The organism is Pseudoalteromonas sp. 2CM41L, from assembly GCF_023161905.1.
GTDB classification, from domain to species: Bacteria; Pseudomonadota; Gammaproteobacteria; order Enterobacterales; family Alteromonadaceae; genus Pseudoalteromonas; species Pseudoalteromonas atlantica.
In genome coordinates this window covers 77844-193186 of record NZ_JALNTN010000002.1, presented here as the reverse complement: position 1 = coordinate 193186, position 115343 = coordinate 77844, and the positions used below count along the sequence as shown (strand labels likewise).

Sequence of the window (115343 nt, the reverse complement as noted above, 5' to 3'; positions counted from 1 at the left end):
ACTTGGTCTAAAGCGTTATTATTTGATAGTGCTGTATGTGAAAGCAAGTAATTTTTGATTTCGCGGCGTTTCCATGCCAGTAGATATGGAGACACTTTTGTACCACGAGGCCACTTAACTGCATTGAGTAGGTCATTATAGATACGCCCATTGACTTGCACGCCGTCGTTAGCGTTCCATTCAAGTGCAGCTTCATCCCTGTCACAAATTAAGAAGGCTCTAGTGGTGATAAGTGGCGAGTCAATTTTACTTAAACCATGAAGCCAATCAACTTTACCTTTACCAAAAGTCTCGTTAGCTGACGCGTAGCTTGATGACTTTTTCATTGCATGAACAGTCGATAACCTATCTGTGTCTAGCCCTGCACGAGCAGCCAAGCGGATAAAAATGATCCAATCGTTGTAATCATCTAACAAGGCAATATTTGGCAACTTGCCACACACTTCGAATTCAACAGACTTAGCACGTGATAGCACACTTAACCGATTGATCAATTGCTTGATTTTATTATCATCATTAATGCGGCCACTTTCTACGACTTTGAGGTGCTCAATGCGGTTTTCTTTTGCTGAAATAGAGTCCAGTAAATGCGTGGTAGTAATTGCATTACCTTGTATACCATGTAGTAAACTCCATAGCTTTTCCACATTTTTATAGTGTAGATGTGAGTCAGCCTCATCCAGTAGGAACAAGGTATCAGGCGCATCGAAAAGGTCAATCAACGCATAAAGAAAGAGTAATTGGTATTCGCCATCACTTAGCTGGTCGAGCTCAATTTCCCCTTTGAAAAGAAGCTTATAACCTTGCTTGTCTATGAAGTAGTTATTATCCGCTGCTTGAGTGAAGAAGCTCACCTCAGGATCAAACGCTATATTTTGAGCTTGAGCATTCACTTCACCTGCTTCAGCGCCTTCTTCCCCTGCTTGAGCTTGTCTTGGGAAATCGAACGATATATCAACTAAGCGATCTGCAAATATCTCAATAGTGCGCTTACGAATTGGTTCTTCGAACTCATAATCCCTCGAGTAAAGCGTACTGATAAAGCTATCTAGCGAACGAAAATAAGGTGTACTTCTAAGCGTATTAACTTCACCCTTCTCTTCTCGTTTTAAGGCATCTTGAACTCTATTGACATAATTTTTGTCTATTTTAAACGCACATTTTAGACAGGTAGATTGATCATCCTCCCCCTGTGCGGACTCAGTAACGTAACCGCGCTCACGTAAAAACGAGCGAACCTTACCGGTACGTTTGATTGAAGTCGCCAAAAAAATAAGTAGTTTAGACCAAGGTTTATCAAAGTACATACACTCTAAACCAAGGCCTCTACCCGCTTGCCTTTCGCCTCTCAAGTATGCACTAAACTTCTCGGAGTAATTTTCATTTTGCCCAGAAGAAAAGCACACCACGTTCAAGTTTTGATGTGCTCGTTTGTTTAATCGTGCCTCAAATACCGATTGTAATATACTGGATTTGCCGCTGCCATTTTCACCAATTAAGGTTGCTACCTTGTTGATCATAAGGTTCTGCTGTTGGTCATACAGAGGGTTGGGGGATAGTGTTATTTCCATACTAATTCACGTGATAAAGCTGTTGCTGCAATTGCTTAAATGCTGCTAGTAGGTATGCAGGTTTACCTCCAAAAGCAGTGGAGGCATCCTTAATAGTTCCCAAACCTGATAACTCGATTAAGGTTGGCAAGCGCTCCCGTGATAGCTCTGCACTGCCTGTTTGCTCGTAGCGATTGAGTACAAAGTGTAAAAACTGCTGAGCCTTTTCTTGCTGGTACTGACTAAAAAAGGTGCTGTTAGCACGTACATTGTCAGCGCGAGCTTTACGTGTAGCCATAGGCTGCTCAAAGGCTAAAAAAGCAAGTAAGTCGAATATATCGCATTCTTCGGCTTCGAACATGCGACGCAACGTGGCAAGCTGCTCTTTATCGAAGCCCGCCAGCACAAGTTTGCTGAGTAAGGTTTCTCGTTCGTCGGGATCTGACCAAATTTTTGTTAGCTCTTCAACCGACTTAAATAGCCCTGGCAATTGAGTGATAAGGCGCTCAACAAACTCTTGCACTGTGAGCGGCTTACCATTGTCGTCTATATAGCGGATTTCAACATCAGTAACCTTAAGTTCACGATGCTTGCCTAATTTCACTTTTAATCGTGGCTTAGGCTCACCAGGTGTAGGCTCTGGCCCTTCTGTACCTCCTGGAGGCTCTGGTGTGTAAGGTGGTGTAGGTTCAGTGGTACCGCCTGGTTCTGGCGCTTCAGGCTCTCCATCCCAATCTTTATCGTAAAACTTATTAGAAGCACCACGGAAATCGATAATACTGAAGTAGTCTTTACCGTCAAAAACGCGAGTACCACGGCCAACGATTTGCTTAAACTCCACCATTGACCCTATAGTTCGATCGAGCACTACGTTGCGCACATTACGAGCATCAACACCCGTAGTGAGCATTTGTGATGAAGTGATAATCGTAGGGATGTCTTTATCGTTATCCTGAAATTTCTCAAGTAGCTCACGTCCACCTTTGCCTTCATCACTAGTAACGCGTACACAGTAGTGTGAGTCTTTAACCTTTTTGTGCTTATTGATCATGTCGCGCATAGTAAGCGCATGGTTTTGGTTTTCACAAAAAACGATGGTTTTGTCGAGCAGGTTAATATTGTCAATGATAGCCTTCGCCACTAGCTCTGTGCGCTCGTCGACAACTATTTTCTTGTCGTAGTCTTCAACCTGATAAACATCTTGTCCTGACTCGCCCTCGATGACTTTGTCGTCTTTGGTCAGTACCAGCTCGTCTAAGTTAGTACGGACACGTTTGACTCGGTAAGGGGTTAGGAAACCATCATTGATACCGTCTTTTAGTGAGTACTCGAAGGCTGGTGCACCAAAGTAGTCGTAAGTGTCTACATTTGCTTCACGTTTTGGCGTTGCAGTTAAACCTACATGCACGGCACTACCAAAGTGTTTCAGAATAGCATGCCATGAGCCTGATTCATTAGCACTGCCACGATGACACTCGTCAATCATTACTAGGTCAAAAAAGTCACTTGGGTAGGCTTTGTAGTGTCCCTCTATATCTTCGCGTTCAGCAATGGCTTGGTAGATGGCAAAAAAGATATGCGCATTAGTTGGTACTATTCCGCCTCGCTTGCGTACTTCTTCCCCGTTAATCTTTATCAGGTCTTTTTCGTATGGGTTAAAGGTGTTAATTGCTTGGTCTGCTAAAATATTACGGTCGGCTAAAAACAGTATTCTGGGGCGGCGGGTGCCAGGAGTTTCTTTGTTCCAGCGAGATTGAAACAGCTTGTGCACAATTTGAAAAGCAATGAATGTTTTACCAGTGCCCGTAGCCAGAGTTAACAATACACGTGGATCACCTCTACCAATCGCATCTGTAGCAGCATGTACGGCTAGTTCTTGGTAATAGCGAGGCTGCATTGCTCCTTCTAGATGAAACGGTACATTACGAAGCTGCTGCCCTAAGTCGGAACTCACACCGTCGTAACGATTTTCGAGCTCCTCTGGTGTTGGGTAAAACTCAATGTAGTCTCCTTTACCTGTTTCAAGATCGAACTCATAGGTTTGAAGGCCATTACTGGAGTATACAAAACGAACTAATAGCTTTTTAGCGTAGTCAATGGCTTGTTGAAGCCCTTTAGTGGGGTGTTCAGACTCCTTCTTGGCCTCAACGACAGCGAGGTAACGGTTTTCCTTGTGAAGAAGGTAGTCGACGAAACAGCGCCTGCCTCTTAGGCCTCCTGATAGCTTGCGGCCATCTGTGAAGTAATGCTCACGAATGATATTACCTGGCTGCCACTGTGCGGCCTTAAGAGCAGGATCTATATAATTTGCTCTTGTATCTGCTTCTGATTGCACTTATCTACTCCCTGTATACGTTATTCGCTTATAGCCTACTATACCCACGTGTGCACGTAAGTTTAACTACCGACAAGATATACTTAGCCGATAGTGTTTTATACACAAAAACCACATTTTTGTCTTTACCTATTTAGGTTTAGGTTGAATTTTGAGTCATACAGCCTCTTCATCAGTCGGCTAAAGAGCCACCCAGGTTCGTTGGAATATTTGGCGGGCCATACCATAGCTAAAATTAAAGACTGCTATTAACGCTAAGCAGCTGCTGCATAGGCTTTACCAGTCACTTAACGTATGAGTAGCATGAAAGAATCAAGCGGTCAGGCCAACGGGCATACCCTTTGAAGTTGTTTCAAACCCTTTGCGCCGCAGGACGCTAACTTTTCGTACTCACGCTCACGGTTTCCACTTAGACCGTAGTAAAAAAAGGTTTTTCATCCCAAATTAAGTGTATATGAACACTTTTAAGATAAACCTAGCTGCGGCAGCTACGTCATAAACTGATCCCAAATTAATTGCGATGCAGGGGGTTTCGAACGATAAAGCTGAAAGGGCAAAACAGAAGGCTAAATGTACAAGGGGTACCACTAAATACATATCGACTACCCCCTTCTAGCCTAGGATAGACTCCAATTAGAGAAGAAAGCACCAATAGACACATCAACATAATTGGTGCGTAATATGAGGTCAATAAACAATCTAAATATAACAACTACATACGCTGAAAGGCCATATATAAAGAGAATAATGGTCACAAGGACAAAGAAGGCTTCGCCTCCTTTGTGCTCCTCCGACTTCGTCGTAGGAGTACTACTTATTTAAGTATAATGTTAGGACACGACTAATGGGCAAAAGTAACCACCCTACCAATCAACCATATATAACTACTCTAAGCTGTAAAGGGGTGCGTTACAGTTGATTAACTAACTTCGAGATATGCTAATTTTGAAGCCGTTTAAAACCTTCTGATACGCTTTCAGCATTACTTTTTCAGTAACCTCAGCATCACTGGTTTTGACTATTACTGAATCATGTAATGGCAATGCAGGGATCATTCTCAACTTGAGCTCATCAAGAATGATGCTCATGATAGTACTGTCCGTATACTGTAGCTGTAGTCCGATATTCTTCTGCCCTATAAAGCTGGCTATGTCAGGATAAGCTTCCAAGAGCTTACTGTACGCATATTCTCCTTTAATCCCTGGAGGTAGATCTTCAATAAGGCTATCTCTTGCATCAGGGTTTAAATGCGCTCTTCCAGCTTCAGTTTTGTACTCTGGCTTACCACTCATGGTAACCACTCTCTTAAAATCAGAAGGCTTTGAGTTAACCCATCTAACCACAAGGCGCTTTACAGTGTCCCTATCAAGACCAGGGATATCATATGGATCTTCTTTGCATTGTACTTTCTTCCATGCATGTAGAATGTTTAGGTGCATTGCCTTATAGTCTAATTCGCAAGTATCTTCACCATCAATTTTGATAGCACTACGTAGAGTTTTTTTGTTATTTTGGTACGTCAGCATGCCATGAGTATAGAAACGCCCTCCCAACTCTAAGGAGTCCCTATAGACCCTTCTTAAAGCTATACACTGCTTCTTGCCATCCTGAACAACCTCAAAACACTTCAAGAAAGTATTTAAGATTTTTACGGCTGTAACAACCTTTTTTGCTTGAGCAGGCAGAGGTAACATTTCCTTGCTCTCGTCTCTAATGACTACTAATGGACCCGTATATGCTAATTCACTCCACTTAACAGTATTTTTAACAAGCTCTTTGAACTGGTCTGTCGCCCAAAACGTTGACTGTTTGTTGCTATGCTCATTTTGGTGAGCTATGTCTTGTTTAACGAGTGACTGTATTTGAAGGAAATCTAATACACCTATTATTGTCAGTGCATTCATTTTTCCTTTTGTATGACTTGTTGAACGCGAATACCTTACTCGAAGGTTATGTTCGCTTGCATAAATTAGGTGGGCTAAAATTGTAGACAGACACTTTTTAGTTACTGGCTTGTTAAAACGTTTACCATTGTCATTATATGACTTTTTCATAGACTCCAAGAACTCTTCAACAATAAGAGAACTTTGATAGCTAATCCTATTACTCCACCGGTTACTTATTGCTTTTCCATGCAGAGTCCATACAGGTAGCAATTCTATTGCATCTTCAACCAAAGAGACACCCTACCTTCTATTAGCAGAGAAAGGTGCTGTTGGCTTACCGCTGTGGAACTTAAAGTCCTCATCGGGGCTAGAGATAAGCTCAGCTTCAACATTGCCAAAGAACTCAACGCGATCAGTGATATCAAATTCGCTAATATCTTGTGCCAGTGTTAAGTAATCTTGGTAATGACGCGCTTCAGAGCGAAGCAATGAAATATAAAAATCACCTAAACGTTTATCAACATGCGGAGCTAGCTTTGCAAAACGCTCACAAGAGCGAGCTTCAATATAAGCACCTATGATTAGTTTATCGACTAAAGCGTCAGGCTCGTAACTTTTCACATGACGCAGCATACCTTTTGCGTAACGGCATGGAGTAATACTCTGATACTCGACACCATATTCATGCATGATCTCGAGTACTTGATAAAAATGATGAAGCTCTTCTTTGATAAGCATCACCATTTTGTCTATCAAGTTTTGCCCGTAAGGTGTATTTGACTTAGGGATCATTGATTTGGTGAGCTTGTTCTTGTCTGCTAGTTCACGCCAGTTACCCTGTCGCTTGTATATTAGTGTCTCGAAGGGTTTAAGCCATTCGAGTAGCGCATCACCGCTCTCTTTATCCACTGCATACTTTCGAATCAAGAACATTGCAGACTGAGCTGCCTTCAACTCACACACTAGGTGGTCTATGAGCACCACTGATAGGTTGTCTTGCTTTGTTGCCTCAGTAATCCACTCATCAGGCGTTGATGCTTGCAGAAACGAATTAATTGGCTTTAATAACTCATCCATCTTAAGCCTCCTTAGCTGTTAATTTATGGCCTAGGGGAATATCACCATTGAAAGCACTCATAACTAGGTTCGTTGTACAACCATTTAGCAACTTGCACATGTAAGTGGTTAGCTCACAAATTAAGTGATCGATTAAGATAATCGATAAATTTTCTTTTTTTACTGCCTCAATAACCCATTCATTTGGAGTTTCGCACAATAAAAAATTATTAATAGGGGCTAAAAGTTCGCTATGTGGCACAGGGCTGCTCGTTACTTCAAATAATAAAAAGCCATTTTAACACGAAAAATAACGAAGAATAAAACGAGCTAAAACAACCTCTTTAAAATGTTAATAAGCAGTTAACTTGACTTTGTATATGAACTACACCATAAATATAGGTACTGTATAAAAAACAAACTAACTAAAACTAAATTATAACCAACAGTAATACGTTCCTTTTATGGAGTACCGCTATGATACTGAACCACCTGTGGGGCATTTATGCTCATCCACTCGAAGAATGGCAAACAATAGATAACCGCCACGAAAGCCTGACTTATAGCCTGTCGCATATTTTACTTATTGCATTATTTCCATCGATTATGGGGTATTACTCATCGGTGTATTTAGGCTGGAGTATTGGTGCGGGCAACCCAGTATTTTTAACACATGAAAGCGCACTGCTAATTGCCGTGGCTATGTATGGTGCGTTAATAGCCGGTGTGTTTGCACTGGCCTATTTAGCCCATTGGATGGCCGTTACATTTGGTGCTAAACCTACCTTTACACAAACGCTTGAACTTGCCGCTTATACTGCTACACCCGTGTTTATGTCGGCCTTAGCCGCTTTTTTACCTGAGCTGTGGTTTGTTGTTTGCGTAGGTATGATTGCCCTAGCCTACTCGGTGTACTTGCTTTATACAGGCGTGCCAATACTAATGCATATTCCACAAGAGCGCGGCTTTATTTATGCCAGCTCTGTTGTTACCTGCGGGCTAATTTTATTGGTAATAATTTTAGCTGTAACCGCAATACTTTGGACTAACGGCATTGTGAGTCCAATGTTTACCTAATCAACCACGTTGTTTGATATGAAGTGTTCCCTTTCTTTCCTTCGCAAAAAAGGAGCTAATTAGCTCCTTTTTTTATGTCTGACTATATTTAATCACACATTAATCAGCTTCGTTGGCATCTTGATTGTGTATTTCAAGGCCTGATGACATGGCGTTTTCGCGGTTACTTTTAGCCGAGTCGTTACGTAATTGATCGATATGGTTTAAGTAATCTTGATCGATATCGCCAGTAATGTATTGCCCATCAAATACAGAGGTTTCAAACTTAGTAATTTCTGGGTTTTCTTGGCTTACAGCGGCAATTAAATCGTTTAACGATTGAAAAATTAAGCCATCAGCACTGATGCTTTGGTTAATGTCTTCAACTTCACGGCCATGCGCAATAAGCTCTGCGGCAGATGGCATATCAATACCATACACATTAGGAAAACGAATTTCTGGTGCTGCTGAGGCAAAATACACATTTTTTGCTCCGGCTTCACGGGCCATTTCTACAATTTGTGCCGAGGTTGTACCGCGTACAATTGAATCATCAACCAGTAAAACGTTTTTACCTTTAAACTCACGGTCAATCGCATTTAGCTTTTGACGCACTGACTTTTTACGCATTTCTTGGCCAGGCATGATAAATGTACGACCAATATAACGGTTTTTAACAAAGCCTTGGCGGTAAGGTAAATCAAGCATGCGGGCAATTTCTAACGCCACATCGCATGAGGTTTCAGGAATTGGGATAACAACGTCAATGTCTTTATCGCTCCACTCACGCGCAATTTTTTCACCCAGTTTAGTACCCATATTTACACGCGTTGCGTAAACCGACATACGATCGATGGTTGAATCTGGGCGAGCAAAATAAACAAACTCAAAAATACACGGCGCATAAGAGGCTTTTTCAGCACAACTTTGTGAATGAAATTGGCCATCTTCAGTTACGTAAATCGCTTCACCTGGCGCAACGTCACGCACAAATTCAAAGCCGTCTGGCTTTAATGCTACGCTTTCTGAGGCAAACATGTACTCAGTGCCTTTAGGGGTTTCACGCTTACCAAATACCAAAGGACGGATACCATTTGGGTCACGAAATGCTAAAACACCGTGGCCAATAATCATCGCAATAGCGGCGTAGCCACCGGTTACTTTGTTGTTTACTTCGGTTACTGCAGTGAAGATGTCTTCAGCGTCTAAATGTAATTTGTCAGACTTACTTAGCTCATGTGCCATGATATTAAGTAGTATTTCTGAGTCAGACGTTGTATTAACGTGACGACGCGCTTCTGAGAACAGTTGCTGCTTTAGAGTTTCAGCATTGGTTAAATTACCATTGTGCGCAAGTGCAATACCAAATGGTGAATTAACGTAAAACGGCTGCGCTTCAGATGAACTTGAGGAGCCAGCAGTAGGGTAACGTACGTGGCCAATACCAATTGTGCCTTGTAGTCGTTTCATATGGCGGGTGTGAAACACATCCTTTACTAGGCCATTTGCTTTGCGCAAGCTAAACGTATTGTTTTCAATGGTAATGATGCCCGCGGCATCTTGACCTCGGTGCTGCAAAACAGTTAAGCCATCATAAATCGCCTGATTAACAGGAGATGTTCCGACTATCCCAACGATACCACACATGTAATTTATCCTCGCCGATTAACGGTTTACTGAATTTAAAAAGCTCGAGTTGTTTTCTAGGTACGAAAAGAACCATTCAACAACAAAGCCAAATTCTGGAATCAAAATAGAATTGCCCCACCAGTGCGTGTTTGGTGCACCAGTAAAAGCATCAAGAAAGAAGAGTAACGCGCTCACGACCAACACGCCTCGTAACGCACCAAAAACAATGCCGAAGACACGATCGGTGCCAGATAAACCAGTACGTTGTACAAGCTCACCTAAAATGTAGTTTAGTAAACCGCCTAACAGTAGCGTCGCAAAGAAGAGTATGGCAATGGCCGCCGCATTTCTTAAAAGGGGTTCAGAAATACTTGTTAGGAAGGAAGCTAAATATTGGTAAAACAAACTAGAGATGATAAATGCGCAAGCCCATACTGCTAATGACATAGCTTCTTTAACAAAGCCGCGTATTAAACCGATGATGGTAGACAGTGCAATGATGCCAAGAATGGCGTAATCAACCCAGATCATATTAACCAATTAGTCGCTATTTTGGGGCGCATTCTATACCCAAACCTCGTTAATATGCAAGTTAAAGCGGGAGATAACCAGCAACTAGCACGTACAAAAACTTATCACTTTAACGGCTATTTTTAGCCCTTAAAAACAAAAAAAGCCTTACTATAGTAAGGCCTTTTAAAATCAATTAGAGACACTGTATTGAGTGACTTTACCGTTTAACTTGGTAAGCGCTTTAAGCTCGGGTAACTTTTTGGTCAGCTCCCCCTTATCAAGCGAGGGCCCAACAAACACTTTAGTCAATGTGCCGTTTGGCGTTTTAATTGGTTTTGTAAACGTTTTAAAGCCTTTCGCTTTAAGCTTAGCTTGTAAGGCCTTAACATTAGCCGCATGGGAAAAGCTACCTAGCTGAATTACATAGGCCATATCAGTGAGGTTTTCTTCACTTTTACGTGGTGCAATAGGTTTTGCTTTTACCGGCTCTGGCGCTTTAGCTACAGGCTCTGGCGCAGTTTGAGGCTCTATGCTTGCTTCGACTATTTCAGGCTCAGCTGCGTATTGGCTTTGTTTGCTTGTCAGCACATCGTCATCGGCAGCTATGTCTTCAATTTGCTCTTGTTTTAAAGGCTCAGCCTGCGCTACTTTTTCATCTATAGACTCTTGAAGGTCAATAGTTTTAAACTCAGAGCGTTCAGGGATAGCTTTAAAGCCCTCTTTGTAGTGGACCTTTTCGCCATCGAGTATATTAGGAATAAACACAATTGCTGCGATCACCACAATACTGGTTCCGACTAAACGATTTATAAAACCTGAGTTCACCGACTTTCTCTCTATTTTTTAAAGTAGTTTATAGCATCTGCAACAGTAAAAAATGACCCAAACACAATTAAAAGCGTATCACTTTGCTGTGTAGGCATAATTACATTAAGTGCTTCGTGCACACTATTATAGCGTTCATGCGTGCCTGTATGAGGTATAGTTTGCAACGCCGCGGCCATATTTTCAACGTTATCGCCACGAGGTATGTGCAAGCTAGTAAGAGACCAATGATCAATTACATGGCTTACCTCTTTAAGTACACCCGCTTTATCTTTATCAGCAAGCATAGCGACTAATGCATGAATTTTAAAGCCTTTATCTTTATAGCTTGCAAGCTTTAGTGCTAAATAACGAGCAGATTCGGGATTGTGAGCTACATCGGTAAACACTAAAGGTGCAGTGCTTAACTGCTCAAAGCGCCCCTCAACAACTAAGTTAGCTAAACAATGCTTAATTACCTCATCACTTGGCAATAAATTTAGCACAGCTAGGGTTGTTAAGGCCGTTGCTGCATTTTGTGCAGGGATTGCTGGCTTATCTAAAAGCAAATTATAATTTTTATATTGCCATGTAAAATGCGCTTCGTGCTCTTTGAATATAAAATCAGTACCGGATATAACCATGTCTGCTTTAATCTCAGCACCGTAATCGGTCATTGTATGTGGTATGTTTAAATCACCAATAATAGCCGGCGTGTTTTGACGAAATATACCTGCTTTATCATAAGCAACTAACTCTCGTGTATCGCCTAGGTATTCTTTATGATCTAAATCTATGGTGGTGATCACGCTTGCATAAGGTGTAACAATATTGGTGGCATCAAAGCGCCCGCCCAAACCAACCTCAAGCAGCACATAATCAACTTCAAAGCGTTTAAAAATAGCCAGCGCACCTAGGGTGCCATATTCGAAATACGTAAGCGCCGTGCTAGCGCGACCTTGCTCTAGCGTGTTAAAGGCATCCACATGGTATTGATCATCAAGCTCTTGGCCATTTATGCGCACACGCTCGTTGTATCTAATTAAATGAGGAGAGGCATACGTACCTACGCTGTAACCTTGCGCAAGTAATAGCGATTCTAAACAGCGTGCAGTTGTGCCTTTGCCGTTTGTGCCGCCAATAAGAATAATTTTGCTGGAAGTGTTTAATAAGCCAATGTTATTTGCAACAGTAGCAACGCGTTCGAGTCCCATTTCAATATTTGCAGGGTGAACACTCTCTAAATAACAAAGCCAATCATCAAGGCTTGATGATTGGCTAGGAATTGTATTTGTCATAGCGTGTAATCAGTAAAGCTGAAATTTACGCTACTCTATGCTCTTGTTCGGTAGAAGGCAAGTTCATAAATTTAGCAAGTACGCGTGCTAATGTGTCGCGCATTTCACGACGGTCAATAATCATATCAATTGCACCGTGCTCTAATAAGAACTCACTGCGTTGAAAACCTTCTGGCAAGGTTTCACGTACTGTTTGCTCAATTACGCGCGGGCCCGCAAAGCCAATTAAGGCTTTTGGCTCAGCTACGTTAATATCACCTAACATCGCTAATGATGCAGATACGCCACCCATGGTTGGGTCGGTCATTACTGATATAAACGGCAGGCCTTTTTCGCTCATTTTAGCAAGCGCAGCGCTGGTTTTAGCCATTTGCATAAGCGACATAAGTGCTTCTTGCATACGTGCACCACCTGAGGCAGAAAAACACACTAATGGCATATTGTGCTCTAAACATTGGTCTACGGCATCAACAAAACGTGCGCCTACAACCGAAGCCATTGAACCACCCATAAATGAGAATTCAAAAGCAACCGCGGCAACAGGAATACCTTTTAAGCGGCCCTTCATTGCTACTAACGCGTCTTTTTCGCCACTTGATTTTTGGGCTGCGCTAATACGGTCTGAGTATTTTTTAGAGTCTTTAAACTTTAATACATCTTTAGGCTCGTGCTCAGTGCCAAGCTCCGTGCGGTCACCTTCATCTAAAAAGTGCTCTAAACGTTTACGCCCGCTCACACGCATGTGATGGTCGCATTTAGGACATACGTTTAATGATTTTTCTAGTTCAGCTTTATATAAAATTGAATCGCAAGCTGTACATTTAGCCCAAACGCCTTCTGGAATTTCTTTACGACCTGACGACTTAGTCGTTTTAGGTAAGATTTTTTCTAACCAACTCATTTGCAACTCTCTTAATGCTGTTCTGTGTCGCGAGTCTGCTAATAAGTAGCAGACAGATTTTTTCAATTAAAACATGAATTACACAAACACGGTATAAAAAACTGGTCTTAGTAGTTAGATAAACGCTTATAAATTCAACACTAACATTCCGAGTCAGGTAAAAATAATGGCCCTAGTGGGGTTTTAGGAATATTAAAGTGCTCTGGGTAATCTACATCTACTAAATAAAGACCCGCGGCTTTTGCCGTGGCACTGGCTTTAGCACGCTCTTTTAAATCTAATAGCTCTTTTAACCATACAGGTTGGTGCTTGTGTAGACCTATATCCATTAAACAGCCGGTAATATTACGCACCATATGGTGTAAAAAAGCGTTCGCTTTAATATCAATAATAACGTAATCGCCCTGGCGTTGTACCGATAAATGATGAATAGTTCTGTTTGCTGTATTAGCTTGGCAATGCAGCGCTCTAAAAGAGGTAAAGTCGTGCTCGCCAATTAAGTACTGACACGCCTCTTGCATTTTTGTTTCATCAAGTGGGTGATGAAAGTGCGTAACGCCTTCATTCATAACTGCGCCTCTATAAGCGTAATTATAAATAACATAACGATAACGACGCGCTGTTGCGCTAAAGCGTGCATGAAAGTCTTCACTAACAGGTTGTGCAAAACGAATCGCTATATCTTTAGGGAGTAACGTGTTCATTCCCATAGTAAATGCAACCATCTCACGGGGAGCATGGGTTTCAAAGTGTACAACTTGACCAGTCCCATGTACACCTGCATCTGTGCGGCCCGCACACACTATTTCAACCGGATGATTACAAATGCTCGACAACGCTTTTTCTACTTCTTGTTGTACACTATTTACATGAGACTGACGTTGCCACCCACTGTAACGTGCGCCGTTGTATTCAACTCCAAGTGCTACTCGCATAATTACTGCTTTACCTACTGTGCTAATGAACGGGGCATTTTATGCTATCTCGCGATGCAATAAAAGTAACCTCGTCTATTTATAGTTATTCGCAAAATTAAGTAATTTATTTTACCCCAATAAAACACAGCGATAAGTTAGTGAGCTTTTAACGTCTTGGGTTTAATTAACGTCTAAAACTAATTAAGTCCTTTTATAGGTTAGAGTTATTCGTACCTATAAAAAAACCGCATTAACAAAGCTAATGCGGTTTTTATAATCATGAATGCTCTAGTTAAGTTTAGCTTTTAAACTTTGCGCTTCTTCTTGTACATCTTCAGGGCCACTTTCAATAACATCTTCAATCACTTTAAGGGCTGAGTCAAAGTCGTCAATTTCAATGTATGCTCTTGCCAAATCAAGCTTGGCAGAATAACCACCGCTTTCTAAGTCAACATCTGTTGGGTTATCGCCTGCAAGTAACGAATCAAAGTCACTTAACCCTACGTCCATATTAACCTCGTCATAGGGTTCGTGCTCAAGTACTGAGTCATCGCTTTGTTCAAGTAGCGCGTCAATATCAACAAAGTCATCGGTTGTAGCCTGCGGTTCATTTTGCGAAGGCTCTTCTTGCACCGCTTTCGCTTCAACTTCAGTGTCTAAGTCTTCGTTTAATAGGCTATCAAAGTCGACATCAAATTCGCTGCTATCTTCTAAATTTAACTCATCCGGTTCACCTAACTCACTAAGCAACGCATCAAAATCGGTTTGCGTTAAGTCAGCCATAAACTCATCGTCTAGCTGCTCGTCGGGTATAACGTCTTCATTAGTTTGATCATCAGCAGCCTGTGTTAGCTCGGCTTCTAATTGCGAATTTGTTATTTCATCTTCAACGTCTTCTGAAAGTGCTTGTTCTAAAATTGCATCGTCAAAATCAGGCTGTTCCTGCGCACTATCCGTTGTTTTCGCCTCACCTAGAGGTTCATCTTGAGGTAAAGGCGCATCAAGCTCATCGTCAATCAGCGGCTCGTCATCTAGGTCGGCTTCTAACGCATCAATACCAGTGTTACCAGCAAGTGCATTTGCTAAGTCTTGCTCAGCTTGGCTTGGCGCCATACCGCTTGCTTGTCCATCAAGTTCATCACCTTGTAACTCTTGCGGACTATATGATTGCTGAACATCTAAATCAATTTCGTCATCGTTATCAAGCTCTAACTCAGGGTACTCGTCAAGTTCTTCACTTGGAGTTACTTGCTCATCTAATAAAGCATTGAGCTCGTCGTCTAGCTCATCAACGCTTTGCAATAAATCATCATCGAAAACCCCTTCGTCTTCATCCGTATTTTCAGATAAATCTAGCTGGCTTTCATCATCAGTTAATTCATCTAGAGATGACGACACTTGAGCGTGGTTATCATCTGCACCTATATCATCGGTAAGCTTCGGCTCAAGCTCTGGCTCTGAAAAATCGTTATCAATGAGTAACTCATCATCAAAGTCGTCTTCTAAGCTATCTAATTCACTGCCTGAAAGTGCGTTTGCTAAGTCTTGTTCAGCTTGGCTTGGCTGCATGCCTGTTGCATCACCATCAAGCTCATCTCCCAATAACTCATCAGGAAGATATTGCTGTTGCTCTGTTACATCTAACGTCTCGGGCTTATCATCTGAAAAGTCTATATCATCACTAAGCGTATCATTTACAGCATCATTTTCAGGTTGAGTATCTAAAAGCGGACTCGCTGGTGTTTCTTGTGAATCAAGCGGATCGTCACCTAAATCAACCTCTACCTCTTCAATGTCATCATCAAGATCATCTAACGCCCAATCAGGGTTTTCAACATAGTCTTCGTCTGTAGCCTGCTGTAGCTCGTTGAGTAATTCATCAACACTTTTTAGGGTATCGTCGGTGTACTCTTCCTGTGCATCCTCTGGGTCGAGTAACGTTTCTGAACTATCTGTAAAGTCAGTGTTTTCAAGCAAGTCAGCATCAAGCTCTGGTTCTTCTACAAGCTCTGGTTCTTCTACAAGCTCTGGTTCTTCTACAAGCTCTGGCTCTTCTACAAGCTCTGGCTCATCTGCAAGCTCTGGCTCTTCTTCAAGCTCAGGCTCATCTTCAAGCTCTGGCTCATCTGCAAGCTCTGGTTTTTCTTCGAGTTCAGGCTCTTCTTCGAGTTCAGGCTCTTCTTCGAGCTCTGGTTCTTCTTCAAGTTCAGGTTCTTCTACAAGTTCAGGTTCTTCTACAAGCTCTGGCTCTTCTTCAAGCTCAGGCTCCTCTTCAAGCTCAGGCTCCTCTTCAAGCTCAGGCTCATCTACAAGCTCAGGCTCTTCTTCGAGCTCTGTCTCATCTACAAGCTCAGGCTCATCTACAAGTTCAGGCTCATCTACAAGTTCTGGCTCTTCTACAAGCTCTGGCTCTTCTAAAAGCTCAGGTTCTTCTACAAGCTCTGGTTCCTCGAGAAGCTCTGGCTCATCAATAAGTGAAGACGCTAATGTTTCAATATCATCTTCGTCAAAATCTTCCTGTGCATCAGCTAGATCTTCGACTGAATCAGCTAATGCGCTATCAATATCTCGCTCTGTATCATTATCTGTTGCTACTTGAGCGGCAGATGAATCTTCAGCTTCATCAATTAAGCTGTCTATGTCGTCTAAATCAAAGTCATCGCTCTCTTCAACTAGCGCATCAGCAGGAGCTTCTTCGGTTGTATCGCCGGCTTCATCAATTAAGCTGTCTATGTCGTCTAAATCAAAGTCATCGCTTTCTTCAACCAGCGCAGCATCAGCAGGAGTTTCTTCGGTTGTATCGCCTGCTTCATCAATTAAGCTGTCTATGTCGTCTAAATCAAAGTCATCGCTTTCTTCAACTAGCGCATCAGCAGGGGTTTCTTCAGTTGTATCGACCGCTTCATCAATTAGGCTGTCTATATCGTCTAAATCAAAGTCATCGTTTTCTTCAACCAGCGCTTCCGTAGGTGTTTCATCAGGTGTATCGCCTGCTTCATCAATTAGGCTGTCTATGTCGTCTAAATCAAAGTCATCGCTTTCTTCAACTAGCGCATCAGCAGGGGCTTCATCAGGTGTATCGCCCGCTTCATCAATTAAGCTGTCTATGTCGTCTAAATCAAAGTCATCGTTTTCTTTAACCAGCGCAGCATCAGCAGGGGTTTCTTCGGTTGTATCGCCGGCTTCATCAATTAGGCTATCTATGTCGTCTAAATCAAAGTCATCGTTTTCTTCAACTAGCGCAGCATCAGCAGGTGTTTCATCAGGTGTATCGCCTGCTTCATCAATTAAACTGTCTATGTCGTCTAAATCAAAGTCATCGTCTTTTGGTGATTCTGTATCAGCTTGTTGATCTAATAATTCATCAATATCAAAGTCATCATCCTCTTCTTGGGCAAGCTCTTCGCTTAAGGCGGCCAACTCATCATTGCTTTCTAAGCTGCTATCTGCGGTAGGTTGCTCAACCTCAGGCAAGTCAATTTCAGGCAGGCTATCGTCCTCATCAAATAAATCGTCTAGGTCGTCACTGCTTAAAATATCGTCCGAATCTTTTGTATCATCTAAATCAAGGTCAATTGATTCATCTTGTTTTTCATCTACAGGTTCATCAAAGCCCTGCTGCATGAAAACGTCTAACTCGTCCCCTTCACTGCCTTCGTCATCAAAAACAATATCATCACTTAATAGGCTTTCTAATTCGTCTTGATCGAGCAAGTTTTCTGAATCAGAAAATTCATCGTCTAACGCATCATCGAGAGAATCATCAAATGCAATATCATCCTCTGGCAAAATATCGTTGCTATGATTGTCATCTAGTTGAATATCTAAATCATCAAGAGGGTCAGGAATGATTGGATCGTCTAACGCATCATTACTTTGCGGCTCGTCTTCGGTAAAGCTGGGCGTTTGTGGCAGAAAATCATCGTCATCTTGAGTTTCTTCGTCTTTGTTGGCACGCTTTCGTAAAAACATCACCACAGCAAAAATAATTAATAACGCAGGAATGGTCATTAATAAAATAAGTACAAGTGGGTTAGACATTAAAGCGCCTAGGTCAAAAGATTCTGCTTTTGGTACTTCTTGCACTTTTTGCTGAGCTATTATTTCGTTTTGTTTTTCTATTAGCTCTTTTAGCTGCTTTTGAATTTCGCTGTCTTGACCTAGCTGTTCTTTTACATTGGCGAGCTCTTTTGAAATACCCGACAATTGTTTTTTGAGATTATTATTCTCAGCTAATATTTCTTCTACATTATTAACCGAGCTTTTAAATTGCTGCTGCAGCTCTACAAGCTTATTACCTTGCTGCGTTTTTATTTCATTTAATTCTTTTTGGATTTCTTTTTTAGCGTCGTCAACATCGGCTTTACGAGCTTGTGTTACTTTAGTTTGCGCGGCGTTAATTTCACTGGTGGTTAGTGTGCCATTTTTCTTTTTTTCCCACAGCGCGTCATCTTGCTCTGAGCGTTGTTTAGCAAGCTGTGGATTTACGCGTCTAATTTCCGCTAAAGTGGGTATTTTTAAATATGCACCACTTTGCATGTGGTTTAGGTTTTGTTCTAAAAAAGAATTAGGGTTTTTGTTATACAAGGCCTGCATAACTTGGTAGATACTAACTGAGTTATCTGGGCGTACTTTGGCAGCAATACGCCATAGTGTATCGGTTGGCTTTATAGGCCCTATTGATCGCCCTTGCGCACCATAGTCAGCGCCTTTTGGCCCCTTTAATTGGGTGCTGTCTTGAGAGTAAATTGGAGTTACTACCAATGCAGACGCTAATATAATAAGTGAAGCTAAACCGCGCATGCTGATCCTTTAATGTGTAAATGTTAAATGCTTTGCTATTTATTTAGCTGCTCAACATTAATTATTCTTGCCGTAACCAGCCAAATAGCTGATCTACATTTGTTATTACAATCTATTTTTATTGCAAGCTCTATTCCAGTTACAAACTATAAACCAGTTGCGGCCTAATATCCATTGCAACGCTTTGAAAATAAATACCTTAAAACTTTATTCTTAATACTATTTTATCGTGATAGATCAAGGCGTTTAGTTTAGTAGCAACGCTAAGCGGCAATAATTTGGCTCCCTTAAATACAAAAGCGGCAAACTATAAAAGTTTGCCGCTTAATTTACACACAATATTAGTGGGTATTTATAAGTAGTTAGCGATTAACTCTTCCGCTATTTGCACACTATTAGTGGCAGCCCCTTTACGGGTGTTATCACTTACAACCCACATATTTAAACCATGAGGGTGCGAAATATCGGCGCGTAAGCGGCCCACATAAACTGTATCATTACCACTAGCGTCTGAAACCGCGGTTGGGTAATCGCCCTCATCTTCAATAAGCTCGACTCCTGGGGCATCATTTAAAAGCTGTTTAACGTGCTCAAAGTCATACGGCATGCGTGTTTCAATGTTGATTGACTCAGAGTGGCCAAAAAATACAGGTACACGTACACAGGTTGGGTTAATAGCAATAGTGGTATCACCCAAGATTTTATGCGTTTCGTTTACCATTTTCATTTCTTCGCGCGTGTAGCCGTTATCTTCAAAGGTATCTATTTGAGGGATAACGTTAAATGCAATTTGCTTAGGAAAAATTTCGTTTTCCATTGGGCGAGCGTTCATTAAATTAGCTGTTTGCTTTGCTAATTCATCTACGGCTTCTTTACCTGCACCAGATACAGCTTGGTATGTAGATACATTAATGCGGTCAATACCATAAGCATCGTAAATTGGTTTAAGCGCTAGCATCATTTGAATAGTAGAGCAGTTAGGGTTTGCAATAATATTGCGGTTTCTAAAGTCTTCAAGGCTTGCTGCATTAACTTCTGGTACCACTAGAGGTACTTCAAAATCATTTCTAAAATGTGAGGTGTTATCAATTACAACACAGCCCGCATCGGCTGCAATTGGCGCGTATTTTTCTGATACACTGCCACCAGCTGAAAACAAACCTATGTGTGCTTGGCTAAAGTCAAAGCCTTCTACGTCTTGTACTTCAATGGTTTCACCACGAAACTTTATGTCTTCACCTGCGCTGCGGCTACTGGCTAGTAAAAAAAGTTGGTCTACCGGAAATTTACGATCTTCCAGGGTTTCAATAATTTGACGACCTACTAAGCCTGTAGCGCCAAGTACAGCAACGTTATATTTTTGCGACATATTTTATCCTCTTTAAGCAGTGTTAAAACAACACTACTAGTTAAATTAGTTTGCGGTGTTAAAGCCAAGCTGAGCGAGTGCATCTGTATGCTGTGCACTCCCTTTTACCGTTAAAGTGCTAAACTCACGCCTGACTGGGTAGTTTTTACGTAAACTATCAAACCCGTCTTTTGCTAAGTTACGCAGCAAAATGCCATCATCACGGCGTACGTCGTAAATTAAATGCACTAAACGCGCAATATCAGCCTCAGTAAAGCTGCTTTGTAAACTTAGGCTTGTAACAGCAGGTTGTGGTAAAAAATCAGCGAGAGATTTTTCTGCGGTTACGCCTTTTAATTTACACAATGCTTGGTACAGCATTTGTGTGCCGCGGGCTTTTCCTTCAAGGGTATGGCCGGCAATGTGCACGCTGGCATAGCGCACATGATCAAGCAATGGAATTAAAATATTAGGCTCGTTTTCCCAAACATCCAAAACCAAATCTAAGTCTGCCCCTTGCTCCATAACCGATAACAAAGCTTGATTATCAATTACTTCTCCACGGCTTGCATTTATAACTGCTAACCCAGGCTTTAACGCTTTAAGGCGTTTTTCATCAATTAAATGATGCGTTTTGTGCTCACCGGTTTTAATCAGCGGTACATGAAAGGTAACCGCATCTACGCGCTCAAGTAGTTCGTCAAGCTCAACATGCTCGGCTAATAAGCCCTGCTCATGTTTAATTGGGTCACATAATAAAACATCAACATTAAGTGCTTTTAGTTTTTGTGCTAAACAGCTGCCAATGTTACCCACCCCAACAATACCTATTGTTTGACCACCTAAAGGGGCTGCGTTTTCTTGGCTTAAGGCAAACAAGCTACTTATTACATACTCAGCCACCGCCACTGCATTGCAACCTGGGGCACTACTAAAGGCAATACCTTTATCGTTTAGTAACTGTGTATCTATATGATCAACACCAATAGTGGCGGTACCTACAAAGCTTAATTTATTAGCGTAGGCAAGCAAGTCACTGTTTACTTTAGTAACCGAACGCGTAAGTAATACATCAACATCAATTAACGCATCGGGTGTTAAGTTTCGTCCATCAAAGCGCGTTACCTCACCAAAGTCTGCAAAATACTGCTCAACTAAAGGCATGTTTTGATCGGCAAGAATCTTCATTGGGGAGTCCGTATGGCAAAATGAGGCGCTATTGTAACGAACAACCGAGCCATTACACAAACTAAAAAGCCGAGCAATGCTCGGCTTTTAATCACTATAAAGAGAAAACGAATTAACCTTTATATTTGCTCATAACTAATGTGGCGTTTGTACCACCAAAACCGAAGCTATTAGACATAACAGTATTAAGCTGTGCATCTCGGCGCTCAGTTACAATGTTAAGGCCTTGTGCTTGCTCATCTAGCTCATCTACGTTAATAGATGGCGCTACAAAGTCGTTTTCCATCATTAAAATTGAGAAAATAGCTTCGTGAACACCCGCAGCACCTAGTGCGTGACCCGTTAATGATTTAGTCGCACTAATAAGCGGCGAGTTACCACCAAATACTTCTTGAATGGCGCCTAGCTCTTTAACATCCCCTACTGGCGTAGATGTACCGTGCGTGTTTAAATAATCAATTGGTGTATCAACGCCTTGCATTGCTTGGCGCATACAGCGTACTGCGCCTTCACCTGAAGGTGCTACCATGTCGTAGCCATCAGATGTAGCACCGTAGCCTACAATTTCTGCGTAAATATGTGCGCCACGAGCAAGTGCATGCTCAAGCTCTTCTACTACAACAATACCGCCACCAGCAGAAATAACAAAACCATCGCGGTTTGCATCGTACGTACGAGATGCTTTTTCTGGTGTTTCATTATATTTGGTAGATAACGCGCCCATTGCGTCAAATTCCATTGCAAGAGTCCAGTGGAGCTCTTCACCACCACCGGCAAAAATAACATCTTGCTTGCCTAATTGAATTTGCTCAACAGCGTGGCCAATACAATGTGCAGATGTTGCACACGCAGAACTTATAGAATAGTTAACGCCTTTAATTTTAAATGGCGTTGCTAAACAAGCCGATGTCGTGCTTGCCATCGTACGCGGAACCATATAAGGACCTACACGCTTTACGCCTTTTTCGCGCAAAATATCGGCCGCTTCTACTTGCCACTTTGAAGAGCCACCACCAGAGCCAACTAATAAACCCGTGCGCTCATTAGATACTTGCTCATCAGATAAGCCAGCATCTTCAATTGCTTGCTTCATAGAAATATAAGAGTAAGCAGCAGCATCACCCATAAAGCGCATTGCTTTACGGTCTACGTGTTCTTTAACATCAATATCAATTTTTCCCGATACATTACTACGTAAGTTGTAATCGGCAAATTCTTGGTTAAAAGCAATACCGCTTTTGCCCGCTTTTAGTGACTCTAATACTTCTTGTTTGTTATTACCGATGCTTGATACAACACCGATACCCGTAATTACGGCTCTTCTCATGGGTAATTCCCTTAGCTTGATACTAAATTACTGTGTATTTTACGCTGTTTTTTGGTGTTAAGTGGTCAGCTTTCTAGCGTACACCTGTACTCTGAATTTAATAGCTTATAAATAACGCCAGACTATTTCAAAGAAAACCCGTAAAATAATTAAAAAATACTGTCTAAAAATTTAATAAGTCATGATAAAAAACGCCCAAATACACTTTAATGAAGTAGGCACACCGGTAGCCGATAACTTTGACGATGTTTATTTTTCTAATGACGACGGCCTTGCTGAATCGCATTACGTGTTTTATCAACAAAACAATATACAGGCGCGGTTACAAAATCATGACCAAACACATTTTGTTATTGCCGAAACCGGTTTTGGTACTGGTTTAAACTTTCTAAATGCATGGCAACACTTTAATGACCACCTTGCCAATCAACAAGTTCAAAATCAAGTAGACAAACGGGTTAAGCGATTGCATTTTATTTCGTTTGAAAAATACCCGCTTAATGCTGATGATCTAAAAAAAGCACTGCAAGCGTGGCCAACATTAAACAAGCTCAGTGATGAATTAATAACACACTACCCTATAAATTTAGGCGGCTGTCATCGCATAGAATTTAATAATGGCCAAGTTATTCTTGATTTGTATTTTGGCGACGTGCTTGATTCAATAAATGCAATGAGCTACCCGCAATCAGGGGTGGTCGATGCGTGGTTTTTAGATGGCTTTGCACCAAGTAAAAACCCTGACATGTGGCAACAAAGTGTGTTTAATGCCATGGTTGATATATCGCGCAAGCATGCAACACTTGCCACATTTACCGCTGCAGGCTTTGTACGCCGAGGCTTAATAGCTGCAGGCTTTAGCATGCAAAAAGCGAAAGGCTTTGGCCGTAAACGCGAAATGCTGATAGGCCAATTAGCACACGCTAATAGTGCACAGTCATCACCCCCATACTTTGAACAACCCCCTGCCAAGCTAGAGCATGTTGCTGTAATTGGCGGTGGGATTGCGAGTAGCTGTATTTTGCACAGTTTGGCTAAGCGTGGCATTAAAAGTAGCCTATTTTGCCAAGATGAAAAACCAGCTATGGGCGCTTCACATAACGTACAAGGCGCGGTTTACCCCCATCTGCAAGCTAAAAACTCACCTCATAGTGAATTATTTGCGCACAGTTTTTTATACGCTAAACGCTGTTACCAACAACTACTAAAAAACGGCTTTAATTTTGATTATAGCTGGTGCGGTGTACTGCAACATGCGGTAAAAAAGCCTCTTGCAGATAAACATCAAAACTTAGAACAAAAACAGTTATGGCCTCAAGCCTTAATGCGCAATGTAACTGTAGAGCAAGGAGATAAACTGGCAGGCGTAAAAACCGGCTACCCCGGCGTTTATTTCGAGCAAGGCGGTTGGGTAAACCCACCCCAGCTAGTTGAGGCAATGCTAAAAGCGGCCAATAGCCTTAACCCCATTAATAGCTATTTTAATTGCCATATACAGCAGCTTACTAAAACCGATGCAGGCTGGTATTTAACCCACGAGCATACCCAATATGGCCCTTTTAGTGATGTAATAATATGTGCAGGTGAGCATAGCGATGCGTTTGAACAAACAAACGCATTACCTATTGTAGGGGTACGTGGTCAAGTATCGCATATTCAAGCGAGTGAACAATCTAAACAGCTTAAAACTGTGTTGTGCCATAAAGGTTATTTTACCCCCGCCTATTTAGGTAAACACTGTATGGGCGCTACATTTGAAAAAAACACAAAAAGTCGCGCCGTTACAGACAAAGACAACCAGCTAAACCATGAGCAATTACTTAGCTTTTACCATCAAAGCGACTTTGCCACAACATTAGGTGACATTACCTGTGCTAAAGCAGCTGTGCGCTGCACGTTTATAGATCACTTACCAATGGCAGGACAATGGTGTGAGCAAAGCGATTACAGCACCGCCTTTGCTAATTTACGCCTAGGTAAACGCTATCAATACTCACCTCTATGCAAGCCACAACAAGGCTTACATATTTTTACTGGGTTTGGAGCGCGCGCATTATGCAGCGCACCGTTATTAAGCGAGCACTTTATTAGCACGTTAAATAATGAACCTCGCCCACTCAGCGAGCGTGTAAGCCAGGCCATTCACCCTGCGCGTTTTATAGTGCGTGATTTAATACGAAATAAAATTTAAATGACATCATTCATTTTTTGCGTAAAATAATAACCATAAAAGGAATTTATACCAATCCGCTTAATTAAGTGATCAATTTTGAGGCTGAAAAAACCTGTTGATAGCTAGGTAAAAAGTTCGCTATTTAGTTGTTCTAAATAAGAATTTTTTAAAACAGGTAGCGACACGGTTAGCACCGCAAAATGATCAAGTATTATTGTGCACTGGTATTATATAACCAATGCACACCATATGTATGAATGCGGATGGGTATCAATAAAAGGATCACAATGAAAGCTTTAACCTGTGCTGTAACATTACTCGCCGCTATATCGTTTAACACATTTAGCCAAGACGTAACCGCCATCCCCTTACCTGAAGAATTCATAACCACCATGGATGTAACTGGCGAATACCCGCTGGTTAGAACAGGGTATTTAGCTGCTTCTATTGATGCTATTTCTAAGTTTTATCAGCAGGCCCTTGGTGATCCCATTAACAGCAAAGGCGATAATAACTACCGCACCCTTTACTATAACTACCAAAACCATGCTGTTCGCATCAGTTTATACCATCATAATTATGTTACCGAAGTCAGCATAATGATTGAATAAACACAGTAAAAAGCGGCTAATTTTCATGCTCAGTTCAGACTCAATTTTTATTTACTTTTAAATAACCACTTTGTTGAGAAAAACAGCATTTTACCCTTTAAAAACGAATGCCTACCCCAAGGTCTATTTGTACTAAATACCTTTACACTAAATTGAGAAGGAATTAATTATGAGTAAGACCCTAATTATTGGCGCTAGCGGACAAATTGGTAAAATGGCAACCAAGTTGCTTTTAAACAATGAACAAAATGTATCTGCATTAGTGCGTGACAAAAGTAAGTTAGATGATTTAGATAGTCCATTTTTAACTATTGTTGAGCAAGATCTCGAAGGAGATTTTTCTGGTGCGTTAAAAGATTGCGATCAAGTTATTTTTGCTGCTGGCTCTGGCGGAAGTACAGGCACAGATAAAACCGTGCTAATTGATTTATGGGCAGCCACCAAAGCAGCAACGTATGCTAAAGAGCATGGCGTAAAGCATTTTATTATGATTAGCTCTATTGGCGCTGACGATCCAGACTCAATTGAAAGCGACTTAAAACCTTACTTAGTTGCCAAACATATGGCCGATGAGCACCTTATCAACAGTGGCTTAAACTACACCATAGTGCGCCCAGGTGGGCTGACCGATGAAAGCGCCTCAATGAAAGTAACCACCGAGCGTCCAAACGATCGTTCTAAAGCTAAAATTAGCCGCGAAAACGTTGCCAATGCCCTGTTACATATTGCTACTAACGCATTTAATGGTAACCGCGTTTTTGAACTATTTGACGGCGAAACGCCCATTAAAGCAGCTGTAAAATAAACACTCTGCTTGCCCTTTGTAAACCCCCTTGCAAAGGGCAACGTATTTAAATGCTAAATCGCACGCGCCCTCTCTTGCTTCACTATATTTATTAAATGTAAACAACACGTTTAAATCGCTTTATAAAAGCCTACACACCGCGTTCCTAATAAAACAACATGAAAAACAAGCACTTCCACTAAAATCACCGCAAAACAATGCGTTAAAAACTCAACAGAGCAAATTTTGTTCAGGCTTTTTTACTAGTTTAATAAGGTTAAATACTAGAAACCCCTTATTTTATCTGGTAAATTAACAGCGTGTTAAAACAATAATAAAAATTCCTCAATGGAAGTTGCACGAATAAGGACATAGCGTGAGCGCCTCATTTAAAATTATTTTTAATGGTCAGTTACACCAAAATGCTGACATTAGTACCGTACAAGAGCAACTCTGTCAGTTTTTAAAAATTCCCCATAATGTCGCTGTAAAATTATTTGATGGCCGAGCCTACGCACTCGTCAAAGACCTATCGAGTATTGATGCAGTTAAAACAGAATCTAAACTAAAAAGTTTTGGTTTAATCACCAAAGTAGAACCGCACGCAAGTGTAAGGGCACCCCAAAGTGCCGCGGGTACTAAACTGGTTATTGCTCGCAATGAGCCAGCAGTAAAAAAAATAGCTAACACAATAACCAGCATTAAAAAGTCCGGCGTAAATAGCCCAACCGCCTTGCCCAAATTAGCACTGCAAAGCGCATTATTTTTTTGTTATAGCTTATTATTCATCTGCCTTATTTGCTCAGCAGTAATAAGCTTTAACACACTTAAAATGAGTATGATAGACAGCTCATCAGCTTCGCCCTCAACAACATTAAATTACGTTCATTATAAGCAGTACTTAGCAAATCAAAAAAAGCCCCCAGAAGTCACCTTGCCTAACACCCACAACACAGATGAGCTTAACCAAGGGGCGCAGCAAAAAATTGATAGCTATTTTGCTCGATTTTCAACGCATATAAACAGTTACGCAAAAATTCTAAAGCAACCAAATATAAACAGCATGGGCGCAGAAAGGTTAAAGCAGCACCTACAAGAAATAGATGCGCTAGGCACTGAACATGTATTTTGGGAGCAATTAATTAACCTTGCTAAATCGCTTAATAACGACGCCCATGTAATGAGCAAGCTTGGTAATGATAACCCTGATAAAATTCAATGGATAAACGCCGTTGATTGGATAAGCCAAAGCTACATTAGGCAACAACAAAATAAACCTGACGCTTTGCCCGTCACACCTACAAACACACAACTCGCCAAGTCACCGATATTAGATTTAACTCTACTAATTAGCTTAATGTCGTTTTTAACGCTTATTATTATTAGTATTAAAATGAAAGTAAGGACGATAAAAATGAAGCTAGCCACTACAAGCAAATAATAAATTAAAGCCATAAAAAAAACCGCCAACTTGATTGCTCAAATTGGCGGTTTTTTATGGTTTTTAAGTAACGAACTTAAATACCTGTATTGGTGCGGGGGGAGTCTCTAGCAAGAAAGCAACATGTTGTCTTAAAACAAATTTAAACCAAGTAGATAACCAAGATGGTACTAAAATAAATTGTTATCATTATTAAAAATAGCTAGATATATTTAATCCGATTTTTTACTAATCTAAATTTCCAGCCAGCTTTATCACTTTTTGATAGTCAGGCCATAACCAAATTTTCACTTCATCTTTTTGTTGATTGAAGTTGAAAAAGCTACTATCTATTTCATTAGCTACTTTTTTTATAATTCCTTTGTAGTGGTCATAATCTTTACCTTTAGCCTTAATGTGAGTTCCATAAACTAAACCTTTTTGGTTTTCCCCCCAGCCATCTTGAAACTCAATACTATGCTTTACTGAATTATACATGTTTAGCTCATATAGCTCAGAAAACACATTTTCACTATGACTATCAAGCGAAATATTATGTTTGTATAGCCCACCATCTATGCATGGCTTGTCATTTTTTCTTTCATCAAAACTTGTATTCTTAAGGTCGAATTCTACTATCCCTAACAATAAAGAAAATATATTTATCACCTGAACTTTATTGGAGCTTTGTTCAGCGTATAAGGCTCCTCGCAAGCAAGCGTTTATCTTATCGATTGTCTGATCAACATCCCTCAAACTCAACTCGTAAGCTTTAGCTACCCATATGATATATTGACGTATATTGTTTTCCCTATTATTTGTAAGGTTTGGATAAAGAACTACCTTTTCAGAATACGGCGTTAAATCTACTTCTTGTAACTTTAAATAGTACTCGAGATCTGGCTCTGCTAACCTAGCTTCTCGATTAAAAAAACGCTTTAGGTAAGTATTAGAGTCAAAATTAGAACCATAAACTGACCTTATCGACTCTTGCAGTTGTGTAGTATCTGTAGCCACAACAAAAACAAAGTTCTTTGTCGTGAAGAAATGCTTGATCACTTCTAGCATTTCTATAGCATAATTAGGTCTGCATCTATCAAGTTCATCGATTAATACAACCACAGGCAGCTCTTTGCCATGAATTTGCTTTAGCACTTCAGCTAAAAGCCCTAGTTCTTTTCTTATGCTTTTTATCGCTTCTATTTGCTCTTCATGATCTTTTTTACACTAGTAAGAAAATCTTTAGGTGAGGTTTCAAAGAAAGCTTTTACTACTTCTCTTCCAGCAGCAGAGTCATCCACAAGGTGCTTGGTAGCTAAACCAGCTCCAGCTATTACTACCCCCTTTAGCGCCTTACCTAGAAAGCCTGTTAATTTATCCAAATCAGAACCAATGTTATGGTTAATTATTGAAAGTTGATTAATTAGTTCACTAGCAACTACTGATAATGGAACTTGCGAAAAATCACTTTCCCATGCATCGATATAAATAGTCGGATATCCTTCATTCGTTAGGTGTGTGTACAGCCGTCTTAAAAACTCTGTTTTACCAGTTCCCCAAGCCCCGTTTAAGTTAAGTACAAAGCCATCATGTTCTCCCTTAATATAGTTAGTTAAAAACTCACCATATTCTTTACGATTGAGCTTACAGTTATCAAACGTATACTCAGTAAGCCACTCGTGGTATTTACAATTAAAATTCATATATTACCCTCTCCAATAGTCACTCACGGAAGCTCTTACATCTTCAATCTCTGGCTGGGAATAACCATTTCTTCCAATAACTGGAGTAAAAACTAAGTTAAAAGTAACATCTAAAGAATCGCCAGAAAATGGCTTATCATCATGATTAGTACCTGAAATAGTAGCCTCCATTTTAATAGCTACTTCTTCATCACCTCTTTCATCAACTCCAATCACATGAACATCTTCGACAAATTCAAAATATGCGTTAGTTTCTGCCATCGAACCAGTAACAGAATCCTCATGCAGTAAGGAGTCATAATTATCTGAATCGCTTGCAAACTCACTTGCTAAATCTTTGAACAAATCATCAGACATAAACCTGACAGTATCTATATTTTCAAACATTTGAACCAAGTGATCAAAAACTTCTTCTGCTGTTACGTTGATTTTCGCTGTTTTAATGAGCTCAGAAAGAGCTTTGAGAATTGTTGAATTACTGTATGCAACACATGAAAGTTCATCGAACTTAGATAATGAAAATTCATCATCGGCTAATAGCTCATCACTATTTTTATAACCGAAGCAAATTACTAAACAATCCATCATAAAATCGAGCGGCGCATTCACTTCATCTTCAATAAAAGACTCAGATAAATACTTAAGAAAAACGTAAGTAGTTGGAAATCTTGCGTTTAACAGCTCTTGTTGATGATGGGCTTTTGCTCGTTCTTGAGCAAGCTTTTCCCTTTCATCTCGTCTTTTTAAATCTTTGAGTTTTAATTCTTCCTGCTCAGCTTCTAACTCTAATTTTTTTTGCTCTGCTATAGACGCCTTTTTCTTAGCTTCTAGCTCTTCAAGTTTAAGTTTTTTATCGTTAGCCTCTGCTCTTGTTATATCTGCTTTAGCCTCAAACTCTTTTAACTCCGCATCTAATCTTTTACCTAAGTACGGATTGGCCGGATCTCCTTTGTATATTACTTCATTCAATTCCGTTTTTTTCTTAGCCTTTATTATATCAATGCCAACAACCTCGCTATGTCGCCACTCTTCCGCTCTTTTAAGTAATTTATGGCTTAAAACATTCAAATACGGTAAACCAAACGCGTATGCTAATGCCACTAGCAAAGGCCACAACCATATGCTTAAGTTTGAAGTTGTAATTATTTCTTCGAATGCCAAAAGTCTAACTTCAAGATCACCTTTACCCCAAAATAAGAGGAGAAAGTACTTCCAATTGAATAAAACCCACGCCCCCATAAAAGCGCCTAAAACAGGGCTTGTGATCTTCACTCTATTATCACTAAACCAACCTTTGATTAAATCCTGTACCATTTCTACTCCTGAAAGCCTATGCTTTTTTAAACCCACACAACATATCAAATATCACCCGCGCAAATTGTTGGTTTCTTGCGGGATCTGACAATAACTGCATCATTTGCTCTTGGTATAAATCATTACTTACCAAAGTGGCATAGTTCATCATTTGTAAGCATTTAAACTTACAATTATCAAAGATAAGAACACTTTCTCTACCACGCCCGTATATTTAAAGAGAACTTTGGATTCAAATTTAATTGGTCAACTAAAAGTTTAAAATTTAGGCATGAGTTAAGGGCGATATTATGCTGTAATTTGCCAGTTTTCCATTGGCTATATATGCAAGTAATGGGTTCATGAAGAATTGATTTGTAATTGGGTAGCGACATATTTATCCATTGTCCGGCTTTTTAATTAAAAACTAAACAGCTAATCCATTGTTTTACTATTAATTATATTAGCTGACAAAGATACACTTACAAAAATAAAAAATCAGTACCTAGTTTTAAAAATACTTTGATAAGTTTCCTATTCGCTAAAGACTACTAAGATCTAGAAATACGTAATCTACCTATCTTCAGTTATTAATTTAATTATCTAATTACCTAAGTTTAAACCGTCAAAAATTATCTATAAGAGAAACTCATTAAAAGGCGAGTAATTTTATAAGTACTACAGTGCATAGCTAAGTTATATTAAGCTTAGTTTAATATTTTATAATAACTTTAAATCACATTTAAAAGTTTTAATTATTTATCTAAACACCAGCCCAAATCACACCCATAAAAAAACCGCCAATCTGATTGCTCAAATTGGCGGTTTTTTATGGTTTTTAAGTAACGAACTTAAATACCTGTATTGGTGGAGCTGGGGGGATTTGAACCCCCGTCCGAAAAGCCTCGACCGTCGGTACTACATGTTTAGTATTGTCATTTAATTAACCTTTAAATCCCGGACAAACACGGTAGATAAAGGCGAGGCCGCTTAGTTTTAACGCTTCAACCCCGGCCAGGGTTTCCGTCGCGATCAGGTGTTAGGGTGACACTCCAAAATCCAGTCCACAAGAATACATGGAAGGAGCGCTAGCCAGCCTAAGCTGCTAGAGAGTAGTTATCGTCGTTTGCGATTACTTTAAATTGCGGCTTTTTTACGAGGCAAACCGCACCTCGACATGCACCTCAGGCTTCTTGAATTCCGTCGAATCCTAATCAGCCCCTGAAATATGAATTTCTTTCAGTGAGGGCAGTATAACTGAGTAAACGACTGATACTCAAGGGGTGTGACACTTTTATTTTAGCTAACTGAATCAACTGAACAGTAAACAAGCACAAGTTTGTAAAAAAGCAAACAAATACTGAACATTTACTTAACATACCGGTCAAGTTGTGCTCAAATAAGGAGTTAAATTTTACACTAGCTATAAGGCTTTAGTAGTAAAAGTAATAATCATAATAACAGGCATATTACGTAGGGAATTTATAAATGTCGGTTTTTTTATTTAATGAACAAACGGGTGAGCTGGCGTTATCTGCACACCCTATTGATAATGGATTTCCGGTGACGAGTGCTCAACTTATTGAGCTACTTGAACAGTCGGATTATTGCGAGTTTGAAGTACTCTCTGGCAATATTGGTAAATTATTTTCACCGAGTAAAAATTATCAGCAAGAATCATTAGTAATTGCCAAAGCCACGGACGCGAGCATTGTTATTAACGTTGATGAAAAAAACATGGTTGCAGAGGCAACGCTTACCACGGCCAAAGGCGGCGCATTACTCTCTATGGAGGCAGCTCAAGCAGCTTTAGTTAAAGCCGGTGTAAAAAAAGGCATTAGTCCTCGTGCACTTGATACGTTTTTAGGTCAGCAGTTTTCTCACCCTGCAGGTACATCATACAGCGCTATTGTGGCTCATGGCCGAAACCCTAAAGAAGGCAGTGATGCGAGGTTTGTTCGCCTTTGCTCTACAGCGCAAGACCGCGTACTTAGCCCCCAAGCAAAAGAAGGTGGCAAGGTCGATATGAAAGACCTTGGCGCGATTATTACGGTAAAACCCGGCACCCCTTTAATGCAGCGAGTAGCTGCTACACCAGGTGAAGATGGCTATACGGTTTTTGGCGATATGATCAAGGCAACGCCTGGTAAAGAACATCAATTACAGCCCTTTGAAGGCACAAAAATAGATCCTAATAACCCAAACATGCTCATCGCTGATTGTAAAGGTGTGCCTGTGGCCTTACCTAGAGGCATGCGGGTTGACGATGTTTTGTGTTTTCATAATGTAGATGTAAGTACAGGTCATGTTGATTTTGATGGCAGTGTAATTATCTCTGGTGATGTAAAAGATGGTATGCGGGTTAAAGCCAATGGCGATATTACTGTATTAGGGTTTGTTGAATCAGGCACGATTGAAAGCCAAAGCGCGGTAACTATTATGCTCGGCGCTATTGGCCGTAAGCGTGAAAATGAAGAAGCATTTACGTGCGAAATTTCAGCCCAGCGTACTATTTCTATTGACTATGCCCAGTACTGTAATATTAAAAGTGCGCAAGATTTATTTATAGAACGCCAAGCATTACATTGTAATTTAAGTGCAAGGCGCTTAATACGTGTTGGTAAAGCAGGTAAGCCTCGCGGCAAAATAATTGGGGGCAATATTCTTGATGCTATGCGTATAGAAACAGGTGAGCTAGGTGCGCCGGCAGGGACTAAGACCCGTGTGTTTTTAGCTCAAAACTGGCATGAACTGCGCTCAAAGCAGTCTCAAATAATTGATTTTGAAAAAGTGTTGGCAAGTAAAACATCTGCACTTAAACAAGCTAAAGAAAAAGCGATAAAAATTCCAGTTGCTGCTCAACGCCAACAGCTACTAGATAAAATTGCCGCTAATGAGCAGCATATAAAAACCCGCGCTATGCACGTACAACGTCAAAAAAGATTGGTGAAGCAAAAAATTTCTCAGCTATTGGCAACTAGCCGACTTAAAATTAACGAAATAATGCACCCAGGTGTGGAGCTTAAAATAGCAAAAGACACAAAACAGTTTTCGCGTATTTACCCACCCCACTTAGTAAAACTTTCTGAGGGAAAAATCACTCAGTCGTTTTAGTATCCTCTTCGGTGTTTTCAGTTTCTTGGGCGTCACTTTCAGGTAGTGGCGCTAACGGCCAGCCCCCTAGTTCTTGCCAACGGTTTACTATTAAACAATATAGTTCTGCTGTGCGTTCTGTATCGTAAAGTGCCGAGTGTGCTTGGCTGTTATCAAACTCAATCCCCGCGGCTCTACATGCTTTAGCCAGTACCGTTTGGCCTAACGCTAACCCTGCAAGCGAGGTTGTGTCGAAACTCACAAATGGATGAAATGGCGTACGCTTAATATTGTTACGCTCAATGGCTGCATTTAAAAAGCCATGATCAAAGGCGGCATTATGTGCCACTACAACTGAGCGTTGACACCCAGCAGCTTTTTGCGCTTTACGTACTGCTTTACAAATTTCTTTAATTGCTTCGTCTTCTGGTACAGCGCCGCGCAACGGGCTAAACGGGTCTATGCCGTTAAATTCAATTGCGGCTTGTTCAATATTAGCGCCTTCAAAAGGCTCTACATGAAAATGAACGGTATGATCTATGCTGAGTAACCCTTCGTCATCCATTTTTAAAATTGATACGGCAATTTCAAGTAAGGCGTCGGTTTCTTTATTAAAGCCGGCGGTTTCTACATCAATAACAACAGGAAAAAAGCCGCGAAAGCGTTGTGCGAAAAGTGTTTGCTCAGTATTTGCCATAGTCTTCTTGGTTTATGAGGATAAGCTCACTATTATGTCAAAATTGGGGGCTACTCGGCTAGGGCTTTATAAATTATTTAATTAATATATTGTAGGCATGCTATTTGCTTTTAAATAACTGCTAATTGTATTGGCTGTTATTAATCCCCATCGTATTAAATTACGGATACTAGTAAAGCGCCTAGAAAATAGCGCAATAACAAGGCGAAAATTATTTATAGCTTTGTTTTACATCAGTAAGTTTAACGCAGTGAGTGGGCTATTTAATACGATACCAAGATTATGTTTTAATTAAGTTGGTATAGAGCCCTACTTTAGCCGTACGCCAAAATATTGGCTTAGTAGATTAACCGGAGCGTTTTATGAAGTGTAAGTTGTTTTTTATTAGCGTAAGCCTTGGCACCGCCTTGATGAGTTATTCATCGCAAGCGGCTATGCGCCAATACAGCGCAAATCAAGATAACTCCAATTGGGAAGTTATAAAAACAACACGCTTACAGTGCCAATTAAACCACGAAGTGCCCTACTACGGTGAGGCCATATTTAAGGCATCGGCTAGTAAAAACAAAAACCTAACTTTTAATCTAGATATGGTTGTGCGCCCCGACAATTACGATATAGCCGGTTTAAAGGCGGTGCCACCAGCATGGCGTTCAGGCCTGCCCGCGCGTGATATAACCACGATGAAGTTACTTAAAAAGTTTGATGGTGAGCTTGGTAATAAAACCGCATGGGAAATGCTAACTGAACTTGAAAAAGGGTTTCATCCTACCTTTTACTACCAAGACTGGCAAAATAGTGCCGACAAAATTGCCGTTGGTATTTCAAGCGTTAATTTTAAGCAAGCCTATTGGGCGTTTTTGCAGTGCCGCGATGAACTTTTACCATACAGCTTTGAAGATATTTCATTTACTGTAATGAACTACCAATCAAATAGCAGTAAGCTCACTAAAGAGTCGCAAAAGCGCTTAGATAAAATTGCTGAGTATTTAAAAAATGATACCAGTATTGAGTCTATAAGTATTGATTCGTATACCGATAGCTACGGTGGCCGTTGGAATAACTTAGATTTATCGCGTAAGCGTGCTAAAGCTATAAAAGATTATATGGTCAGCTTAGGTGTTGATGAGGGCAAAGTAGAAACCACAGGCCTAGGTGAAAAACGTTTTGTTGATACTAACGAAAATATTTTAGGGCGAAATAAAAACCGTCGTTTAATTATTCAAATAGCAAAAATGTAACCGCCCTAAACTGCTAACTACCGCTGCGCCGCTTTATGAGCTTATCGCCAAACTGAAAAAACGTTAGACTCAAAAATATAATTATAGCTCCTATAATAAGCTCCTGACTTAAAGGCTCGTTATTAAGTAATGCGCCTAGCGCTAATGCAAAACTTGGTGTAATTAAACTACTTAAGGCTACAGTACTGGCGTTTAACTTTTGTAATACATGAAAATACGCTAAAGCCCCTACAATCGAGCCAAAAATACCTAAATACGCAATACTCCATAACGAGCGAGCACTCCAATAATCCATACTTATTTGCCCATCTACCAGCCACCACAGCAGCCCAAATAAAGGAGTAACAAAAACCAGCGCTCCAAAAGTGGTTGCCATAGGGTGAATAGCAATTTTTACACGTTTGATCATCACCCCACTAAGACTAAATAAAGTAACCGCCAATAACACATACATCAGCCCTATGCCCTGAGTTTGTGAGGTTTGTAGCTGGTTATAACTTACAAAATAAAGGCCTATTAATGCACAGCTCAGCGCTATTAATTTAATAGGGCTAAATTTAGGCTCATTAAGTAACCTTTGTGCTAAAAAGCCAGAGAGAATAGGCGCAAGGCCAAACACTAATGAAATAATACCTGAAGGTACTGTGGTAGCAGCCATGTAACTTAATGACATACCGCCAAAAATACCCAAACTGGAGTATGCATATAACGTACACGCGTTTTTGCTCCAAGGTACACGAATATTGGCTATAGCAACAATTAACCCAGCAACAAATAAGCCTATAACCATGCGCATTAAAACGGCGAGCGTTGGTGCTACAGTTTCACTGCTCCATACAATACCTAAAGGCGTAGTACACCAAATAATGACAAGTAGTAAATAAGATAATTTAACTGGCACACGCCATTCCTTTGCACTGAGGAGGTAGAAACCCTATTAAAGTAAATTATACGCGCGAAAGTAATACGCAGTACATATATAAACGTCTAAATACAGCTGTAAATTCATAGTTACATTATTATTTACCGGCATTTATTACAAAACTATTTATGTTTTAAGTAACTAGTTATATCTTGAGTGCCTCTCACACATTTTAGGATAGTTAAGTGCTTAAAAATAAAACAATAGGCAGCATGTTAATTGTTGCAGGCACCACCATAGGCGCAGGTATGCTGGCATTGCCAATAGCCTCTGCAGGGCTTGGATTTAATACCGCGCTTGCACTGATAATAGCCAGCTGGTTACTGATGACCTACACCGCTTTATTAATGCTAGAGCTCCACCAATACGCCCCTAGAGATGCAACGTTAAACACCTTAGCAAAGCGCTGGTTAGGAAAACGCGGCCAGTACGTAGCTAACTTTTCGATGATATTTTTGTTTTACGCCCTGTGCGCAGCCTATATAGCCGGGGGTGGCGCGCAGTTGCAGTCGCGTATTAGTAGTGATTTGAGCATAAACATAGCGCCCCAAATTGCCTCTATTGTTTTGGCCATTGTAATAGGTAGCGTGGTTACTTTAGGCACCAGTAAAGTAGATAAACTTAACCGCGTGTTATTTACGATTAAAATTTTAGTACTAGGCAGCTTGTTTTATATGCTTACACCCTATGTACAAGGTAAGCACTTACTTGAAATGCCCGTTGAGCAAGGGCTGATTTTATCTGCCTTGCCCGTTATTTTTACCTCATTTGGTTTTCATGGCTCTATTCCGTCAATTGTTAAGTATGTGGGGCTAGAAACAAAAGTATTGCGTAAGGTAATGATTGCAGGGGCTGCTTTACCTTTAGTGATTTATATTTTTTGGCAACTGCTTAGCCAAGGGATTATGCAGCAAAGTGATTTACTCAATAGTAATGGCTTAACAGGCTTTGTAGAGAGTGTGGCAAATATTGCGCATAATCCGCAGGTAACAAGCGCCGTTACTCTGTTTGCCGACTTAGCATTGGCCACCTCTTTTTTAGGTGTTAGCTTAGGGTTATTTGATTTTTTTGCTGATGCATTTAATAAAGGCGACACCAAATCAGAAAGAATAAAAACCGCGCTAATTACTTTTATTCCCCCTTTAGGGTTTGCGTTATTTTACCCTCAGGGATTTATAATGGCGCTAGGCTATGCAGCCATCGCCCTTGTGGTATTAGCAATATTTTTACCGGTTTCTATGGTGTATAAGCAGCGTAAATCGGGCCCTCAAACGGGATACCAAGTGCGAAGTGGTAATATGGGTTTAGCGGTGGCAGGGCTGTGCGGCGTTGTAATTATTGTCGCCCAATTTATGCAAATGTTGGGATTAGTACCCGCTATTGGTTAATAACAAAACTAACCCCTTTAGCTTAAAGGGGTTAGTTAAAAATGTTAAAATACCCGAGACTCACCACGGCCTGTAGCCTGAGAAGCTGCTTGTAACTCACCGTCTTTATTTACAATAACCTGCAAATCGCCAAAACGGCGCTCATCCAGTGTGTAGCCCATTTTTATAAGTTCAGCTTGAGTGTTTTCACTGAGCCCTGCGTGTGTTCTGATCACGTTTTTAGGCCATAACTGATGATGAAACCGCGTGCTATTAACAATATCGTTGGCGCCCATGTTAAATTCAACCGCATTTAAAATAGATTGATACACCGAGCTAATAATTGTTGTGCCCCCAGGCGAGCCTGTGACCATTTTAACGCTGTTGTTTTTGAGCAGTATGGTTGGCGACATTGAGCTAAGCATACGCTTTTGTGACTGAATTTCATTGGCTTTACCGCCGAGCGCACCAAAGGCGTTCATTACCCCAGGTTTAGCGCTAAAGTCGTCCATTTCGTCATTTAATATAAAGCCTGCACCTTCAACCACAACGCCACTACCAAAGCTTAAATTAATCGTTGTGGTATTGGCCACTGCATTACCCATTTTATCAATAATAGAAAAATGCGTGGTTTGCTCACTTTCTTTGAGGCCCGGTTTAATGTTTTCGGTGGTTGAAATAGCTGTCAAAGAAATATCTTTACTGCGCGCTTTTAGGTAATCAATATGAGTAAGCTCAGTCACTGGTACATCAAAAAAGTCCGGATCGCCCAAGTACTCAGCTCTATCGGCAAACACACGTTTACCTATTTCAGCAAGTAAATGCACGTATTGAGTAGAGTTATGTACCAGCCCCATTTCGCTTTTTCTAAGCTCAAACATTTTTAGCCACTGCAAAATAGCTATTCCGCCAGAGCTTGGCGGTGGAGAGGTTAATACTTCATAACCGTTCCAGTTAGCTTTAATCGGCGTGCGCGACACAGCCGTGTAATTAGCCAAATCAGTTTCGTTAATAATGCCGCCGTGCTGGTGCATAAAGTTGGCAATAATGCGGGCTGTTTCGCCTTTATAAAAACCGTCTTGACCGTTATCTCTTATGCGTTTTAAAGTAGCGGCTAGCTCAGGCTGTTTAAAAATCTGATTTGCTTTTATATCTGCAAAATAGTGTTTAAAATTTACATTTATATTTTGTTTGTCTAAATGAGCAATGTATTGTGCGACCCCTTGAGCCAATTTGGGCGGCACTTTAAAGCCTTGCTCTGCTAAGGTAACCGCAGGCTGTACTAATGTTTGCCATTTTAAGGTGCCGTGTTTTTGATGCGCCAGCCACATACCGGCTACGCTCCCTGGTACACCACTTGCTTGAATACCATAAATTGACTTGTTTTTAATTACATCGCCCTTGGCATCTAAATACATATCTCTGTGCGCTGCTTGGGGAGCGGTTTCGCGATAGTCTATAAAGTCGCCTTTTCCCTCTTTTTGTATAAGCATAAAGCCTCCCCCGCCAATATTTCCGGCTTCGGGAAGCGTTACCGCTAATACAAATTGCGCAGCAATAGCCGCATCAACGGCATTTCCACCTTGCTCTAAAATAGCTTGTGCTGTATCTGCACTAAACGAGTCAGGCATTGCGACAGCGCTTTTAGTAACTTGCTCCGCCTGCACGCTAAATATACAAAATTGTGCAATCAACACACTCTTAACAATGAGCCGGCTTGGTCGAAAAAATAACCCCATAAAACATCCTTACTTTATTATTTGAATCTCGCTTGGCTCATTTATGCATACCACAGAACGTTAGGTCAATGTTTATACAAGTGATTTTTTTGTATGCTATAACGCCTTTGCGTATAAAACGGCATCCAAATCGCCTTGTTCATCAGTGTGTATATAGTTTTTAACCCAGGTAAATCCCAGCTTTTGCATGACGCTAATTGAAGCTTTATTATCGGCCAGTGCCATTGCCGATAGTGTTTTTATCTCTGGCTGTATTTTTAAGGCGTTACATAATGCACTAGCCGCCTCCGTTGCATAACCCTGTCCCCAACTAGATTGCTTAAAGCGCCACCCTATTTCAATATTTGTAAAATCGGGAGTTTGAGTAAAAAAGTGCATAGGCCTAACAAGCACCCACCCTATAAAAGAGTCCTCTTTTTTAAGGGTGATTTTCCACAGCCCCCAGCCTTTGTTTGCATTTTTATAGGCAAGCATTCTGGGGATCCCTATTTCTTTAATTTGTTTTAATGTTGAAGGCGTTCCTCGGTTTATGTATTTCATTACCGCGGGGTCTTGATCTAGTTCATGCAGCAGCGGCCAATCGTGTTCATTCATTAATTTGAAATTTAAGCGTGTTGTTACAGGTGTGTTCATCTTCGCTGTTCTATTATTAAGTGGAATTAATTATTTGTCTCTAAGGAGAGATAGCACATGAACAAATTAGCAGGTTTAGCTTTATTAGGCACTTTAATTACACTAACGGGCTGTGAAGATGCTCAGGAAGTACAAGAAGATGCAAAAGATAAAAGCGCGCAAATGCAAGAGCAGCTTGGTGATACATGGAACGATGTAAAAGATAAAGCCACAGAGCTTAAAAATGATGAGTCATTAAATGAGCTGCTTGAACAAAGTAAAGCAATGGGCTTAGACATGTACGACGATGGCAAAGAGATTGCCGTTGATGCATGGATAAAAAGCAAAGAAGCAGCGGGTGAATTAACCGAAAAAACGAAGCAAAAAGCGCAAGAAATTGCCGAAGAAATTGAAGAAGCGCGTGAAGAACATGCTGAAAAACAGTAATATTATTGATACTAATTCATTTAATTAAGTAATTTTCTTTGGGGTAAAAACATTGTTTAGTAAGTAAAAAATTGCTATCTAGGTGTTCTTAACAAGCGTTTTAACGCACTTAGCGTGAGGCTTAGCCCCTTAAAATACTTAATTATTATTGCTGATTGGTATTAAATAGTATTTACAAAAAAAGGCTGCAAATAACATTATTTGCAGCCTTTTTATTTATGCGCTTATTACTATAATTAAATTGCTTCTTCGTCTTCTTCTGCGGTGCGTATACGTACTACACGCTCAACATCTGTGACAAATATTTTACCATCACCAATTTTGCCTGTTTGCGCTGTTTTTACTATTACTTCTATAGCGCGTTCAACATCTTCATCGGTTAGCACAATATCAAGTTTTACCTTAGGTAAAAAATCCACCATGTACTCAGCGCCACGGTAAAGTTCTGTGTGACCTTTTTGACGACCAAAACCTTTTACTTCACTTACAGTCATACCCGTAATACCTACATCTGATAGGGCTTCGCGTACGTCGTCTAACTTAAACGGTTTGATGATTGCTTCTATTTTTTTCATGCTCACTACTTATTAAAGCTTTAGTTGCCTCGATTTTAGACAATCATCGAGTTCATAGCAAACAAAGCAATTGAATTCGATGATAAAACAACCAAGCGTGGTATAATTATTTATAAGTCTGAATTATAAATCATTCTCAACTAGCTATAATAACAAATGTAGTAGGTATAAATAATATGAAAAAATTCCAAACTGGTTTAACTTTATTAGAGCTCATGGTGGCAGTAGCCATAGTCGGTATTATCGCCTCTATAGCTCTTTGGGACAGTAGCGATATGCTTGAGGAAAACCGCGCTGAGAATTTCTTGCTTGAACTAAAGCGTAATATTAGCTTTGCTCGCTCACAAGCCGCCAGCACAGATGAAATTGTTGTTGTGTGCCCTACTGGCCAAGGTAAAATTAAAAACAGCAAAGACACTTTCAACTGCAACAAAAAGTGGGACGAGAATAAAATTATTGTTGTATTTATCGATGTAGATAACGATGGGCACTATAATGGCGCTTCCGATACACTGCTTAGAGTCATGGAAGAAATATCAGATAACGACAAGTTAACCTTTACAGGAAATGAGCGTCGCTTGCGTTTTAATACTAGTGGACGAATTACCACAAACCCAGGTGACTTTATTTTTTGCCCCAATGGTGGCACTGAAAATAATAAAGCGCTTACTTTATTGCTATCAGGTACTGCTTTTTATGCCGGTGACAGCGCACTTAAATGCGGTTAAAAAACATACAATTTAAGTTGTCATATTTTTATCATTTACTACACTGAGCTAATACATTTTTTGACTCAGGGCTTCAGGGATGAGGTTATCTACCCAAACTCAGGCTGGCTATACGCTTTTAGAATTAATGGCATCTATTGCTATTGTGAGCATTGTTAGCCAAATTTCTCTATCGGTTTTTCCTGACTTTTTAGCGAAAAACCGAGCCGACAATCATGTTAGTTTGCTGCACAGAAATATTAATTATGGCCGCCTTTACGCCATTGAAAATGGCACTTATGTTACTTTGTGTGCTTTAAAAGATAATCAATGCACTAAAGATGAGTGGGATGGGCAAATGTCGCTGTTTATTGATAACGACAAGTCTACGTCATTAGACACCGACGACTTATTAATAAGCACATTTGAAAAAATCCATGATGCAGATTCTATGCAATACCCCCGAAGTGCAATTACCTTTCGGCCCGATGGCTCTTTAAATGGTTTTCAAAATGGAACATTTATATATTGCCCAAATAAAGATAAAGCCAACCTTGAGGGGCTGGCTTTATCTGTCAGTCAAACAGGCCGTATACGAATTAAATCAACCGACAAATGTCAGAGCGACTAGTTAACCCGATTAAGTTAACGTCCCCAGCAATACTCAACATCTGAATTACCTTTACTGCCTTTTGCGCCTTTATAGCCTGTGTCAGTAATTGTAATTTGCGTGCAGTCACCGTCGCCTTTTACAGCACCCGCAATAGGTTTTGCAGTAATTGTAAACGTATTATCGTTATCATCCACATCAATCGACAGCTCAAAATAGCCGTTTTCTGTGGTCTCTTGTATACCTAAGTCTGAGAATGTCTCTGTGTACTCACGATTATCTACGAAGTACTGCTCTTGTTTGTTTGCAGCGTCTAAAAGCACAGCTGCGGCCTCGGCCCGAGAAGAGCGTTTAACATACTCAGTATAATTAGGCAGTGCTATTGAGGCTAAAATACCTACAATAGCTACGGCTATCATTAACTCTATCAACGTGAATCCGCGTGCTTGTTTATTCATTAATATTCCTTAATCATCAATTTCATCATTTTCTTCACGTTTATAAATATAGGTTTGTTGGGTTTTAAAGCCAAACCCTACACTATCATCGTCATTCACTAATTGTACGCTACCATCTACAACCGTTAAGCCTGGGCCCATTATTTCTACTGGCTTCATTGGGTTTTGTGCATCTTCGCCTTTTATTCCCGGCCCAATTAGGTAAAACTGGCTTTCTTCGGTCACTTCAATGGTTGGGTTATCATCACAAAAGCCGTCGCCATTTCCATCGGCACAAGAGGGGCCTTCACCAAAGTACAATTGTGGTGTATCAGGTACATCATAGCTAGTGGTAAACTTTAAGTCGTCATATACCTTGGTGCCATAATGTAAATGGAACGCATACAACGAGCCGCCGCCGCCACTTAACGAACATTGGTTCTCTGTAGAGGTTTCTGATGATGGAGTAAAGCTTGTATAGTAAGCGACACCGCCCACCACTGTGGCTGCTGCTAAAGATTTTTCACCGGTGCCTAATTCATAGCGCCAGCCTTTAAATTTAGCTAAATCGACTTCTAAATCAACAAACTCATCTACATCATCAAGAGCATTACCAAACGGGTCGCTGTTCATTAGCATTAAATCTGCTGGTTTAATCGCTGTAGGGGCGCTAGTGAATGACTGAGTTACTGTATTTTCATCTCTTATCATAAACAGCTGATCGTCTTCATTTGTACCTGTTGGTTTTGAGCGATTTCCGCTGCCTATTACAATAGCGTCATAAGGCGTATCTAAACGTGTAATCACTGTTTCACCATTAATCGTTGTTTCACTTACTTTGCTATAAAGTGTACGTGCCACCAACGGCTGGTAAAAAAAGCGACGGTCTTGGCTTGCTAAACTGCTACCAAGCTCTGCAAGTTTAAAGTGCGTAAAATTACTGGTGCTTGTGCCTGGCATGTCTATACGCCAAATATCGCCCCCGGTATCGGCAGCATAAATTCTGTCAATGTAACCATCGTAATCTGAATCAAGCGTAGAAACATTTGCTGCAATCGAGTGCTTGCCTTTAAATCCATTTTCGTTTGGCGTTAAAGCCCACACTTTTTTACCTGTTTCAGCTTCTACTATATAAATACCGCGACCAACCGAGTCTTCACTTCTTACCACGGCATCTTTATTTGTATCGTACCCTGCACCAAAAACGAGTAATGGCTTATCACCAAATGCTTTTATGTACGCTATTTGGGGTTTGGACCACGTTTGAGCTAGCTCTTTAAAATCGCCAGTACCGCCTTCTATAGGGTTATCCCATAGTTTTTTAGGCTGATCGGGGTTAGTAATATCAAAGGCGTAATAGTTTTTTCCACCACGGCGCATACCTGCAAATGCCCACACGTCATCACCATCGCTTGCATCAACAATACCATCGTTAATGCCTTCGTCATTTAAGCTTTTATCACTAAAGTAAACACTGATTGGGCCGTCCATCCCGTAGAGTTTACCGGTGTCTTCATTGCGTAAAGGCTGAATTATATCGTAAAGATCAGAGGGAATGAACGCCCAGCTTTCGGTCACTTGGTTATTGGTATCATCGTCTTTAAACATATGTAAAAAGCCGGCATTAGTACCAATCAATATACGTATGTCGTCATTGCCATAGTCGATTGCCACTGGCTTAGAATGTAAAGGGTCGCCAAAAATATCGCTGCGTTGATCGGTGTTTGAGCCATCGTTGTCTTCATCGTCAACATCTATCCCCATTGCCCATTTTATATCTGAACTAGCTAGGCTAATCGGGTTATTGGTGACTAAATCTAAAATATCGCTCACAATATTAGTAGTAAACTCAACTAAATCGCCTTGCTTATCTGTATAGAGGTTGCGTCTTTCTTCAGCTGGAGTCCCCGTGAGTGTAGCTAAATGATAGTTTACACCCCCTTGTGCAACTAAGTTACCATCGGCAGACTGGCCATCTGGCAGCCAAAACGTTTTAGCATCTGTGTCTATTAAGCCATCAGAATCAAGCGCTGTATTATCTTCAGAGTCAACTATTTCACTGCCTGATACTTTTAATTTTTTTAAATTCCCACCCCATCGAGTGTTTGTTTCTGGGTAAAACATGGCAAAGTAAATAGCATCACGGCTACGTGTTTGGTCTACGTTGTTACTTGCAACTGAAGGCGAAGAAAAACTATCGTTAACTTCACGAATGCGAGAAATAGCGCTATTTAGCGAGTTAGAAAGCTCATCCGGTGTACTTGCTGGTAAGTTTTCACCACCACCTAATAAAGCTGTTTGCCGCAACAACTCTTGCCCTTCGTCACTCATGCCTGACCCAAAACCTATGGTGTATATGCGGCCTGTTTCATGAATATCAGGTGTTGATGGATACAAATCAACTGTCGTATTACTGGTGCCATGAATTATTTTAGCTAATTGATGCAAATAATTATTATAAACGTAGTCCCCCTCGACCAAAGGTTGCCCAAAATAATTATTGTGTATTGCGCTTATTGAAGCATCACTGCCATTATCGCTATTTTCGTTAATGTAACGTCTTCCCCAACGATCATATACATATCGGGGTGAAGGGTCTCCATCCGTCATGTAAATTATATTTACTGAATTATCACAACGTTTTGCCTCTGCATTTGAGTCAGCGAAAGGGGAAATATAGTTATAACTATATGTATTTTCCCACTCGTTCCAACATCTCCATCTATTACATTTACGAACACGCTCTCTTCCAGTTAATACTTCGTTCTCGATTGAGGTGTCTCTATCTGATTGATCTATTGGCTCCGCATACTCTAAACCGCCACCTGTAATATACAGATATGCTTCCCACAGAGTCTCGGCTAATGGCGTACCCCCATTAGCAGGAAGCCTGTCGATTGATGAAGTAATATCCGAGTGCGGGCTTCCTATGCCTTCAACCACATAGCCACCAGCTGTTCCTACAAAACGCATTAAACCGAAATCGATCCCTTCATTGTCATTCACTACTTTTTTCATTGCAGTCTTTGCAGCAGCAAGACGGCTATCTGGGCAAGGAATATACAGGTTACTACTTTCATTGAAACCACAACTAAGACCTGTGTTAGATGAAAACGCCATACTGCCTGAGGTATCAAATATAAGTAAAACCCTTGGCTTTTCTTCCACATCTACATCGTGGTTTACATAAAGCTCTATATCTTCAGCAACTACTGAGCCGCTCAGTGCGAGACCAAGTAAAGAGACCAATGGCTTATTAAGATTAAATTTCATTTTAAATCCCCTTACTTATACTGGCCATTTCTTGAGCTACACCTGTTACAATTGTAAGTTCGTGCTTTGCTTTAGAGCCATATTGAATAGTGGTAGATATTTGCAGCATGTTACACGATATACCGGCAGTAAAATTAAATCGGCGTGGGCACTCTAAATCAAGCGCCCCCTGATTTAGGTTTATCATTTTGCTTTGCATATCGTCGTGCGTGGCTATTACCATCCCTTCATCATCTGCGCCTGCATGAGTTGATACTTCATCTGGCGTTAAAAAAAACTGATTAGCAGCACCTTTGCTTGCCTCATCAGAAATCATTCGCTGTACTTCTCCAATAAGCTCATTTTCAGCGACTTCTCGCTCTTGAGCTGCATTGGTAATTTTTATATCTACACTACTGCTGCTCATTAGTGTAACGGCAATTCCCGTTACAGCAATAACCATAATAAGGGCTGTAATAAGCACAACACCTTGTTGTTTATTTGCGTGTTTACTTAGATACGCCATAAATTTGCTCCCACGTTATTTAAACGAATTGTGGTGGTGAATACTGTTCTTCTGTAAGTATCGGTAAAAGTGAGCTCTCGGGAGTCTTCATCTTCACCTAAAATATATGTTTGATTTTTTATTTTAAGACCCGGATCTGGCTGCAATGCTCTAACTAATAAAAAAACCTGCACTGTTAAAATGCTTTTGCGGTTTTCCCAGTCAGAGTGCTGCATGTCCTCAATACTTCGGTACGAATCAACACGGCTATCACTGTCTGTATCTAAACCAAATACAAAGCGCATGTTTTCAACGCCCTCCATAATGGTTTCGGCCTTCATGTTGGCGCCATTTAAGCGTTTACGCATTAATGCTGGTACTGTTAGGCTTTTATTATTTACTGTATAAGTTTGCTCTGCGAGGTAATAAACATGATGGCTATAAGGCCACACCGTGGCATTAACGTTTAAACTACCCGCAGCTACAACGCCTCGGGTAAATTCTGCGCTTTCTTGCTCAGCTATAAAATAGTTTTCATCCGCTTGTGTTTCATTAGTGGCGCCATCTACCGTGAGCTGCTCACCTTGTAAAAACTTGATTTGTAAAATGTCAGTTCCTGCAATTGGCTTACTTATACAGTTAAGCTCACTTGTTGAACTGGCCTCTTTTGCATAAATAGTTCTGAAATTGCTAGAAGATGCTAAATCCGGAAAGCTGCCGTTATTAAGCCCTTCGAAGCAATCACCACCAGGGTTAGCTAACGTTTGTGTGTTTGCTGCAGTAAACGAATCATCATAATAAGTTCCCCAAAAGCCTACCTGCTCTATATCACGCTGCATAATATTAATGGCTAAGCGGCCTGACTCTTGTAACTCGCCTATTGTCATTGTGTCTTTTGTGGTTACTTTCATACCAATATAGGTAAACATCACCCCACCTAAAATAAGCCCACCAATAAATAATGAAATCATCATTTCTATTAGCGTAAAACCTTTTTCTCTCATGTTAGCTCCTTAGGTATATATAGCTATTTAATGCAACCAAACGGCGTTTTTTATCGTCAGTACCGCATTTAAGTGCTTTGGTTTCATCATTGGCATTAAACTCTTGGCGGCCTTGCCAAGACACTATTACTTCAATATTAAACCCACGCCCACCCGTACCTGCTGCAGCCGTAGGGTTTATACATACAGTGGCATCATCGAGAGAGCCGGTGTTTTCGCGTGCACGAATGGCGCGTTTCCATTGCTGTAAATCAAGGGCTGCAACTTGCGCTGCAGTGCATGACCCACTAAAACAAGCCGTAGAGGTAGACGTTGATGTTTTACTGGTAAAAGTTTGCGTATATAAAGTAGCTAGCTGTGCGGTATCATTTGCTCTAATGCGCTGAATAATATCATTTCCTAACGCTACCGCGGCTGCGCGCTGCATAGAGTCAAAGCTTGCCTGCTTAGCTTTTGCTTGCAGTGCAACAGCGCCTAATAAGCCAAAGCTTAAAATAATAAACGCAATCAGCACTTCAATTAAGGTAAAGCCTTTTTGAGGTTTTTTGTGAGGTGAATGCATAGTAAAAACCAAATAAATTTTATCTGATTATAAGTTTATGCATTGAAAATGTAGATGCAATATATACTAGGACAAGCGGTTAAATTTGTTGATAAACGGTTAACAGCATCAAGCCAATTGAGCTTTGAGGATTAAAATTACTCTATCTGGAGGCGATTTAACTCCAGCGCAATGCTGCTAATTTAGTGGGCTCAATAACGGCCTCTGCCTTGCTTTAAAAGCCAAGCAACCTACTAAAAATTCAACCTAAAATATAACAGGCTCTAACTTAGCGCATTTTTTACTGTTTTTAGCTCTCGCCTACTTACGCTTAATTGCTCCTTACATCCGGCTAGTTCTACGCTATGTGCACCAGGGCTTTGAGTATGCAAGGCAACAAGCTTTTGTCTGTTTATGAGCGTATTTCTGTGAATACGTAATAATTGCGTTGGGAAGCGTTGCTCAAGTTGTTTTAAGCTTTGTTCAATTAGGGCCTCGCCCTCTTGAAATACCATATTGGTGTATTTTTCTTGGGCATTAAAGTAATACACTTGATCAAGTTCAATACTTTTTATTGTGCCACCAAGCTGATAACTAATTTTTGTAGATTGCTGCTTTTGCATATGCGCTTTATTTAAACGCCCTACTTGCGCTAACACTTTATTTAATGCCTGTTCAGTAACTGGTTTTACTAAGTATCCTGCGGCACTAAGCTGTAGCGCATCAAGTGCATGCTCGGGGTAAGCCGTTACAAATACTATTGCCGGTGGCACGCTCAGCGTATTGAGTTGCTGCGCTACCTCTAGGCCATTAATACCCGGCATATCTATGTCTAAAAAAACCAAATCGGGATGAACCTGCTTGATAATGGCAAGCCCCTGCGCGCCGTTATCACCTTCGCCTTTAACTAAAATATGCTCGTTTTGCTGCAGTAGCCGCTTTATTCTAGTGCGAGCTAGCGGTTCATCATCAATAATTACAACATTCATTGGGGGTTCTCAAACAGCTTAGGGATCACTACTTTTACTCTAAATACATCCTCTTTTTGTGTGATCGTTAGTTGTGCTTTTTCTTTGTAATAAATAAACAATCGCTGGCGAATATTTTCAAGTGCCATGCCATTATTTGGTCTTTTTAGCGCCTCATTATGAGTGATAGGGTTAGAAACAATCAATGTTAAATACCCTGTTGTTACGTGTAGCTCTACACTAATAACGGCCCCTGTTTCACTGGGCTCTACCCCATGACACACCGCATTTTCTATTAACGGCTGAAGGGTTAAGCACGGAATACTAATATCTGGTAAATCAGCAGGCACTTGCCAATTAAGCTTTAAACGACTGCCAAAGCGCCAGGTTTCCAGCGCAACATATTGTTTTGATAAGGTCAGCTCATCTTCGAGAGAAACGCGCTGCCCCGAGCGCATAGCCGCTTGCGACAGCGCCGCAAGCGCAAGTATTGCTTGCTCTGCAGCATCAGCGTCATGATGTGTAAGCTCGGCGGCGGTATTAAGGCTATTGTACAAAAAATGAGGGCGAATTCTGGCTTGCAAAGCATCAAGCTCCGCGCGCGAGAGCGCTTTTGTTTGCTGCTCTTTTTCAAAATAAATCAGTAAAAACTGTACAAATAAAGCCGTGATCAAAAAAACAATTAAGCAGTTTCGTAATACAAAATAAATACTCGTTTCATTATTTGTAATATCTAAAAAGTAGCGGGCACACAACACACTAAATAAAGCGGTACTGACTAAAAAGGAAATAAAAAAAGCAAAAAGTTGGGTGGTTTGCGGCTTTTTTTGTAAAACACCCCGAAAAGAGTATAAAGCATAAATACTGACCAAAACGGTCATATGAGAAAATAAACTAATTACGCCAAGGCTCTGCCAGCTATCCCCTTCAACAAAAGGAGCAAACGCTAAGATGGTAGCAACAACTTGGGTAACAATAAGCGTGGCAAGTACCCCTCGCTCATTAAAAAGAGCCGAAAAAAGCAATGTTTCACCTTGCGGCAACTTGCTCATAACGGCTCTCCTTGTAATCTAAATAATTAATTTATATAGATTAACGCAGCTCAACAGGAACGGCAAATACGATATTCTCTTCTTCACCTGGGTTTTCAACTACCTGCTTGCCGCCTAGCTCTTTTAAGCGTGCAATAACTTGTTGTACAAGCACTTCTGGCGCAGAAGCCCCCGCAGTTACTCCCACAGCGTTAGTTTCGCCAAACCACTGTGCTTCAACATTGGTTGCATCATCGATTAAATAAGCGGTTGTGCCCATTTTATCTGCAAGTTCACGTAAACGGTTAGAGTTAGAGCTGTTTTTAGCCCCCACAACTAATAACACATCTACTTTGTCTGCTAAATCACGCACAGCATCTTGACGGTTTTGTGTCGCATAGCAAATGTCATCTTTACGCGGGCCATCAATTGCTGGGAATTTTTCGCGCAGCGCATCAATTACATCTGCAGTGTCATCTACCGAAAGCGTTGTTTGGCTACAATAAAATAGATTATCAGCATTTTTAACGTTAAGTTTGGCAACATCTTCTGCGGTTTCTACAAGGTAAATACCACCGTCGTTATTGTCATACTGCCCCATAGTACCCTCAACTTCTGGGTGACCATGGTGACCAATTAAAATACACTCAATACCTTTACGGCTCGCACGCGTTACTTCCATATGCACTTTAGTAACTAATGGGCATGTTGCGTCAAATACTTTTAGATCGCGGCGTTTAGCTTCTGAGCGTACCGCTTGCGATACACCGTGGGCGCTAAAAATAACAATGCTGTCATCAGGTACTTGGTCTAGTTCTTCAACAAATACGGCACCACGGTTTTTTAAACCATCTACTACGTAGCGGTTATGAACGACCTCGTGGCGTACGTAAATTGGCTTTTCAAAAATATCTAAAGCGCGCTCTACTATGCTAATTGCACGGTCTACCCCTGCACAAAAACCTCGCGGGTTCGCTAATAAAATATCCATTAGCCTTGCACCTCAATAATATCTACTTCAAACGTTAAACGTTGACCTGCTAACGGATGATTAAAATCTATAGTAACCGACTCACCTTGTACTTCGCGTACCAGTCCTGGCAGCTCAGTACCATCTGGCTGAGTAAAGGCAATAATTGCGCCGACTTTAGCTGGCGTTTCTGCACCAAATTTACTGCGTTCTACATAGTAAATATTATCTGGATTAGGTTGGCCAAAGGCGTCCTCTGGTTCTAACTCAAACGTTTTGCCTTCGCCTGCACTTAAACCTAGTAAGCACTTTTCAAAATTAGCCGTTAAGCTGCCATCACCCATCGTTAACTTGGCTGGTTTATTATGCACCTTGGTTGAGTCTGCGGCAGAGCCATCTTCTAGTTTAATAGAAAAGTGAAAAATAACCTCTGAGTTTTCACCAATTACAGCTTGGCTCATGCTTTATGCTCCTTCGGACTTTCGCCTGTAAAGGCATCAAATAATAATAATGCGGCACCAATACAAATTGCACAGTCGGCAATATTAAATACTGGAAAATGCGAGTTTTTATAAAACACATGTATAAAGTCAATTACATAACCATAAGCAACACGGTCATATAAATTACCAATAGCGCCAGCAAGCACTAACGCATAAGCACTACATAATATTTTATTTGTCGCTGGTAAACGCTTTAACCACCACACTAATAGTGCACTAATAGCAATGGCAATAAAACTTAAAAACCAACGTTGCCAGCCACCCGCTTCACTTAAAAAGCTGTAGGCCGCGCCATAGTTATGTACGTAGGTAATACTAAAAACAGGCAGTAAATTAATCGACTCTTGATAAGCCATGGTATTTACAACAAGTGTTTTAGTGGCAAAGTCTATTACAAGCAGTAATAGACTTAACCAAAGCCACACTAAACCACTTTTTTGGGCTAGTTTGCTCACTGAGTAAAGCTCCTAAGCGAATTGACGCTTTTCACCTTCGCCGTCAACATTGCTTACACAACGACCACAAATTTCAGGGTGTGCAGGCTCTGAACCTACATCATCGCTGTAATGCCAACAACGCTCACATTTAGTTGCATCTGTGGCTGCTACGCTAATGTACAAACCTTCAATTTCGGTTGTTTGTGTATCACTTGGCTGGCTATCTACTGCAGATACAGTGACCGCAGACGTTAGTAATACAAAACGCAGTTCATCACCTAATGCTGCTAACTTATCAGCCAGTGCTTTTTCGGCGTATAAGTTAACGCTTGCTTGTAACGTTGCGCCAATCACTTCTTCTTTTCGGGCTGCTTCTAGTACGCGGTTTACTTCGTCACGTACATTTAGAATCGCTTGCCAGTCATCGTTGCTAAATTGGCTGTTTGTCGGTGCATGTAAACCGTCGTACCATACCGAAGTAAATACGTAATCGCTACGCTCGCCCGGTAGTGCTTCCCAAATTTCTTGAGCTGTAAAACTCATAATTGGCGCCATCCAACGAGTCATTGCTTCAGCAATATGATAAAGCGCAGTTTGACAAGAACGACGTGCATGACTGTCGCTTTTTGCTGTGTACTGGCGGTCTTTAATTACATCTAAGTAGAACGAACCAAGCTCACCTGTACAGAAGTTCATTAGCTTTTGCGTTACTAATAGCATTTGGTAGCTATCGTAAGCTGCTAAAATTTCTTCTTGTAATTGGGCTGCACGGCCAACAATCCACTTATCAAGCTCAACCATATCATCAACAGCAACTTGGTCTGTTTTTGGATCAAAACCACTTAAGTTAGCTAACAAGTAACGGCTAGTGTTACGAATACGGCGGTAACGATCTGCAGAGCGTTTAAATATTTCATCCGATACCGTCATTTCGGCGGTGTAATCGGTAGAAGCTACCCATAAACGTAAAATGTCAGCGCCAAGTTTATTCATCACGTTTTGTGGTGAAATAACGTTGCCTAACGATTTTGACATTTTGCGGCCGTTTTCATCTACAGTAAAGCCGTGCGTTAGTACTTGCTTGTAAGGTGCGTGACCGTTAATAGCAACTGAGGTCATCATTGATGACATAAACCAACCACGGTGCTGATCAGAACCTTCTAGGTATAAATCGGCTGGGCCAACTAACTCTTCACGTGCATCAACAACACACGCATGTGTTACGCCCGAATCAAACCATACATCTAACGTATCTTGTACTTTCATGTATTGCTTGGCATCTTCTTCGCCTAACAAGGTGGCAGGCTCTAGGTCATACCATGCTTGAATGCCTGATTTTTCTACCAGCTCTGCAGCTTGCTCAATAAGCGCTTGCGTATTTGGGTGTAAAGCACCAGTGTCTTTATCAACAAATAAAGCAATTGGCACACCCCAAGTACGTTGGCGTGAAATACACCAATCTGGGCGACCTTCAACCATGTTCGCAATGCGGCTTTCGCCCCACTCTGGCAACCATTGGGTGTTTTTAATTTCGCTTAACGAGTCTTGACGTAAGTTAGCCTGATCCATGCTTACAAACCACTGCGGTGTAGCACGGAAAATAATAGGCGTTTTGTGGCGCCAACAATGCGGGTAGCTATGCGTAAGCGCATGATGATGCATTAAAGCACCGCGCTCTGTTAGTACGTCAATTACACTGGCATTAGCTTTAAATACATGCTGACCAGCAAATAATTCTGTATCAGGTAGGTAAACGCCATTCGCGCCTACAGGGTTTGCTACTTCAAGATTGTAATTTAAGCCTGCCGCGAAATCTTCTTGACCATGGCCTGGCGCGGTATGTACCACACCCGTACCTGAGTCAGTAGTAACGTGGTCTGCTACAATTACCGGTACATCAAAATCATAAAATGGGTGAGCAACGTGTAAGTTTTCAAGTGCTGCACCTTTAACATAACCTAGTACGTGGAAATGATTAAAGCCATAACGGTCCATTGCATCTTTAACAAGCTCTGAGCCTAAAATTAAACGTTGCTGTGAGCCATCATCATCTACTTGTACTAAGGCGTACTCTAAATCTGCATGCACTGCTACCGCACGGTTAGCGGGTAAAGTCCACGGCGTTGTAGTCCAAATAACAGTACCTACACTGCCTTGGCCTTTATGGCCATCGGCTAAATCAAAGGCATTAACAACCGCGTCTTGATCTGCAAATGTAAAACGTACGTCAATCGCTGGAGATTGCTTATCTTGGTACTCTACTTCGGCCTCTGCTAATGCAGAACCACAGTCTGTACACCAATGCACAGGCTTTGCACCTTTATGAAGGTGGCCATTTTTAATAATACGACCTAGCACGCGAATAGCGTTTGCTTCAAAGTCATAGTTCATTGTTAAGTAAGGTTTGTCCCAATCGCCAAACACACCTAAACGTTTAAAGTCTACTTTTTGACCTTCAACTTGCTTTTTAGCGTAAGCACGGCATTTTTCACGAAACTCGCTCGCGGTTACTTTAACGCCTGGCTTGCCTACTTTTTTCTCAACCATTAACTCAATTGGCAAACCATGACAGTCCCAACCAGGCACATAAGGTGCATCAAAGTCAGATAAAGTTTTAGACTTAACAATTATGTCTTTTAAAATTTTATTTACTGAGTGGCCTAAATGGATATCGCCGTTTGCATACGGAGGGCCGTCATGCAAAATAAAGGTCTTTTTACCTTTTTTAGCGCTGCGAATTTGACCGTACAGGTCGTCTTCATACCATGCTTTAAGCATTTTTGGTTCACGTTGTGCCAAATTGCCACGCATTGGAAACTGTGTTTCCGGTAAATTCAAAGTATGTTTGTAGTCGCTCATTAATCCTACTTTCCGTATCTATCGGCTACCTAATTTAAACCAAAACACTGTTTTGCGGCGGCAACATCGGTTGCAATTTGTGCCGTTAACTGTGTTAATGTCTCGAATTTTTTCTCATCGCGAAGTTTTTTTATTAACTCCACGTGCATAAACTGTCCATATATATCTTGTGCAAAGTCAAAAAGATGAACTTCTAACAAAGCACGAGTTCCATTAAAAGTGGGCTTGTTACCAATATTGGCTACCCCATAAACGTGTTTTCCGGCAATGTTTGCTTTTACGGCAAACACCCCATTTACAGGGCAAACTTGGCGTTTAAGCGCTATATTTGCAGTCCGAAAACCAAGCTCTCGCCCTCTTTTCCAACCATGTATTACACGCCCTGAAATAGCATAATTATGCCCTAGCATTAACTTAGCATTTTCTAAGTCGCCTGCGGCTAATGCTTCACGTATTAGTGTGCTGCTTACTCTAGCATTTAATTGGCGAAAACTCGCGGTGCTTTTTACATCCATGCCCGCTTGTTTGCCCATACTGAGCAGTAAATTAAAATTCCCTTGGCGCTGTTTACCAAATTTAAAATCATCACCTACTGTGAGTGCTTTAACGCCTAGCTTTTTAATTAAAATATCACTAACAAATTGCTCTGCATGCATATTGGCAAATTGTTGGTTAAAGCTAATACAAATAACCCGCTCAATACCTAGGTTACTTAGTAATCTGAGTTTGTCGCGTAACCGAGTAAGTCGAGCTGGCGCATTGTTTTTAGCAAAAAACTCTTGCGGCTGCGGCTCAAATAACATCACAGTACTGGGTAAGTTATGTGCTTTGGCATCCGCTAACAACCCTTTTAACACTTCGCCATGGCCTAAATGCACACCGTCAAAATTACCAATAGTCAACACACAACCATAATGCTGCGCTCGAATATTGTGTATACCTCTAATTAACTCCATGCCACCTAATGCCTTTTTCAGCGAGTATTATTAACGACTTTAAAATCGTTCAAAACCACAGGGCTGCCGATTATAATCTTTTTTTTAGTTTGATTCAGTAGTTGCTACACTTTTTATCGTATTTAGTCTTACACCAAGTAAAAACAGCACCGCAAAGTAACTTATTGCAGCAATTACTAGCAATACAATTAACAACATTACTTGCTCAGAAAAATGCCATGTAGCCCAATAATAACGGCTGCTGACGTACCACGTTAAAGCGCCCATTACCAAGCTTGCCACAATGCACTTTACGCTAAAGCGCAGGCTCATTGCAGAAAACTGATACACGTTTTCTTTTTTAAGTTGCCTGTAAAGTAAAAAAGCATTGCAGCTGGCCGACATAGACGTTGCTAAAGCAAGCCCTAAATATCCTATAAACGGGGCTAACATAATATTAAATACCATATTAAGCACCAGCGTAATAATACCAATGCGCACAGGTGTTTTGGTATCTTGGCGCGAGTAAAAACCCGGCGCTAATACTTTAATAAGCATAAAGCTAACTAACCCTACCGAGTAGGCAACCACCCCTAAGCTTACCGCTTTGACATGATCAACATCAGCGTCTTTAAATGCACCGTGATCAAATAGCACAGTAATGATAAGCGGGCTTATAATCATTAAACCAACCATGGCGGGTATGCCTAAAAAAATCACAAAACGCACACCCCAATCTAACGTATGCTGAAAATCACTCAGCTTTTTACTGCTATGCAATTTAGAAAGTGCGGGTAAAATAACAGTGGCAATACCAATACCAAATAAACCAAGTGGAAACTCAATTAACCTATCTGAGTAATAAAGCCATGCGATAGAGCCCGTCATTAATAGCGAGGCAATCATGGTGTCGAGCAGGAGGTTAATTTGGCTTATTGAAACACCAAATAATGCCGGCAGCATAAGCTTACGCACTTTTTTAACGTTCTCGTCTTGCCACGCCCAGCGAGGACGTGCCAGCATTTTTGCTCGGTATAAAAATGGTAACTGAAACAACAATTGCACCACTCCGCCCACAAATACACCAATGGCTAACGCATACGCCCCCACGCTAAATTTGTCGTGCAATAAAATGGCGCAGGTAATAATTGAAACATTAAGTAATACGGGCGTAAAAGCAGCCACTGCAAAGCGGTTATACACATTCATTACCGCACCGCTAAGTGCTACCAAACTAACAAATAACAAATATGGAAAGGTTAACTTTAATAAGGAGCTTGCCAGCACAAACTTTTCTGCATTGGGGCCACCTTGCCACCAATCTATAAACCAGCCAGTACCAAATAACGCGGCAATAACAGGCGAGGCAATAACGCCAAAAATAGTCACGCAAAGCAAAATAGTGCCCAGCGTACCGGCAGCCTGTGCTACAAATAACTTAACTTTATCATCGCCATGGTGTTCTTTAATTTCGCTAAGTACAGGCACAAATGCCTGAGCAAAGGCCCCCTCAGCAAATAGTCGGCGTAAAAAATTGGGAATACGGTTAGCAAACAAAAAAACATCAGCAGCTGCACTAGCACCTAATAAGTTTGCAACGACAGCGTCTCGTACTAACCCTAAAATACGCGATATCATTGTCATACAACTTACAATCATACCGGAGCGAAATAATCCTTTTGACACCTTAAACCTACTTAAAAACCTTTAGTTAGCACAATTATGCCACAGTCTTTTTTATAAATCGCTTTAAAGCACTAGGCTGGGCGTCTGTGCTTTGTTACAATAGCGATATTAACTGCTAAAGCGGCAAATTGATGTTCGTTATAAGGAGCAGTTTTTCTTGAGTTGTTAAATTTAAATTGACATTCATGATAAAAACAGGCATATTCCACGGCCTTTAATTTAAGCTTTATTTAAGATTGTTAGGAGCAAACCTTGGCTAACATCAAGTCTGCAAAAAAACGCGCTATCACTAGCGAAAAAAACCGTCAGCACAACGCAAGCCGTCGTTCAATGATGCGTACTTACTTCAAAAAAGTAACCGCTGCTATTGAAGCTGGCGATAAAGAAGCTGCACAGCAAGCTTTCTCTGTTGCTACACCTATCCTAGACCGTTACGCAACTAAGGGTCTAATTCATAAAAACAAAGCAGCTCGTCATAAGAGCCGTTTAGCAGCTAAAATTAAAGCGCTATAATTTGTTTTATGATTAAAAAACCGGCCTAGGCCGGTTTTTTTATATCTAAAATTTGGTATTTTGCAATCCGCTAAACTTTAAGCTGATTTAACGCATTACTATTAAAGCTGGTTAAACATTTTCCAAATCGGGATAGAACTTTTTCAACATGGCCGCAATTTTTTTAGGCGTAAATGGCTTAACCACAAACCCCTTAGCACCTTTATCAATGGCTTCTTTAACATTTTCTACTGCTGAATGGGCCGATACCATCACCACATTAGTTTCAGGGTTAATATCATTAATTTGCGCGATTAACTCTTTACCATCGCCGTCAGGCAGTTCTATATCTAAAAAAATCATATTGTAATTAGCTGCTTGGCATTCGCTAATGCATTGTTTAGCCGTTGAAGCCTCTTTAACGTTTTCTATTCCTAAGTGCATGAGCGTTTGGCTCAAAAAACTACGCACTGTGCTAACATCATCTACTATTAAAATTGATAGCTGCGTATCCATGTATCTTCCTCGTAGGCTAAAAGCATTGTATAAGTTATTATATAACTAGATATTTAATCATTTTATTATAGAGACCTACGCTCAAAAGGCCAGATTTGCTTTATGTCAAACAACACAAAAAAACAATCATTGCTTGGTAAAACACCACAAAAAAGAAAAACCCCTGTAAAAAAGCCCCGCAATAGGCCGCAAACAGCACCGCAATCTTCAGCTAACCCAACATCAACCCCAGCGGAGCAGCCTGTAAAGTCTAAAACAGGGTTACTTATTACGCTGGCTATCATTTTTGCTGTAGCCATTATTTTTCCAAAACCAACTTTGCTCACCTATAAAAAATTAGGGTTAGTGAGCGAAAGTATTTATTGGCCTGGGGTCTTTGGGTATGGCCGTACATTACTTGATTCAAACTTACACCCGCAGCTAGACGAGAAGCGCAATGCCCTTTATTTATGCGCAGATATGAAGGCGCCGCAAAGCTGTCAAAAGTACCAACTAATAAAAAATAATGGCTTTTTTGCAGCACTAGCTAGCTATATTTAGCATTAAAAAAACTAATCTGAAAATTTAAAATTACTTGGTTGAAAGGTGCGCAAAAGATCAACATAATGGCGCTCCTTTTTTCAACAACTGAACTATTGAAACGACCATGCTAAACGAGCTAGATTGGCTTTTAAACACTGTATTACTTGCACTAGGTTTAGGTGCATTCTTTATTAACCACATAACAATACTGCGTGTTGCAGCGATTAGTGCATGTGGTCTGTTATTTTTGTCTTTTAGTTTGGATTTAATGTCGTCGAGTGTTATTTCGAATATGAGTTTAGTGTTGATCAATACATTTTACTTGTTCAAAGTATATACGTTTGGACAATTTAATGTAACGCATAGTTAACATTTCCCCTTAGAATATTTTATAGCCCAGCCTTGCTGGGCTTTTTTATTTGAAAAAATTAAAAGGCTTGGGGAACAAATTGAACTAAGATAAAATTTATCTCGTATTAATCCTCATTTAGGTCTTACTATGTCTTTATCTGATTTCGATTTATTTTTATCTTCTATGGAAGATGTAAAACCTATAAACCACGATACTGTAACTCCCCTTACAAGTAATCCCAGTGCCACCCTTGCCCAACAAGAAAAACGCAAAGCTGCCGAGCTTAGCCTTGCGAATGACGAAAATTACTTACAATCTGAGCATGTAGAGCTTTTAGACCCGCATGCATTACTCAGTTTTAAAAAAGATGGCGTACAAAGCGCAGTATTTAAAAACTTACGCTTAGCTAAATACCAAGTTGATGCCACATTAGATTTGCATGGCCAATTACTCAAAAACGCACGCACAACATTATTTAACTTTATTACTGATTGCCACCAGCGAAACATTCGCGTTGTATTAGTACGCCATGGCATTGGTATAAAAAATAAAGCTAAGCCCGGTATACTAAAGAGCTATGTTAATAAGTGGCTACAGGCTCTACCCGCGGTATTAGCGTATCATACCGCTTTAAAGCACCATGGTGGCAGTGGCGCAACATATGTGTTGCTTAAAAAAAGTGATGAGAAAAAGCATGAAAACCGAGAGATCCATGCTAAACGGTACTAATTAACTTATTTTACTAAATACCAGTAACGAAGCGCACTTTAGTAATTAAATGGCCTAATGAAAAGTGGGTACTCTTTAATGATCTGGCTTTATTAAGCCAAAAACAAATTAATAGAGTCCACTTTTTATAATTTGCCTGCAAATGCACTTATTCACTTTGTGAAGTTTGTGAACTTTTGCTTTGTGGCACTTGATCGGCACTCGCTTGGTTAAACCAAGCAGACACGCCTAGCACTATAATAGAAACCACTACTAAACTTAGTTTTACTCCGCCTTGACTTGATTTCATACGTTACTCTTATTATTTTTATTTTAGTGACTAAACTTCACAATAATTAAAATTACAAATGTTAACAAGCTGTTTGTTAAACTGTTTTGCTATCTATTAATAACCTTTTGTTCTATTAACCCGATTATTTAATGTAAGGCCGCTTTTTAGGCGATTAATATTTTCTGCAATTTGCGCTGTTACGCTATTTAAATCAGATAACGCGGCGCAGTGTGGTGTAATAGTTATTTTAGCGTTATGCCAAAATGAGTGGTCGTGCGGTAGCGGCTCTTGGGTAAATACATCGAGCGTGGCAGCCCTTAACATTTCACTGTTAAGTGCGTTTATTAAATCTTGCTCTACTAGGTGCTCTCCTCTGGCAACGTTAATTACACACGCATGGGCCGGTAACTTAGCTAATAAATCGGCATTAATAATACCCTTAGTATCTTTTGTTAGCGGCAGTAGGCATACCAAGTAGTCAATTGTGGGCAGCATTTCATTAAGGCCTTGCTGCTGAGAATATAGATGCACCTGCTCATCACTTTTTTCAGTTTTTGACCAAGCGCTTACCGTAAAGCCATTCAGGGTTAGTTTTTTGGCGCACGCTTTACCTAGCTCACCAAAGCCTAAAATACCCACGTGATTATATTTATATGCACGCTTAGGTTTATAATTGCATTGTGATTGCTTAACAAAATACTCTTTTAAACGCAGCTTGTGCGCAAGTACATGGCCTAGCACGTACTCTGCCATATCTTGAGCAAGCTCAGTATCAACAATGCGAACCACGTCTACCTCTTTAGGCAATAAAGACATATTAATACTATCTACACCCGCCCCAAACGATGACACCGCTTTTAAATTTGGTAATTGCTGCCACAAATCATCTGGTGCATTCCAGGCTAATACAAACTCTACATTGTTGAGCTTTTTACACTCTGGCCATTGCATTATCTCTTCATTGGGTAATAGCTCTTTTAGCTTTGCAATTAGCTTTGTATTATCTCGCCCGGTAATGGCTACTAATACCGACATAGAAGCTCCTAATTTTATTAAATAAATTTTATCTACACTAATAAACAACTGAGCAGCTCGTGATGTGCTCTTTAAAAAGTCACACAACTGCAAAGTAAATGTCACACCCTTTTTTTACTCTAAACAGGATGGCGAATAGGCCAAATTGTAAATGAGGTTAATATGATAAGCGTTGATAAAGTAATAGCAGCAAACTTACCACAATTAGAGAACTCCCCTAAAGTAAAAGGTTTAGTTAAAAAGGGACTGGGCTACTTATTACATGAACAAGAATTTGTCGCCTTTGGCGATGCTTACCCCCATTTACAAGGGCTAGAGTTTGTTGAACAAGTGCTTGATGAGCTTGACTTTGATACCCGCTACAAACCAAAACAAATTGAAAACATACCCAGCGAAGGTAAGTTAGTTATTGTGGCTAACCACCCCATTGGCTCGCTCGACGCACTTGCGCTGATAAAAGTACTTTCCAGCGTTAGGCAAGATTTAAAAGTGGTTGCCAATCGCATGCTAATGTCGGTCACCCCTATGCATTCATTGCTGTTGCCAGTAGATAATTTATCGGGAACTAGTAAAAAACAAGAATTAAGTAATATACAAAAACACTTAAAAGATGAAGGTGCGTTACTTATTTTTCCTGCGGGAGAGGTCTCGCGTTTAAGCCCTACCGGTATTAAAGATTGCAAGTGGAACAGTGGCTTTTTACGCATGGCTAAAAAAGCAAACAGCCCTATTTTACCTATTTATATAAAGGCCAAAAACAGCCCGCTTTTTTATGGCACCTCAATGATTTACAAACCACTTGCGAGCTTATTATTAGTAAAAGAAATGTTTAAGCAGCGACAAAAGTCATTAGAGTTTGAAATTGGTGCTTCCATTCCGCCTGAGTCATATTTAATCGAAAACTTAAAAGATAAAGAAATCGTTAATCTCATTCGCAAGCAACTTTATCGCCTTACCACTAAAAAGCCCCTTCCCCTTAAAACCCAAACCCCTATTGCTATACCCGAGTGCCGCAAAGAGCTAAAAAAAGCCATAGAGAGTTGTCAGTTATTAGGCAAAACACAAGATGGCATGCATATTCATTTATATCAGTACACTGGCAGCTCACCAGTGTTTAGAGAGCTTGGACGACTGAGAGAAATTGCCTTTAGAGCGGTAGGTGAAGGCAGCGGAAAACGCCGCGACATCGACAAATATGATATGGATTATCAACACTTAGTGCTATGGGATCCTACGCAGCTAGAATTAGTGGGTGCATATCGCCTTGCTTGTGCAAAGGAAATAATAGAGAAACATGGCCGAGAAGGCTTATACACCGATAGTTTATTTAGTTACACACAAGCAATGAAACCGTATTTAGAGCAAGGTATAGAACTTGGCCGCAGCTTTGTGCAACCTAAATATTGGGGGCGTAAAAGCTTAGACTACTTATGGTACGGTATTGGCGCATTTATTAAAAACTACCCGCAATATCGTTACTTATTTGGCGCGGTGAGCGTTTCTAACGCCTTGCCTGAACAAGCAAAAGCCATGCTCGTGCATTACTATCAACATTATTATAAATCAGAGCAACACCTCGCCACCCCCAATAACGAGTTTAAATTAAGCGAGCAACAACTCACTCAGTGTGAAACTGTTTTTAGTGGCAACGATGTAAAAGAAGACTTTGTAGAATTAAAACATGTACTGGCCAATATGGGGGCACAAGTTCCTACGCTATTTAAGCAATATACTGAGCTGTGCAAGCCTGGCGGCGTAAAGTTTTTAAGCTTTAGTATCGACCCCGACTTTAACAACTGTATTGATGGGTTAGTGCTGGTAGATTTACAAAACGTAAAAGAAAATAAAGCCAAGCGCTATTTAGGTTAGGGCGTGTTGAACTTTACGGATTGAAATTTGTTCAATCTAGGGGCGATTTAATCGCGGCGCGAGGTTTGTAACCTAGTGGGCTCGATAACTGCTCCTGCGTTATTCTAATGACTTACATCCCTGTAAGAATAAGTAAAAACCGAGCAACAAAGAGTTTATCGCCCCTAGGCAGAACCCGAAGGGCAGCGCATGTTTGGCATTTATGCTGCGTTATCGCCTATTTATGGGGAATAACCACACTTCATAGGCTCTGCCTTGCCTAAAAACCAAACATACTGCTGCAAACTCAATCATTAAAGATCAACACGCCCTACTCAAACAAACAGCGAGGTGATTCTCGCTGTTTATTTTTATTGTGCGATTACTATTTATGGCTAAAAATTCGCGCTAATAAGTCTGTGTAAATGGCCTCAATTTTAAGTAAATCATCAACCGGAACATGCTCGTTTACCTGATGAATAGTACTATTTTTAACGCCGCACTCAATAACTTGGGTATGCTGGTTTGCAAAAAATCGGCCATCAGAAGTACCGCCACTGGTACTTAACATGGGGTAACTCCCTGTTTGCGCATAAATGGTGTGCTCTAACTGCTGCAATAAACTCCACCCGTTTGTTGGTGCCGTATAATAGGGCTCACACGCTCGCTCCCATTCAACCTCCAGGTGCTGGGCGTATTCACTCAGCGCCGCTGATATACAGTGCTTTATTGCATTGCTTGTATAACCATGGCTATATCGCACATTAAAGGTAATTTCGCATTCACTAGGCACTAAATTATCAACAACATTTTTTATATTAATGCCGGTCACTTGCAAGGTGGTTTTAGAGCTTGGCTCATCGTCAGGCCATGTTAAATTACTTAAACAATTTACAATATTACCCGCAATATGCGCAGCATTTATAGTGTTCTGTGGGTAGGCAACATGTCCGGCCTTGCCGTGTACTTTTATACGAGAAGAAATAGCGCCTCGGCGACCATTTTTAATTGTATCGCCTACGTGTGTAGAGCTTGTCGGCTCACCAACAATACAGCCATCAAGTTGTATATTATTTTTTGCTAAACGCGCGGCTATTACCTCTGAGCCAAATTCGGCCTCTCCTTCCTCATCGGAGGTAATAAGCCAATAAAAACGCCCTTTTTTACTTTTAGTATCTTTTAATAGTGCCTTAGTAGCACCAAGCATAGCCGCCACACCGCCTTTCATATCGGCAGCGCCGCGACCATACACGGCATTATTAATAATATTGCCAGCAAAAGGCGGGCTTAGCCAGTTGCCCGACTCGGCAGGCACAACATCAATATGCCCAGAAAACGCAACACAAGGTCCTTCTTGTTCAAAACTAACGTAGGCAATTAAATTGGTAACGCCTTCAAAAGTAAACTGCTCACAGTTAAAGCCAAGCGCAGTTAACTCATTGCTAAGCCAATCTATGGCTCCGCCTTGATTAGGCGTTACAGACTCAAACCTAATAAGCGTTTGCGTATTTTTTACCACCGCGCTTAAAGGTTTACTTACACTGTTTTGCGATACTTTTGCAACAGACATAACAACACACTCAATAACCATAAGAGAGATTATTAAAGCGCGAAAATATGACCACATAATGGCAAAGTTAATACAGTGCGATGACCGTTAAATACATAGCTGTGTCAATTAATTAAAATACTTTTTGCACTGACTTTAATCTAAATCAAGAAAAGGGTTCACATACTTCAAACATTTTTGAAACTTTGATCTAGAACAGGTTTTCAACGCTCGGAGATTGTAATAATAGCGTCAATCAAAAAGTAGTTATTGGAGCACAACATGAAAACCCAAATCAGCATTGCATTACTTACCTCTTTACTTGCTATTACCCCTGCGGCACACGCTAACCTTAGCGTTAATGTTGGCGCTATTAATGTAAATCCAGATAACAGCAGCTCGGCAATTAACGAAGCGCCAACACTAGCTCTCAAAGGCGACTCTGACACGCAGCTAGGTATTACAATCGATTATGCATTTAACGATAAGTGGGTGTTAGAGCTTATTGCCGCTACGCCGTTTTCGCACGATGTAAATGGCGCAGGTGGGTTAGCTGGCAATAAAATTGCCGACATCAAACAGCTTCCGCCATCATTGGTTGCGCAATACCACTTTTTAGATACAAGTTACGCGCTACGCCCGTTTATTGGTGTAGGGTTAAATTACACCACCTTTTTTGACGAGCAGCCTTCTCAAGCGCTAAAAGCAACCCTAGGCACTGACGATGTTGAAGTAAAACTCGATGATTCGTTTGGCTTTATTGCACAAGTAGGCGCTAACTATAAAATCGATCAACATTGGGGGCTACATGCCATGGTATCAATGATTGATATAGATACCGATGCCACAGTGTATGCAAACGGTGCAAAAGCCCTTACATCAACCGTTGAGCTTGACCCTGTCGTTGCCATGTTTGGTGTAAGGTACAGCTTTTAATTAAGTTTGCAGCGCCTATGTTCTATGTGTTTAAGGCCGAAAGGCCTTATTTTATGAAAATTATTTAGGAAGGTTATTCACCTTTTTTTGCTCAAGCATTTCTTTCCAGTGCATAATTTCACTTGGCAAAATAGGCGCTACACCATCAAACTCGGCTACTTCAAGCATTTCTTCAATACTCACAATGCCTTTTTTGTTTTTAAACACACCGCGCACATACGCTATAGCGTGCAGGCCACGTGCAGAATGAAACTTTTGTTCAATGTAAAAATATTTATGATCCCACCCCACCAGCTTGGTACTAATGGTATAACGCTGCATAGGTTTAATATCGCGAATATAAGTAATGGCTGTAGCATTAACAATAGGAAACCAACGGCGCTTCATTACTTGTTTTAATAGACCAATTCGCTCAATCATCCAAGTGCGCGACAAGTCCATCATAGCCAAATAACGCGAGTTTGTTAGATGCAGGTTTATATCGCAGTCTGTTGGCAGTACTTTGTAATCAATATCAACAGTATCAAGTAACTGTTGGTAGTCGCGGTTGCGCTTAATTTTAAAAAATAATAAAAGAAGTCTAATATATAAGTTCACGAGAAGGTCTTACCAGTATAAAGTTAACTCAGTGTAACATAGCCACTTGTTAAGGCGAATGTTCTGTTTTAATCTCAAATTATAAATATAAAAAAGTCATAGTATGAAATATAAATTAGCGACACTTTTCACAACCAGTTTATTATGCATTAGCACCTGCGCACTAGCCGATTTTACAATTAAAGGCCCAGGTACGGTAACTTACCCAACAGGTATAGAAAAAACCTTTAATTTTGGCTTTGCATGGCAGCAGCAGCTTGGCAAATTTTCGATAGGTAGCAAAAGCTACGATATGTCGCAATTACCTAACTCATACTCGGTAGCAATCACTTTAGCTAAAGACGATAGCCAAGTGTGGGTACAAGAGTTTAATAATGGCTTTATTGAAGCGTTTGATTGGCAAATAGGTAAACATACTGTCAGTTTAAAAAAGCAGCAATTTAAAGACCCCGTAAAAGGCAATTACGTGATTGAGCTGAATGGCCGCAGTTACTTTTTTACTCGTAATAACGCAAGCATAGTGATTAATTTTGATGAAAATGGCATAGAAACTATCGCCATTGATGGGGTTACTAAAAACATGGGCACTAAGAGCTAGTGCCCAGTAAGCCGGCTATTAAACTTTAACAGTTTTGCGATTAATACCGTAATCTCGTAGTTTATTTGCCACTGCAGTGTGACTAAGCCCTAAACGCTTAGCTAATTGTCTTGAGCTTGGGTAAGCCGGATACAATTTGCGTAGCAAGGTTGCTTCAAAACGTTTTACAGCTTGATCTAACGACCCTTCAAAATCTGACTCTAAATAGCCTAAATCGTGGGTAAAGGTAGGCAATTGCAAATGCTCTACACGTAGCTCGCTATCATCAAGTAACGACACCGCTCGATAAATTGCATTCTCTAGCTGGCGCACATTACCTGGCCACGGGTACTCTTGTAAAAAGCGTAAGCACTCTTGTGATAAAAGCGGAATTGCGTGGCCGTTTTGCTGCGCGTACTTTTGAATAAAGTGCTCGGCTAATGGGCCCACATCAGCTTTACGGTCTCTCAGTGGTGCAATCTCTAATGTGAGTACATTAATTCGATAGTATAAGTCTTCTCTAAATACGCCCTCTTGCACCATTGCGGGTAAATCTTTTTGTGTGGCTGCAATAATACGCACGTTTACTTTTACTTCGTTTTCGTCGCCCACTTTTCTAAATGTGCCGTCTTGTAAAAAGCGCAGCAGCTTTGTTTGTAGCTGTGTAGACATTTCGCCAACTTCATCTAAAAACACAGTACCGCCATCTGCTTGCTCTAGTACCCCGCGTTTAGGTGCGGTGTTTTCTTCATATCCGGCGTAACCAAATAATTCAGATTCAGCCACATCATCTGGCAAAGATGCGCACGAAAGTGCAATGAACGGCTTAACCGAACGATTAGAGGCATAGTGACACGCACGAGCAAGGAGCTCTTTACCTGTGCCAGTTTCTCCGGTTATTAAAATGGGGGCTTCTAGCTGCGACATTTTGCGTGCTTCGCGCACTACTCTGCGCATAGCAGTACTAAAGTTGTGAATAGTTGCAAAGCTTTCTTGCCCGTAACGTCTAAAGGCACTGACCTGCTGACCAAGGCGGCTTTGCGATTTTATATTTATAACCGCACCAGCTAACACGTCACCTTCACCACCTTGCGGGACGGCAATCGGTAAAATATCGGCAATAAAGTCTTCACCAGCAACATCTACCCGGGTTGTTTGTCCAAGTACTTCTTTGCCTTCTAACCAACGCGTAAAGTTAAACCCTTTTAGTAGGTTATTAATATTGGCCCCGACCACTTCTTTTTCGCTCAACTGTAGGTCTTTACAGGCTGCGTCATTACACAAACGTACCCACCCTTTTGCATCAATCGAAATAACACCATCGGGAAGTGCACGCAGCAGTGTATTTAATTCGTTATGCTCTCGCTCAGAGGGTAAAAAGGCGGTTGTGCGAACATCATGTACGCCATCAATCAAACGAATGGAAGGCATAATTTTTTGAAATTGCTCAAATTCAATTTCAGGAAAGCTTACATACATACGGCAATTTACCGAATCAACCTCAATCCCTTTTAAGTCAACATCGTAGTTTACTAAAATATTTAGGATCTCTTGGGCAATACCTACACGGTCGGCACAATGAATATCTAGACGCATACATCCTCGAATAAGGAAAAACTATATTAGCCGAATAATACGCTAACTCCGTTATTCAATACAGTAAATTGTAAACAAATTTGGACAAACCACCGCCTTTATCGCTGTAAACTCACGCCTATAAACATCAAACTGTAATAACGTGCAGCTTAAAACTAAAAAACGCAGCGTGTAAGCTGCGTTTTAAAAGGGGTCGTGCATATATGCTATTAATTTTGCGGGTATGGGGTCCAGTCTCCGCCATCTAATTGAATATAAGGGCGCTTATTAACATACATCATTATTGTATCGGCGTTTTCGGCTACTTTAGGTGCGCGAGGCAGCGTATCAACTAAGTCGGCAATATTGCCATTACCTGCAAAAAAGTTTGTGCTAAGCACGCCACTAATTAGCTCCGATAAACCAAAGTAACTTGTTGATTCGCTTACAAGCGTTTGTGAATAGCTTTGTACATTTTTACCAATAAACTTAATCGCCACCGGAACAGATACAATACTTGGACTTGGTATCTCACGAAGCCCAGCAAACTGCACTTTATCGCCTTTTAATGCTGCGCCGTGTTCAGGTACTATCATCAGCATGACATTACGGCCACGTTTTTCTAGGTTTTTAATAAACCCGTTAATATCGTTAAATAAGTTTTTATGTCTAATTGGGTAACTTTCAAGGCTACTCATGCGGGCTTGATTCGCTAGTTGATTGCCATCATGCAAACTGGTGGTGTTGTAATACATAGCACATGGCGCGCAGTCTTCACCTTTATCATTTAACCATGAGTTTAGTACTGCCCCGTCTGAGTAAATAGGTTTGTTGTCAAACCCGTATTGAGCTACAGGTAAGTTAGTTATATCGTAAGGCTGCTCATCTATTTTACCAAACTTTTTCACCAAACCTTTAAACTCATCAAAGTGGCCGTCGTGGTTCATAACCACATTGCTTTTGTAACCTAAGTTTTCTAAATTTTTAAACAAATGACACTGCTCTGGCACATTTTCAAATAAGGCAGTTTGGCTTGTTTGACCACAACTTGCTCGTAGCAGGCGAATTGCAGCAGGCCCAGAGTACGAAGTCGCCGAATTAAAATCAGAAAACACCACATCAAAATCGCTATATAAATCATCAAGGCTTACGCCAATGGCCTCTAGATCAGCCACGGCCATCGAGCAAATATTTAGTACTATGACATCAAATAACTCGCCATCATATTGCTGAGGGAATTGGCTTGCTAGCAAACTTTGCTGCTGATAAAACTCTTTTAATTGCTGATCAGGCGATTTTGCTTCTTGCGTTACCACTTGTGCTTGTGCACGAGGCGCCGCTGTTTGAACATTATTAGCCGCCACTGGCTGTGAAATTAAATTATCCTCGTTGTTTGTGCCCTGCCAAGCTACAAACATAAGCCCAACAACTGTTACGGTGGTAAAGCGTATCCACTGTGAGCAATACCAAAAGCACACAGTAATAACAAACAGTGCTAATAACATATCAACATTAATAACCCGCGCCATGAGCTCTAAAAAGTAGCCAAAGCTAAAGTCTTGCACGTTACCAGCTTGGCGTGTTAAACGGTCTATAGGAGGCAACCACGAATCTTTATAAAGTAAAACAATGGCCATTACCGCGCCTAACCAATGTTTGGCTTTATTTAGTAAAGGGTGCGTGTAAGAAATAGCAAAAAAAGCAGCCAGCGCAGCATTTGCTAATAAGCCAAAGTCGATTGCACCATAATAAAAAAGTGCAAACTTAACTAAAAAATAGAGGTTCCACACCCCTAAGCCTGATAATTTCACTATTTACCCTTCTTTATCCTATTTGGTTTGTAAGGTTCGAGTACTTCATGTTTAAACGTAAGCTGAGCATAGTATTTTTTTATTTTTTTCAGTATCAACGACCCCGACATACATAAAAATACGCCAACTAGCATCGCTAAAATTGCTGTAATCAATAATTGATTGATACTCATACGTTACTCTTTATGGCCATTTTAAACGGCACAGCATCTGCGCGCTCGTTTTTAGTAAACTCTGGTGTTTCTAAATCAGCTGCAACATTTGGATCTATTTTTTGCGAAAATTTATAGCTTTCATTCTCTTTTAATTGGGCAGAGTAATCGGTTATATCTTGGCCCGCATAATAACGCCTAAGCTGTTTACATTCTTGCTGAATATAAAAATGATCGGAAATAATATTTTGCTGTGCAAAAAAATCGTTTGTTTCTAATTTAAACAAGTGCTTTATCGCATTGTTAACATCATTTTCGCGACACGCATGTAAATACAAATACACGGTGTTTTCTACCAAACTGAATACGTCACCTTCTCGCTTTATATGAAATAAATGCAAAGGGTGGATTGGGTCAATCCGAGGCAAAAGCTCTAATTTAACCAACACCCCGCTTACCCCTAAATTTACAGCTGAGTCGCTGTGAACTTCTACCTGTTTGGTAAATTCTATAAAAGGCAGGTAACCTTTAGAAAAGGTATTTTCGGTAAATTGAAGTACATGTTCAATAGAAGGCGGTAACGGCCTTGAAAATTGAAACCCTTGAATTGACTGAACTTGTGAGAGCAACCTTGAAGGCTCTGAAAAACTATACAAAATAAGATTAACACCTAAGGTCAAAAATAAGCATTCATCTTGATGGCGGATCACCCCATCAACGTTCTGAATTACTAATTTAAGCCAGCGACCACAGTTTTTTCTAAGCTCAAAACATTGTTTAGCAAGCAAGGCTAAATCGGTATAACGCGAGACTGCAAATACCAATGTTGCCGCCTCTAATTTAGGGCCTTTTGAAAAAAGCGCATTGTTGTCTTTTATTATTTTATATTTTGCAGGAAGCTTGGTCCCTTCGGGAATAGCTCCTTGTACAATCCACACGTCGTCTTCATCTGCAAATACACCCGATGTTGAGGTTTGTTGTTCCGTAATACTATTTTGCTGCACTTTAAAGCAGCCATTTTCAATCATTAATGGATACTGTACAGAGGCGATGATACCTGTACTGTGATGCCAATAATCGTACTCTAGTACGCGCACTGTTGAATCATTTTCAACATATACCAACCCGTCGAGGTCCGAATTTAATCGCCTTAATAAAAAGCGATAGTTAGTCACCTCAGGGCCTGAAACTAAAAATAAAACGGTCGCTCCTGATTGTGTACTAAATTTTTTATAGGCCTGAACACTTTGAATCAGTTGCTTTTGATCCAATGAAGCTAAATCAGTCGTACTAAAGTGAACAATGACTAATGCATTATTTAGCTGTTTATAAGCATTTAGCTCTTTTAGGGTGTTGTTAATTATTTGTTGCTTTGGCCAGTCGCGTGTATCTGCCGAAAACCTAAACGGATGCACTTTGTGTTGGTCAAATGCATGATTTAATGCATCGCTAAAAGGGCCTTCAAAAAATGTTTCTATTTGAGAAGAAACAATATAAATATCAGAGGCTGAGGGTTTATTAATTGCATGTAATGCCAGTTCAGTAGCAAAATTGTCTAAAGGGGCTAAAATTGCATATAACGATGCAGGTTTTAGCTCTGCAGCATAGGGCTGCAAGCCTGAAATGTTAAAGTTTTGCACTGAATTTAGCCTATAAAAAATACTTTTTTACTAGTTTTACCCGCTATTCTATATATAATAGACAAATATTGTCCACTTTAAATAAAAATAATAAACTTCACCATAAAGGCAACAATGCGTAATTTAACGACAAAAAGCTCTGAAACCTTAACATCAAATGACATTGAGAACCTTGCACGGCGTTTTGGCGGCAAAAGTGAAGATTACGTTGAAATTGTTAATAAACAAAAAAATAAACAAACAATAGAAAAATACGCATTACTGAACGAAATACACCGTGCAGTAAATGCGTAAGTAGTAATTGAAACGACAGGTAAACAACCCCTTGCAAAGAATTTTTCTAAAAGGCATTAAAGGCGGCACTGGCGCTACTTCTATGGTTGCCAACTTAGCCTGCGTATTAAAAAAGTCGGGCTCTGACGTTATTGCTATAGATTTAGATTCTAAAAGCGATTTGGGCCTGCACTTTGGCCTGCCTTGGCAGTACAACCACGGCTGGAGTAACGAGCAGGACTTTGAACAAGCCCTTGAGCACTTTCATCAAGATAGTGATGGCATAGTATTTTTACCTTTTGGCGATAAAAGTGTTAGTACCGCCGCGTTATTCGACTTTATCAACAATTGCAATAAACTGGATTATAACAATAATGCTTGGCTTCTTTTTGATTGCCCTGCACATATTGATATCACCCACTATCCGCTCGATAAAAACGACATAGTGATTGAAATAGTTAATTGTGATGCTATTTGCCACAGCTTAATTTATAAAAAACTACAAACGTTAAAACACACTGACAACCAGTGGAAACACTTCTTTTTAGTCAATCGTTATAACTCTGCATCCACACTTGAATTTGACCTGTTTTCTTTATGGCAATCTACCTTGCCGCTTATGGCGCCCTTTTTTATAAATAGTGATGAAGTAATTAAAGAGTCTACAGCCTATAGAAATGTAGCGCTTAATTGTGCGCCTTACAGTGTTGCTAACGATGACTTTGAAACACTTGCCGGCTGGCTTGTAAGTAAATCGGCCCTGTAGTTATGAGCTTTTCTTTATTTTATAAGCGCCCAATACACAGTACTTTGTATTTACTGTTAAGCATTATTTTTACTGAAAAACTTGTACGTTATATTTTATTTAAGTTTCATAGTTATTTTAACCAGCACAAAGTAAACGTAATAGAAGCCTTTTTAATGCCTTTTATTACGCTGATTAGTTCATTGTTTATCAATATAAAAGACCACAAAATTAACTTTGAACTTATTTTATATGATTACTACCCGCATCTTCGCTTGCCGTACCGCACGTTTATTTACTCAAACATTTTGCGCTTTATCATTCAAAGCGTTTATTTGTTATTTTTTAAATACAAACCTAAAAATAGCTCTGTTAGGGAGCGGCTATCAAATCAGTTTTATAATGGGGTAAGTTATTCACTTAAACAGTTGCGTTGGTTTGACTTAAAGCTAGGTAGATTACTAAAGCGTTTGTTATCAAAAAACGTTAAGGGTTCTAAAAAAAGTGCTTTTAAAACCATGGCTGACGCTAAGATTTGGCAAAATAAACTAATAAAATATGTGGTTGTAGCCTTTATATTGTTTTTACTGGCTATTTTTATAACCATTCCGTTTAGCCTAGAAGCGCAAGCCGTGTTTATTAGTTTTATTTTGATAGTGGCATACGGGCTCAAGCGCGTTAAAGGGCAAATGGCCACCATTGTAATGATCACCCTATCGGTAACCACTTCATCGCGTTATTTATGGTGGCGCTACACAGAAACCCTCAATTGGGATGACCCTGTTGCGCTTACGTTAGGCGCAGGCTTGCTGCTGGCAGAAACCTATGCGTGGCTAGTGCTCATTTTAGGCTTTTTTCAAACTATAAACCCCCTAGAGCGTAAACCTGTTCCGTTGCCAGAAAACACCGACTTGTGGCCAACAGTTGATGTATACATTCCTACTTATAATGAACCATTAAGCGTTGTACAACCTACCACGCTTGCGGCGATGAGCATTGATTGGCCTGCTGATAAGCTCAACGTTTATATTCTTGATGATGGCAAACGCCCTGAGTTCAAAGAATTTGCTCAAAAAGTGGGGGTGGGTTATTTAACAAGGCCCGATAATAACCACGCTAAAGCCGGTAATATGAATAGTGCCATGCGCTACACTAACGGCGACTACATTGCTATTTTTGACTGCGACCACGTACCTGCCCGCTCATTTTTACAAATGACCATGGGGCAATTTTTAAAAGACAGCAAAGTATGTTTAGTGCAAACACCGCATCACTTTTTCTCAGCAGACCCGTTTGAGCGTAATTTAAATAACCACAGCCAAATCCCTAATGAAAACATGCTTTTTTATGGGTTGATCCAAGATGGTAATGACATGTGGGATGCCACCTTCTTTTGTGGCTCATGCGCCGTTTTAAAACGTGAAGCACTTGATAATATTGGTGGCTTTGCATTTGAAACGGTAACCGAAGATGCCCACACTGCTCTGCGTATGCAACGTGCCGGTTATAAAACCGCTTATATAAATATCCCACAAGCTGCAGGCCTTGCCACCGACAGCCTCTCTGCACATATTGGCCAGCGTATTCGTTGGGCTCGGGGTATGGCGCAAATATTTAGGCTCGATAACCCAATTTTAGGTAAAGGGCTCGATATACCACAGCGCCTGTGCTACTTAAACGCCATGCTGCACTTTTTATCGGGCATTCCGCGTATTGTATTTTTAACCGCGCCACTGGCGCTCATATACTTTAATGCTTACATTATTTATGCGCCGTTTTTAGCTATTTTTATTTATGTAGTGCCTACACTCATACAAATAAAAGCGACCAACTCACGAATTCAGGGTAAATATCGCTACTCTTTTTGGGGTGAAGTATATGAGTCTGTTCTTGCGTGGTACATATTAAAGCCGACAACCGTTGCGCTAATAAACCCTAATAAGGGTAAGTTTAACGTAACAGAAAAAGGCGGCTTAAATGATAAAGAGCATTACGATTGGGGTATATCTAAACCCTACTTGGTACTTTTACTCATAAACTTAGTTGGCATGCTTGTAGGTGTTTTACGCTTAGGCTTTGGCGATCCGAGCCAAGTGGGCGTTTTGTTAATCAGCATGGGCTGGGCAATTTATAATATTATTATTTTAGGCGCTGCGGTAGCCGTTGCTGCAGAAGCTAGGCAAGTAAGGCAGTCACACCGTATTAAGGCAAACTTTCCGGCTGGCGTGCGCTTAGCAAATGGGCATACGTTAAAAGTTAAAATAACCGATTACTCTGATAATGGGGTGGGCATTGAAACAGAGCACGCTCATTTATGCCGAGTAAACGACAAAATAGAGCTATTAATGAGCCGCGGAAATAAACAGTTTTCGTTTACAACGTATGTATGTAACACCCGAAACAAACAAATTGGCTTAACGTTAAAAGATCTCTCGCTCGAAAAGCAAAAAGCATTTATACAATGCACCTTTTCAAGAGCGGATGCGTGGCTTGACTGGCAAAATAATTTTCGTCATGACCGCCCTTCATATAGCTTTAAAGAAGTACAAAAAACAAGTTTAAGAGGATTTAGCAATTTATTGTTTCATGCTCCTAAGCCATTACAACCCTTTGTAAAACTAATGACAAAAATTGTTGTATATATAAACTCTTTCACCCCTAAAAAACCAATAGTGCATAATAATTATGATTAAAAATTTGCTTAATACATTTCTAATACTGTTTTTAACATGCAGTGCTTACAAAGCATGTGCTATTGAGCCAATGCACGATAAATCTGTGTTTATAAATGGCTACCCAGAAAGCGCCAACGTGTCTAGTTTAAGATTAGACTTTGCTGCTTTAGGCTTTAATGGCTACAAGCTTGATGGCATTAACAACAACTCAAGAGTGGATTTTACCAACCGCATTGATAAATTAAGCACCGATTTACAGCTTAATTTTTCGTACACAAACTCGCCCTCATTGATTGCTAACGTGTCGCATTTAAAAGTGTATTTTAATGAAAACTTAGTCACTGTACTGCCCATAAATGAGCAACTAAGTGTGGTTAAAAATACCGTTAACCATAGCCTAAAACTCAATGCTAAGTATGTACAAGACTACAACCAAGTACGGTTTGAGCTTGTTGGTTATTATGATTTACGTTGCCAAGATTACTTTAGTCGCTCTATTTGGACCGAAATTAATAAATCGAGCAATATCACGCTCAATCAAAAGCAACTGGCAATAGATAGCCGTTTAGAATATTTACCAGAGCCCTTTTTTGATGCCAAAGATTACAATAAGTTAAGCTTACCGTTTGTGTTTGCAAAAACACCTAACACCAAAACGATTGAAGCGGCTGCGACTCTTTCAAGCTGGTTTGGCGCGCAAGCTGACTGGCGTGGTGCTGATTTTCCGGTGGTGATTAACAAATCATTAGATACGCACAGCGTGGTTTTTATTACCAACGATTCAAAGCCTGACTTTTTAAAAGACTATCCCGATGTGGAAAAGCCAACCGTTGAGATTATTTCAAACCCACTACATAGATACAGCAAAATGTTGCTTATTTTAGGGCGTGATGAAGACGATTTAAAAACCGCCGTCACGGGATTGGCCTTTGGCCATAAAGTCATGACCGGCAGAACAGCTAGCATAGAAGCAATTAACCAACTACCGCTTCGCAAGGCTTACGATGCCCCGCGCTGGTTACGCGCTGATAGAGCAGTACACTTTGACGAATTAATTGATTTTGACAATCAGCTACAAGCACAAGGGTTAAATAACGGACCCGTAAAATTAAACGTGCGTTTTGCTCCAGATTTATTTACTTGGCGTGAAAAAGGCATCCCCATTACATTGCAATATCGCAGCACACCCGAGAGCGAGTCTTTGGATTCTCGGTTAAATATGTTGATTAATCAAAAGTTTATTAGTGGATATTTGTTAGATAACGACGACTCTACACTCAATACTACAAAAACATTATTGCCACTTATTGCCAATACCGATACTACACAAAACACAGAAAACTTTTCACTTAATGGCATAAACCTAGCCACTCGGAACGAGCTAAACTTTGATTTTAGATTTAGTGTGCTGAAAAAAGGTGAGTGTGCAATAGCACCACCTGGTGGTGAGTTTGGTGTTATTGATGGTAATTCTAATATTGATGTAAGTGGTTTTGATCATTACATTGCCCTGCCAGATTTGAATGTTTTTGCGAACAGTGGCTTCCCGTACACCAAATATGCCGATTTACAGCAAACACTTGTACTAATTGACCCGCAGCCTTCTGCAAAAGCGTTAACTTTGCTGTTTAATCTTACCGGTCATTTTGGCGCAATAACGGGGTATCCAACCCACAGAATGACAGTGGCCCATTTAAATGAAAATGTTGATTTAGACGACAAAGATATTTTAGTTGTTGCAAAGCCTGGCAGCAAAGCTCAGCAACTAGATGAAGATGCGCATACAAACGTACTTTTAACGAATAACCAACGTGAAATAAAGCAAGCAATTTACAACGGTGCATACGATGAGCAAGCCACAGATAAAATACAAGTAAGTGTAAAAAGTAGCGGAGATATGGCGGTAATTACAGCTTATCAATCTCCTTTTGATTCTGAGCGCTCTGTTGTATCACTTAATGCCACCACTGAAAAAGCATTTGGCTTAATTGATAAAACCCTTATGGACTCGCAAACATTAAGCCAATTAAAAGGCAGTGCTGCGGTTATAAACTCACAAGGCGTTAAAACAATAAAAACCGAAGAGCAATACTTTGTTGGTCATATTCCTGTACATACGCTGGTGTGGTTCCATTTATCTGACCATCCATTTATTCTAGCTCTGCTTTCAATATTAACGCTGTTACTAATTTCATTTATTTTATGGCGATTACTACAAGCACTCACCCATAAGCGTTTAGCTGAAGGAGATGAATAATGACATTACTTAACCGAGCATTATTAGTAGCCGCTTTTTTAAGTTTTTCTGTGTCAGCGCAAACGCAGCAGTGCGAGCCTTGGCAGGGGTGGCAAGTATTTAAAAATCACTTTATTAGTGATGAAGGCCGCGTAATAGACCTAGGCTCAAAACAAAATATTACCACCTCAGAGGGGCAATCATACGCACTATTTTTTGCGCTAGTAGCAAACGATAAAGCCGCGTTTGATAGCATTTTAGATTGGACGCAAGACCATCTCTCTGAAGGCGATTTAAGTACACGTCTGCCTGCGTGGCAATGGGGTGAAACAGGTAATGATACCTATGGGATTATAGACTCAAACCCAGCATCAGATTCTGATTTGTGGATAGCATATAGTTTATCGCAAGCAGCTATTTTATGGGACGACCGCCGCTATAGTATTTTAGCTGCTGTATTAGCGCAGCGTATTATGCGAGAAGAAACCGCCTATATTTCAGGCTTAGGGCTTACTTTATTACCTGCCCCTGCTGGGTTTGAATTTGAAAATAACACCTATAAACTCAACCCTAGTTATTCACCGTTATTTATTTATCAGCAATTTAGCAAATTATACCCGCACTCACCTTGGCAGCAATTACATGAAGCGTCTGCAAAGCTTATTTTGGATACCGCTAAAAACGGAGTGAGCCCTGACTGGGTGATGTATAGCCCAGCAAAAGGTTTTTATTACGATAAAAAAGCAACCGATTTAGGCAGTTTTAACGCCATTAGGGTTTACTTATGGGCCAGCATGATGGCGAACGATGCGCCATACAAAGCACAACTAAGCGAGCAGTTTACCCCTTTTGTAGAGGCTATAAACAGCCGTGGCTACGTTCCTTTAAATACCTATGCGCGCTCTGGCAAAATCCAAAAGCGTGGCCCATTAGGCTTTAATGCTGCCCTACTGCCCATGCTAAAAGAAAATGGCGATGATTCTTTGGTTATGGCCATTCAACAAAAGTTAATGGTCGATAAGTCATTCACACAAACACGCTATTACGACAGTGTATTAAATCTGTTTGGTAGTAGTGCGCTTAATAAGCGCTTCTTAATAACAGCAGACGGGACGCTCAAGCCAAGGTGGAGCACTGAATGTCGTTAAAATGGGCTGTTGTTTGTACGTTAGCAGTCAGCGCAAGTGTGCATGCTAAAACAAATAATGACATTGATACACACTCTGTTGAGTGGCTTTTAAGCCAAATCAATATTGGTGAAGTGCAAGAAAATAAAGATTTAATTGCCGATAGCTTACAAAAGTTATTGGCCATTGCCCCTAATCGAATAGAAAGCCAGTGTGCGCTTGCTCGTTTTGAGTTTGCCAATGGTAAGGCTATACAAGCAAATCAAATTTTAAGAAAAATTGACGGTAACAACACACGTACCCACCCTTGTGTAGAACAATTACGATTAATTGCTAGATTAGAAAACGAAGACAAAGCAGATATACAACAAGCTAAATTACTTGCCCGTGCGGGACGTTACGAACAAGCGCGATTAATTTACAGCAGGCTTTTTAAAAACACCTATCCAAGCTTAGCGTTTGAGCTTGAGCATTTAAGTTGGTATGCACAAGAGCAAAGCCAATGGCAAAATGTAAAAAAAGGCTACGAAAGGCTACTACGCAGTTACGAAAACATCGGCGCGGTAGATATTGCATATGCGCGCCACTTACTCAGAAATAACCCCACTGATAGCACCGCGCTAACTATTTTAAGTAAATATGGTGCCACCTCTCGCTACAGTAATGAAGTAGAAGCAATCTGGTTAGGTGCTTTATCTAACATGCAATTAAATAGCGCTACAGAAAAGCAATTTCAGCGCTACTTTAGCGTGTATCCGTTTAGCAGCAAAGGCGAATTACAGTATCAAGATTTCAAAAAAGATTTAAAAGCGCGACAAAAATTATTAGCTAACCCGGCCTACCAACTATGGCTTAAAGGTGAGGCGTTGCTTGAAAAAAACAAGCTCGTTGCCGCAGAGCCGCTTTTACTAAAAGCGCTCAAAGGGCGCCCTAACGATGGCGCAATTATGCGCAGCCTTGGCACCCTTTATTTGCGTATGGGTAAAAATCAAACATCTTATAATTATTTTACTAAGGCGTATTCGCATACCGCCGATTTTGCCGAGCGAGAAACGCTAAAAGATTTAGCCGCCACAGCGAAGTTTTGGCTTTACATACGCCAAGCTAAAGAAGCCATTAATAATAGTCAGTTTAAAACGGCGTTGCTTAAATTAAATTTAGCCGACACACTTGAGCAAGACCCTGCTAGCGTTTTGTATAACCGCGGATTGTTACAATTTGCTCAAGGTAATTATTCACAAGCGGCCGCTATTTATCAAACCGTGTTAAAAAATGATCCGCTTAATAATGGCGCTCTAACAGGGTTATTAGAAATTGTTGAATTGGATAACAATGAGCAGTCGTTAATCAAGTTTTATAATGCTTTATCTCAGTCTCAAAAAGCACAGCTAAAACCTGTGTATGCGGCAACGTTAAGTAGCCAGCTTCGCGAAAAAGCACGCCAATATAGTGATGCAGGCGATACAGAGCTTGCTGAGAAAACCTTAAAAGGGGCTATTGAACTGGCCCCTGAGCAGCCTTGGCTTTATTACGATTTAGCGTTTATTTATCAACAAAACGGGTTAACTCAAAAGGCAAAAACGTTATTTAATAATGTGCTTTGGCAGTTTCCGCTCAATCCACAGTTACGTTATAGCCATGCTTTATTTTTACGCTCAATTGATGATTATCAAGGCGCTTTAAACACCTTAGAGTATGTGCCGGTTAATGATCGAAATGACGACATAATTACTCTTGAGCAACAGCTTAGGCTCAACGAGTCTCTTCGACAAAGCGAGCGACACTTAAATACCAAAAATAGAACCACGGCTATTTTTCATTTAAGTAATTTAGAAGCGCAAAATTTAACTCCAGTAATGAAAGCCGAACTATCGCGTAGCTGGTATCAAATAGATGAGAAAAAACACGCTCTAAAGTTAATTAATAACGCATTAAATACTGAGCCTACTTTATCACCTTATTGGCATATGCTTTACGCGCAGTGGCTATTAGAACAAAACGAGCGCCCTGCTGTAGAACAATGGTTTTCTCATTACAGCTTGCCAAATAATGTAAGTGCTGGCGAAGTAGAACAGTACGTCAATTTATACACCACGTATATTAATCAGTATTACGAAGGTGGCGAATTATTAGCAAAGCTGAACCAGCTTGATCAAAAGTACCAAAGTACACCCGCCATCACCACGGCATTAATAAATGCTAATTTAGCTCTGGGGCAACAAGAGTCAGCAATTATTGTTTATCAGCAAAAACTGAAAAACAATCAGCCAATTGAACCTCAAGCAATGCTTGCAATAGCAAAAGCTTACAGAGAATTAGGTAACGACTTTCAGGCAAAAGAAGTTACTGAGCGCGCAATAACGCAAACAGATGATCAGCAAGCCTACTTACAGCGCCAAATAATGGCCTCGTTAAATGACTTTAATTACGCAGGTGATGCTTTAGTTTTAGCCAATCAATTAATTGCTAAATCACCCAATGATAAAGAGCTTAGTTATTTAGGCGCTGAAGTTGCTCGAAATTTTAATGAACAAGACCAAGCTAAGCAATGGTATTTAAAAACGCTATCAAGCGAGCAACGCCTAAACGATGAATCGTTTTACAAACAAATTGCTCGCATAGATGAAAATGATGCGTGGTATATTAATGGCGCTAAGCGCGAGCTTATAAATGAGCAAAGCAAAAACCAAGCATACATTGCTATTGGGGTAAACTTTAGTGGCCAAACAAGCACCGAAAGCGAGGCAACTCTTGGCGCAGGCTTAGTACCTATTGAGGCCTACTTTCCACTTTGGCAAGGCCAAGGGTTTATTAAAATAGACCCAACCACTATTAGCGCACAAACAACTCGCTTTGATGAGCAATTTGCTGGTAGCCGCTACGGCCAAGGTGCACTTTGTATATTTACCTGTGCTATTGATGAAGTAAGCCCTGAGCAAGATGGGGTCGACATAGGTATTGGATGGCAAAATGAAAATTGGCGTGTTGATGTAGGCACGACCCCACTTGGCTTTTTAATTGAAGACATAGTATGGGGTGTAAATTACGCCAACAGTATTGGCGACTTTGGTTATAGCCTAGAGCTCGAAAAACGCCCTGTAACAAGCTCCGTGCTCTCTTATGCTGGGCTTGAAGATGTAAATACCGGTGAAATTTGGGGCGGCGTGCGCTCAACAGGCCTAACTGCCAACCTATCTCATGACTTAGGTGGCGATTGGGGCTTTTGGTCAAGCGCCGACTTTACGCTCTATAAAGGGCAAAATGTTAAAGATAACCAACGCTATAGAGTAATGGGCGGGTCTTATTATCGCGTTATTAGTAATCAAGAGCGTGAGTTTACCGTCGGCGCAAGTCTATTGCATTGGGCATATCAGTATAATTTAAGTGAAGAAACATGGGGCCACGGCGGTTACTATAGCCCACAAAACTACGTTGGGTTGTCGGTGCCTTTAAGCTACGATGCGCGCTGGGGCGATGATTTTGTTTATCGCTTAAAAACGGGGATTTCGTATTCGCAAACAAAAACCCAAGCCATTGATTTTTATCCTAACGATACAGACTTGCAGCTACAAGCCTACGATAGAGAATCGATTACCGGGGTGGACCCTGTATTTGAGAGTGATAACAGCTCTGGCGTGTCATACAATCTTGAAGGAAGCTTTGAGTACCGTATAACGCCGCATTGGTTTTTTGGTGGTTATTTAGCCATCGATCGTGCTGACTTTTACGAACCAAACTTTGGCCAGCTCTATATTCGCTATTACTTCAACCCTGTGTACGGGACGTTAGAGTTTCCTGGCACCCCAATTATTCCCTATGCAGACTTTTAACGCAGTGCAAGGTGATATATCGCGAATGCTTCCCCTCGCACTAAGGTATATGTATACTTGAGCGCAATTGTAACTAGGATAAGGGTGTGTCTCTTACCTTGTGGTGTTACTACCATTTAGCAAATCATTATCTTAGCTACAAATAATATACAGATGGTCGAGCGTTTTAGTGCCCCATGGCACAAAACAGCTAAAGCAAAAAATTATAAGGCCATTACAACAATTCTTAAAGTTAGGAAGTAAATATGAGTTCAGCTCCAGATAGTGGTTGGTTTGGCCACCCTAAAGGACTTTCGACATTGTTCTTCACTGAGATGTGGGAACGAATGAGTTACTACGGCATGCGAGCGATGCTCGTATTGTTTATGACAGCAAGCCTACAAGAAGAAGGCCTTGCCTTTACTGTTGCATCAGCTGCTGCAATTTACGGTTTATACACAGGTGCCGTTTATTTCTTAGGCTTACCGGGTGGTTGGCTAGCGGATAGATTATTCGGTGGTCAAAAGGCCGTATGGTACGGCGGTATCATCATCATGTGTGGCCATATTATTTTGGCCGTGCCTCATGAGTATTCATTTTTTATTGGTTTGATCTTTGTTGCTACAGGTACTGGTTTGCTAAAACCAAATATCAGCGCAATGGTAGGCCAGTTATACAGCGATGCTGATGAGCGCCGTGATGGCGGTTACGCTATATACTACATGGGTATTAACTTAGGTTCTTTAATTGGTTACTACGTATGTGGTTACTTTATGGAAAACGTAGGTTGGCACTGGGCATTTGGTGCAGCTGCTGTGGGTATGGCTATTGGCTTAATCCAATATAAGCGCACGCTTAACAATCTACCAGAGCACAGCGCTTTGCCTGCTAACCCATTAAGCGCTAAAGGTGCATCTCGTGCATGGTTTGGTATTGCTGCTTTTGTTGTTATTGCCGCTGGTGTGACCGCTGCAGCAATGACGGGCGCAATTATAATTAACCCAACTGTTGTAGCAGGCTACACAGCTGTTGTGTTTACTATTATATTCTTTATTTATTTCGGGGTTATTTACTTTACAGGTAAATTAACAGCGGGCGAAAAACAAAGAATGTGGGCACTATTTTTAGTATGTGTTGCCTCTGCGTGTTTTTGGTCTGGCTTTGAGCAAGCAGGTTCATCACTTAACCTCTTTGCCCGTGATTACACAGATCGCCTTATTGGCACTTTTGAAATTCCGACTACGTGGTTCCAATCTTTAAACTCACTATTTATTATTGCTTTATCGCCATTTTTTGCCGCGCTTTGGATTAACTTATCTAAAAAGATGGTATCGCCGACTTACAGCGTAAAATGTGCAATGGGCTTAATTATTATGGCTTCTGGCTTTTTAGTTATGTTTATGGCCGCTCACTACGCAGCTGAAGGCTTAAAAGTAGCGCCATACTGGCTAGTAACAACTTACTTTTTACATACAGTAGGTGAGCTTTGTTTAAGCCCTGTAGCATTAAGTGCGGTAAGTAAACTTTCGCCACGTCGTTACACAGGCCAAATGATGGGTGTATTTGTATTAACTTATTCAATTGGTAACATTATTGCTGGCTTACTGGCTGGTAACTTTGATCCAAATAACGTTGAAGAAATCCCTAACTTATACTTACAAATTGCCTTATTTAGCATTGGCGTAGGTATTGTTTTAGTGCTTATGAGCTTTAAAGCGAAAGTATGGGAAAAACAAGGCCTAGAAGAAAAAGCTGCATAATATTGCACGTTTAATTACGCGTAATACTATTTATAATTTCCCCCATAGCCGCTATGGGGGAAATTTTCTCAAATTTCTATATCACCTCGCTGTAAACTGCTATCATCTGCTGATTAATTTTTAACTAGTCTCAGGGACGCAGTACATGCGCTTGTTAACTTTATCTCACACCCTATTTTTAACCTTAAGCATTGTTTTTTTATCAGCCTGTGGTGGTTCAGACGATCAAGTTACAACTAACCCTAATGATCCCGTTGAGCCTGAGCCTAGCGAGTTAACAGTATCTACAACTACAGGTTTAGATGTCAGCCTTGATGAAGGAAGCTTTTTACTGACTGTACCTGCCAATGCCGTCTCTCAAAACACTGAACTTACACACGAAAAAACAGTATTAGATGATGCAAATGCACTACTAAATATTATCTCAGATATACACCTACTCACCCCAAGTACGCTTTCTTTTAGTGATCCAATTACTATCAGCATAAAAATACCTGATGATTACCAATTAGGAGGCCAGCTATTTATTGCTAGACAATCTGGCGATGGCTGGGAAGTTATTGATAACTCTTTTGTTGCAGATGGGTTTGTAAGTGCGCAAGTAACAACACTAGGAACCTTCGCTATTATGATGCAGCGCAATGAGGCCTTTGCTGCTATAGGCCCAACGTGTGATGCCACAGCCACAGAGCAATCGGTTAGATTTGTTCATGTTGCCGACCTACATGCGCGATTCGGTTATGAGGAGCAATACTTTAGCCGCATAAAAGCCTACTACAACCAAGTACTTGCACAAACGCCGCATACCCTTTTTACCAACGGGGGTGATGACTACGAAAAAGGCACTGTTGCTGAGCAACTATCACAAGGTAGCGCTACAGAAGAAGCCATTAAAGCCATGCAGTTTGATTTACGTGTGGTAGGAAATCACGACTATGCATGGGGGCCAGAAAAGTTATTAAGCTACTCGCAAGATGATAACGCCATAGTACTTGCCAGTAATACACGCTATGAAGGCGAACAATTACAAGATTTTGCCGCTGTAGGCTTTGCTAAAGTACAAGTAGGCTGTGTGACCTTAGGTGTATTTGGTATGACCTCAGTACCTTGGAACGAGCTAGACGAACCGATAGATGATGAGCCTATACCTGATTTTATCAAACAATTTAAAATGAGCTGGCAGTGGCAACAAATAGCACAAAGTATAGTAAACCAATACCAAGACGATGTTGACTACATGGTAATGCTAAGCCATTTAGGTGAAGGCTTAGACATTGATATGGCAACCGATGTAAGCGGTATTGATTTAGTGTTAGGCGGCCATACTCATGGCGGTGAAAGTTATAATACGCTCGAGAACGGCGCTGTGGTTATTCAGCCAGATTTTTACGCCAAAGGCATCACCGATGTTACTCTCACGTTTAACTTGCAAGATAAAACATCGCCAACAATAGATTACAGCACCATTGAAACTGACAGCATCAGCGAACGTGATGAACCAACTAAACTGGCAATTGATGAAATTATGGGCCGCTATGCGCCTGATGCAAATACAGAAATTGCTATTTCTGAAAACTACCCAAGTAGTTTAGAACTTGCAGAAATAACGGCTTTAGCTGCAGCCCATGCAAGTGATATAACGGTGGCCCTGCTTAACCCAGAATTAGTACAAACAAGGTGGACACCAGGGACCTTAACGCAAGAAGACTTTCATAAAGCCTACTATGTTGAGCGCCAGCCCTCTAACACTCCTGGCTTTAATTCGTTATATAGCGTAACGGTTACAGGTAGCGATTTAAACACCATGTTTGCCAGTCAGCCAGATTGGTTTTTACTCAAACCAGATGATATACAAGCTGCGAGCACTTATCAGGTTGCGTTGTTTAAAGGCGCAGCACTTAATCCTGAGCTATTTTTTAGCGGTGTAACGTTTTCAAACGTTGAAGCCATTGACGAAGCATGGTGGTTACTTGATCAATATGCGCGTTTTAGAACAAGCCAGTGCTTATACCTAGATACCGATAATCAACTCTTTTCATGTAATGAGCAAAGCAATGTCACAGTGTGGAATTTTGACGATGCAAATAGCCCTTTGGCAGCAGATTATGGCCCTTCAGTATTGAGCTATTTTGACCCAGAACAAACAAACTGGGGCCCTGAAGAAACACAATATAATACAACTCAAGCACTTGGTATTGCTGATTTTGCTGATGGCAGCTCAGGTGTAATGGCGTTTTCACGCCACGCCCCTACCGAGGGGTTATTAATAACCTTAAATACACCTGCCAATGGTGATTATGCAAGTGAAGGAATGGTTTCTGATTACACCTTAGTAATGGATTTATATTGGCCAGAAGAAGGCAAAGATATTTATCGCGCTATCATGCAAGCAAACACACAAGATTACCTCACTGATGATGCCGATATGTTTATCGACCCAACGGGCGGTTATGGTAAATCAACCAGTGATAGTGGTTACTTTGGACAAACAGAGCCTGAAAACTGGCACCGAGTTGCATTTGTATTTTATACCGCCCCCAGTAATGGGGTATTTGAAGTTTACATAGACGGCGAGCTTGCTGGTGTGAAAGAAGACGGTGAAATAAATAACACCTGGGCATTAACGTCATCTGTTTTACTCTTTACAGATAACAACTTTGAAACAGTGCCCGGTTATTTAAACGCTCTTTTATATGCTGGGCGCGCCCTGACTCGAGACGAAATTAAAAGCATAGGCAGTGCACAATCAAAGCTGACATTTACCCCTACAACACGGGTATTAAACCAAGCTATTGAGCGCCATTACCAAGCAGCTCCAACCGTAAAACCTAATCTTTGGCTCGAGCAGCGCAACACATTTTTTAACAACAGTACACAAAGCGTAAACAATTAAATACAAAAAACATTACGTAACTACATTTTTAAAAGAGGTTTTATTTTTATAAAACCTCTTTTTTATTTATTTATATCAATACCTTAAACTTTAATAAACTAAAAGCATCAAGCTAATACATGCTCGTTTACCCTAAAGCGTAAGGTATAAACCTATTGACTAAGTAAACGTCTTATTAAATTTACAGTTTGCTCAAATGCTAAATCTGCTCCCCCTCTTCCCCAAACTTAAAATCTAGTTGATTATCTAGCTCAACACGACAACAACACATAATCGCAGTAGCAATATTTATTGCAGGAGTAATAAAAATGAGTGAAGCAAATAATCCACTAGGTTTAGTTGGTATTGAGTTTACTGAATACGCAACACCTGATGCAGACTACATGGATAAAGTGTTTACTGATTTTGGTTTTTCAAAATTAAAAAAATTTAAAGGCAAAGATATTGTCTATTACAACCAAAACGACATTCACTTTTTACTAAATAACGAACGCGATGGTTTTTCTGCTGAATTTGCAAAAAGTCATGGCCCAGCAATTTGCTCTATGGGTTGGCGCGTTGAGGATGCACAGCATGCATTTGAAACAGCTGTAGCACGTGGTGCAAAACCCGCAACCGACTCAACCCATAAAGACTTACCTTACCCCGCCATTTACGGTATTGGCGATAGCCTGATTTACTTTATTGAGCAATTTGGTGATAAAGGGTCTATTTATGAGTCTGACTTTGAAGATTTATCATCACCAAATGTAGTTGAAGATAAAGGCTTTATACGTATAGATCACTTAACTAATAACGTTTACAAAGGCACTATGGAAACATGGGCAAACTTTTACAAAGACGTATTTGGTTTTACAGAAGTACGCTATTTCGATATTAAAGGTCAAAAAACAGCGTTGCTATCGTATGCATTAAAATCACCCTGTGGCACCTTCTCAATTCCTATTAATGAAGGTAAAGGCAATAACAACAACCAAATAGACGAGTATTTAGGCGAATATAATGGCCCTGGTGTACAACATCTCGCGTTTTTAACTGACGATTTAGTTAGCTCGCTTGATAAGCTTGATAAATCGACCATTGCTACTTTAGACATTATTCCTGAATATTACGACACTATTTTTGACCGTGTACCGTGGGTTGCAGAAGATAAAGAAAAAATTCGCGAGCATCAAATATTAGTCGATAGCCAAAGTGAAAACTGCTACCTATTACAAATTTTCTCTAAAAACCTATTTGGACCTATTTTTATAGAAATGATCCAACGTGTAGATGATGGTGGTTTTGGTGAAGGTAATTTCCAAGCATTGTTTGAGTCAATTGAGCGAGACCAAGAGCGCCGCGGCGTTTTATAACTTTTTTGAATAAATTAAAAGCAGCGATCTTCGCTGCTTTTTGTCGTTTTAATATTTAAAAAGTAGGGTGCAAGATACAAGTATGCTTAAATAAATGCATGCACCCAACATCAAACCTAAAGGATAAGTAATGAGCCAAATTAACGAAACCCACGACATTAATTTAACTAGCTGGGTAGAGTCGGCCAATATTAAAGGCTGTGACTTCCCGATTCAAAATTTACCTTTTGCAGAATTTCGTACTAAAAATACAAATGAAAAATTTAGAGGCGGGGTTGCTATTGGCGATCAGGTTATTGATTTAGCAAAATTGAGCCACTTAAACATTTTTACCGGTGATGCTAAAACAGCTCTGGATGCAGCAAGCGAATCAACACTAAATACATTTATGGGTTTAGGGGAGCAATACTGGTCAGCACTGCGCTTAGCGCTTTCAAAAGTATTGCGTGAAGGCGCACAGCAACAAAAAGAAATGCAAAGTACCCTTATTGCTCAAGCTGATATAGAGTTTTCACTGCCGTGTCGTATTGGTGATTACACCGACTTTTATACCTCAATTTACCATGCAACCGCCGTTGGTAGCTTGTTTAGACCAGACAACCCGCTTTTACCAAACTATAAATGGGTGCCGATTGGCTATCATGGCCGCTCTTCATCTATTGATGTATCGGGGCAAACGTTTCACCGCCCTAAAGGGCAAACTAAAGCGCCCGATGCAGATACTCCATCATTTGGCCCATGTAAGCGCCTAGATTACGAGTTAGAGCTCGGTATTTACTTAGGCAAAGGCAATGAGCTGGGTGATGCTATCGCCATTGAAAACGCTGAAAACCATGTATTTGGTTTTTGTGTATTTAATGATTGGTCAGCACGAGATTTACAAGCATGGGAATACCAACCATTAGGCCCGTTTTTAGCTAAAAACTTTGCATCAACCGTATCGCCTTGGATTGTCACCACTGAAGCACTTGCACCTTTTAGAACTAGCTGGACACGTGATGAAAACGATCCACAGCCAATGCCGTACCTAGAATCTGCCGCTAACCGCGAGCAAGGTGCATTTGATATCCAGATGGATGTTAAAATTCAGACTCAAAAAATGCGTGATGAAAACCACCAACCTACGCAGGTCTCTGCCTCAAGCTTCAAACATTCATATTGGACTGTGGCGCAAATGGTGACCCATCACACTGTAAATGGCTGTAACTTTATGCCAGGTGATATGCTCGGCTCTGGCACCCAGTCAGGCCCTACACATGAAGAAGCGGGTTCTTTATTAGAGCTTTCTCGTGGTGGTAAAGAAAAAATAACCCTGAGTAATGGTGAGCAGCGCAGCTTTTTAGAAGATGGCGATAACGTAATTATGCGCGGCTGGTGCGAAAAGCCAGGCTATGCCCGTATTGGCTTTGGTAGTGTAGAAAGCACAGTATTACCTGCTAAATAACTTATTGGTTATTGATATGTCCTAAATAAGCAAACACATTTGAGGACAACACATAGCAAATAAAAAAGCCACCTAGTTAAACTAGGTGGCTTTTTCGTATCTAAAGTACGGGTTGATTAAAGGTCTTTTTCAACCTCATCAAATAGCGCAGTAATATTTTGCGCTGGCTCTTTCGTCGCTAAGCTTACAACGACAATTGCAATACTTGCTAAAATAAAGCCTGGTACAATTTCGTACATGTAACTGCTTAAGCTTTGCCCATCAATCATAAATGGTGAGTAAATCCAAAACAGAACCGTACCTGCACCTACAACCATACCTGCTAGTGCGCCTTCAAAGTTCATGCGTTTCCAGTACAGGCTAAATAAAACCAGTGGGCCAAATGCCGCACCAAAACCTGCCCATGCATTACTTACTAAGCTTAATATTGAGCTGTCTCTATCGTACGCTAAGTAAATAGCACACAAAGCGACTGCTGCTACACTAATACGCCCTACAGTAACAAGCTCTGTGTCGCTTGCTTCTTTGCGTAAAAACGTTTTGTAAAAATCTTCAGTTAACGAACTTGAGCTAACAAGTAACTGCGAAGAAATTGTACTCATGATTGCAGCTAAAATAGCCGCCAATAAGAAACCTGCAATTAATGGGTGGAATAATAACTCAGAAAGAATTAAGAAAATGGTTTCTGGGTCTTCAACAACAATGTTGTTTTCGTAAGTGTACGCTGCACCAAATAAACCAGTACCCACAGCACCAATGGCTGCAACTATCATCCATGTCATACCAATACGGCGAGCCGTTGGCATATCTTTTACGCTACGCACCGACATAAAACGTACAATAATATGAGGTTGACCAAAGTAGCCTAAGCCCCACGCCATTGCCGAAATAATCCCTAATGCAGAGCCTGCACCTATCCAATTAAGCATATCGGGGTTAACGCTATGAAGCGTTGACTCTAGCGGTTGATCTAATAAAGAGTAAGCAACGGTCGGTACCAGTATCAAGGCAATAAACATAATACAGCCTTGCACAAAGTCAGTTAAGCTAACTGCTAAGAAGCCACCAAATAAGGTATATAAAACAACAACACCAGTGGTGATGTATAAACCCATTTCGTAACTTAAGCCAAATGAGCTTTCAAACAATTTACCGCCTGCTACAACACCTGATGATGTATAAAGCGTAAAGAACACAATAATTACTACCGCAGAAACTACACGTAAAAGGTTTGATTTATCATTAAAACGATTAGAGAAGTAGTCTGGGATTGTGATTGAGTCGTTTGCTTTTTCAGTGTAAACACGCAAACGAGGCGCAACTAAAAAGTAGTTTAACCACGCACCAATAACCAAGCCTATTGCTATCCATGTGCTACTAAAGCCAGTAACGAACATAGCGCCAGGTAAGCCCATTAAAATCCAACCGCTCATATCCGATGCGCCAGCAGATAATGCTGCAACACTTGGAGATAAGCTACGTCCACCTAGCATATAACCCGAAACATCACTTGTAGACTGTTTGTATGCATAAAGTCCAATGCCAAGCATGACTATAAAATACAATACCAGTGAAATAATCATTCCTGTTTCCAAATTCGCCTCCACAAAGTTGTATAAAACAGGCTTTTAATCCTAATAATGACTCTTAAAATATTATAATAAAGACACTATTGGGGTAAAAACCATCCGTCTTGACTATACCATGCTTAAAGGTGATAACTCCAACTTGTCACACTGAAGTGAACAAAAAACAGTCGCATTGACTATTTAACCCTCAAGCACCCGATATACTGTAAATTTATTTACATATATAGCTAATATTTAATAACAATTCATTAAATCAATAACAATTACCTAATGCTATTTCGAACGTTTTGCCATATATTATAGCCATTGCTAATAATTATTATTTTGTACGGAACTATTTATGTATTTTTATGCTGCACGCCAACCTATTTTAGACCGCGAAAAGGAGCTTGTTGGATACGAGTTATTATTTCGTGATGGCGTTGATAATGTATTTCCAGACATAGACGGTGACGAAGCAACAACGAAACTAATCGAAGGGAGTCAGTTTAATTTTGGCTTAGAAGATTTAACTGGCAACAAACCCGCCTATATTAACTTTACTCTAGAAACCTTACTTAAAGGTTACCCTACTATGTTAGGGAAAGAGACGGTCGTTGTAGAAATCCTTGAAACAGTACAACCAGGTAAGCGCTTACTGGCTATTGTTAAAGATTTAAAAGAAAAAGGCTACACCCTAGCGCTTGATGATTACATTCACCAACCAGTATGGCGCCATTTTTACCCGTTTATCGATATTTTAAAAATAGACTTTTTAACCACTGATGAAAGTGCAATAAAAACCATAATTAACGATATTAAAGCCTATCCACACATCAAGCTTTTAGCTGAAAAAGTAGAAACCTATGAAGCTTATAATTTAGCTCTAGAGCTTGGGTTTGAATATTTTCAGGGGTTCTTTTTTTCAAAGCCTGAAATGGTACAAAGTAAAGCACTACCGCCATCAGAAATGGCATTAGCAGAGCTGCTTTACGAAACCTCATCTGTTGAAATGGATCTTAAAAAGATAACCGATGTGTTTGAACGTGACGTAAATCTATCATACAAGTTATTGCGTTATTCAAACTCAGCTGCGTTTGCGCGCAGAGCCGAAATAAACACAATCAAACAAGCACTCATCGTCCTTGGCGCTAACGAAATTAAAAAGCTGTTATCTTTGTTATTTGCAGCGCAAGTTTCTGCCGATAAACCTGTTGAGCTAATTAGGCTTTCGCTAACACGTGCACGATTTGGCGAACTACTTGCTATTTCACACGGGCAGTTTAAAGATACCGGTATGGCCTTTTTAACTGGTATGATGTCGCTTATGGACGCCATTTTAGATGAAACCATGGAAAGCGTTATGCAAAAGCTCCCGCTGTCTGCAGAGATAAAAGCTGCGCTATTGAATGACGAAGGCCTGCTTGCTCAGTATCTAAACTTGGTTAAGTTTTATGAGCACGCAGATTGGCAAGCCGCCAACGAAATTGCAAAACAATTAAATTTAGGCGAAGAAGTTGCCAATGCATACCATGACGCCTTAACGTGGGTTAATGAGCAAATGCAGCTGATGGTTAAAGAATAATAAACATTATGGCTTATTTATTTAAGCTCAAAATACACATAAAAAAATGCCAGCAATTGCTGGCATTTTTTTATAGCTGTTATTTATAGGCTTTCTAAGAAGTCTTCATCAAAGTCTTCGGGCTCTTCTTTGATTGGAGGATTGCCGTCGTATAGCTCATAAAGCTGACGCTGAAAGTATATGTCTTTAACAAATAAATACGGGTCGAGTGAATCATTAAGTAAGCCTTCTTGCGGGATAAGCGAAGCACGAGCTTCAACCGCTTTAAGCGCAAAAACTAAAATAGTTTGAGGCGTAGTCAAGGCGATTTCTGGTAACACAAAGTTATCAACTACATCGCCTGTTAAGTTACGTGCTGTAGTCGGTCCCATTGCTGGCAGCATAATATATGCGCCGTCGCCAACGCCCCACACGCCCAATGTTTGGCCAAAGTCTTCATCTACCAGCTCAAGTCCAAGTGAACTTGCAACATCAAAAATACCAAACACACCTACCGTAGAGTTAACTAAAAAACGCGCTAAACTCACGCCTGCGTTGCCCGCTTTACCTTGTAGCCCTGCATTTATCATATCAACAGGCGCACTAATATTATCGGTAAAGTTAACAATCCCATTGCGTACAGGTACAGGGGTCACTTCTACATACCCTACAGCCACAGGGCGTAAAATATAAGCATCAAGAATATCCATATTAAAGTCGTACAATGGACGGTTAATGCTTTGTAGCGGATCGCGCTCATCAACTTTGTTTTCTGGTACTTGTGCACATCCGGCTAGCACCAATAAACATAAAAAAGTAAAACTATGCTTTAACATCTAATGTCCTTAAGGTATTAATGTATCAATTTGAAGTTGGTAGTCACTTACGTTTTCACGTTGTAGTGTCTCAGAGTGCCCCTCTAACTCACCACTACTTGGCATAACTGACTCATCGATTGAGATCCGCGCTGTGATCACAATATCTTTAGCACTTGATAAGTTTAACCCATCAACCATTGCATTAGCATCAGTGAGTTGCACCGTTAGCGGAAAGCTGTATTCATTTAGTTTAACAACCGCTAATGGCATAGGAGAGCCTTGAGCAGCCTTGGCAAAAATAAATAAAGTCCCCTGCTGTGGCTGCTTATCGAAAAGCTCATCTGCTAAGCTCACAGTAACACTAATAGCACTGTTAGCAGAGACCGGCATTACAGAGCCCTCATTTTGCATTTGTTGCTCTATATCGGAAATACGCTGCGCTATCATTGAATAACGCGTATCGCTTTTATCCATGCTTGCCAGTAATACTTCAAACGCCGCTTTGGCTTGCGGCCAGTCCTTGCGCTCATAGGCAATAAGCGCTAATAAAGAAATAGCATCAAGGTTTGTTGGTTCAACCTTTAGCACTTTAGATAGCATACCCGCTGCACGCGTCATGTTCTCTTCGCTGCCTTCAAGCAGTAAAACTTGGCTGTAGCTAATGAGTACTTGCATATTGTCTGGGTTCATTCGCAGGGCTTTATCAAACGATTGCTGCGCCATATCAAATTCGTTTAACGACATAGCTACACGTCCAAGCAACATCCACGCAACTTCGTCATCGCCTGATTCATTAAGCTTAGTGCGCAGCGCTAAAGCAAACGCTTGCAGCTCGTTTTGAGTAAGAGGCTCACCTTTTTGCATTACCGCACGCTCGCCATAATCTGCAAGGTTATCCATTGCATCATACCACGCTGCTATTTGCTGCTGGCTCCCTGTAAAGGTGTAAAAAACACCGGTGAGGGCTAATAAAAATGCTGCGCCTGTTAAAGCAAAAATACGGTTATTACCTTTGCTATTAAGCGATTTTTCTGGCGAAAGCTCGTTCAATAAACGACGTTTTAGCTCAATAACCGATTCACTATGGCTTTGCGCATCAATACGTTGATTGTCTAAGTCGTTTTGCAGCTCAACTAAACGCTGCTCGTAAATGCTGATCAATTCTGCATTAGCATTGTGAGTAATGGTTTGCACGCGCTCTTTTTTTAAAAAAGGCAACATAATAAAAGCCAGTGCAATTAGTGTGAGTAAAGCAAAACACGCCCACATTAAAATCATTAATTTTGCTCCTGACGTTTATTTTCTGCAATTAACTTAGCAAGTTTTGCTTCATCATCGCTGTTCCAGGTTTGCTTAACTGACGCCTTACGCTGGCGAATTACAATAAAACCAAAACCCAAAATAACAATAAGTACAGGTAAAACCCAAAGTACTAATGTGGCCGGTGTTACAGGCGGATCGTAATGAACAAAATAACCGTATCTGTCTATCATGTAATCGATTACTTCGTCTTTTGTTTTACCTTCTTTTACCAGCGCGAGTACCTTGTCGCGTAAATCTTTTGCAACAATGGCATCAGAGTCTGCAATATTTTGGTTTTGACATTTAGGGCACCTGAGCTCTTTGGTTAACTCTTCAAAGCGAACGGCTTGCTGGTTATTGTCAAACTGGTAGCGATCTTGCTCGGCATACACTGCCATACTTATAAAAAAGCTCAGGGTTAATAAAAACACTCGCATTAATTTAGCTCCTGCATAACAGGGGCAAATTTAGCACGCCATACGCGCGGGTTTAGATCCCCTGTATGGTGTAATAAAATTTTACCCGTTTTATCCACTAAGAATGTTTCAGGGGCACCTGATACACCTAAATCAAGTGACAAGGTACGGTGCAAGTCTAAAATATTAAATTGGTATGGGTCGCCAGCACGGCTGAGCATATCGCTCACATCGGTGCGCAAAGCCTGCATATCAAATGGGCCATCAAAATCGGCATCGTACCCTTGTACATAGTACAAACCAATAATTTTTACGCCTTGCTCGCGTAGCTTAGTTAAATACCCTAGTTCAACTAAACATGTAGGGCACCAAGTCCCCCATACATTAAGTAAATAAACTTCGCCTTTTAGGCTTTCATCTGTCCAGCGCTTATCATCTTGCATTAAATCAGGCAGGTTAAACGCAGGCATCGTTTGGCCTAGTCGTCCGGTTTGAATTTCACGCGGGTTGGCAAACAAACCTTGATACAAAAATACACATAAAAATATGAATATTAATAACGGTGCTAAAGCTAAAATTTTACGGTTCATTACGCATTCTCCAACGCTTTTTTGCGTGTACTTGCTGATGTACGGTAGCGTTTATCGAATAAAATCATAAACCCTGCAAGCGATATAAGTACACCGCCTATCCACATCCAACGCACGAACGGTTTGTGATAAATACGCAGTGACCATGCCCCTTTACTTAATTGCTCACCGAGCGCTAAATATAGGTCGCGAGTAAAGCCGGCATCAATTGCCGCTTCGGTCATAAATTGCATACCAATATCGTATTTGCGTTTTTCTGCATGTAACTCAGTCACTAGCTTATCGTTATTGAATACCGACACTACACCAGCATGCCCACTGTAGTTAGGGCCGCGTATTGCTTTAACGCCATCAAATCGGTATTCGTATTGGTTAAGCGTGACAATATCGCCTTGCTTCATAGAAACATCACGCTCTACCGAGTACGCCGAAGTAAGCGTAACGCCTGCAATAACAAATGCTAAACCAACGTGACCTAGCACCATAGCCCAGTAGCTAATACCTAAACGTTTAATACCTTCTTTTAGCGTCCCGTGAACCGACGCCTTGGCGAATAAATCTATGGCAGTAGAGACTGCAACCCATACACCTAAGGTGGTGGCTAATAATGTAAGTGGTTTTACGACATCGTAGCTTGAGAACAACCACGCACAGGTAATAACAACACTTATTAACACACCTATTAATACTTTATTTTGTAGTACAGCCCACTTGTTTTGTTTCCAACGAAGAAAAGGCCCTATTCCCATTAATATGGCAAATGGTACTAATAAAATGGCAAACATTTTATTAAAGAACGGTTCGCCAATAGAAATACTGCCTAGGCCCATTTCTTTATGCACCATAGGTAACAAAGTACCTAAAAGAACAATTAATGTGGCTACCACTAAAAAGATGTTGTTAAGCCATAAGGCCACTTCGCGTGATACAAACTTGTAACGGCCTTCGCTTTTAACTTGTGATACGCGCAGCGCATACAACGATAAACCGCCGCCAACAACAATGCCTAAAAAGGCTAGAATAAATAAACCTCTATCGGGGTCAGTGGCAAATGCATGCACCGATACAATAATGCCTGAGCGAACAATAAAGGTGCCTAATAAGCTCAGTGAAAATGCAGCGATGGCAAGCAGCACAGTCCACGATTTAAATACACCGCGCTTTTCTGTCACGCTCAAAGAGTGCAATAAAGCCGTAGCAACTAGCCAGGGCATAAGCGATGCGTTTTCTACCGGATCCCAAAACCACCAGCCACCCCAGCCAAGCTCAGAGTAAGCCCACCAGCTGCCTATAGTTATTCCTAAACTTAAAAAGCCCCAAGCAGTCATCGTCCATGGGCGAGACCATTTAGCCCAGGTGTTATCAAGTTTACCTGTTAAAAGTGCTGCAATAGCAAATGAAAACGCAACCGATAACCCTACATATCCCATATACAGTAATGGCGGATGAATGATCATACCGGGGTCTTGTAGTAGCGGATTTAAATCACGCCCTTCAACAGGGAAATACGGCAGTAAGCGTTCAAACGGACTTGAAAGCAGTAGTGTGTACATCATAAAACCGACACCTAAAAAGCCAAGCACACCTAAAACGCGTGCACGCAACACCCAAGGTAGGGATTTAGAACGCATAGCAACTACGGCGGTCCACCCTGCTTGCATTACAAGCCACAGTAAAATAGCGCCTTCGTGCCCACCCCACGTAGAGGTAATTTTATAATACCAAGGCAACGTACTACTTGAATGATACGCCACATAAGATACCGTAAAGTCATCTGTTAAGCTGGCATAGATAAGCGCAGCAAACGAGAGAAGTACAAAAGCAAATTGCCCAACGGCTAAAGACGGGGCCGCACGCATTAAACGAAGATTACCGGTATGCGCGCCCCATAGCGGAAAAATACACAGTAAAACGCTTAGCACCATGGCAAGCGTTAAAGAAAAATAACCAAGTTCTGGGATCATATTAGCTACCGCTATCTAGGTTGTATTTTGGTTTTTCGTGTTTAATTCCTTTTACGGCTTCTGCTACTTCTGCTGGCATGTATTCTTCATCATGCTTAGCCAGTACTTCAAAAGCTTCAATCACGTTTGGTTCTACAAGCACACCTTGCGCTACAATACCTTGGCCTTCGCGAAATAAGTCAGGCAAAATGCCTTGGTATTTAATTGTTACTAATGGCCCGGTATCAATCAGTTTAAAGCTGACTTCTAAACTTTGTTCATTACGAATGACAGAACCCGGCACAACCATACCGCCAATACGCAACTTTTGCCCTATTTGCGGTTTTTCTTTATCTGGGCCTTTGCCGTCTATTAGCTCGCTTGGTGTATAAAATAAGTTTATGTTTTCTTGTAGCGCATAAAGCACTAGGCCTACAGAGGCACCAATACCAAACAGTACTGCAATAATTACCAATAGGCGTTTTTTACGTCTTGGGTTCATGAGATTTGTTCCTGCTTCGCTTTTTTAATTCGCGCTTCGCGCGCAACTTGCTGCTCTACTGAGGCCATAATACGTTTTGTATCACGTAAAGAGCTAAATAAAATGCCTAACAAAATTAAGGCGCATGTACCAAATGAAAGCCACACGTAAAACCCGTAGCCTCCCATTGCAATAAAATCAGAAAAAGAGTCAAACTGCATAATTTACCCCTTACTTAACAAGGCTCGAACCCAAGGTCGATGCTTTTCACGTTGTAATATTTCATTTTTAAGGCGAATTAACGTTACAGTGCCCACAAACGCTGCAAACGCTAAAATATTTACTATAAGCGGCCAAAACATACTTGGGTCAATGGCTTTTGTATCAAGCTTTGTGATTGTTGCGCCTTGGTGCAGAGTGTTCCACCACTCTACGGAGTAGTGAATAACAGGTAAATTAATTACCCCTACAATGGCTAAAATAGACGCTGCGCGCCCTGCTGATTTTTTATCTTCAAAGGCATGGTAAAGCGACAGCACGCCTAAGTATAAAAACAATAAAATAAGTTCAGAGGTTAAACGTGCATCCCATACCCACCAAGCACCCCACATAGGTTTACCCCATGCAGCGCCGGTAATTAAGGCAATAGCTGTAACACATGCTCCCACCGGGGCAATAGCAATTACAGCAAGTTCAGCGTTACGTAATTGCCACACTAAAGCGACAATAGCTGCTATAGCCATAGAAGAGTATGCGCCCATAGACAAAATAGCCGATGGAACGTGAATGAAAATAATACGGTAGCTGTCTTTTTGTTGATAATCAGCTGGTGCAAAACCTAAGCCCCAAATCCAACCAACAAGCATACTTATAACCGTAACAACGGCAAAATAAGGCAGTAACGTATTACATAATTGATATGCGCGCTCTGCTTTTGCGTAGGGATGTAACCACTTCCACATATTAACTTACACTCACTTTTAATGCTGACGATATGGCGATGGGTGCACACATAATAGCAACTACTAACATGGCCCCAAGAATGGCAAGCTGCCCACTATAATCCAGCGACATAGTACTGGTATCAATGGCTGACGTTGCAAAAATTAAAACAGGAATATACAAAGGCAACACTAATAGGCTCATTAAAATGCCGCCTTTTTGTAATCCCACAGTAAGGCCAGCCCCAATTGCACCAATAAAGCTTAATAATGGCGTGCCTAATAATAATGTTAATACGGTCGCTAACAGCGCAGAGCTCTCTAAATTAAGCAATAAAGCAAATAACGGTGTCATTAATACTAATGGTAAACCGGTAACTACCCAATGCGCCGCGACTTTAGCCAACACGGTGAGTGATAGCGGGTACGATGAAGCAATTAACTGCTCTAACGAGCCATCGTTATAGTCGTCTCTGAATAATTTATCGAGTCCAAGCATGGTAGAGAGCAAAGCTGCTACCCAAATAATACCTGGCGCCATTCTGTTTAATAGACCGGGCTCTGGGCCAATTGCTAACGGAAATAAAGAAATAACAATGAGAAAAAACAAGATAGGATTGATAATTTCAGCGCGCTGGCGAAACGCAAGCTTTACATCTTTACTAAATACCGCACTAAACAGCAGCCAATATGAATGTTGACGAGTCATCAGTAACGATACTCCAAGGTCACCGTTTGTAGGTTTTCAAACTGTGTTGTTAAATCTTGATGGGTTGTTAGTAAAATAGCGCCACCACTTTTTAAATGCTCAGAAAAACGTTGTTGTAAAAATGCAACGCCATTTTTATCAAGTGCAGTAAAGGGTTCATCAAGCACCCATAGTTTTGCATCGCTTAACCATAATCGCACTAAAGCGACACGACGCTGCTGCCCTGCAGAGAGCATTCTTACCGGCACATCTTCAAGGCCCACTAAGCCAAGCTTAGCTAAAATTGGATATAAGTCGGGCTCATTTGTATAGCCGTTAATGTGCAACCAATGGCGTACGTTTTCCAGTGCGCTGAGCTGCACATTGACACCGGTTTTATGGCCTATAAATAGCAGGTCTGTGGCGTACTCTTCATAATGCTTGGCAATAGCTTGCTGGTTATAAAAAATAGCGCCTTCATCAGGCACACTAAAGCCTGCGACAATACGCAATAATGATGTTTTGCCAGCCCCGTTAGGACCCGCTAATTGCATGATTTGACCGCTATTTAGGCTAAAATTAAGATCCGCAAACAAACAACGTTCTTGCTTGATGCAGGTGACGGACTTAATGTGTAACAAGATGACGTTTCTCTATGCCAAAAATTAGGCGTTAGTCTACCATAATGATAGGGTAATACGAATATTGCTTTAAAATCGATTCACGAAAATTAGCGAAAACTTGATTTAAAATAATGAATAATCCAACGCAAATCACATTATCTAATTCATTGGTTAATAACCAAAGCGCCCCGAGCACTTCGCACGAATTAGTACAATTACCCGAGCAGGTACTTGCGGCTAAAAATATTCAGTTTTCAAAAGGCTCAATTACACTCGATGTTTTAATTGATAAACACTGGCAAACACTACGCTTAGGCATAACGCATGCCCCTCAAAATACAGACAAAATAGCAAGTGCTAACATACAGCTCAGCGCTGATGGAAAGCAGCTAAATATTACTCCTAACAATACCAATATTACACTTAGCAACGCATCACAACTGCAGCGTTTTTTAAATTATGTTAGTACCGGTAGTGAAATACAAAGTAAACCCTTGCCAGCCAATGTACAGCTTTCGCCGTCACCGCAACTTATGATACCTAGCCTTAATGCCAGTATCGCAATTAACAAAGAAACCGCACAGCTGTTAAATACCGAGCAGCCATTACAGGTACTAATTAATACAACCAATAAAGGCGCACAAATAAATGTTATTAACCGCTTTGCTGACACCGTCCATACTCAAACTCTCAGCCAACATAAAATTTCGCAGCTATTAACTAACTTACTGCCCAGCGCGCAACTACAAGCAACGCCTAAATTAGCTATTATTTCGCACCCTCAGCATAGTGGCTCGTTCACAACCCCGATAACCAATAAACAGCTTAGTGAATTGCCTAGCAAGCCCGTGGCAGTAAATATTACTAATCAAGCAGATAAGCTGCTCATTAAAACTAACTTACCTAAAATGCAGGTCGCACTTAATAACTCATTTAGTAAACCCTTTACCGACTTGGTTTTATTACAGCAGCAAAATGTAACCAGACCCCCCGCTGATAAAACAAGCCCGCAGTTAAGTGCACAAAGCCCTATAAAGTCATGGTTACAAAATAGCTTTAGTGATATAAAAACGCGAATTAACGATGCCGTTAAATACTTTGAAAACAAACCCTTTGCGAGTAAAACGCCACCTTTGCAGGCTCAACAAGCTAAGCTTGATGTAAATAAAACGCCAACACAAACAAACACGCTAACAAACCCTAATTTAAACAAGCTAAATATAACCGCAGAAGTGGCTAATCATCCTTTTACCCCTAACAGCCCTTTAGCTAAACACTTTGCGCAGCTTCCTCCTTTAGTGCAAATAACCCAGCAATTAAAGGCAAGTGTGTCGTTATGGCAATCAGCAAACAATACAGCTCAGCCCCAAGCAGTGAGCGCCCAACCAACAAATGTAAGTACGCAAGGCAACTCTTCTGCGCCGCTGAGTTTAAAAACACTACATGCCACAACTTCACAGGTAAATACTCCCAATCAACCCAGTTTGTCTCACTCGCTTTTTAACACAGCTGTAAGTCAGCAGTTACAACCAACAGAGGCTAAACTTTTAACCTCGCTTTTAAATTTGCCAACAGAGAGTGAGCGCCCAAATAGCGCTTCCAACCCTAAAACATTGTTGAGTAGCCAAATTACTGACATAGCAAGCAAAGCTACACAAAATACACCTGATCTTACGCGTTTAGTGAACCAAGCTTTTAATAGAATGGTCTCCAGTACTAATGTGCACCCAGCCACCATACAGCGAGAGCTTTTAAGTACCTTACAACCACTTACTACGCCAAACGACACACTACAAAGTAGTTTTACAAAAGGGCTTGAGCAACTTGCGGTTACTATTTTAGCGGCGCCAATAATAAGCCAACCAAGTACTTCGCTAACGTTTAATAACCACACAGGAGTTGATGCCCTACTTAATGTGCTTTTACCTACTTTTAAACTAGGTAATGGCGCGGATAAACTATTAGAGCAACTTCAACAAACACAAATACAAGAGCTTGCCCCAGAGCTGCTACAAGTTAAAAATACCCTTAGCCAAGTACAAGTAACTACGCCAAACCAACAAAGCGACACAAACCCGCTAGCACAGTTTTTATTTCCGATGAAACTTCCGCCTGAAGCGGGACAAACAGAGATAACCTTAGGGCAATATAAAAAAGCCAGTGTAGATAAAACCGAAAAAAACGTGTGGTTTGTTAGATTAAATTTTGATTATGCACAGCAAGGGCAATTACAAATAGTGGCTGAGCTTATGGACAAAGCGCTCGATTGCCAGCTGCTTGCCTCTAGCCAAGAAGTAAGTGCAATTGCACACCCTCATTTAGATAGCCTCAGGGCTAAATTAGCTCAGCATGGCTTGCAAGTAGGCGAGCTAAACTTAAAACGCGGAGATGCTAGTCATCAAGCGTTTTATCAATCGCATGCCATTATAAATATTAAGGTTTAACATGACTGACACCTCTAATTTAGCAGCAAATAATAAATCCGCGATTGGCCTGTTGTATGAAGCAGGAAGCACCCCCGCGGTAAGTGTAAAAGGGTTTGGCGAGTTGGCCGATGAAATAATCGCAGCAGCGAAACAAAAAGGCATTATGATCCACCAAGATGAAGCACTTGCTAAAACACTCTCACACTTAGAATTGGGAGAGGAAATACCTAAAGAGCTTTATTATGTTATTGCTGAATTGATTGCTTTTTCGTACGTGCTTCGTGGGCAGTTCCCACCTGGCTGGCAAGACTTTCAAGGTAAGCTAAATGTAAAGGCATAACTAGGTGGATAAATTATATCTCCCCCTTTATTAAGTATTACTGCACATTGGTATTACGTGTAGTTAAAAGCAAAAAAGACGCTAGGCGTCTTTTTGTTTATGTAACGAAAATAATAGTTCAGCCTCAGCCCTAGGAAGCTCGCACTCGCGTATCACCTCATCTAAATCTGCGCCAAGCTCAACCATTTTAACAGCACGAGAATATATTTTTGCGTCTGGGTCATCATATTTTTGGGCAGCTTGTTGTTGCATCAACTCTTGATTTTGTTGCTCAACTTCAAGTACGCGCTTACCAATACTTAAAAGCCCTGTTCTGAGCTCAGACACTTCACTGCGTAATATATGTGTTTGCTCTGAGGTATCTTTTAATTGCTGTGATACCGCATTAAGCTCCGCCGACTGTTTATTTTTTAATGCAACAATTAGCGCCAGCGATATTAAACCTATCCCTAGCGCTGCTATTGCGATACTGAGTAACAACATAATTTTAGTGGTAAAGCTTAAATATCGCTTAACTCATCCCATTCGTCATCGCTAAGTAATTTATTTAAATCGACTAAAATAAGTAATTCGTTATCGCGGTTACATACACCTTGGATAAACTTAGCGCTTTCTTCGGTACCAACATTTGGCGCGCTGTCTATTTCAGAGCTGCGTAAGTACACAACTTCAGAAACACTATCAGCTAAAATACCAATTACTTGCTCTTCTGCTTCAATAATTAAAATGCGAGAGTTATCAGTTGCATCCGCAGCAGGCAAACCAAAGCGAGCACGAGTATCAATAACAGTGACTACGTTACCACGTAAATTTATAATGCCAATAACGTATGAAGGTGCACCAGGTACTGGGGCAATTTCGGTATAACGTAAAATTTCTTGCACCTGCATTACGTTTACGCCATACGTTTCTTCTTCAAGCTTAAACGTTACCCACTGTAAAATTTCATCGTTGTTATCTGCGTTTTTATTCGCTGATAATAGTCTATCTTCGCTCATGCTGTTACCCCGTAATGGTCGTTACTACTGACGGCTATCTAAGCCTTTTTCTAATAGTGCATTTAAATTATCTACATCTATTAAAGCACACATTTTTTCTTTAATAACACCGGCAAGCCAAGGGCGTTTGCCACTGTTTTTTCGCCATTTTACATCTTCTTTACTCAATGTAATGTTATTTATTAACTTTTCGGCCAATAAACCCCAGTTGCTATCGCCTAGGGTTATTAAATACTGATAATTAAGAGAGGCCTCTAACTTTTCATCGTACTTTTCAGGCATTACCCAACGGGCAGTATCAACTACGTTTAGCTTTTCATCTCTATTAAGCATAACGCCTTTAAACCACTTTGGCTTACCAAATAAATGATTTACTTCACCTAATTGATGAATTCCTCCAAGCGCTTTCAAAGGAACAGCCAATGTTAAACCAGCCACTTCAAAAAACAGAGCCTGAAATTCACCTTCAAAGTAATCTTCTTGGCTATGTAATAAAGGAGCAGGTTCTGTACTTAACTGGGTTTGCACCTCAGGTGTCTCTACTGGCTCAGGCTCAATAGGTGCAGGTGGCGGAATAGTGGCATCAGCCTCGCTATTACTCTCTTTTACTTGCTCAGAATAAAGCTGCTCGGTTACTTTTAATTGCGCTTTAGGCTTTAAAAGTACTTCGTCGTTTTGTAAGGCACTAGGTACTTGCTCAAGTAGCTTTGCTACAGGCTCAAGGTTTTCCTCAGGTTCGTCTTCGCATAATAGCGCCCCTAAGTATTGAGTCATTACTTTTTCATTAGCAAATAATTGCTTACTCATTCATTAACCTTGTCCAATTAAATAATCTAATAACGCTTTATAAGCGTAAACCCCACGTGAACGTGGGCAAAACTCTATGGGCACCTTTTGTGCAAGGCTTGCATCTCTAAACTTTGTATCAACGGGGATCACCCCTGGCCATACTTTATCTTTATATGTATTTTGCAACGTTTTGTAGGCTTCAAGCGACGCTTTTGTGCGCTTATCATACATAGTAGGGATTATAGTATATTGGTACTGTTTCGCTTGAGAGCTTTGCATTAATTCCATAGTGCGCATCATTCTATCAAGCCCTTTGAGCGCCAAAAACTCAGTTTGCACAGGCACTAAAATACGTTCGCTGGCGGCTAATGCGTTCACCATTAAAACACCTAAAACGGGCGGGCAATCAAGCAGCGCATAATCGTAATGTTCACTAATTTTTGCAAGTGTTTTTTTTAAAATTAAGCCCATCCCCGTTTTATTACCCATACTTCTATCGAGGGTTGCTATAGCCATCGTCGCGGGCAATATATCTAGGTTTTCCATGGTAGAGGGGCACAATGCTTGAAGTATTTCTTCACTTTGCATTGAGGTGCCGCGAGCAAAAATATCGTACACACTGACTTCTAAATCTTCAGAATCAATACCAAAATAGTACGTTAGTGAGGCGTGAGGGTCGGTATCAATGAGTAATACGCGTTTACCTTGCAAGGCCAAAATACCAGCAAGACTGACAGCCGTTGTGGTTTTACCTACACCGCCCTTTTGATTTGCTACTGTCCAAATCTTCACATTAAGTCCTAATTACTGTTCATTGCGCGTGGTGATTCTGATGCCACCATGAGGTAAACGAATTATTTTAATAGAGTTATCATCAGAGGGAAGTTCGACCTCTGGCTCAGGCGCAGCTTGTTGCACTTGCTCATCAGGCTCAGCTTCATTTTCGGTGGTTTGTTGTACTAAGCCATACTTAGAAAGCGCAATAACAACTTTACGATTCTCTGCTCTACCCGCTGCGGTGTCGTTATCGGCAAAAGGTGAGTATTGCCCATACCCCTCGATTGCCATTCGCGCTGGGTTAATTCCTAACGTTTCTAATTCAACTAAAATAGAGGTCGCCCGTGCAACTGACAACTCCCAGTTAGAGCGAAACATTTCATTGCGAATACTTTCGTTATCTGTGTAACCTCTTACCCTTATGTAGTTATCTACTGGGGCAATAATATCTTTTACAATTTTTACGACTTGCTTAGCTCGCGCATGGGCCACAGAGCTACCACTTGAGAACAGCATTCCTGAACTCAGCTCAATAATAAGCCAATCTTGGTTGAGCTCTAAACTGGCTTCTCCATCACGAATTTCATCAATAAGTGCTGAATGTAGTTTAGTTAACAAACTATCGAGTGGTTTACCTAAATGTTTTTGTTTTATATTGCTTGTATCACTATGTCCATCTAGCAGCTCTGGGCCAGACTCCTGTTTTTGAATGCTCTCACCGTACAATATCTCTTGCTCTGGGGTAACACGGTCAGTAAGTAGCCCTTCGCCTGTCACGCCCTCACCTTGTTGCGATTGTTGTCTTGCTGATTTGTCAAAAACCTGTTCTAGGGAGTCGGAGAGGATTTGAAAACTTTCTTCTTTATTTATGGCAATGGCATACATAACCACAAAAAAGGCAAACATAATGGTCATGTAATCAGCATAAGAGACTAACCAACGTTCTGTATGTTGATTTTTTTCAGCTGATTGACGTAAGCGCCGGCGTAACATAAAAGTTACTCTACCACGACATTAGGGCGCTCTGTGCGATAAGCTTCAAGCTTTAATTCTATGTTAATAGGACTTTCGCCAAGGCTTATAGCAATCACCCCTTCGGCCATCATTTCATGGTAAAGCATTTTTTGCTCCACTCGCTGCTTAAGCTTATTGGCCATAGGTAAAAATAATAAGTTAGCTAAACCCACCCCATATATTGTTGCAATAAATGCGGTGGCGACCCCTGCACCTAGCTTTTGAGGGTCAGTAATAAATGACATTGCTTGAATAAGACCAAGTACAGCCCCTAAAATGCCTATAGTTGGGCTATATCCGCCCATGGCTTCGTACACTCTACTTGCTTCAAGTAAGCGGTCTCGTTCAAGCATTAAATCTATTTCTAAGGTGTCGCGTAGCTTTTGCTCCGAACACCCATCTACTAGTAAACTAAGCCCTTTTGCTGCATAAGGATCTGGGTGACTAAGTGCCTCTTTTTCAAGCGCTAAGTACCCTTCCTGGCGAGCTTTATGCGACCACGTTTTAATTTGCTCTATGGCTTGCTCAATATTGTACTGGGGTGAAAAAAATACCCAATGGCTCATGCTTAGCGTTTTTTTAAAGGTGCTTGTCGCCGTTTGCAACATAACAGCCCCTAAGGTGCCGCCAAGTACAATAATAAGTGCAGGGCCATTAAATAACGCCGTGACAACGCCACCCTCTAAAGAGTAACCAATCGCTATAGCGCCCAGCGCAATGATTAACCCTAAAACAGAGAGCTTATCCACAACCAGTCTCTCTTTTTATTCTTGCTGCTACGTCGTTTAACGCTAAATGCTCAGAGGCAAGCCCAGCGTTGGCAATAGCTTGAGGCATACCGTATACCACACAGCTTTTTTCATCTTGCGCCCAAATGGTTGCGCCAGATTGCTTAAGCATTCGCGCGCCATCACGTCCATCAGCGCCCATGCCGGTTAAAACAATAGCAAGTACGTCTCCTTGGTAGCTTTTAGCAACACTTGCAAAAGTAACATCAACGCTTGGTTTGTAGCTTATTCGTTCACTATTATCTTCAAATACACGCAACGTTTTGTTACCACTTCGCCCCTCTACCATCATTTGCTGTCCACCAGGTGCTAAGTAGGCTGTGCCGGCTTCTAGCCTGTCACCTTGTTGCGCTTCTTTAACGCGTATTTTGCAAAGGCTATTTAAACGTGCCGCAAACGCAGGCGTAAATGCCGCCGGCATGTGCTGAATTAACAAAATAGGGTGTGCAAAGTTAGCAGGTAATTGGGTTAATATAGTTTGTAAAGCAACTGGCCCGCCAGTTGAAGTGCCAATAGCCACTATTTGATAGTGTTTACCGCTGGCACGCGTGGGCATACTGGGTGTAGTTGTTGTCTGCACTGGGGCAGCACGTTGAAAGCTTCTATCAGGTTGTTTAAGCGATGAGCTTGTTGTGGCTAGTTTGCTTGCAGGTGGAGCAGTAGTCTTACTTGATGTTAATGGCCTAACAGGGCGTGGTGCACGCCTGCGACCAATTTCCTTCACTTTGGCTTGTAATAACTTGATTGCATCTTCGTTATTTCGTGCAATGTCTTCAAACTTTTTCGGTAAAAAGTCCATAGCTCCGGCATCAAGTGCATCTAAAGTTGCGGTTGCACCGTCGCGGGTTAATGAAGAAAACATAAGTATTGGCGTTGGGTTACTCGCCATAATTTCTTTTACTGCGCTAATACCATCAAGCACAGGCATTTCTACATCCATGGTGATCATATCTGGACGTAACTGCGCTGTTTTTTCTACGGCTTCTCTACCGTTAACAGCAAAACCTATTACTTCAATACCGCTGTCTTGTTCAAGAATTTCGCTTACTCGACGGCGAAAAAAACTGGAATCGTCAACAACTAAAACTTTTACGGCCATTGCGCTCTCTTATTAAATTTATGTGTAGGCATACACAGGTATGCCTACATTTTATCCTGCGTAATGCTTAAGCATATTAGGTACATCCAGAATCAGCGCAATGCCACCGTCAGATGTAATTGTTGCACCAGCCATTCCAGGCGTACCTTGTAATAACGCATCAAGAGGCTTAATAACAACTTCTTCTTGGCCAATTAATGAATCAACCACAAAGCCAACTTGCTGAGTACCTATTTGTACAATTACCACATGACCTTGCGCTTTTCGCTGAGAACAATCAGCACCTTTGACTAGCCAATGCTCTAAGTAAAATAGCGGTATCGCTTTTTTACGAACAATAATTGTAAGCTGACCATCTACCACATTGGTTTTGGTTAAATCTAAGTGGAATATTTCACTCACACCAGCAAGTGGTAACGCAAACGTTTGCTCACCAACAATAACCATCAGCGTAGGTAAAATAGCCAGTGTTAATGGTACTTTTATCTCTAAAATAGTCCCTACGCCCAACTCTGACTGTATACTCACAGAGCCATTAAGCTGCGTAATTTTAGTTTTTACTACATCCATGCCTACGCCACGGCCAGAAATATCAGATATCTCTTCTTTGGTCGAAAAGCCTGGTGCAAATATTAAGTTATACGCTTCTGTATCTGATAAGCGACTTGCCTGATCATGGTCAATAACGCCTTTACTGATCGCTATTTTTTTCAGTTTTTCCGCATCCATACCTGCACCATCATCTTTAATGGTTAACAAAATATGGTCGCCTTCTTGCGAAGCCGATAATGTAACGTTACCAGTTCTAGGCTTACCCGCAGCTTCACGCGCTGCTGGCATTTCAATACCATGGTCAACTGAGTTTCGTACTAAATGCACCAACGGATCGGCCAGTGCCTCAACTAAGTTTTTATCTAAATCGGTTTCTTCACCTACAAGCTGTAAATCAATTTCTTTATTTAAGCTACGGGCTAAGTCACGTACTACGCGAGGGAATCGGCCAAACACTTTTTTGATAGGCTGCATTCGCGTTTGCATTACTGCACCTTGAATATCAGCAGTGACCACATCAAGATTTGATATCGCCTTACCCATCGCTTCACTGTCTGTATTGGTCGCTAAACTGACCAACCTATTTCGTACTAATACCAACTCGCCAACCATATTCATTATTTGGTCTAAACGCTTTGTATCAACACGTACTGTTGTTTCAGCAGGTGGAGGCGTAGCTTTTTTAGGTGCAGCGCTACTCGCTGGTTTTTCAGCCACTTTAGGTGTAGGCGCAGCGGCTTTTGCCGCCGGAGCTTGTTTTGCTGCAGGTGCTGGCGTAGGCTTTTCTGGCGTAGGTTTTACTGGCGTTTGTGCTACAGGTGCAGCCTTAGGTGGCTGCGGTGCAGGTGTGTCAGCTTCTTTTGATTCTGGTGCGGCGCCTTTACCGTGCAGTTCATCAAGCAGTGCTTCAAATTCATCATCGCTGATTTCATCATCACCGCTATCATTTGTAACAGCCGCTGGTGGTGCTGTGTGTTTTACTTCTGGCTCACTACTTGAGGTATCTCCTGCAACAGGACCAAAACTACCTACACCGTGTAATTCATCTAATAAACTGTCAAATTCATCATCGGTAATATCTGAACTTGAATCTGGCTCTGCACTTGCACTTGGTTGCGACACCGGGCTTTGGCCTTTGCCGTGTAGCTCATCGAGTAAGCTTTCAAATTCATCTTCTGTAATTTCATCAATTTGCGTGCTATCTGCTGAAGGGCTTGAACCTGCCACATCAAATAGTTCATCAAATGCAAATGGGTCTTCATCATCTTCTGCGCTAACGGGAGCTGCGGGTTCTTGTTCAACAACTTCGGGGGCTGTTTCAGTAAGCTCGTCATCCGTAGGCGGTTGGCCGAGTTTATGAAGGGTTTCTAATAATTGAGGGTCTGCTGGGTCTGGCTGTTCGCGGTTTTGAATAGTGGCAAACATTTCATTAATGGTATCTAGTGCTTGTAAAATCACATCCATTAATTCTGAATTAACAGTTCTAACCCCTTGGCGTAAGAGATCAAATACGTTTTCAGCACCATGACAGGCATCAACAAGCTCAGTCATAGCTAAAAAGCCTGCTCCCCCTTTTACGGTATGAAAGCCCCTAAAAATAGCATTTAGTAACTCAGTATCTTCTGGGTTATTTTCTAGCTCAACTAACTGTTCAGATAAAAGCTCTAGGATTTCTCCAGCCTCTACAAGAAAGTCTTGTAAAATATCTTCATCGACTTCAAAGCTCATGCAGTTACTCTCCTCTTAGAAGCCCAAACTTGATAATAGGTCATCGACCTCGTCTTGGTCAGATACAACATCATTTCGCGACTCTTTATCAATAATAGGGCCTTCAGGACCTGCTAATGTTTGTGCGGCAACCTGTTCTTCTGTTTCTTGTTGTTCTTTACTTTCAGCAATGCTGTCATCTTGTGCAGCAAATGCTGTTAAAAGGTGGATTAAACTTTCTTCTACTTCTCTGACTAATTCAATTACACGGCGGATAACCTGGCCGGTTAAATCTTGAAAATCCTGCGCCATTAGTACATTGGTCATTAAAGTTTGCAACTCATCGGTTTTATGATGAGAGCTGTTCATAAACTTGTCGATGCTGTGGCATAAGGTTTTAAACTCGCCCAGCTCTATCTCACGGTTCATAAGCCTATCCCAAGTAGGCTTAATATGTGCAATTTCATCTGCTAGCTGCTGCGCAATAGGGAGGCTTGCTTCGACCGCATCCATTGTCTTATTAGCTGCATTTTCTGTCATTTCCATGACATAGTTTAAGCGCTTTTTCGCATCCGGAATTGCATCAGTGGTTAAATCGGTTAAACGCGTATCAAGTTCAAAGCTTTTAAGGGCTTCGTGTAATTGGCGTGTTAACTTACCTACTTCAGCAAAAAGCTGCGATTGCTCTTGAGAGGCAGTATCTAAAATTAATTGATCTGCTTTATCTTGCTCACCGTTTTCTAAAAAAACGACGAGCTGACGAGCTTGTTCTAAAGTAATTTGAGGCGCAGCTGGTGCTGACATAAGCCTCTCCTCTCATTAACCTAAGCGTTCAAACACTTTTTCTAATTTAGTTTTCAAAGTACCAGCAGTAAATGGCTTAACAATATAGCCATTAACACCTGCTTGCGCTGCCGCTATTATTTGTTCTTTTTTAGCTTCTGCCGTCACCATTAAAACCGGAATATGTTTTAATTTTTCGTCAGCTCTAATGGCTCTTAGCAAGTCAATACCCTGCATGCCTGGCATGTTCCAATCGGTTACAACAAAGTCAAAAACCTGATTTTGCAACATAGGTAATGCTGTAGAACCATCGTCAGCTTCTTGAACATTCGTGAACCCTAGGTCACGCAACAGATTTTTTATAATACGTCTCATTGTAGAGAAATCATCAACAACAAGAATTTTCATGTTTTTATCCAAAACATCCTCCGGTGAGGTCTTAACCTATAATTTACTTACTACTAGTTTATCCAGTCATTGATTTTTGCTTTGAGCTTAATCATCGCCTGACCATGTATCTGACTTACACGCGATTCACTTACATCGAGTATATGCCCAATTTCTTTTAAATTCATTTCATCGTTGTAATACAAAGAAAGCACCATTGCATCTCGCTCTGGTAAAGACTTTATTGCCTCTAACAATGAATTATTAAACCGTTCATTTTTAACATTATTAAATGGTTTGTCTAGCGCTAAATCTTGACCTGCAGGGCTAATAACATCTTCATCTACCCCTAGGTCTTCTATACCAAGCACTTTACTGGAATTAACATCATTTAAAATATGATGGTATTCTTCTAGCGAAATATCAAGTTTTTCAGCTACTTCAGTATCTTTTGGTTCTCTATTTAAGCTATTTTCTAATTCTGTGATGGTTTCGGCGACTAAACGGCTTTTACGGTGCACCGAACGTGGTGCCCAATCCCCTCTGCGCATTTCATCAAGCATAGCACCGCGAATACGAATACCAGCAAACGTTTCAAAGCTTGCCCCTTTACTGGCGTCAAAGTTTTTTGAGGCCTCGATAAGGCCAATCATTCCCGATTGGATTAAGTCATCAAGCTGAACGCTAGGAGGAAGACGAGCTATTAAATGGCACGCCACTTTTTTGACAAGCGACGCGTGCTTTTCAACAATCACATTTAAATTTTGTGTTGATTGATATCCCATAGCTCTTTTCACCGATGTTGTCATAATCAACCGTTTACTAGCTTCTCAATGAAAAACTCTAAATGTCCTGAAGGTTGATTAGGTATAGGCCATTTTACTGCTTTTGTCGCTAATGTTTTAAACGCAACTGCTGCTGGTGAATTAGGGAAAAGATCGACAATTACTTTTTGTTTACGCGTAGATTTACGCATATTTTCATCATATGGAATAGTCGCAACAAGCTCCATAGACACATCTAAAAAGCGGTCTGTTACTTTTGAGAGCTTTGCAAAAAGCTCTTGGCCCTCGCGCATACTGCGCACCATGTTTGCAACAATTTTAAATTTATAAACGCCATGCTCGCGGCTAAGTACTTTAATAAGCGCGTAGGCATCAGTAATAGAGGTCGGCTCATCACACACCACCACCATGACATCTTGCGCTGCACGAGAAAAACTCAGCACCATGTCAGAAATACCAGCGGCGGTATCTACAATTAAAATATCAAATTCGGTATTAAGCTCACTAAAGGCACGAATTAACCCAGCATGCTCAGATGGGGTTAGCTCCACCATACTTTGCGAGCCTGATGTAGCAGGCACGATTTTAATACCGCCTGGGCCTTCAACTAAAATCTCGTCAAGTTCGCACTCGCCTGAAAGGACATGAGATAAGTTTTTTTCAACACGTAGTCCTAGCATTACATCACAATTAGCTAGGCCTAAATCGGCATCTAATACTAATACACGATTACCCTGCTGCCCTAAAGCAATAGCAGTATTTAAAGAGACGTTGGTTTTACCCACCCCTCCTTTACCGCCGGTGACAGCGATAACTTTTACGCCGTTGTTGTTGTTTTGACTCATTTTGCGCAGGCCGCTTGCTTGATCTAATACTGTGTTAATCATACATCCCTACTGTGCTTGGCGCCACTGCTTGGTGCCTTGAATGTTGTGCTTTTGCTCTTTTTAAATACAATTGCTCAGCTTTTTTTACTAGTTTTTCAGCATTTGCAACGCGAATATCTTCTGGTACGCGCTGACCATTAGTAAGATACCCTATTGGAAGACGATTTTGAATCGCTATACTAATAATCTCACCTAAACTTAATGATTCATCTAACTTAGTGAAAATACAACCGCTTAGCTGAACCTTTTTAAAATGTCTTACGGTTTCTTGCAGTACATTTATTTGTGCTGTGGCACTTAATACTAAATAACTACGTATATCTACTCGCTGGTTGCGCATTAACGTATTTAATTGCTCTGTAAGGCGTAAATCACGTTGGCTCATACCCGCTGTATCAATTAATACTAGACGCTTATTGCGTAAA

Annotated in this window: 99 protein-coding genes, 1 other RNA gene and 1 pseudogene (2 of these 101 cut by a window edge); 31 read left to right on the top strand and 70 right to left on the bottom strand. The window is 40.8% G+C overall.

The annotated features are described in order from the left end of the window. The 5 genes and pseudogenes from MTF64_RS03705 to miaE (MTF64_RS03685) form a co-directional block, all read right to left on the bottom strand. A protein-coding gene (locus tag MTF64_RS03705) for an AAA family ATPase (protein WP_248450627.1) crosses the window boundary here: on the bottom strand, positions 1 to 1352 show its 5' portion. Its footprint begins 226 nt before the window's first position; the window shows 1352 of its 1578 coding nt (coding positions 1-1352); its start codon is at positions 1350 to 1352; its stop codon lies beyond the left edge, outside the window. A 220-nt stretch (positions 1353 to 1572) separates the two neighbouring features. Beyond that, a complete protein-coding gene (locus tag MTF64_RS03700; RefSeq protein WP_248450626.1) occupies positions 1573 to 3885 on the bottom strand; it encodes a DEAD/DEAH box helicase family protein in 2313 nt (770 codons plus the stop codon). A 923-nt stretch (positions 3886 to 4808) separates the two neighbouring features. Then, positions 4809 to 6062, bottom strand: a complete 1254-nt coding sequence (locus MTF64_RS03695; protein ID WP_248450624.1) for a hypothetical protein — start codon at positions 6060 to 6062, stop codon at positions 4809 to 4811. Positions 6063 to 6071: 9 nt separating this feature from the next. Beyond that, the gene (miaE, locus tag MTF64_RS03690; RefSeq protein ID WP_248450622.1) at positions 6072 to 6848 is read right to left on the bottom strand and encodes a tRNA isopentenyl-2-thiomethyl-A-37 hydroxylase MiaE; all 777 of its coding nucleotides are present in this window, start codon (positions 6846 to 6848) and stop codon (positions 6072 to 6074) included. A gap of 109 nt (positions 6849 to 6957) precedes the next feature. Continuing rightward, positions 6958 to 7089 (bottom strand): annotated as a pseudogene (miaE, locus tag MTF64_RS03685) (tRNA isopentenyl-2-thiomethyl-A-37 hydroxylase MiaE); the annotation flags it as partial. A 215-nt stretch (positions 7090 to 7304) separates the two neighbouring features. Here miaE (MTF64_RS03685) and MTF64_RS03680 point away from each other — a divergent pair. Then, positions 7305 to 7904, top strand: a complete 600-nt coding sequence (locus MTF64_RS03680) for a Yip1 family protein (protein ID WP_004586887.1) — start codon at positions 7305 to 7307, stop codon at positions 7902 to 7904. Between the two features lie 99 nt (positions 7905 to 8003). On the opposite strand, the gene purF is transcribed toward MTF64_RS03680, so the two are convergent. The 10 genes from purF to fabB all read right to left on the bottom strand — a co-directional run bounded on the left by purF (position 8004) and on the right by fabB (position 22611). Beyond that, positions 8004 to 9530 (bottom strand): amidophosphoribosyltransferase, encoded by a 1527-nt coding sequence (gene purF / locus MTF64_RS03675; protein ID WP_004586886.1) that lies wholly within the window; start codon positions 9528 to 9530, stop codon positions 8004 to 8006. Positions 9531 to 9548: 18 nt separating this feature from the next. Continuing rightward, on the bottom strand, positions 9549 to 10043 hold the full coding sequence (locus MTF64_RS03670) for a CvpA family protein (protein ID WP_004586885.1): 495 nt from the start codon (positions 10041 to 10043) through the stop codon (positions 9549 to 9551). Between the two features lie 171 nt (positions 10044 to 10214). Next, entirely contained in the window at positions 10215 to 10850 is a 636-nt protein-coding gene (locus tag MTF64_RS03665) for an SPOR domain-containing protein (protein ID WP_029772564.1), read from the bottom strand. An 11-nt stretch (positions 10851 to 10861) separates the two neighbouring features. Then, positions 10862 to 12127, bottom strand: coding sequence for a bifunctional tetrahydrofolate synthase/dihydrofolate synthase (gene folC / locus MTF64_RS03660; RefSeq protein WP_248450620.1), 1266 nt, complete (start codon positions 12125 to 12127; stop codon positions 10862 to 10864). A 25-nt stretch (positions 12128 to 12152) separates the two neighbouring features. Next, positions 12153 to 13028, bottom strand: a complete 876-nt coding sequence (accD, locus tag MTF64_RS03655; protein ID WP_024032247.1) for an acetyl-CoA carboxylase, carboxyltransferase subunit beta — start codon at positions 13026 to 13028, stop codon at positions 12153 to 12155. Positions 13029 to 13168: 140 nt separating this feature from the next. Next, positions 13169 to 13963 carry a tRNA pseudouridine(38-40) synthase TruA gene (gene truA, locus MTF64_RS03650; RefSeq protein ID WP_054983053.1) on the bottom strand — a complete coding sequence of 265 codons (795 nt, stop codon included), beginning with the start codon at positions 13961 to 13963 and terminating at the stop codon, positions 13169 to 13171. 270 nt (positions 13964 to 14233) lie between these two features. Beyond that, a complete protein-coding gene (locus MTF64_RS03645; RefSeq protein ID WP_248450618.1) occupies positions 14234 to 18748 on the bottom strand; it encodes a FimV/HubP family polar landmark protein in 4515 nt (1504 codons plus the stop codon). A gap of 352 nt (positions 18749 to 19100) precedes the next feature. After that, the gene (locus tag MTF64_RS03640; RefSeq protein WP_248450616.1) at positions 19101 to 20117 is read right to left on the bottom strand and encodes an aspartate-semialdehyde dehydrogenase; all 1017 of its coding nucleotides are present in this window, start codon (positions 20115 to 20117) and stop codon (positions 19101 to 19103) included. 45 nt (positions 20118 to 20162) lie between these two features. Then, positions 20163 to 21284 (bottom strand): 4-phosphoerythronate dehydrogenase, encoded by a 1122-nt coding sequence (locus MTF64_RS03635; protein ID WP_248450614.1) that lies wholly within the window; start codon positions 21282 to 21284, stop codon positions 20163 to 20165. Positions 21285 to 21396: 112 nt separating this feature from the next. Next, positions 21397 to 22611 (bottom strand): beta-ketoacyl-ACP synthase I, encoded by a 1215-nt coding sequence (fabB, locus tag MTF64_RS03630; RefSeq protein WP_004588393.1) that lies wholly within the window; start codon positions 22609 to 22611, stop codon positions 21397 to 21399. Positions 22612 to 22792: 181 nt separating this feature from the next. Between fabB and mnmC the strand changes: the two genes are divergently transcribed. The 4 genes from mnmC (at position 22793) to MTF64_RS03610 (ending at position 27620) form a co-directional block, all read left to right on the top strand. Further along, positions 22793 to 24802: a bifunctional tRNA (5-methylaminomethyl-2-thiouridine)(34)-methyltransferase MnmD/FAD-dependent 5-carboxymethylaminomethyl-2-thiouridine(34) oxidoreductase MnmC gene (gene mnmC, locus MTF64_RS03625; protein ID WP_248450612.1), complete on the top strand. Its 2010-nt coding sequence runs from the start codon at positions 22793 to 22795 to the stop codon at positions 24800 to 24802. A 269-nt stretch (positions 24803 to 25071) separates the two neighbouring features. After that, positions 25072 to 25395 carry a hypothetical protein gene (locus MTF64_RS03620; protein WP_029772569.1) on the top strand — a complete coding sequence of 108 codons (324 nt, stop codon included), beginning with the start codon at positions 25072 to 25074 and terminating at the stop codon, positions 25393 to 25395. Between the two features lie 169 nt (positions 25396 to 25564). Beyond that, positions 25565 to 26200 carry an NAD(P)-binding oxidoreductase gene (locus MTF64_RS03615; RefSeq protein ID WP_004588390.1) on the top strand — a complete coding sequence of 212 codons (636 nt, stop codon included), beginning with the start codon at positions 25565 to 25567 and terminating at the stop codon, positions 26198 to 26200. Positions 26201 to 26555: 355 nt separating this feature from the next. Further along, entirely contained in the window at positions 26556 to 27620 is a 1065-nt protein-coding gene (locus MTF64_RS03610) for a hypothetical protein (protein ID WP_248450611.1), read from the top strand. A 228-nt stretch (positions 27621 to 27848) separates the two neighbouring features. Here MTF64_RS03610 and MTF64_RS03605 read toward each other — a convergent pair whose 3' ends face one another. The 5 genes from MTF64_RS03605 to ssrA form a co-directional block, all read right to left on the bottom strand. Continuing rightward, positions 27849 to 28784 carry a P-loop NTPase fold protein gene (locus tag MTF64_RS03605; RefSeq protein ID WP_348984472.1) on the bottom strand — a complete coding sequence of 312 codons (936 nt, stop codon included), beginning with the start codon at positions 28782 to 28784 and terminating at the stop codon, positions 27849 to 27851. A gap of 14 nt (positions 28785 to 28798) precedes the next feature. Continuing rightward, on the bottom strand, positions 28799 to 29302 hold the full coding sequence (locus MTF64_RS03600) for a P-loop NTPase fold protein (protein ID WP_248450607.1): 504 nt from the start codon (positions 29300 to 29302) through the stop codon (positions 28799 to 28801). A gap of 3 nt (positions 29303 to 29305) precedes the next feature. Then, on the bottom strand, positions 29306 to 30616 hold the full coding sequence (locus MTF64_RS03595) for a hypothetical protein (protein WP_248450605.1): 1311 nt from the start codon (positions 30614 to 30616) through the stop codon (positions 29306 to 29308). 16 nt (positions 30617 to 30632) lie between these two features. After that, entirely contained in the window at positions 30633 to 30767 is a 135-nt protein-coding gene (locus tag MTF64_RS19890) for a hypothetical protein (protein WP_282446962.1), read from the bottom strand. 693 nt (positions 30768 to 31460) lie between these two features. Then, positions 31461 to 31817, bottom strand: a transfer-messenger RNA (tmRNA) gene (ssrA, locus tag MTF64_RS03590). 266 nt (positions 31818 to 32083) lie between these two features. On the opposite strand from ssrA, the gene MTF64_RS03585 reads away from it, so the two are divergent. Continuing rightward, a complete protein-coding gene (locus tag MTF64_RS03585; RefSeq protein WP_248450603.1) occupies positions 32084 to 33709 on the top strand; it encodes a FapA family protein in 1626 nt (541 codons plus the stop codon). Here MTF64_RS03585 and rnt read toward each other — a convergent pair. After that, positions 33693 to 34385 carry a ribonuclease T gene (gene rnt, locus MTF64_RS03580; protein ID WP_029774102.1) on the bottom strand — a complete coding sequence of 231 codons (693 nt, stop codon included), beginning with the start codon at positions 34383 to 34385 and terminating at the stop codon, positions 33693 to 33695. The two genes, MTF64_RS03585 and rnt, sit on opposite strands and share 17 nt — an antisense overlap. Positions 34386 to 34747: 362 nt before the next feature. Between rnt and MTF64_RS03575 the strand changes: the two genes are divergently transcribed. After that, on the top strand, positions 34748 to 35626 hold the full coding sequence (locus MTF64_RS03575; RefSeq protein WP_054983043.1) for an OmpA family protein: 879 nt from the start codon (positions 34748 to 34750) through the stop codon (positions 35624 to 35626). Between the two features lie 13 nt (positions 35627 to 35639). On the opposite strand, the gene MTF64_RS03570 is transcribed toward MTF64_RS03575, so the two are convergent. Then, a complete protein-coding gene (locus tag MTF64_RS03570) occupies positions 35640 to 36527 on the bottom strand; it encodes a DMT family transporter (protein WP_248450601.1) in 888 nt (295 codons plus the stop codon). 206 nt (positions 36528 to 36733) lie between these two features. Between MTF64_RS03570 and MTF64_RS03565 the strand changes: the two genes are divergently transcribed. Then, positions 36734 to 37936: an aromatic amino acid transport family protein gene (locus MTF64_RS03565; RefSeq protein ID WP_096041392.1), complete on the top strand. Its 1203-nt coding sequence runs from the start codon at positions 36734 to 36736 to the stop codon at positions 37934 to 37936. Positions 37937 to 37980: 44 nt separating this feature from the next. Here MTF64_RS03565 and ggt read toward each other — a convergent pair whose 3' ends face one another. Together ggt and MTF64_RS03555 are read right to left on the bottom strand one after the other, a co-directional pair. Next, the gene (ggt, locus tag MTF64_RS03560; protein ID WP_248450599.1) at positions 37981 to 39654 is read right to left on the bottom strand and encodes a gamma-glutamyltransferase; all 1674 of its coding nucleotides are present in this window, start codon (positions 39652 to 39654) and stop codon (positions 37981 to 37983) included. 96 nt (positions 39655 to 39750) lie between these two features. Next, complete coding sequence (locus tag MTF64_RS03555; protein WP_096041391.1) at positions 39751 to 40287, bottom strand: GNAT family N-acetyltransferase; 537 nt, start codon at positions 40285 to 40287, stop codon at positions 39751 to 39753. A 57-nt stretch (positions 40288 to 40344) separates the two neighbouring features. On the opposite strand from MTF64_RS03555, the gene MTF64_RS03550 reads away from it, so the two are divergent. After that, positions 40345 to 40713 (top strand): hypothetical protein, encoded by a 369-nt coding sequence (locus tag MTF64_RS03550; RefSeq protein WP_024032265.1) that lies wholly within the window; start codon positions 40345 to 40347, stop codon positions 40711 to 40713. A 236-nt stretch (positions 40714 to 40949) separates the two neighbouring features. On the opposite strand, the gene MTF64_RS03545 is transcribed toward MTF64_RS03550, so the two are convergent. After that, the gene (locus MTF64_RS03545) at positions 40950 to 41288 is read right to left on the bottom strand and encodes a P-II family nitrogen regulator (RefSeq protein WP_004588371.1); all 339 of its coding nucleotides are present in this window, start codon (positions 41286 to 41288) and stop codon (positions 40950 to 40952) included. A 176-nt stretch (positions 41289 to 41464) separates the two neighbouring features. On the opposite strand from MTF64_RS03545, the gene MTF64_RS03540 reads away from it, so the two are divergent. Both MTF64_RS03540 and MTF64_RS03535 read left to right on the top strand, forming a co-directional pair. Further along, positions 41465 to 42016 (top strand): GspH/FimT family pseudopilin, encoded by a 552-nt coding sequence (locus tag MTF64_RS03540; RefSeq protein ID WP_248450598.1) that lies wholly within the window; start codon positions 41465 to 41467, stop codon positions 42014 to 42016. 79 nt (positions 42017 to 42095) lie between these two features. Continuing rightward, entirely contained in the window at positions 42096 to 42626 is a 531-nt protein-coding gene (locus MTF64_RS03535) for a GspH/FimT family pseudopilin (protein ID WP_096041389.1), read from the top strand. A 14-nt stretch (positions 42627 to 42640) separates the two neighbouring features. Here the strand turns inward: MTF64_RS03535 and MTF64_RS03530 are convergent, their stop codons facing one another. From MTF64_RS03530 to murJ, 13 genes are all read right to left on the bottom strand, one after another. After that, positions 42641 to 43063: a type IV pilin protein gene (locus MTF64_RS03530; protein WP_248450596.1), complete on the bottom strand. Its 423-nt coding sequence runs from the start codon at positions 43061 to 43063 to the stop codon at positions 42641 to 42643. 9 nt (positions 43064 to 43072) lie between these two features. Then, positions 43073 to 46315, bottom strand: coding sequence for a PilC/PilY family type IV pilus protein (locus tag MTF64_RS03525; protein WP_248450595.1), 3243 nt, complete (start codon positions 46313 to 46315; stop codon positions 43073 to 43075). Between the two features lies 1 nt (position 46316). Beyond that, a complete protein-coding gene (locus MTF64_RS03520; protein ID WP_054983034.1) occupies positions 46317 to 46820 on the bottom strand; it encodes a hypothetical protein in 504 nt (167 codons plus the stop codon). Beyond that, on the bottom strand, positions 46808 to 47803 hold the full coding sequence (locus MTF64_RS03515; RefSeq protein WP_029774109.1) for a PilW family protein: 996 nt from the start codon (positions 47801 to 47803) through the stop codon (positions 46808 to 46810). Before MTF64_RS03515 ends, MTF64_RS03520 begins: the two co-directional genes overlap by 13 nt. 1 nt (position 47804) lies before the next feature. Next, positions 47805 to 48365: a type IV pilus modification protein PilV gene (gene pilV, locus MTF64_RS03510; RefSeq protein WP_248450594.1), complete on the bottom strand. Its 561-nt coding sequence runs from the start codon at positions 48363 to 48365 to the stop codon at positions 47805 to 47807. Positions 48366 to 48628: 263 nt separating this feature from the next. After that, on the bottom strand, positions 48629 to 49333 hold the full coding sequence (locus MTF64_RS03505; protein WP_248450592.1) for a LytTR family DNA-binding domain-containing protein: 705 nt from the start codon (positions 49331 to 49333) through the stop codon (positions 48629 to 48631). After that, the gene (locus MTF64_RS03500) at positions 49330 to 50364 is read right to left on the bottom strand and encodes a histidine kinase (protein ID WP_248450590.1); all 1035 of its coding nucleotides are present in this window, start codon (positions 50362 to 50364) and stop codon (positions 49330 to 49332) included. The genes MTF64_RS03505 and MTF64_RS03500 overlap by 4 nt, the downstream gene beginning before the upstream one ends. 40 nt (positions 50365 to 50404) lie before the next feature. After that, positions 50405 to 51334: a 4-hydroxy-3-methylbut-2-enyl diphosphate reductase gene (gene ispH / locus MTF64_RS03495; protein WP_029774112.1), complete on the bottom strand. Its 930-nt coding sequence runs from the start codon at positions 51332 to 51334 to the stop codon at positions 50405 to 50407. Next, positions 51334 to 51774, bottom strand: a complete 441-nt coding sequence (gene fkpB / locus MTF64_RS03490; RefSeq protein WP_248450588.1) for an FKBP-type peptidyl-prolyl cis-trans isomerase — start codon at positions 51772 to 51774, stop codon at positions 51334 to 51336. The genes ispH and fkpB overlap by 1 nt, the downstream gene beginning before the upstream one ends. Next, positions 51771 to 52271, bottom strand: coding sequence for a signal peptidase II (gene lspA / locus MTF64_RS03485; RefSeq protein WP_004588359.1), 501 nt, complete (start codon positions 52269 to 52271; stop codon positions 51771 to 51773). Before lspA ends, fkpB begins: the two co-directional genes overlap by 4 nt. 12 nt (positions 52272 to 52283) lie before the next feature. Then, positions 52284 to 55112 (bottom strand): isoleucine--tRNA ligase, encoded by a 2829-nt coding sequence (ileS, locus tag MTF64_RS03480; RefSeq protein WP_248450586.1) that lies wholly within the window; start codon positions 55110 to 55112, stop codon positions 52284 to 52286. A 29-nt stretch (positions 55113 to 55141) separates the two neighbouring features. Then, complete coding sequence (gene ribF, locus MTF64_RS03475) at positions 55142 to 56068, bottom strand: bifunctional riboflavin kinase/FAD synthetase (RefSeq protein ID WP_004588357.1); 927 nt, start codon at positions 56066 to 56068, stop codon at positions 55142 to 55144. 84 nt (positions 56069 to 56152) lie between these two features. Next, entirely contained in the window at positions 56153 to 57733 is a 1581-nt protein-coding gene (gene murJ, locus MTF64_RS03470; protein ID WP_269083494.1) for a murein biosynthesis integral membrane protein MurJ, read from the bottom strand. A gap of 252 nt (positions 57734 to 57985) precedes the next feature. Between murJ and rpsT the strand changes: the two genes are divergently transcribed. Next, entirely contained in the window at positions 57986 to 58246 is a 261-nt protein-coding gene (gene rpsT / locus MTF64_RS03465; RefSeq protein ID WP_004588355.1) for a 30S ribosomal protein S20, read from the top strand. 111 nt (positions 58247 to 58357) lie between these two features. On the opposite strand, the gene MTF64_RS03460 is transcribed toward rpsT, so the two are convergent. Further along, positions 58358 to 58741 (bottom strand): response regulator, encoded by a 384-nt coding sequence (locus tag MTF64_RS03460; RefSeq protein ID WP_004588354.1) that lies wholly within the window; start codon positions 58739 to 58741, stop codon positions 58358 to 58360. Between the two features lie 102 nt (positions 58742 to 58843). Between MTF64_RS03460 and MTF64_RS03455 the strand changes: the two genes are divergently transcribed. From MTF64_RS03455 to smrA, 3 genes are all read left to right on the top strand, one after another. Beyond that, entirely contained in the window at positions 58844 to 59281 is a 438-nt protein-coding gene (locus tag MTF64_RS03455) for a hypothetical protein (RefSeq protein ID WP_248450585.1), read from the top strand. 106 nt (positions 59282 to 59387) lie between these two features. Continuing rightward, positions 59388 to 59633 (top strand): hypothetical protein, encoded by a 246-nt coding sequence (locus MTF64_RS03450; protein WP_248450583.1) that lies wholly within the window; start codon positions 59388 to 59390, stop codon positions 59631 to 59633. Between the two features lie 129 nt (positions 59634 to 59762). Next, on the top strand, positions 59763 to 60344 hold the full coding sequence (gene smrA / locus MTF64_RS03445; RefSeq protein WP_248450582.1) for a DNA endonuclease SmrA: 582 nt from the start codon (positions 59763 to 59765) through the stop codon (positions 60342 to 60344). 148 nt (positions 60345 to 60492) lie between these two features. On the opposite strand, the gene MTF64_RS03440 is transcribed toward smrA, so the two are convergent. Continuing rightward, positions 60493 to 60633: a hypothetical protein gene (locus MTF64_RS03440; protein WP_024032281.1), complete on the bottom strand. Its 141-nt coding sequence runs from the start codon at positions 60631 to 60633 to the stop codon at positions 60493 to 60495. Positions 60634 to 60729: 96 nt separating this feature from the next. Next, on the bottom strand, positions 60730 to 61650 hold the full coding sequence (locus tag MTF64_RS03435) for a glyoxylate/hydroxypyruvate reductase A (RefSeq protein ID WP_154945656.1): 921 nt from the start codon (positions 61648 to 61650) through the stop codon (positions 60730 to 60732). A 162-nt stretch (positions 61651 to 61812) separates the two neighbouring features. On the opposite strand from MTF64_RS03435, the gene MTF64_RS03430 reads away from it, so the two are divergent. Further along, positions 61813 to 63519, top strand: coding sequence for a lysophospholipid acyltransferase family protein (locus MTF64_RS03430; RefSeq protein WP_248450581.1), 1707 nt, complete (start codon positions 61813 to 61815; stop codon positions 63517 to 63519). 364 nt (positions 63520 to 63883) lie between these two features. On the opposite strand, the gene dapE is transcribed toward MTF64_RS03430, so the two are convergent. Beyond that, positions 63884 to 65068, bottom strand: a complete 1185-nt coding sequence (gene dapE / locus MTF64_RS03425; RefSeq protein WP_248450579.1) for a succinyl-diaminopimelate desuccinylase — start codon at positions 65066 to 65068, stop codon at positions 63884 to 63886. 261 nt (positions 65069 to 65329) lie between these two features. Here dapE and MTF64_RS03420 point away from each other — a divergent pair, with 261 nt between their 5' ends. Continuing rightward, a complete protein-coding gene (locus MTF64_RS03420) occupies positions 65330 to 65983 on the top strand; it encodes an OmpW family outer membrane protein (protein ID WP_248450578.1) in 654 nt (217 codons plus the stop codon). Between the two features lie 60 nt (positions 65984 to 66043). Here MTF64_RS03420 and MTF64_RS03415 read toward each other — a convergent pair whose 3' ends face one another. Then, a complete protein-coding gene (locus MTF64_RS03415) occupies positions 66044 to 66580 on the bottom strand; it encodes a thioesterase family protein (protein ID WP_248450576.1) in 537 nt (178 codons plus the stop codon). 103 nt (positions 66581 to 66683) lie between these two features. Here MTF64_RS03415 and MTF64_RS03410 point away from each other — a divergent pair, with 103 nt between their 5' ends. Further along, positions 66684 to 67178, top strand: a complete 495-nt coding sequence (locus tag MTF64_RS03410; RefSeq protein WP_054983023.1) for a hypothetical protein — start codon at positions 66684 to 66686, stop codon at positions 67176 to 67178. A gap of 18 nt (positions 67179 to 67196) precedes the next feature. Here the strand turns inward: MTF64_RS03410 and tyrR are convergent, their stop codons facing one another. The 3 genes from tyrR to bcsE form a co-directional block, all read right to left on the bottom strand. After that, on the bottom strand, positions 67197 to 68753 hold the full coding sequence (tyrR, locus tag MTF64_RS03405) for a transcriptional regulator TyrR (protein WP_004588344.1): 1557 nt from the start codon (positions 68751 to 68753) through the stop codon (positions 67197 to 67199). 209 nt (positions 68754 to 68962) lie between these two features. Next, the gene (bcsG, locus tag MTF64_RS03400) at positions 68963 to 70543 is read right to left on the bottom strand and encodes a cellulose biosynthesis protein BcsG (protein WP_248450574.1); all 1581 of its coding nucleotides are present in this window, start codon (positions 70541 to 70543) and stop codon (positions 68963 to 68965) included. Positions 70544 to 70712: 169 nt separating this feature from the next. Continuing rightward, positions 70713 to 72335 carry a cellulose biosynthesis protein BcsE gene (bcsE, locus tag MTF64_RS03395; RefSeq protein ID WP_096739278.1) on the bottom strand — a complete coding sequence of 541 codons (1623 nt, stop codon included), beginning with the start codon at positions 72333 to 72335 and terminating at the stop codon, positions 70713 to 70715. A gap of 114 nt (positions 72336 to 72449) precedes the next feature. Between bcsE and bcsR the strand changes: the two genes are divergently transcribed. The 10 genes from bcsR to fahA all read left to right on the top strand — a co-directional run bounded on the left by bcsR (position 72450) and on the right by fahA (position 90652). After that, positions 72450 to 72629: a BcsR/BcsP family cellulose biosynthesis protein gene (gene bcsR / locus MTF64_RS03390; RefSeq protein WP_004588341.1), complete on the top strand. Its 180-nt coding sequence runs from the start codon at positions 72450 to 72452 to the stop codon at positions 72627 to 72629. A gap of 31 nt (positions 72630 to 72660) precedes the next feature. Beyond that, the gene (gene bcsQ, locus MTF64_RS03385; RefSeq protein WP_004588340.1) at positions 72661 to 73374 is read left to right on the top strand and encodes a cellulose biosynthesis protein BcsQ; all 714 of its coding nucleotides are present in this window, start codon (positions 72661 to 72663) and stop codon (positions 73372 to 73374) included. Between the two features lie 2 nt (positions 73375 to 73376). Then, the gene (bcsA, locus tag MTF64_RS03380) at positions 73377 to 76046 is read left to right on the top strand and encodes a UDP-forming cellulose synthase catalytic subunit (RefSeq protein ID WP_096739277.1); all 2670 of its coding nucleotides are present in this window, start codon (positions 73377 to 73379) and stop codon (positions 76044 to 76046) included. After that, positions 76039 to 78285 (top strand): cellulose biosynthesis cyclic di-GMP-binding regulatory protein BcsB, encoded by a 2247-nt coding sequence (bcsB, locus tag MTF64_RS03375; protein ID WP_096739276.1) that lies wholly within the window; start codon positions 76039 to 76041, stop codon positions 78283 to 78285. Before bcsA ends, bcsB begins: the two co-directional genes overlap by 8 nt. Then, positions 78285 to 79412: a cellulose synthase complex periplasmic endoglucanase BcsZ gene (bcsZ, locus tag MTF64_RS03370; RefSeq protein WP_096739275.1), complete on the top strand. Its 1128-nt coding sequence runs from the start codon at positions 78285 to 78287 to the stop codon at positions 79410 to 79412. Before bcsB ends, bcsZ begins: the two co-directional genes overlap by 1 nt. Beyond that, positions 79403 to 83221, top strand: a complete 3819-nt coding sequence (locus MTF64_RS03365; RefSeq protein WP_096739274.1) for a cellulose synthase subunit BcsC-related outer membrane protein — start codon at positions 79403 to 79405, stop codon at positions 83219 to 83221. The genes bcsZ and MTF64_RS03365 overlap by 10 nt, the downstream gene beginning before the upstream one ends. Before the next feature lie 245 nt (positions 83222 to 83466). Further along, a complete protein-coding gene (locus MTF64_RS03360) occupies positions 83467 to 84960 on the top strand; it encodes a peptide MFS transporter (protein ID WP_024032295.1) in 1494 nt (497 codons plus the stop codon). Positions 84961 to 85105: 145 nt separating this feature from the next. Continuing rightward, positions 85106 to 87853 (top strand): metallophosphoesterase, encoded by a 2748-nt coding sequence (locus MTF64_RS03355; RefSeq protein ID WP_248450573.1) that lies wholly within the window; start codon positions 85106 to 85108, stop codon positions 87851 to 87853. A gap of 308 nt (positions 87854 to 88161) precedes the next feature. After that, entirely contained in the window at positions 88162 to 89208 is a 1047-nt protein-coding gene (hppD, locus tag MTF64_RS03350; protein WP_004588333.1) for a 4-hydroxyphenylpyruvate dioxygenase, read from the top strand. Between the two features lie 130 nt (positions 89209 to 89338). Continuing rightward, on the top strand, positions 89339 to 90652 hold the full coding sequence (gene fahA / locus MTF64_RS03345; RefSeq protein ID WP_096739272.1) for a fumarylacetoacetase: 1314 nt from the start codon (positions 89339 to 89341) through the stop codon (positions 90650 to 90652). Positions 90653 to 90768: 116 nt separating this feature from the next. On the opposite strand, the gene putP is transcribed toward fahA, so the two are convergent. Further along, on the bottom strand, positions 90769 to 92247 hold the full coding sequence (gene putP, locus MTF64_RS03340) for a sodium/proline symporter PutP (protein ID WP_054983014.1): 1479 nt from the start codon (positions 92245 to 92247) through the stop codon (positions 90769 to 90771). A 334-nt stretch (positions 92248 to 92581) separates the two neighbouring features. Between putP and MTF64_RS03335 the strand changes: the two genes are divergently transcribed. Then, positions 92582 to 93805 carry an HDOD domain-containing protein gene (locus MTF64_RS03335; RefSeq protein WP_248450571.1) on the top strand — a complete coding sequence of 408 codons (1224 nt, stop codon included), beginning with the start codon at positions 92582 to 92584 and terminating at the stop codon, positions 93803 to 93805. An 83-nt stretch (positions 93806 to 93888) separates the two neighbouring features. Here the strand turns inward: MTF64_RS03335 and MTF64_RS03330 are convergent, their stop codons facing one another. The 10 genes from MTF64_RS03330 to ccmA are packed head-to-tail and all read right to left on the bottom strand — an operon-like array spanning position 93889 to position 101604. Further along, positions 93889 to 94620 carry a VacJ family lipoprotein gene (locus MTF64_RS03330; protein WP_004588329.1) on the bottom strand — a complete coding sequence of 244 codons (732 nt, stop codon included), beginning with the start codon at positions 94618 to 94620 and terminating at the stop codon, positions 93889 to 93891. Positions 94621 to 94629: 9 nt separating this feature from the next. Next, positions 94630 to 95880: a c-type cytochrome biogenesis protein CcmI gene (ccmI, locus tag MTF64_RS03325; RefSeq protein ID WP_248450569.1), complete on the bottom strand. Its 1251-nt coding sequence runs from the start codon at positions 95878 to 95880 to the stop codon at positions 94630 to 94632. Further along, entirely contained in the window at positions 95880 to 96341 is a 462-nt protein-coding gene (locus MTF64_RS03320; protein ID WP_004588327.1) for a cytochrome c-type biogenesis protein, read from the bottom strand. Before MTF64_RS03320 ends, ccmI begins: the two co-directional genes overlap by 1 nt. Next, positions 96341 to 96910 (bottom strand): redoxin family protein, encoded by a 570-nt coding sequence (locus tag MTF64_RS03315; protein WP_029773820.1) that lies wholly within the window; start codon positions 96908 to 96910, stop codon positions 96341 to 96343. Before MTF64_RS03315 ends, MTF64_RS03320 begins: the two co-directional genes overlap by 1 nt. Further along, the gene (locus MTF64_RS03310; protein ID WP_096041368.1) at positions 96910 to 98874 is read right to left on the bottom strand and encodes a heme lyase CcmF/NrfE family subunit; all 1965 of its coding nucleotides are present in this window, start codon (positions 98872 to 98874) and stop codon (positions 96910 to 96912) included. The genes MTF64_RS03315 and MTF64_RS03310 overlap by 1 nt, the downstream gene beginning before the upstream one ends. A 1-nt stretch (position 98875) precedes the next feature. Beyond that, entirely contained in the window at positions 98876 to 99355 is a 480-nt protein-coding gene (gene ccmE, locus MTF64_RS03305) for a cytochrome c maturation protein CcmE (protein ID WP_248450567.1), read from the bottom strand. After that, entirely contained in the window at positions 99352 to 99555 is a 204-nt protein-coding gene (gene ccmD / locus MTF64_RS03300) for a heme exporter protein CcmD (RefSeq protein WP_004588323.1), read from the bottom strand. Before ccmD ends, ccmE begins: the two co-directional genes overlap by 4 nt. A 3-nt stretch (positions 99556 to 99558) precedes the next feature. Then, positions 99559 to 100296 carry a heme ABC transporter permease gene (locus MTF64_RS03295; protein ID WP_248450566.1) on the bottom strand — a complete coding sequence of 246 codons (738 nt, stop codon included), beginning with the start codon at positions 100294 to 100296 and terminating at the stop codon, positions 99559 to 99561. Between the two features lies 1 nt (position 100297). Continuing rightward, positions 100298 to 100984: a heme exporter protein CcmB gene (gene ccmB, locus MTF64_RS03290; RefSeq protein ID WP_004588321.1), complete on the bottom strand. Its 687-nt coding sequence runs from the start codon at positions 100982 to 100984 to the stop codon at positions 100298 to 100300. Further along, complete coding sequence (gene ccmA / locus MTF64_RS03285) at positions 100984 to 101604, bottom strand: cytochrome c biogenesis heme-transporting ATPase CcmA (protein WP_095206646.1); 621 nt, start codon at positions 101602 to 101604, stop codon at positions 100984 to 100986. Before ccmA ends, ccmB begins: the two co-directional genes overlap by 1 nt. A 113-nt stretch (positions 101605 to 101717) precedes the next feature. Between ccmA and MTF64_RS03280 the strand changes: the two genes are divergently transcribed. Both MTF64_RS03280 and MTF64_RS03275 read left to right on the top strand, forming a co-directional pair. Continuing rightward, the gene (locus tag MTF64_RS03280; RefSeq protein ID WP_248450565.1) at positions 101718 to 104030 is read left to right on the top strand and encodes a flagellar hook-length control protein FliK; all 2313 of its coding nucleotides are present in this window, start codon (positions 101718 to 101720) and stop codon (positions 104028 to 104030) included. A 1-nt stretch (position 104031) separates the two neighbouring features. Further along, the gene (locus MTF64_RS03275; protein ID WP_004588318.1) at positions 104032 to 104352 is read left to right on the top strand and encodes an EscU/YscU/HrcU family type III secretion system export apparatus switch protein; all 321 of its coding nucleotides are present in this window, start codon (positions 104032 to 104034) and stop codon (positions 104350 to 104352) included. Between the two features lie 81 nt (positions 104353 to 104433). Here MTF64_RS03275 and MTF64_RS03270 read toward each other — a convergent pair whose 3' ends face one another. The 13 genes in view from MTF64_RS03270 to flhF are tightly spaced (at most 51 nt apart) and all read right to left on the bottom strand, a layout consistent with a single transcriptional unit that may run on beyond the window. Beyond that, on the bottom strand, positions 104434 to 104835 hold the full coding sequence (locus MTF64_RS03270; RefSeq protein ID WP_004588317.1) for a DUF2802 domain-containing protein: 402 nt from the start codon (positions 104833 to 104835) through the stop codon (positions 104434 to 104436). 17 nt (positions 104836 to 104852) lie between these two features. Then, complete coding sequence (locus MTF64_RS03265) at positions 104853 to 105350, bottom strand: chemotaxis protein CheW (protein WP_004588316.1); 498 nt, start codon at positions 105348 to 105350, stop codon at positions 104853 to 104855. Between the two features lie 24 nt (positions 105351 to 105374). Beyond that, positions 105375 to 106157: a chemotaxis protein CheW gene (locus MTF64_RS03260; protein WP_248450563.1), complete on the bottom strand. Its 783-nt coding sequence runs from the start codon at positions 106155 to 106157 to the stop codon at positions 105375 to 105377. Positions 106158 to 106160: 3 nt separating this feature from the next. Continuing rightward, positions 106161 to 106931: a ParA family protein gene (locus tag MTF64_RS03255; RefSeq protein ID WP_004588314.1), complete on the bottom strand. Its 771-nt coding sequence runs from the start codon at positions 106929 to 106931 to the stop codon at positions 106161 to 106163. A gap of 12 nt (positions 106932 to 106943) precedes the next feature. Further along, positions 106944 to 107909 carry a flagellar motor protein MotB gene (locus tag MTF64_RS03250; RefSeq protein WP_248450561.1) on the bottom strand — a complete coding sequence of 322 codons (966 nt, stop codon included), beginning with the start codon at positions 107907 to 107909 and terminating at the stop codon, positions 106944 to 106946. A gap of 5 nt (positions 107910 to 107914) precedes the next feature. Next, positions 107915 to 108679: a flagellar motor protein gene (locus MTF64_RS03245; RefSeq protein WP_004588312.1), complete on the bottom strand. Its 765-nt coding sequence runs from the start codon at positions 108677 to 108679 to the stop codon at positions 107915 to 107917. Continuing rightward, entirely contained in the window at positions 108672 to 109817 is a 1146-nt protein-coding gene (locus MTF64_RS03240; RefSeq protein WP_029773813.1) for a chemotaxis response regulator protein-glutamate methylesterase, read from the bottom strand. Before MTF64_RS03240 ends, MTF64_RS03245 begins: the two co-directional genes overlap by 8 nt. A 51-nt stretch (positions 109818 to 109868) precedes the next feature. Beyond that, positions 109869 to 112097 carry a chemotaxis protein CheA gene (locus MTF64_RS03235; RefSeq protein WP_248450560.1) on the bottom strand — a complete coding sequence of 743 codons (2229 nt, stop codon included), beginning with the start codon at positions 112095 to 112097 and terminating at the stop codon, positions 109869 to 109871. A 15-nt stretch (positions 112098 to 112112) separates the two neighbouring features. Next, the gene (locus tag MTF64_RS03230; protein WP_054983004.1) at positions 112113 to 112880 is read right to left on the bottom strand and encodes a protein phosphatase CheZ; all 768 of its coding nucleotides are present in this window, start codon (positions 112878 to 112880) and stop codon (positions 112113 to 112115) included. A 15-nt stretch (positions 112881 to 112895) separates the two neighbouring features. Continuing rightward, positions 112896 to 113279: a chemotaxis response regulator CheY gene (cheY, locus tag MTF64_RS03225; protein WP_004588308.1), complete on the bottom strand. Its 384-nt coding sequence runs from the start codon at positions 113277 to 113279 to the stop codon at positions 112896 to 112898. 41 nt (positions 113280 to 113320) lie between these two features. Beyond that, positions 113321 to 114031, bottom strand: a complete 711-nt coding sequence (locus MTF64_RS03220) for an RNA polymerase sigma factor FliA (RefSeq protein ID WP_024032309.1) — start codon at positions 114029 to 114031, stop codon at positions 113321 to 113323. Positions 114032 to 114057: 26 nt separating this feature from the next. After that, complete coding sequence (locus MTF64_RS03215) at positions 114058 to 114918, bottom strand: MinD/ParA family protein (RefSeq protein ID WP_054983003.1); 861 nt, start codon at positions 114916 to 114918, stop codon at positions 114058 to 114060. Further along, positions 114911 to 115343, bottom strand: partial view of a flagellar biosynthesis protein FlhF gene (flhF, locus tag MTF64_RS03210; RefSeq protein ID WP_248450559.1) — the final stretch only. 1043 nt of this gene lie beyond the right edge of the window; the window shows 433 of its 1476 coding nt (coding positions 1044-1476); its start codon lies beyond the right edge, outside the window — the gene reads right to left on this strand; the stop codon is at positions 114911 to 114913. Before flhF ends, MTF64_RS03215 begins: the two co-directional genes overlap by 8 nt.

What these genes read in the sequence shown, in the direction of transcription:
- MTF64_RS03635 (WP_248450614.1), bottom strand. Translation starts at nt 21,284, where the DNA reads ATGAAGATTCTTGCCGATCAAAACATGCCTTTAGTTGAGCAGTATTTT.
- MTF64_RS03440 (WP_024032281.1), bottom strand. Translation starts at nt 60,633, where the DNA reads ATGAAATCAAGTCAAGGCGGAGTAAAACTAAGTTTAGTAGTGGTTTCT.
- ileS (WP_248450586.1), bottom strand. Translation starts at nt 55,112, where the DNA reads ATGAGCGACTACAAACATACTTTGAATTTACCGGAAACACAGTTTCCA.
- bcsR (WP_004588341.1), top strand. Translation starts at nt 72,450, where the DNA reads ATGCGTAATTTAACGACAAAAAGCTCTGAAACCTTAACATCAAATGAC.
- bcsZ (WP_096739275.1), top strand. Translation starts at nt 78,285, where the DNA reads ATGACATTACTTAACCGAGCATTATTAGTAGCCGCTTTTTTAAGTTTT.
- fabB (WP_004588393.1), bottom strand. Translation starts at nt 22,611, where the DNA reads ATGAGAAGAGCCGTAATTACGGGTATCGGTGTTGTATCAAGCATCGGT.
- bcsB (WP_096739276.1), top strand. Translation starts at nt 76,039, where the DNA reads ATGATTAAAAATTTGCTTAATACATTTCTAATACTGTTTTTAACATGC.
- MTF64_RS03320 (WP_004588327.1), bottom strand. Translation starts at nt 96,341, where the DNA reads ATGCGAGTGTTTTTATTAACCCTGAGCTTTTTTATAAGTATGGCAGTG.
- tyrR (WP_004588344.1), bottom strand. Translation starts at nt 68,753, where the DNA reads ATGCGTCTAGATATTCATTGTGCCGACCGTGTAGGTATTGCCCAAGAG.
- ccmB (WP_004588321.1), bottom strand. Translation starts at nt 100,984, where the DNA reads ATGACTCGTCAACATTCATATTGGCTGCTGTTTAGTGCGGTATTTAGT.
- MTF64_RS03500 (WP_248450590.1), bottom strand. Translation starts at nt 50,364, where the DNA reads ATGAGCAAGTTGCCGCAAGGTGAAACATTGCTTTTTTCGGCTCTTTTT.
- MTF64_RS03240 (WP_029773813.1), bottom strand. Translation starts at nt 109,817, where the DNA reads ATGGCCGTAAAAGTTTTAGTTGTTGACGATTCCAGTTTTTTTCGCCGT.
- MTF64_RS03460 (WP_004588354.1), bottom strand. Translation starts at nt 58,741, where the DNA reads ATGGATACGCAGCTATCAATTTTAATAGTAGATGATGTTAGCACAGTG.
- MTF64_RS03670 (WP_004586885.1), bottom strand. Translation starts at nt 10,043, where the DNA reads ATGATCTGGGTTGATTACGCCATTCTTGGCATCATTGCACTGTCTACC.
- ccmI (WP_248450569.1), bottom strand. Translation starts at nt 95,880, where the DNA reads ATGATTTTAATGTGGGCGTGTTTTGCTTTACTCACACTAATTGCACTG.
- smrA (WP_248450582.1), top strand. Translation starts at nt 59,763, where the DNA reads ATGTCTTTATCTGATTTCGATTTATTTTTATCTTCTATGGAAGATGTA.
- MTF64_RS03250 (WP_248450561.1), bottom strand. Translation starts at nt 107,909, where the DNA reads ATGTTACGCCGGCGCTTACGTCAATCAGCTGAAAAAAATCAACATACA.
- MTF64_RS03230 (WP_054983004.1), bottom strand. Translation starts at nt 112,880, where the DNA reads ATGTCAGCACCAGCTGCGCCTCAAATTACTTTAGAACAAGCTCGTCAG.
- pilV (WP_248450594.1), bottom strand. Translation starts at nt 48,365, where the DNA reads ATGCATTCACCTCACAAAAAACCTCAAAAAGGCTTTACCTTAATTGAA.
- MTF64_RS03270 (WP_004588317.1), bottom strand. Translation starts at nt 104,835, where the DNA reads ATGTTGTTACTCAGTATCGCAATAGCAGCGCTAGGGATAGGTTTAATA.
- MTF64_RS03280 (WP_248450565.1), top strand. Translation starts at nt 101,718, where the DNA reads ATGAATAATCCAACGCAAATCACATTATCTAATTCATTGGTTAATAAC.
- MTF64_RS03260 (WP_248450563.1), bottom strand. Translation starts at nt 106,157, where the DNA reads ATGAGTAAGCAATTATTTGCTAATGAAAAAGTAATGACTCAATACTTA.
- MTF64_RS03515 (WP_029774109.1), bottom strand. Translation starts at nt 47,803, where the DNA reads ATGAGAGAAAAAGGTTTTACGCTAATAGAAATGATGATTTCATTATTT.
- fahA (WP_096739272.1), top strand. Translation starts at nt 89,339, where the DNA reads ATGAGCCAAATTAACGAAACCCACGACATTAATTTAACTAGCTGGGTA.
- ispH (WP_029774112.1), bottom strand. Translation starts at nt 51,334, where the DNA reads ATGGATATTTTATTAGCGAACCCGCGAGGTTTTTGTGCAGGGGTAGAC.
- dapE (WP_248450579.1), bottom strand. Translation starts at nt 65,068, where the DNA reads ATGTCTGTTGCAAAAGTATCGCAAAACAGTGTAAGTAAACCTTTAAGC.
- MTF64_RS03640 (WP_248450616.1), bottom strand. Translation starts at nt 20,117, where the DNA reads ATGTCGCAAAAATATAACGTTGCTGTACTTGGCGCTACAGGCTTAGTA.
- MTF64_RS03645 (WP_248450618.1), bottom strand. Translation starts at nt 18,748, where the DNA reads ATGCGCGGTTTAGCTTCACTTATTATATTAGCGTCTGCATTGGTAGTA.
- MTF64_RS03295 (WP_248450566.1), bottom strand. Translation starts at nt 100,296, where the DNA reads ATGTGGAAGTGGTTACATCCCTACGCAAAAGCAGAGCGCGCATATCAA.
- MTF64_RS03215 (WP_054983003.1), bottom strand. Translation starts at nt 114,918, where the DNA reads ATGATTAACACAGTATTAGATCAAGCAAGCGGCCTGCGCAAAATGAGT.
- MTF64_RS03530 (WP_248450596.1), bottom strand. Translation starts at nt 43,063, where the DNA reads ATGAATAAACAAGCACGCGGATTCACGTTGATAGAGTTAATGATAGCC.
- ggt (WP_248450599.1), bottom strand. Translation starts at nt 39,654, where the DNA reads ATGGGGTTATTTTTTCGACCAAGCCGGCTCATTGTTAAGAGTGTGTTG.
- MTF64_RS03505 (WP_248450592.1), bottom strand. Translation starts at nt 49,333, where the DNA reads ATGAATGTTGTAATTATTGATGATGAACCGCTAGCTCGCACTAGAATA.
- MTF64_RS03420 (WP_248450578.1), top strand. Translation starts at nt 65,330, where the DNA reads ATGAAAACCCAAATCAGCATTGCATTACTTACCTCTTTACTTGCTATT.
- MTF64_RS03355 (WP_248450573.1), top strand. Translation starts at nt 85,106, where the DNA reads ATGCGCTTGTTAACTTTATCTCACACCCTATTTTTAACCTTAAGCATT.
- hppD (WP_004588333.1), top strand. Translation starts at nt 88,162, where the DNA reads ATGAGTGAAGCAAATAATCCACTAGGTTTAGTTGGTATTGAGTTTACT.
- ribF (WP_004588357.1), bottom strand. Translation starts at nt 56,068, where the DNA reads ATGGAGTTAATTAGAGGTATACACAATATTCGAGCGCAGCATTATGGT.
- MTF64_RS03275 (WP_004588318.1), top strand. Translation starts at nt 104,032, where the DNA reads ATGACTGACACCTCTAATTTAGCAGCAAATAATAAATCCGCGATTGGC.
- rnt (WP_029774102.1), bottom strand. Translation starts at nt 34,385, where the DNA reads ATGGCAAATACTGAGCAAACACTTTTCGCACAACGCTTTCGCGGCTTT.
- MTF64_RS03235 (WP_248450560.1), bottom strand. Translation starts at nt 112,097, where the DNA reads ATGAGCTTTGAAGTCGATGAAGATATTTTACAAGACTTTCTTGTAGAG.
- MTF64_RS03455 (WP_248450585.1), top strand. Translation starts at nt 58,844, where the DNA reads ATGTCAAACAACACAAAAAAACAATCATTGCTTGGTAAAACACCACAA.
- MTF64_RS03525 (WP_248450595.1), bottom strand. Translation starts at nt 46,315, where the DNA reads ATGAAATTTAATCTTAATAAGCCATTGGTCTCTTTACTTGGTCTCGCA.
- truA (WP_054983053.1), bottom strand. Translation starts at nt 13,963, where the DNA reads ATGCGAGTAGCACTTGGAGTTGAATACAACGGCGCACGTTACAGTGGG.
- MTF64_RS03555 (WP_096041391.1), bottom strand. Translation starts at nt 40,287, where the DNA reads ATGAACACACCTGTAACAACACGCTTAAATTTCAAATTAATGAATGAA.
- MTF64_RS03220 (WP_024032309.1), bottom strand. Translation starts at nt 114,031, where the DNA reads ATGGGATATCAATCAACACAAAATTTAAATGTGATTGTTGAAAAGCAC.
- MTF64_RS19890 (WP_282446962.1), bottom strand. Translation starts at nt 30,767, where the DNA reads ATGATGAACTATGCCACTTTGGTAAGTAATGATTTATACCAAGAGCAA.
- MTF64_RS03595 (WP_248450605.1), bottom strand. Translation starts at nt 30,616, where the DNA reads ATGGTACAGGATTTAATCAAAGGTTGGTTTAGTGATAATAGAGTGAAG.
- MTF64_RS03265 (WP_004588316.1), bottom strand. Translation starts at nt 105,350, where the DNA reads ATGAGCGAAGATAGACTATTATCAGCGAATAAAAACGCAGATAACAAC.
- ccmE (WP_248450567.1), bottom strand. Translation starts at nt 99,355, where the DNA reads ATGAACCCAAGACGTAAAAAACGCCTATTGGTAATTATTGCAGTACTG.
- fkpB (WP_248450588.1), bottom strand. Translation starts at nt 51,774, where the DNA reads ATGAGCCAAGCTGTAATTGGTGAAAACTCAGAGGTTATTTTTCACTTT.
- MTF64_RS03435 (WP_154945656.1), bottom strand. Translation starts at nt 61,650, where the DNA reads ATGTCGGTATTAGTAGCCATTACCGGGCGAGATAATACAAAGCTAATT.
- folC (WP_248450620.1), bottom strand. Translation starts at nt 12,127, where the DNA reads ATGACAAATACAATTCCTAGCCAATCATCAAGCCTTGATGATTGGCTT.
- MTF64_RS03430 (WP_248450581.1), top strand. Translation starts at nt 61,813, where the DNA reads ATGATAAGCGTTGATAAAGTAATAGCAGCAAACTTACCACAATTAGAG.
- MTF64_RS03520 (WP_054983034.1), bottom strand. Translation starts at nt 46,820, where the DNA reads ATGGCGTATCTAAGTAAACACGCAAATAAACAACAAGGTGTTGTGCTT.
- MTF64_RS03410 (WP_054983023.1), top strand. Translation starts at nt 66,684, where the DNA reads ATGAAATATAAATTAGCGACACTTTTCACAACCAGTTTATTATGCATT.
- MTF64_RS03585 (WP_248450603.1), top strand. Translation starts at nt 32,084, where the DNA reads ATGTCGGTTTTTTTATTTAATGAACAAACGGGTGAGCTGGCGTTATCT.
- MTF64_RS03360 (WP_024032295.1), top strand. Translation starts at nt 83,467, where the DNA reads ATGAGTTCAGCTCCAGATAGTGGTTGGTTTGGCCACCCTAAAGGACTT.
- accD (WP_024032247.1), bottom strand. Translation starts at nt 13,028, where the DNA reads ATGAGTTGGTTAGAAAAAATCTTACCTAAAACGACTAAGTCGTCAGGT.
- MTF64_RS03310 (WP_096041368.1), bottom strand. Translation starts at nt 98,874, where the DNA reads ATGATCCCAGAACTTGGTTATTTTTCTTTAACGCTTGCCATGGTGCTA.
- MTF64_RS03365 (WP_096739274.1), top strand. Translation starts at nt 79,403, where the DNA reads ATGTCGTTAAAATGGGCTGTTGTTTGTACGTTAGCAGTCAGCGCAAGT.
- miaE (WP_248450622.1), bottom strand. Translation starts at nt 6,848, where the DNA reads ATGGATGAGTTATTAAAGCCAATTAATTCGTTTCTGCAAGCATCAACG.
- MTF64_RS03315 (WP_029773820.1), bottom strand. Translation starts at nt 96,910, where the DNA reads ATGAACCGTAAAATTTTAGCTTTAGCACCGTTATTAATATTCATATTT.
- MTF64_RS03620 (WP_029772569.1), top strand. Translation starts at nt 25,072, where the DNA reads ATGAAAGCTTTAACCTGTGCTGTAACATTACTCGCCGCTATATCGTTT.
- purF (WP_004586886.1), bottom strand. Translation starts at nt 9,530, where the DNA reads ATGTGTGGTATCGTTGGGATAGTCGGAACATCTCCTGTTAATCAGGCG.
- ccmD (WP_004588323.1), bottom strand. Translation starts at nt 99,555, where the DNA reads ATGCAGTTTGACTCTTTTTCTGATTTTATTGCAATGGGAGGCTACGGG.
- MTF64_RS03550 (WP_024032265.1), top strand. Translation starts at nt 40,345, where the DNA reads ATGAACAAATTAGCAGGTTTAGCTTTATTAGGCACTTTAATTACACTA.
- MTF64_RS03680 (WP_004586887.1), top strand. Translation starts at nt 7,305, where the DNA reads ATGATACTGAACCACCTGTGGGGCATTTATGCTCATCCACTCGAAGAA.
- MTF64_RS03335 (WP_248450571.1), top strand. Translation starts at nt 92,582, where the DNA reads ATGTATTTTTATGCTGCACGCCAACCTATTTTAGACCGCGAAAAGGAG.
- MTF64_RS03540 (WP_248450598.1), top strand. Translation starts at nt 41,465, where the DNA reads ATGAAAAAATTCCAAACTGGTTTAACTTTATTAGAGCTCATGGTGGCA.
- bcsA (WP_096739277.1), top strand. Translation starts at nt 73,377, where the DNA reads ATGAGCTTTTCTTTATTTTATAAGCGCCCAATACACAGTACTTTGTAT.
- mnmC (WP_248450612.1), top strand. Translation starts at nt 22,793, where the DNA reads ATGATAAAAAACGCCCAAATACACTTTAATGAAGTAGGCACACCGGTA.
- MTF64_RS03450 (WP_248450583.1), top strand. Translation starts at nt 59,388, where the DNA reads ATGCTAAACGAGCTAGATTGGCTTTTAAACACTGTATTACTTGCACTA.
- MTF64_RS03535 (WP_096041389.1), top strand. Translation starts at nt 42,096, where the DNA reads ATGAGGTTATCTACCCAAACTCAGGCTGGCTATACGCTTTTAGAATTA.
- MTF64_RS03545 (WP_004588371.1), bottom strand. Translation starts at nt 41,288, where the DNA reads ATGAAAAAAATAGAAGCAATCATCAAACCGTTTAAGTTAGACGACGTA.
- MTF64_RS03600 (WP_248450607.1), bottom strand. Translation starts at nt 29,302, where the DNA reads ATGAATTTTAATTGTAAATACCACGAGTGGCTTACTGAGTATACGTTT.
- MTF64_RS03615 (WP_004588390.1), top strand. Translation starts at nt 25,565, where the DNA reads ATGAGTAAGACCCTAATTATTGGCGCTAGCGGACAAATTGGTAAAATG.
- MTF64_RS03575 (WP_054983043.1), top strand. Translation starts at nt 34,748, where the DNA reads ATGAAGTGTAAGTTGTTTTTTATTAGCGTAAGCCTTGGCACCGCCTTG.
- MTF64_RS03330 (WP_004588329.1), bottom strand. Translation starts at nt 94,620, where the DNA reads ATGTTAAAGCATAGTTTTACTTTTTTATGTTTATTGGTGCTAGCCGGA.